The sequence below is a fragment of the Terrabacter sp. P2_E3 genome (assembly GCF_056403915.1).
The window spans coordinates 1-113179 of sequence record NZ_JBFUEN010000002.1; the positions used below are offsets into that span (position 1 = coordinate 1).

Annotated in this window: 106 protein-coding genes, 2 tRNA genes, 1 pseudogene and 1 riboswitch (1 of these 110 cut by a window edge); of the genes and pseudogenes, 66 read left to right on the top strand and 43 right to left on the bottom strand. The window is 71.2% G+C overall.

What is annotated here, in order from left to right; translation table 11 throughout:
- Window positions 1-200 (bottom strand): annotated as a pseudogene (locus AC1DW8_RS01765) (hypothetical protein); the annotation flags it as partial.
- 198 nt (window positions 201-398) lie between these two features.
- On the opposite strand from AC1DW8_RS01765, the gene AC1DW8_RS01770 reads away from it, so the two are divergent.
- On the top strand, window positions 399-1481 hold the full coding sequence (locus tag AC1DW8_RS01770) for an S-(hydroxymethyl)mycothiol dehydrogenase (RefSeq protein ID WP_478091447.1): 1083 nt from the start codon (window positions 399-401) through the stop codon (window positions 1479-1481).
- The gene (locus AC1DW8_RS01775; RefSeq protein ID WP_478091449.1) at window positions 1478-2152 is read left to right on the top strand and encodes an MBL fold metallo-hydrolase; all 675 of its coding nucleotides are present in this window, start codon (window positions 1478-1480) and stop codon (window positions 2150-2152) included. Before AC1DW8_RS01770 ends, AC1DW8_RS01775 begins: the two co-directional genes overlap by 4 nt.
- A gap of 73 nt (window positions 2153-2225) precedes the next feature.
- Here AC1DW8_RS01775 and AC1DW8_RS01780 read toward each other — a convergent pair whose 3' ends face one another.
- Entirely contained in the window at window positions 2226-2975 is a 750-nt protein-coding gene (locus AC1DW8_RS01780; RefSeq protein ID WP_156415407.1) for a hypothetical protein, read from the bottom strand.
- Between the two features lie 125 nt (window positions 2976-3100).
- Between AC1DW8_RS01780 and cysS the strand changes: the two genes are divergently transcribed.
- The 4 genes from cysS (at window position 3101) to AC1DW8_RS01800 (ending at window position 7227) form a co-directional block, all read left to right on the top strand.
- Entirely contained in the window at window positions 3101-4606 is a 1506-nt protein-coding gene (gene cysS, locus AC1DW8_RS01785; RefSeq protein ID WP_478091451.1) for a cysteine--tRNA ligase, read from the top strand.
- A gap of 1 nt (window position 4607) precedes the next feature.
- On the top strand, window positions 4608-5579 hold the full coding sequence (gene rlmB, locus AC1DW8_RS01790) for a 23S rRNA (guanosine(2251)-2'-O)-methyltransferase RlmB (protein WP_056771598.1): 972 nt from the start codon (window positions 4608-4610) through the stop codon (window positions 5577-5579).
- Between the two features lie 249 nt (window positions 5580-5828).
- On the top strand, window positions 5829-6680 hold the full coding sequence (locus AC1DW8_RS01795; RefSeq protein WP_056771595.1) for a DUF929 family protein: 852 nt from the start codon (window positions 5829-5831) through the stop codon (window positions 6678-6680).
- A gap of 7 nt (window positions 6681-6687) precedes the next feature.
- A complete protein-coding gene (locus AC1DW8_RS01800; RefSeq protein ID WP_478091454.1) occupies window positions 6688-7227 on the top strand; it encodes a vitamin K epoxide reductase family protein in 540 nt (179 codons plus the stop codon).
- Window positions 7228-7287: 60 nt separating this feature from the next.
- Here AC1DW8_RS01800 and AC1DW8_RS01805 read toward each other — a convergent pair whose 3' ends face one another.
- The 3 genes from AC1DW8_RS01805 to AC1DW8_RS01815 all read right to left on the bottom strand — a co-directional run bounded on the left by AC1DW8_RS01805 (window position 7288) and on the right by AC1DW8_RS01815 (window position 10419).
- The gene (locus AC1DW8_RS01805; protein WP_478091456.1) at window positions 7288-8532 is read right to left on the bottom strand and encodes a DUF4032 domain-containing protein; all 1245 of its coding nucleotides are present in this window, start codon (window positions 8530-8532) and stop codon (window positions 7288-7290) included.
- Window positions 8529-9188, bottom strand: coding sequence for a Pr6Pr family membrane protein (locus AC1DW8_RS01810; protein ID WP_478091459.1), 660 nt, complete (start codon window positions 9186-9188; stop codon window positions 8529-8531). Before AC1DW8_RS01810 ends, AC1DW8_RS01805 begins: the two co-directional genes overlap by 4 nt.
- Before the next feature lie 127 nt (window positions 9189-9315).
- Window positions 9316-10419, bottom strand: a complete 1104-nt coding sequence (locus tag AC1DW8_RS01815; protein ID WP_028785824.1) for an ABC transporter ATP-binding protein — start codon at window positions 10417-10419, stop codon at window positions 9316-9318.
- 269 nt (window positions 10420-10688) lie between these two features.
- Here AC1DW8_RS01815 and AC1DW8_RS01820 point away from each other — a divergent pair, with 269 nt between their 5' ends.
- From AC1DW8_RS01820 to AC1DW8_RS01840, 5 genes are all read left to right on the top strand, one after another.
- A complete protein-coding gene (locus AC1DW8_RS01820) occupies window positions 10689-12011 on the top strand; it encodes a sugar ABC transporter substrate-binding protein (RefSeq protein ID WP_056771585.1) in 1323 nt (440 codons plus the stop codon).
- Window positions 12012-12161: 150 nt separating this feature from the next.
- Window positions 12162-13706 (top strand): ABC transporter permease subunit, encoded by a 1545-nt coding sequence (locus tag AC1DW8_RS01825; RefSeq protein WP_056771581.1) that lies wholly within the window; start codon window positions 12162-12164, stop codon window positions 13704-13706.
- Window positions 13706-14650 carry a sugar ABC transporter permease gene (locus AC1DW8_RS01830; RefSeq protein ID WP_056771578.1) on the top strand — a complete coding sequence of 315 codons (945 nt, stop codon included), beginning with the start codon at window positions 13706-13708 and terminating at the stop codon, window positions 14648-14650. Before AC1DW8_RS01825 ends, AC1DW8_RS01830 begins: the two co-directional genes overlap by 1 nt.
- Entirely contained in the window at window positions 14647-16533 is a 1887-nt protein-coding gene (locus AC1DW8_RS01835) for a glycoside hydrolase family 13 protein (protein WP_478091462.1), read from the top strand. Before AC1DW8_RS01830 ends, AC1DW8_RS01835 begins: the two co-directional genes overlap by 4 nt.
- A 1-nt stretch (window position 16534) precedes the next feature.
- Window positions 16535-17548 carry a LacI family DNA-binding transcriptional regulator gene (locus tag AC1DW8_RS01840; RefSeq protein ID WP_020145689.1) on the top strand — a complete coding sequence of 338 codons (1014 nt, stop codon included), beginning with the start codon at window positions 16535-16537 and terminating at the stop codon, window positions 17546-17548.
- 168 nt (window positions 17549-17716) lie between these two features.
- Here the strand turns inward: AC1DW8_RS01840 and otsB are convergent, their stop codons facing one another.
- Window positions 17717-18520 (bottom strand): trehalose-phosphatase, encoded by an 804-nt coding sequence (gene otsB, locus AC1DW8_RS01845; RefSeq protein ID WP_478091465.1) that lies wholly within the window; start codon window positions 18518-18520, stop codon window positions 17717-17719.
- Window positions 18517-20079: an alpha,alpha-trehalose-phosphate synthase (UDP-forming) gene (locus tag AC1DW8_RS01850; RefSeq protein ID WP_056771572.1), complete on the bottom strand. Its 1563-nt coding sequence runs from the start codon at window positions 20077-20079 to the stop codon at window positions 18517-18519. The genes otsB and AC1DW8_RS01850 overlap by 4 nt, the downstream gene beginning before the upstream one ends.
- A 204-nt stretch (window positions 20080-20283) precedes the next feature.
- Between AC1DW8_RS01850 and AC1DW8_RS01855 the strand changes: the two genes are divergently transcribed.
- The 5 genes from AC1DW8_RS01855 (at window position 20284) to AC1DW8_RS01875 (ending at window position 24705) form a co-directional block, all read left to right on the top strand.
- Complete coding sequence (locus AC1DW8_RS01855; RefSeq protein WP_056822342.1) at window positions 20284-20715, top strand: CBS domain-containing protein; 432 nt, start codon at window positions 20284-20286, stop codon at window positions 20713-20715.
- 99 nt (window positions 20716-20814) lie between these two features.
- Window positions 20815-22698 (top strand): serine/threonine-protein kinase, encoded by a 1884-nt coding sequence (locus tag AC1DW8_RS01860; protein WP_478091468.1) that lies wholly within the window; start codon window positions 20815-20817, stop codon window positions 22696-22698.
- 320 nt (window positions 22699-23018) lie between these two features.
- A riboswitch (cyclic di-AMP (ydaO/yuaA leader) is annotated at window positions 23019-23206 on the top strand.
- Between the two features lie 3 nt (window positions 23207-23209).
- Window positions 23210-23860, top strand: coding sequence for a LysM peptidoglycan-binding domain-containing protein (locus tag AC1DW8_RS01865; protein ID WP_056822338.1), 651 nt, complete (start codon window positions 23210-23212; stop codon window positions 23858-23860).
- A 161-nt stretch (window positions 23861-24021) separates the two neighbouring features.
- Window positions 24022-24097: transfer RNA gene (locus AC1DW8_RS01870), tRNA-Thr, on the top strand.
- Between the two features lie 161 nt (window positions 24098-24258).
- On the top strand, window positions 24259-24705 hold the full coding sequence (locus tag AC1DW8_RS01875; RefSeq protein WP_056771560.1) for a DUF6325 family protein: 447 nt from the start codon (window positions 24259-24261) through the stop codon (window positions 24703-24705).
- A 187-nt stretch (window positions 24706-24892) separates the two neighbouring features.
- Here AC1DW8_RS01875 and AC1DW8_RS01880 read toward each other — a convergent pair whose 3' ends face one another.
- The 3 genes from AC1DW8_RS01880 to AC1DW8_RS01890 form a co-directional block, all read right to left on the bottom strand.
- A complete protein-coding gene (locus AC1DW8_RS01880; RefSeq protein WP_478091471.1) occupies window positions 24893-25600 on the bottom strand; it encodes a hypothetical protein in 708 nt (235 codons plus the stop codon).
- Between the two features lie 72 nt (window positions 25601-25672).
- The gene (locus AC1DW8_RS01885; RefSeq protein WP_478091473.1) at window positions 25673-28030 is read right to left on the bottom strand and encodes an arylsulfatase; all 2358 of its coding nucleotides are present in this window, start codon (window positions 28028-28030) and stop codon (window positions 25673-25675) included.
- A gap of 162 nt (window positions 28031-28192) precedes the next feature.
- On the bottom strand, window positions 28193-29509 hold the full coding sequence (locus AC1DW8_RS01890; protein ID WP_056771553.1) for an anaerobic sulfatase maturase: 1317 nt from the start codon (window positions 29507-29509) through the stop codon (window positions 28193-28195).
- A gap of 356 nt (window positions 29510-29865) precedes the next feature.
- Here AC1DW8_RS01890 and AC1DW8_RS01895 point away from each other — a divergent pair, with 356 nt between their 5' ends.
- Window positions 29866-30912, top strand: a complete 1047-nt coding sequence (locus AC1DW8_RS01895) for a type I asparaginase (protein ID WP_156415405.1) — start codon at window positions 29866-29868, stop codon at window positions 30910-30912.
- A gap of 18 nt (window positions 30913-30930) precedes the next feature.
- Here AC1DW8_RS01895 and AC1DW8_RS01900 read toward each other — a convergent pair whose 3' ends face one another.
- Window positions 30931-33714 carry a cation-translocating P-type ATPase gene (locus AC1DW8_RS01900; protein WP_056771544.1) on the bottom strand — a complete coding sequence of 928 codons (2784 nt, stop codon included), beginning with the start codon at window positions 33712-33714 and terminating at the stop codon, window positions 30931-30933.
- Window positions 33715-33878: 164 nt separating this feature from the next.
- Between AC1DW8_RS01900 and AC1DW8_RS01905 the strand changes: the two genes are divergently transcribed.
- Complete coding sequence (locus tag AC1DW8_RS01905) at window positions 33879-34367, top strand: hypothetical protein (protein ID WP_056771541.1); 489 nt, start codon at window positions 33879-33881, stop codon at window positions 34365-34367.
- Here AC1DW8_RS01905 and AC1DW8_RS01910 read toward each other — a convergent pair.
- On the bottom strand, window positions 34333-36585 hold the full coding sequence (locus AC1DW8_RS01910; RefSeq protein ID WP_478091478.1) for an MMPL family transporter: 2253 nt from the start codon (window positions 36583-36585) through the stop codon (window positions 34333-34335). The two genes, AC1DW8_RS01905 and AC1DW8_RS01910, sit on opposite strands and share 35 nt — an antisense overlap.
- Window positions 36586-36640: 55 nt before the next feature.
- Window positions 36641-37390, bottom strand: a complete 750-nt coding sequence (locus tag AC1DW8_RS01915; RefSeq protein WP_056771536.1) for an MIP/aquaporin family protein — start codon at window positions 37388-37390, stop codon at window positions 36641-36643.
- A 220-nt stretch (window positions 37391-37610) separates the two neighbouring features.
- Between AC1DW8_RS01915 and AC1DW8_RS01920 the strand changes: the two genes are divergently transcribed.
- The 4 genes from AC1DW8_RS01920 to AC1DW8_RS01935 are packed head-to-tail and all read left to right on the top strand — an operon-like array spanning window position 37611 to window position 43487.
- Window positions 37611-40280, top strand: a complete 2670-nt coding sequence (locus AC1DW8_RS01920) for a response regulator (RefSeq protein ID WP_478091481.1) — start codon at window positions 37611-37613, stop codon at window positions 40278-40280.
- A complete protein-coding gene (locus tag AC1DW8_RS01925) occupies window positions 40277-40669 on the top strand; it encodes a response regulator (RefSeq protein ID WP_056771530.1) in 393 nt (130 codons plus the stop codon). The genes AC1DW8_RS01920 and AC1DW8_RS01925 overlap by 4 nt, the downstream gene beginning before the upstream one ends.
- Window positions 40666-41826 (top strand): response regulator, encoded by a 1161-nt coding sequence (locus AC1DW8_RS01930; RefSeq protein WP_478091483.1) that lies wholly within the window; start codon window positions 40666-40668, stop codon window positions 41824-41826. Before AC1DW8_RS01925 ends, AC1DW8_RS01930 begins: the two co-directional genes overlap by 4 nt.
- On the top strand, window positions 41823-43487 hold the full coding sequence (locus tag AC1DW8_RS01935) for a peptide ligase PGM1-related protein (protein WP_056771524.1): 1665 nt from the start codon (window positions 41823-41825) through the stop codon (window positions 43485-43487). The genes AC1DW8_RS01930 and AC1DW8_RS01935 overlap by 4 nt, the downstream gene beginning before the upstream one ends.
- 4 nt (window positions 43488-43491) lie before the next feature.
- Here AC1DW8_RS01935 and AC1DW8_RS01940 read toward each other — a convergent pair whose 3' ends face one another.
- Window positions 43492-43689 (bottom strand): PDDEXK family nuclease, encoded by a 198-nt coding sequence (locus AC1DW8_RS01940; protein WP_020143422.1) that lies wholly within the window; start codon window positions 43687-43689, stop codon window positions 43492-43494.
- A gap of 174 nt (window positions 43690-43863) precedes the next feature.
- Here AC1DW8_RS01940 and AC1DW8_RS01945 point away from each other — a divergent pair, with 174 nt between their 5' ends.
- The gene (locus tag AC1DW8_RS01945) at window positions 43864-44556 is read left to right on the top strand and encodes a Crp/Fnr family transcriptional regulator (protein ID WP_056771520.1); all 693 of its coding nucleotides are present in this window, start codon (window positions 43864-43866) and stop codon (window positions 44554-44556) included.
- A gap of 47 nt (window positions 44557-44603) precedes the next feature.
- Here the strand turns inward: AC1DW8_RS01945 and AC1DW8_RS01950 are convergent, their stop codons facing one another.
- Complete coding sequence (locus AC1DW8_RS01950; protein ID WP_056771517.1) at window positions 44604-45479, bottom strand: alpha/beta fold hydrolase; 876 nt, start codon at window positions 45477-45479, stop codon at window positions 44604-44606.
- 147 nt (window positions 45480-45626) lie between these two features.
- Here AC1DW8_RS01950 and AC1DW8_RS01955 point away from each other — a divergent pair, with 147 nt between their 5' ends.
- A complete protein-coding gene (locus tag AC1DW8_RS01955; protein ID WP_056771514.1) occupies window positions 45627-45953 on the top strand; it encodes a DUF952 domain-containing protein in 327 nt (108 codons plus the stop codon).
- Between the two features lie 61 nt (window positions 45954-46014).
- Here AC1DW8_RS01955 and arfB read toward each other — a convergent pair whose 3' ends face one another.
- The 3 genes from arfB to AC1DW8_RS01970 all read right to left on the bottom strand — a co-directional run bounded on the left by arfB (window position 46015) and on the right by AC1DW8_RS01970 (window position 48545).
- The gene (arfB, locus tag AC1DW8_RS01960; protein WP_200958944.1) at window positions 46015-46470 is read right to left on the bottom strand and encodes an alternative ribosome rescue aminoacyl-tRNA hydrolase ArfB; all 456 of its coding nucleotides are present in this window, start codon (window positions 46468-46470) and stop codon (window positions 46015-46017) included.
- Between the two features lie 101 nt (window positions 46471-46571).
- Window positions 46572-47348 (bottom strand): SDR family NAD(P)-dependent oxidoreductase, encoded by a 777-nt coding sequence (locus AC1DW8_RS01965; protein WP_056771510.1) that lies wholly within the window; start codon window positions 47346-47348, stop codon window positions 46572-46574.
- A gap of 51 nt (window positions 47349-47399) precedes the next feature.
- The gene (locus tag AC1DW8_RS01970) at window positions 47400-48545 is read right to left on the bottom strand and encodes an acyl-CoA dehydrogenase family protein (RefSeq protein ID WP_056771507.1); all 1146 of its coding nucleotides are present in this window, start codon (window positions 48543-48545) and stop codon (window positions 47400-47402) included.
- Window positions 48546-48682: 137 nt separating this feature from the next.
- On the opposite strand from AC1DW8_RS01970, the gene AC1DW8_RS01975 reads away from it, so the two are divergent.
- A complete protein-coding gene (locus AC1DW8_RS01975) occupies window positions 48683-49579 on the top strand; it encodes a peptidoglycan DD-metalloendopeptidase family protein (RefSeq protein WP_082619374.1) in 897 nt (298 codons plus the stop codon).
- 175 nt (window positions 49580-49754) lie between these two features.
- Window positions 49755-51071, top strand: a complete 1317-nt coding sequence (locus tag AC1DW8_RS01980) for an MFS transporter (protein WP_478091489.1) — start codon at window positions 49755-49757, stop codon at window positions 51069-51071.
- A gap of 40 nt (window positions 51072-51111) precedes the next feature.
- Here the strand turns inward: AC1DW8_RS01980 and AC1DW8_RS01985 are convergent, their stop codons facing one another.
- From AC1DW8_RS01985 to AC1DW8_RS02000, 4 genes are read right to left on the bottom strand one after another with little or no spacing between them, the layout of a single operon-like run.
- Entirely contained in the window at window positions 51112-52185 is a 1074-nt protein-coding gene (locus AC1DW8_RS01985; protein ID WP_478091493.1) for an ABC transporter ATP-binding protein, read from the bottom strand.
- The gene (locus tag AC1DW8_RS01990) at window positions 52182-52967 is read right to left on the bottom strand and encodes an ABC transporter permease (RefSeq protein ID WP_056771491.1); all 786 of its coding nucleotides are present in this window, start codon (window positions 52965-52967) and stop codon (window positions 52182-52184) included. Before AC1DW8_RS01990 ends, AC1DW8_RS01985 begins: the two co-directional genes overlap by 4 nt.
- Window positions 52968-53004: 37 nt before the next feature.
- The gene (modA, locus tag AC1DW8_RS01995; RefSeq protein ID WP_056771488.1) at window positions 53005-53880 is read right to left on the bottom strand and encodes a molybdate ABC transporter substrate-binding protein; all 876 of its coding nucleotides are present in this window, start codon (window positions 53878-53880) and stop codon (window positions 53005-53007) included.
- Entirely contained in the window at window positions 53877-54272 is a 396-nt protein-coding gene (locus tag AC1DW8_RS02000; RefSeq protein WP_020143406.1) for a TOBE domain-containing protein, read from the bottom strand. The genes modA and AC1DW8_RS02000 overlap by 4 nt, the downstream gene beginning before the upstream one ends.
- Before the next feature lie 173 nt (window positions 54273-54445).
- Here AC1DW8_RS02000 and AC1DW8_RS02005 point away from each other — a divergent pair, with 173 nt between their 5' ends.
- The 5 genes from AC1DW8_RS02005 (at window position 54446) to gabT (ending at window position 57943) form a co-directional block, all read left to right on the top strand.
- Window positions 54446-54835 carry an ArsR/SmtB family transcription factor gene (locus AC1DW8_RS02005; protein ID WP_056771483.1) on the top strand — a complete coding sequence of 130 codons (390 nt, stop codon included), beginning with the start codon at window positions 54446-54448 and terminating at the stop codon, window positions 54833-54835.
- The gene (locus tag AC1DW8_RS02010) at window positions 54832-55344 is read left to right on the top strand and encodes an SRPBCC family protein (RefSeq protein WP_056771482.1); all 513 of its coding nucleotides are present in this window, start codon (window positions 54832-54834) and stop codon (window positions 55342-55344) included. Before AC1DW8_RS02005 ends, AC1DW8_RS02010 begins: the two co-directional genes overlap by 4 nt.
- 5 nt (window positions 55345-55349) lie before the next feature.
- The gene (locus AC1DW8_RS02015; RefSeq protein WP_056771479.1) at window positions 55350-55790 is read left to right on the top strand and encodes a VOC family protein; all 441 of its coding nucleotides are present in this window, start codon (window positions 55350-55352) and stop codon (window positions 55788-55790) included.
- A 90-nt stretch (window positions 55791-55880) separates the two neighbouring features.
- Complete coding sequence (locus AC1DW8_RS02020) at window positions 55881-56462, top strand: dihydrofolate reductase family protein (RefSeq protein ID WP_478091498.1); 582 nt, start codon at window positions 55881-55883, stop codon at window positions 56460-56462.
- A 143-nt stretch (window positions 56463-56605) separates the two neighbouring features.
- A complete protein-coding gene (gabT, locus tag AC1DW8_RS02025) occupies window positions 56606-57943 on the top strand; it encodes a 4-aminobutyrate--2-oxoglutarate transaminase (protein ID WP_478091500.1) in 1338 nt (445 codons plus the stop codon).
- Window positions 57944-58074: 131 nt separating this feature from the next.
- Here gabT and AC1DW8_RS02030 read toward each other — a convergent pair whose 3' ends face one another.
- The 3 genes from AC1DW8_RS02030 to AC1DW8_RS02040 form a co-directional block, all read right to left on the bottom strand.
- On the bottom strand, window positions 58075-60450 hold the full coding sequence (locus AC1DW8_RS02030) for an immune inhibitor A domain-containing protein (RefSeq protein ID WP_478091502.1): 2376 nt from the start codon (window positions 60448-60450) through the stop codon (window positions 58075-58077).
- Window positions 60451-60749: 299 nt separating this feature from the next.
- Entirely contained in the window at window positions 60750-61568 is an 819-nt protein-coding gene (locus tag AC1DW8_RS02035) for an SGNH/GDSL hydrolase family protein (protein ID WP_478091504.1), read from the bottom strand.
- On the bottom strand, window positions 61565-62242 hold the full coding sequence (locus AC1DW8_RS02040) for a uracil-DNA glycosylase (protein ID WP_478091506.1): 678 nt from the start codon (window positions 62240-62242) through the stop codon (window positions 61565-61567). Before AC1DW8_RS02040 ends, AC1DW8_RS02035 begins: the two co-directional genes overlap by 4 nt.
- A gap of 44 nt (window positions 62243-62286) precedes the next feature.
- On the opposite strand from AC1DW8_RS02040, the gene AC1DW8_RS02045 reads away from it, so the two are divergent.
- From AC1DW8_RS02045 to AC1DW8_RS02075, 7 genes are all read left to right on the top strand, one after another.
- Entirely contained in the window at window positions 62287-63465 is a 1179-nt protein-coding gene (locus AC1DW8_RS02045) for an N-acetylglucosamine-6-phosphate deacetylase (protein ID WP_056822290.1), read from the top strand.
- A gap of 9 nt (window positions 63466-63474) precedes the next feature.
- Window positions 63475-64122, top strand: a complete 648-nt coding sequence (locus AC1DW8_RS02050; RefSeq protein ID WP_056771459.1) for an HAD family hydrolase — start codon at window positions 63475-63477, stop codon at window positions 64120-64122.
- Window positions 64123-64193: 71 nt separating this feature from the next.
- Window positions 64194-65555: a pyridoxal phosphate-dependent decarboxylase family protein gene (locus AC1DW8_RS02055; protein WP_478091509.1), complete on the top strand. Its 1362-nt coding sequence runs from the start codon at window positions 64194-64196 to the stop codon at window positions 65553-65555.
- Between the two features lie 253 nt (window positions 65556-65808).
- Window positions 65809-66108: a DUF3263 domain-containing protein gene (locus AC1DW8_RS02060; protein ID WP_478091511.1), complete on the top strand. Its 300-nt coding sequence runs from the start codon at window positions 65809-65811 to the stop codon at window positions 66106-66108.
- A gap of 95 nt (window positions 66109-66203) precedes the next feature.
- A complete protein-coding gene (locus AC1DW8_RS02065) occupies window positions 66204-66668 on the top strand; it encodes a GNAT family N-acetyltransferase (RefSeq protein WP_020143393.1) in 465 nt (154 codons plus the stop codon).
- Window positions 66665-67735: a P1 family peptidase gene (locus AC1DW8_RS02070; RefSeq protein WP_478091513.1), complete on the top strand. Its 1071-nt coding sequence runs from the start codon at window positions 66665-66667 to the stop codon at window positions 67733-67735. The genes AC1DW8_RS02065 and AC1DW8_RS02070 overlap by 4 nt, the downstream gene beginning before the upstream one ends.
- Window positions 67736-67920: 185 nt before the next feature.
- The gene (locus AC1DW8_RS02075) at window positions 67921-68940 is read left to right on the top strand and encodes a type IV toxin-antitoxin system AbiEi family antitoxin domain-containing protein (RefSeq protein WP_056822284.1); all 1020 of its coding nucleotides are present in this window, start codon (window positions 67921-67923) and stop codon (window positions 68938-68940) included.
- A 114-nt stretch (window positions 68941-69054) separates the two neighbouring features.
- Here the strand turns inward: AC1DW8_RS02075 and AC1DW8_RS02080 are convergent, their stop codons facing one another.
- Window positions 69055-69948 (bottom strand): MBL fold metallo-hydrolase, encoded by an 894-nt coding sequence (locus AC1DW8_RS02080; RefSeq protein ID WP_478091516.1) that lies wholly within the window; start codon window positions 69946-69948, stop codon window positions 69055-69057.
- A gap of 104 nt (window positions 69949-70052) precedes the next feature.
- Here AC1DW8_RS02080 and AC1DW8_RS02085 point away from each other — a divergent pair, with 104 nt between their 5' ends.
- The 3 genes from AC1DW8_RS02085 (at window position 70053) to groL (ending at window position 72925) form a co-directional block, all read left to right on the top strand.
- Complete coding sequence (locus AC1DW8_RS02085) at window positions 70053-70601, top strand: hypothetical protein (RefSeq protein WP_478091518.1); 549 nt, start codon at window positions 70053-70055, stop codon at window positions 70599-70601.
- Window positions 70602-70646: 45 nt separating this feature from the next.
- Entirely contained in the window at window positions 70647-71072 is a 426-nt protein-coding gene (locus tag AC1DW8_RS02090) for an HIT family protein (protein ID WP_056771440.1), read from the top strand.
- Between the two features lie 221 nt (window positions 71073-71293).
- On the top strand, window positions 71294-72925 hold the full coding sequence (gene groL, locus AC1DW8_RS02095; RefSeq protein WP_056771437.1) for a chaperonin GroEL: 1632 nt from the start codon (window positions 71294-71296) through the stop codon (window positions 72923-72925).
- A gap of 130 nt (window positions 72926-73055) precedes the next feature.
- Here the strand turns inward: groL and AC1DW8_RS02100 are convergent, their stop codons facing one another.
- The gene (locus tag AC1DW8_RS02100) at window positions 73056-73346 is read right to left on the bottom strand and encodes a WXG100 family type VII secretion target (protein WP_056771435.1); all 291 of its coding nucleotides are present in this window, start codon (window positions 73344-73346) and stop codon (window positions 73056-73058) included.
- 138 nt (window positions 73347-73484) lie between these two features.
- Here AC1DW8_RS02100 and AC1DW8_RS02105 point away from each other — a divergent pair, with 138 nt between their 5' ends.
- Complete coding sequence (locus AC1DW8_RS02105) at window positions 73485-74273, top strand: DUF4031 domain-containing protein (protein ID WP_056771433.1); 789 nt, start codon at window positions 73485-73487, stop codon at window positions 74271-74273.
- Between the two features lie 85 nt (window positions 74274-74358).
- Here AC1DW8_RS02105 and AC1DW8_RS02110 read toward each other — a convergent pair whose 3' ends face one another.
- On the bottom strand, window positions 74359-74853 hold the full coding sequence (locus AC1DW8_RS02110) for a YajQ family cyclic di-GMP-binding protein (protein WP_056771430.1): 495 nt from the start codon (window positions 74851-74853) through the stop codon (window positions 74359-74361).
- Window positions 74854-74989: 136 nt separating this feature from the next.
- Between AC1DW8_RS02110 and AC1DW8_RS02115 the strand changes: the two genes are divergently transcribed.
- Window positions 74990-75070 (top strand) — tRNA-Tyr (locus tag AC1DW8_RS02115).
- Window positions 75071-75329: 259 nt separating this feature from the next.
- On the opposite strand, the gene AC1DW8_RS02120 is transcribed toward AC1DW8_RS02115, so the two are convergent.
- Together AC1DW8_RS02120 and AC1DW8_RS02125 are read right to left on the bottom strand one after the other, a co-directional pair.
- A complete protein-coding gene (locus AC1DW8_RS02120; protein WP_478091522.1) occupies window positions 75330-75926 on the bottom strand; it encodes a phosphatase PAP2 family protein in 597 nt (198 codons plus the stop codon).
- Window positions 75927-76130: 204 nt separating this feature from the next.
- On the bottom strand, window positions 76131-76640 hold the full coding sequence (locus AC1DW8_RS02125) for a DinB family protein (RefSeq protein WP_056771421.1): 510 nt from the start codon (window positions 76638-76640) through the stop codon (window positions 76131-76133).
- A gap of 252 nt (window positions 76641-76892) precedes the next feature.
- On the opposite strand from AC1DW8_RS02125, the gene AC1DW8_RS02130 reads away from it, so the two are divergent.
- The 3 genes from AC1DW8_RS02130 to AC1DW8_RS02140 all read left to right on the top strand — a co-directional run bounded on the left by AC1DW8_RS02130 (window position 76893) and on the right by AC1DW8_RS02140 (window position 81514).
- Complete coding sequence (locus AC1DW8_RS02130; protein WP_478091523.1) at window positions 76893-80108, top strand: S8 family serine peptidase; 3216 nt, start codon at window positions 76893-76895, stop codon at window positions 80106-80108.
- Window positions 80109-80452: 344 nt separating this feature from the next.
- Window positions 80453-80638 (top strand): hypothetical protein, encoded by a 186-nt coding sequence (locus AC1DW8_RS02135; RefSeq protein ID WP_478091524.1) that lies wholly within the window; start codon window positions 80453-80455, stop codon window positions 80636-80638.
- A gap of 144 nt (window positions 80639-80782) precedes the next feature.
- Window positions 80783-81514 (top strand): ANTAR domain-containing protein, encoded by a 732-nt coding sequence (locus tag AC1DW8_RS02140; RefSeq protein WP_478091526.1) that lies wholly within the window; start codon window positions 80783-80785, stop codon window positions 81512-81514.
- An 81-nt stretch (window positions 81515-81595) separates the two neighbouring features.
- On the opposite strand, the gene AC1DW8_RS02145 is transcribed toward AC1DW8_RS02140, so the two are convergent.
- Window positions 81596-81880, bottom strand: coding sequence for a hypothetical protein (locus AC1DW8_RS02145; RefSeq protein ID WP_056771413.1), 285 nt, complete (start codon window positions 81878-81880; stop codon window positions 81596-81598).
- Window positions 81881-82146: 266 nt separating this feature from the next.
- On the opposite strand from AC1DW8_RS02145, the gene AC1DW8_RS02150 reads away from it, so the two are divergent.
- Both AC1DW8_RS02150 and AC1DW8_RS02155 read left to right on the top strand, forming a co-directional pair.
- Entirely contained in the window at window positions 82147-82590 is a 444-nt protein-coding gene (locus AC1DW8_RS02150) for an Hsp20/alpha crystallin family protein (RefSeq protein ID WP_056772665.1), read from the top strand.
- Between the two features lie 15 nt (window positions 82591-82605).
- Window positions 82606-82875, top strand: a complete 270-nt coding sequence (locus tag AC1DW8_RS02155) for a hypothetical protein (protein WP_156415399.1) — start codon at window positions 82606-82608, stop codon at window positions 82873-82875.
- Between the two features lie 65 nt (window positions 82876-82940).
- Here the strand turns inward: AC1DW8_RS02155 and AC1DW8_RS02160 are convergent, their stop codons facing one another.
- The 4 genes from AC1DW8_RS02160 to AC1DW8_RS02175 all read right to left on the bottom strand — a co-directional run bounded on the left by AC1DW8_RS02160 (window position 82941) and on the right by AC1DW8_RS02175 (window position 87081).
- Window positions 82941-83822, bottom strand: a complete 882-nt coding sequence (locus tag AC1DW8_RS02160; protein ID WP_478091529.1) for a sugar phosphate isomerase/epimerase family protein — start codon at window positions 83820-83822, stop codon at window positions 82941-82943.
- Window positions 83819-84868 carry a Gfo/Idh/MocA family protein gene (locus AC1DW8_RS02165; RefSeq protein WP_478091531.1) on the bottom strand — a complete coding sequence of 350 codons (1050 nt, stop codon included), beginning with the start codon at window positions 84866-84868 and terminating at the stop codon, window positions 83819-83821. The genes AC1DW8_RS02160 and AC1DW8_RS02165 overlap by 4 nt, the downstream gene beginning before the upstream one ends.
- Window positions 84865-85869, bottom strand: a complete 1005-nt coding sequence (locus AC1DW8_RS02170; RefSeq protein WP_056771402.1) for a Gfo/Idh/MocA family protein — start codon at window positions 85867-85869, stop codon at window positions 84865-84867. Before AC1DW8_RS02170 ends, AC1DW8_RS02165 begins: the two co-directional genes overlap by 4 nt.
- Before the next feature lie 159 nt (window positions 85870-86028).
- Window positions 86029-87081 (bottom strand): LacI family DNA-binding transcriptional regulator, encoded by a 1053-nt coding sequence (locus tag AC1DW8_RS02175; RefSeq protein ID WP_056771399.1) that lies wholly within the window; start codon window positions 87079-87081, stop codon window positions 86029-86031.
- A 162-nt stretch (window positions 87082-87243) separates the two neighbouring features.
- On the opposite strand from AC1DW8_RS02175, the gene AC1DW8_RS02180 reads away from it, so the two are divergent.
- Window positions 87244-88425: a phytanoyl-CoA dioxygenase family protein gene (locus tag AC1DW8_RS02180; protein ID WP_478091534.1), complete on the top strand. Its 1182-nt coding sequence runs from the start codon at window positions 87244-87246 to the stop codon at window positions 88423-88425.
- Between the two features lie 70 nt (window positions 88426-88495).
- Window positions 88496-88711, top strand: a complete 216-nt coding sequence (locus AC1DW8_RS02185; RefSeq protein ID WP_056771396.1) for a hypothetical protein — start codon at window positions 88496-88498, stop codon at window positions 88709-88711.
- 56 nt (window positions 88712-88767) lie between these two features.
- Here the strand turns inward: AC1DW8_RS02185 and AC1DW8_RS02190 are convergent, their stop codons facing one another.
- A complete protein-coding gene (locus AC1DW8_RS02190; RefSeq protein ID WP_056771393.1) occupies window positions 88768-89112 on the bottom strand; it encodes a histone-like nucleoid-structuring protein Lsr2 in 345 nt (114 codons plus the stop codon).
- A 131-nt stretch (window positions 89113-89243) separates the two neighbouring features.
- Between AC1DW8_RS02190 and AC1DW8_RS02195 the strand changes: the two genes are divergently transcribed.
- Genes AC1DW8_RS02195 through AC1DW8_RS02205 form a run of 3 tightly spaced genes read left to right on the top strand, consistent with a single transcriptional unit; the run spans window position 89244 to window position 93068 of the window.
- A complete protein-coding gene (locus AC1DW8_RS02195) occupies window positions 89244-90281 on the top strand; it encodes an iron ABC transporter substrate-binding protein (protein WP_056771391.1) in 1038 nt (345 codons plus the stop codon).
- Window positions 90282-90288: 7 nt separating this feature from the next.
- The gene (locus AC1DW8_RS02200) at window positions 90289-91905 is read left to right on the top strand and encodes an ABC transporter permease (protein ID WP_478091537.1); all 1617 of its coding nucleotides are present in this window, start codon (window positions 90289-90291) and stop codon (window positions 91903-91905) included.
- Window positions 91902-93068 carry an ABC transporter ATP-binding protein gene (locus tag AC1DW8_RS02205; RefSeq protein ID WP_478091539.1) on the top strand — a complete coding sequence of 389 codons (1167 nt, stop codon included), beginning with the start codon at window positions 91902-91904 and terminating at the stop codon, window positions 93066-93068. The genes AC1DW8_RS02200 and AC1DW8_RS02205 overlap by 4 nt, the downstream gene beginning before the upstream one ends.
- 36 nt (window positions 93069-93104) lie before the next feature.
- On the opposite strand, the gene AC1DW8_RS02210 is transcribed toward AC1DW8_RS02205, so the two are convergent.
- Window positions 93105-94538 carry an ATP-binding protein gene (locus tag AC1DW8_RS02210; protein WP_478091541.1) on the bottom strand — a complete coding sequence of 478 codons (1434 nt, stop codon included), beginning with the start codon at window positions 94536-94538 and terminating at the stop codon, window positions 93105-93107.
- Between the two features lie 178 nt (window positions 94539-94716).
- Here AC1DW8_RS02210 and AC1DW8_RS02215 point away from each other — a divergent pair, with 178 nt between their 5' ends.
- Entirely contained in the window at window positions 94717-96684 is a 1968-nt protein-coding gene (locus tag AC1DW8_RS02215) for an alpha/beta-hydrolase family protein (protein ID WP_056822262.1), read from the top strand.
- Window positions 96685-96752: 68 nt separating this feature from the next.
- Window positions 96753-97172: a DUF7144 family membrane protein gene (locus tag AC1DW8_RS02220; protein WP_056822259.1), complete on the top strand. Its 420-nt coding sequence runs from the start codon at window positions 96753-96755 to the stop codon at window positions 97170-97172.
- A gap of 10 nt (window positions 97173-97182) precedes the next feature.
- Here the strand turns inward: AC1DW8_RS02220 and AC1DW8_RS02225 are convergent, their stop codons facing one another.
- Complete coding sequence (locus AC1DW8_RS02225) at window positions 97183-97743, bottom strand: TetR/AcrR family transcriptional regulator (protein ID WP_056771379.1); 561 nt, start codon at window positions 97741-97743, stop codon at window positions 97183-97185.
- Window positions 97744-97956: 213 nt separating this feature from the next.
- Here AC1DW8_RS02225 and AC1DW8_RS02230 point away from each other — a divergent pair, with 213 nt between their 5' ends.
- Window positions 97957-100164 (top strand): MMPL family transporter, encoded by a 2208-nt coding sequence (locus tag AC1DW8_RS02230; protein ID WP_478091544.1) that lies wholly within the window; start codon window positions 97957-97959, stop codon window positions 100162-100164.
- 53 nt (window positions 100165-100217) lie between these two features.
- Here AC1DW8_RS02230 and AC1DW8_RS02235 read toward each other — a convergent pair whose 3' ends face one another.
- The 3 genes from AC1DW8_RS02235 to AC1DW8_RS02245 form a co-directional block, all read right to left on the bottom strand.
- Window positions 100218-100559 (bottom strand): DUF202 domain-containing protein, encoded by a 342-nt coding sequence (locus tag AC1DW8_RS02235; RefSeq protein ID WP_056822252.1) that lies wholly within the window; start codon window positions 100557-100559, stop codon window positions 100218-100220.
- Window positions 100556-100921, bottom strand: coding sequence for a YidH family protein (locus AC1DW8_RS02240; RefSeq protein ID WP_056771370.1), 366 nt, complete (start codon window positions 100919-100921; stop codon window positions 100556-100558). Before AC1DW8_RS02240 ends, AC1DW8_RS02235 begins: the two co-directional genes overlap by 4 nt.
- 147 nt (window positions 100922-101068) lie before the next feature.
- On the bottom strand, window positions 101069-101563 hold the full coding sequence (locus AC1DW8_RS02245) for an SRPBCC family protein (protein ID WP_056822250.1): 495 nt from the start codon (window positions 101561-101563) through the stop codon (window positions 101069-101071).
- A 114-nt stretch (window positions 101564-101677) separates the two neighbouring features.
- Here AC1DW8_RS02245 and AC1DW8_RS02250 point away from each other — a divergent pair, with 114 nt between their 5' ends.
- From AC1DW8_RS02250 to AC1DW8_RS02260, 3 genes are all read left to right on the top strand, one after another.
- Window positions 101678-102166, top strand: a complete 489-nt coding sequence (locus AC1DW8_RS02250; protein ID WP_056771366.1) for a winged helix-turn-helix transcriptional regulator — start codon at window positions 101678-101680, stop codon at window positions 102164-102166.
- A 240-nt stretch (window positions 102167-102406) separates the two neighbouring features.
- The gene (locus AC1DW8_RS02255; protein ID WP_478091548.1) at window positions 102407-103216 is read left to right on the top strand and encodes an SDR family NAD(P)-dependent oxidoreductase; all 810 of its coding nucleotides are present in this window, start codon (window positions 102407-102409) and stop codon (window positions 103214-103216) included.
- A 70-nt stretch (window positions 103217-103286) separates the two neighbouring features.
- The gene (locus AC1DW8_RS02260) at window positions 103287-104126 is read left to right on the top strand and encodes an aldo/keto reductase (protein WP_478091550.1); all 840 of its coding nucleotides are present in this window, start codon (window positions 103287-103289) and stop codon (window positions 104124-104126) included.
- A gap of 16 nt (window positions 104127-104142) precedes the next feature.
- Here AC1DW8_RS02260 and AC1DW8_RS02265 read toward each other — a convergent pair whose 3' ends face one another.
- The gene (locus AC1DW8_RS02265) at window positions 104143-104487 is read right to left on the bottom strand and encodes an ArsR/SmtB family transcription factor (protein ID WP_478091552.1); all 345 of its coding nucleotides are present in this window, start codon (window positions 104485-104487) and stop codon (window positions 104143-104145) included.
- 130 nt (window positions 104488-104617) lie between these two features.
- Here AC1DW8_RS02265 and arsB point away from each other — a divergent pair, with 130 nt between their 5' ends.
- The 4 genes from arsB (at window position 104618) to AC1DW8_RS02285 (ending at window position 108702) form a co-directional block, all read left to right on the top strand.
- The gene (gene arsB, locus AC1DW8_RS02270; protein WP_056771356.1) at window positions 104618-105760 is read left to right on the top strand and encodes an ACR3 family arsenite efflux transporter; all 1143 of its coding nucleotides are present in this window, start codon (window positions 104618-104620) and stop codon (window positions 105758-105760) included.
- A gap of 30 nt (window positions 105761-105790) precedes the next feature.
- Window positions 105791-107593 carry an arsenical pump-driving ATPase gene (gene arsA, locus AC1DW8_RS02275; RefSeq protein ID WP_478091791.1) on the top strand — a complete coding sequence of 601 codons (1803 nt, stop codon included), beginning with the start codon at window positions 105791-105793 and terminating at the stop codon, window positions 107591-107593.
- A 75-nt stretch (window positions 107594-107668) separates the two neighbouring features.
- Window positions 107669-108085, top strand: coding sequence for an arsenate reductase ArsC (locus tag AC1DW8_RS02280; RefSeq protein ID WP_478091554.1), 417 nt, complete (start codon window positions 107669-107671; stop codon window positions 108083-108085).
- Between the two features lie 83 nt (window positions 108086-108168).
- Window positions 108169-108702, top strand: a complete 534-nt coding sequence (locus tag AC1DW8_RS02285) for a DinB family protein (protein ID WP_442296139.1) — start codon at window positions 108169-108171, stop codon at window positions 108700-108702.
- Between the two features lie 46 nt (window positions 108703-108748).
- Here AC1DW8_RS02285 and AC1DW8_RS02290 read toward each other — a convergent pair whose 3' ends face one another.
- Window positions 108749-109102: an ArsR/SmtB family transcription factor gene (locus AC1DW8_RS02290; protein WP_056771345.1), complete on the bottom strand. Its 354-nt coding sequence runs from the start codon at window positions 109100-109102 to the stop codon at window positions 108749-108751.
- Between the two features lie 123 nt (window positions 109103-109225).
- On the opposite strand from AC1DW8_RS02290, the gene AC1DW8_RS02295 reads away from it, so the two are divergent.
- The 3 genes from AC1DW8_RS02295 to AC1DW8_RS02305 all read left to right on the top strand — a co-directional run.
- Window positions 109226-110665, top strand: coding sequence for an FAD-dependent oxidoreductase (locus AC1DW8_RS02295; protein WP_478091557.1), 1440 nt, complete (start codon window positions 109226-109228; stop codon window positions 110663-110665).
- The gene (locus tag AC1DW8_RS02300; RefSeq protein WP_478091559.1) at window positions 110659-111945 is read left to right on the top strand and encodes an MFS transporter; all 1287 of its coding nucleotides are present in this window, start codon (window positions 110659-110661) and stop codon (window positions 111943-111945) included. Before AC1DW8_RS02295 ends, AC1DW8_RS02300 begins: the two co-directional genes overlap by 7 nt.
- Before the next feature lie 512 nt (window positions 111946-112457).
- A protein-coding gene (locus AC1DW8_RS02305; RefSeq protein ID WP_478091561.1) for a winged helix-turn-helix domain-containing protein crosses the window boundary here: on the top strand, window positions 112458-113179 show its 5' portion. It continues 2308 nt past the right edge of the window; 722 of the gene's 3030 nt are visible here — the first part of the coding sequence; it begins with the start codon at window positions 112458-112460; its stop codon lies off the right edge, out of view.

The following is a 113179-nucleotide window of genomic DNA, read 5'->3' on the forward strand; positions in this document are numbered from 1 at the left end:
GGACCACCGACCGGACCACCGACCAGCCCGCCAACGGGTCCCATCCGCATCCTCATGCCGGCCACCTTGGCCCAGCGAGCGACCGCGAACCGGTCCACCCCGACCTGCCGAGCCACCTGCAGCCCCGACATGCCCGCCTCGAGCAACCCCAACGCCTGCTCCCGCTGCCCCACCGAATACCGCCTCAGCCCTGCAGCCATCGTCCCGCCTCACACGACATCCGTGTTGCGCAGACGATCTGAGACCGCCCACGCGCGGACGCACCGGACGTGACCGGGCGCTCACTCGTGTGTGGCTGGGCGCTCACTCGAGGGTGACGGGGAGGCCGCCCGCATCGAGCGGGGGGAGGGTCTGTCAGGATCGAGGGGACCGCAGGGACGCACGCCGAGGGAGCCAACATGCCGCAGACCGTCAAGGGTGTCATCAGCCGCAGCAAGGGGGCCGACGTCGAGGTCGTCGACGTCGTCGTGCCGGACCCGGGCCCGGGTGAGGCGGTCGTCAAGATCGAGACCTGCGGGGTGTGCCACACCGACCTGCACTACCGCGAGGGCGGCATCAACGACGACTACCCCTTCCTGCTCGGCCACGAGGCCGCCGGCTACGTCGAGGCCGTGGGCGAGGGCGTCACCGACGTCGCCCCGGGCGACTTCGTCATCCTCAACTGGCGCGCCGTGTGCGGCCAGTGCCGGGCCTGCGCCAAGGGCAAGCCCTGGTACTGCTTCAACACGCACAACGCCACGCAGAAGTTGACGCTGACCGACGGGACCGAGCTGACCCCCGCCCTGGGCATCGGAGCCTTCATCGAGAAGACGCTCGTCGCTGCCGGCCAGTGCACCAAGGTGCCCGAGGCCGACGCCGCTGCCGTCGGTCTGCTCGGCTGCGGCGTCATGGCCGGCTTCGGTGCGGCCGTCAACACGGGCGGCGTGGGACGCGGCGACTCGATCGCCGTCATCGGCTGCGGAGGCGTCGGCAACGCGGCGATCGCCGGTGCCAAGGTGGCCGGCGCGACGACGATCATCGCCGTCGACGTCAGCGACGCGAAGCTCGAGCAGGCCAAGCACTTCGGCGCGACGCACACCGTCAACAGCACGGATACCGACGCCGTCGAGGCGATCCGCAGCCTCACCGACGGCAACGGCGCCGACGTCGTCGTCGAGGCGGTCGGACGCCCCGAGACCTACGAGCAGGCCTTCTACGCGCGAGACCTCGCCGGCACCGTCGTCCTCGTCGGCGTGCCCACGCCGGACCAGCAGGTCACCCTGCCGATGATCGAGATCTTCGGCCGTGGGGGCAGCCTCAAGTCGAGCTGGTACGGCGACTGCCTCCCGAGCCGGGACTTCCCGATGCTCGTCGACCTCTACAAGCAGGGCCGTTTCGACCTCGACGCCTTCGTCTCCGAGCGGATCGGCCTCGCGGACATCGAGGCGGCGTTCGACAAGATGCACGCCGGTGAGGTCCTGCGATCGGTGGTCGAGCTGTGAGCGCCGACGCGGCGGGCGACCGGGTCACGCCCTCGCAGGGCGGCGTCCGCATCGACCACACGACGACCGCGGGCACCTTCAGCCTCGACGGCGGCACGTGGGAGGTCGAGAACAACGTCTGGGTGATCGGCGACGACACGGAGTGCGTCGTCATCGACGCCCCGCACGACGCCGGCCCGATCCTCGAGCTCGTCGGTGACCGCCGCCTGACCCACGTCCTGCTGACGCACGCGCACGACGACCACGTCACGGTCGTGCCCGAGCTGGTCGCCGCCCATCCCGGGGCCAAGGTCGCGCTCCACCCCGACGACCGCGTCCTGTGGGACCAGAGCCACCCCGACCTCGCCCCGTCGCTGGACCTCGCCGGCGGCGACGTCGTGCAGGTCGGCGACGTCGAGCTCTTCGTGCTGCACACCCCCGGCCACGCGCCGGGAGCCTGCTGCTTCCACGCCCGCGACCTCGGGGTCGTCTTCACCGGTGACACGCTCTTCCAGGGCGGCCCCGGCGCGACCGGTCGGTCCTACTCCGACTTCCCGACCATCGTCGAGTCGATCAAGGACCAGCTGCTCTCCCTCCCACCCGAGACGGTCGTCCTCACCGGGCACGGCCGCGCGACGACCATCGGCGACGAGAAGCCGGACGTCGAGGAGTGGATCCGCCGGGGTCACTGACCCGCCTGCCGAGCCACCCGGCATACGCAAGCGGGCGTATGCCGGGTGGCTCGGGTCGGCGGTCCCCGCTCGCTCAGGCGCGGGGCGCGTCGCGCAGCAGGCTGATCTTCTGCCAGATCTTGCGGCCCATACCGGTCGTGAGGTTCTCGATCTCGCTCACGGTGTCGAGGACGAGGGCGTCGGTCGACTCCTCGGCGCACAGGGCGGCGGCCTTGGACGTCAGCGACAGCAGCTCGGAGCAGTACTCGAGGTAGAGGGCGTAGTCGCGCACCGACATCGTGCGCGGGCTGACGACCTCGTCGCCCGCCACCGTGCCGAGCCGGGTGTCGGGCAGCAGCGCCGCCGGGTCCTTGCTCATCTGGTGCATGTCGATGATGTGGGCGAGCGAGCGGAGGCGGTGCAGCCGGCGGATGAGGTCGTTGCGCACGACCCGGTCGGCGAGCGACAGGAGGAACCAGATCGCGATGCCGGCGAAGACGAGGTCGTTGATGAGGCTCTCGACGACGGGCAGCCACTCGAACGCGGCGACGGACCCGGCCCGGGCGACGGCGTCACGCACCGCGATGCCGACCGCGACGAGCGACACGGCGAGTACGACGACGATGAGGGCCCGCGAGGTCCACAGGAGGCCGGCCCGCTGGGCGGGGGCGCGGCGGCGGCGGTCGAGGAGGGCGTCGACGACCTTGCCGAGCTCCTCGGTCGCGGCACGCAGGCCCGGGTGGCGCGGCAGGTAGGTGTCGATGCGTTCGCCGAGGTAGCTGATGACGGCGCGCACCTCGGAACCGTCGAGCCGCTCGTAGCTCGTGAGCCGCGGTTGCGCCATGGCCCGAGCGTAGCCGCGGGGCGCCGGCGAGGTCGCGATCGTGGGCCGGCCGGGCCGGCCGGGCGGCATACGTGCTCGTACGTGCGTGGTCGGGTGCGCGGCGACGCGCCGATAGACTTCGGCGGGTGAGCCTACGACTGTTCGACACCGCGACCCGGGAGCTGCGCGACTTCACGCCGCGCGAGGCGGGCAAGGTCGGCATGTACATCTGTGGCCTCACGACGCAGGGTGCGCCGCACATCGGGCACATCCGGTTCGCCGTCGCGTTCGACGTGCTGCGCCGCTGGCTCGAGGTCGGTCACGGCTACGACGTCACGCTCGTGCGCAACGTCACCGACATCGACGACAAGGTCCTGCGCAAGGCCGCCGACGCCGGTGAGGACTGGTTCGCCCTGACCTACCGCAACGAGCGCCTCACCTCGCAGGCGCTCGACGCGCTCGGCGTCGAGCCGGCCACCTACGAGCCGCGGGCGACCGGTCACGTCCCCGACATGGTGACCCTCATGGAGACGCTCATCGAGAAGGGCCACGCGTATGCCGCCCCCGACGGCAGCGGCGACGTGTACTTCGACGTGCGCTCGTGGCCCGAGTACGGCTCGCTGACGGGCCAGTCGCTCGACGACATGGTGGGCGCCGACGACGCCGACCCCCGCGGCAAGCGCGACCCGCGGGACTTCGCGCTCTGGAAGGGCCACAAGTCCGACGAGCCCGAGAGCGCGTCGTGGCCGACGCCCTTCGGCGCCGGTCGTCCGGGCTGGCACCTCGAGTGCTCGGCCATGGCCCGACGCTGGCTCGGCGACGAGTTCGACATCCACGGCGGTGGCATCGACCTGCGCTTCCCGCACCACGAGAACGAGCAGGCGCAGTCGCGCGCGGCCGGGCTCGGCTTCGCCCGCTACTGGCTCCACAACGCGTGGGTCACGGTCAAGGGCCAGAAGATGGGCAAGTCTCTCGGCAACGCCCTCGAGGTGCGTCACCTGCTCGAGCAGACGCGGCCGATCGTGCTGCGCTACTACCTCACGGCCGCGCACTACCGCTCGATGATCGAGTACCACCCCGGCTCCCTCGAGGAGGCCGCGGCCGCCGTCGAGCGCATCGAGGGCTTCCTCGAACGCGGGGCACGACGCGGCACGATCGTGCCCCTGGCGGCCGCCGCGCTCCCGGCCGCCTTCGTCGCCTCGATGGACGACGACCTCGGCGTCAGCGGGGCGCTCGCCGTCGTGCACGACACGGTGCGCGCCGGCAACAGCGCCCTCGACGAGGACGACGACGAGGCTGCCCTCGAGGCGGCGGCCGCCGTCGTCGCCATGACCGAGGTGCTCGGCATCAACCCGCTCGCTGCTCACTGGGGCTCCGGCGGCAGCCGCGAGGACGCCGCCTCGGAGCTGGCCCTCGACGCCCTCGTGCGGGCCCAGCTCGACGCCCGCCAGGTCGCCCGCCAGGAGCGCGACTTCGAGCGGGCCGACGAGATCCGCGACACGCTCACGGCGGTCGGCATCGAGATCACCGACACCCCGTCCGGCGCCCAGTGGTCGCTCGCCCGCCCGGCGCGCGGCGACGCCGAGACCGCCACCGACACCACCACCGACCACCCCACCGCGGCCCCCCGGGCCGAGAAGGCACAGGGCTGACATGCCAGGCAACTCCCAGCGGCGCGGCGCCATCCGCAAGAACAGCAAGGGCGCGACCGTGGGCTCCGGCGGCCAGCGCCGCCGCGGACTCGAGGGCAAGGGCCCCACGCCCAAGGCCTCCGAGCGCGAGTACCACCCCGCCCACAAGCGCGCCAAGGCGGCGGCGAAGCGGTCCGGCTCCGGTGCCCCCGGACCGGGCGGACGCGGCCAGGCCCGCTCGAAGAGCCGCAGCAAGGCCTCGAGCGAGATGGTCTACGGCCGCAACTCCGTCGTCGAGGCGCTGCGAGCCGACGTGCCGGTGGCGACGATGTACATCGCCACCCGCATCGACACCGACGACCGCGTGCGCGAGGCGCTCAAGATCGCGACCGAGCGTGGCCTCGCGATCCTCGAGACGCCGCGCGGCGAGCTCGACCGCCTCACCGACGGCGGCGTGCACCAGGGCATGGCGCTGCAGGTGCCGCCCTACGAGTACGCCCACCCGAACGACCTCATCGACCCCGAGATGCCCGGCATCCCGCTCGTCGTGGCGCTCGACGGCATCACCGACCCGCGCAACCTCGGCGCCATCGTGCGCTCCGTGGCGGCCTTCGGCGGCCACGGCGTCGTCGTGCCCGAGCGTCGCTCGGTCGGGATGACCGCGTCGGCGTGGAAGACCTCGGCCGGTGCTGCGGCCCGCATCCCCGTGGCGCGCGCGAGCAACCTGACCCGCGCCCTCGAGGAGTTCAAGAAGGCCGGCTTCTTCATCCTCGGCCTCGACATGGACGGCGATGTCGAGCTGCCCGACCTCTCCCTCGCGACGGAGCCGCTCGTCATCGTGACCGGGTCGGAGGGCAAGGGCCTCTCGCGCCTCGTCCGCGAGACGTGCGACCAGATCGTGTCGATCCCGATGAGCTCTGCCGTCGAGTCGCTCAACGCCGGCCTCGCCACGGGCGTCACGCTCTACGAGATCGCCCGCCAGCGCCGCCGCTGACTCTCGCCGCTGACCCCGGCCGGCCGGCCGGTGGCCGGCGGGGTCAGCGGCCGAGGTCACGATCCGGCCACTGGCGACCGTCCGGCATACGCTCAGGGAACTCCGACGGCCCGCCCGACGCTGGTCAGGTGGTGCTCGATAGAGTGCTGTCGACCTCCACTACGCCCTGTAGTACGCCGTGACGTGGCGGTGAGGGCGCGCAACCGAGCGCTGCGGCACCGCAGCGGGACCGACCGAAGGACAAGATTCGTGGCGAAGAGCAACCGTGCCGAGACGGCCGCCAGGGCAGCGCAGCTGCGCGCCGAGGCCGCCCGCAAGGACCGTCAGCGCACGCAGGTCATCGCCGCGTCGGTCGCGGTGGTCGTCATCGTGATCGCCGTCGTCCTGGGGATCGTCATCTCCAACCGGCCCAAGGATGCCCCCGCGGCCAGCGGCGGGGCGGCCGCGCTCGCCACCCTCGAGAAGCTGCCCGCCTCCCTCTTCGACCAGGCTCCGGCGCCGACGCCGGAGCAGGCCCCCGCCAAGCTCCAGGGCGGCACCGCGCTGACCCAGGACGGCAAGCCGAAGGTGCTCTACATCGGCGCCGAGTACTGCCCGTTCTGCGCGATGGAGCGCTGGGCGCTCATCGGGGCGCTGTCCCGTTTCGGCACGTTCACCGGTGTCACCGAGACGACGAGCTCGAGCGACGACGTCCACCCGAACACCCCGACATTCTCCTTCAAGGACGCGAAGTACACCAGTGACGTCGTCGCGTTCGAGGCCGTCGAGACCCAGGATCGCAACAAGCAGCCGCTGCAGACCCTGGACGGCGAGAACCTCGCGCTCTTCCAGAAGTTCAACCCCGGTGGCGGCATCCCGTGGATCACCTACGGCGGCACCCACGCCACCGACGGCGCGACGGTCGACGCCAACGCCTTCGAGGGCAAGACCTACGACCAGATCATCGCCGGCATCCAGGACCCGACGTCCGACATCGGCAAGACCGTGACGCCGGCCATCAACATGATCACCGCCCAGATCTGCGACCAGACCAAGGGCAAGCCCGCCGACGTCTGCACGAGCCAGGGCGTGGCGGCCGCGTCCGTGCTGCTCAAGCGGTGACGTCGGCGTGAGCCCGCAGCGTGACGACGTGACGACGGCCGACGGCGTCCCGGTCGGTGCCGGGCGAGTCCGACCCGGGTGGCTCGCCCCGGTGTCCGTCGGCCTCGTCGTCGTCGGGCTGATCGTCTCGGTCTACCTGACGTTCGAGCACTTCACCGCCAACGCGACCCTCGCCTGCAGCATCGGCGGCGTCGTCGACTGCGCGAAGGTGACGACGAGCGCGTGGAGCACCTTCATGGGCGTGCCAGTCGCGCTGCTCGGCCTCGTCTTCTTCGTCGTCGCCCTGGGCCTCTGCCTCCCGTCGGTCTGGCGGCGGCCGGAGCCCTGGCTCGACGCCGTCCGCCTCGCCTGGCTCACGATCGGCCTCGGCATGGCGCTCTACCTCGTGTGGGCCGAGCTCTACCGGATCCACGCGATCTGCCTGTGGTGCACGGCCGTCCACGTCGTGACGTTCCTGCTCTGGATCGTCGTCCTCTTCGGCCAGATCCTCTCGGGACCGGCTGACGACCTCGCGATGGGCACCGACGAGGACGCCGTGGCGGGTTGAGGTGTGCCGTCGCGCCGGGCGGCGACGAACCACGTCGACCCAGCCGGACGGCATACGTCCTCAGTCGAAGCGGCTGATGACGGGCATCTCCTCGGTGTCGACGCCGAGCACCGCCTTCTCCTCCGGCTTGGCCGGCAGGACCGTCGCGACGTAGTCGCGCAGCGCGTCCTCGATGGGGGTGTCGTGCCCGGCGCGCTCGCTCATGTACCAGCGGTGCTCGAGCACCTCGTGGAAGATCTCGGCCGGCTCGAGGCGGCCGGTCAGCTCTCGAGGCACGGCACGCGTCACCGGCTCGTAGATCTTGGCGAGCCAGTCGTGCGCGACGATCTCCTCGTCGTCACCCTGGCGGTCGGTCGCGGCGGCGTACGCGTCGAGGTCGTTGAGCAGGCGGCGGGCCTGGTTCTCGCCGACGTCGAGGCCGGTCAGGCGCAACAGGCGGCGAGAGTGGTGGCCCGCGTCGACGACCTTCGGGGTGATGACGATCTCGGTGCCGCCGATGTCGGTCGTCATCGACAGCTCGTCGACGTCGAAGCCGAGCTCGTTGAGGCGCCGGATGCGCTCGTCGACCCGCCAGCGGTCACCGACCTCGAAGCGCTCCGTGCCGGTGAGGGCGTCCCACAGCGTGTGGTAGCGCTCGATGACCGATGCAGACACCTCGAAGGGGTCGGCGTGCTCCTCGAGGAAGCCCCCGGCCGCGAGGTCCATGAGCTCGCCGGCGATGTTGACCCGGGCGATGTCGAGGTCGTGCTCGCGCTGGCCGTCGGACAGCCGTGCGTGCAGCTCACCGGTCTCGGCGTCGACGAGGTAGGCGGCGAAGGCGCCCGCGTCACGACGGAAGAGCGTGTTGGAGAGCGAGACGTCGCCCCACCAGAAGCCTTCGAGGTGCAGGCGCACGAGCAGGACCGCCAGCGCGTCCATGAGACGCACTGCCGTGTCGGGCCGGAGGTTCTGGCTGTAGAGCGCGCGGTAGGGCAGGGAGAACTGCAGGTGGCGCGTGATGAGGCAGGCGTCGAGAGGCTCCCCGTCGGCCGTCGTGCGACCGTGGACGACACCGAACGGCTCGACCGACGGCACGTCGAGGCGACGCAGGTTGCGCAGCATGGCGTACTCGCGGTCGGCGATGTCGTCCTTGATCTCCTTGACGGCGAGGACGCGCGGCCCGAGCTTGACGAAGCGCACGACGTGTCGCGAGATGCCACGGGGCAGCGCGGCGAGGTGGCTCTCGGGCCACTCCTCCAGCGGTGTCGACCACGGCAGGTCGAGCAGGGCGGACTCGGGCCTGGCGGTGGTGATCTCGAGCGTCACGCGTTCATCGTGGCACGGTCGCGCGACAGGCGTCGATCAGCCCAGAGCGCAAGGGCGGCCAGCGCCAGGAAGAGGGCGGCGATGAGGGCGCAGTTGAGCAGGGTTCGGCCCAGGCCGATGGAGCCGACGTCGAGGAAGGGGTAGGGGTACCAGTCGACCAGCGGTCCGAGGGCGAGGGTGGCCACGAGCCAGAGGACCGGCCAGATGAGCGAGGGCAGCAGGTCCTCGCGCGTGACCTTGCCGCGCGGGCCGAAGACGGCCCACCCGACGAAGGTGAGGACCGGCACGACGATGTGGAGGAGCCGGTCGCAGACGAGAGAGCCCGTCGTGTAGTTCGGCGACGGGGGGAGTGCGATGGCCGCGACGATCCCGGTCACCGTGATCCCGACCAGCGACGCGAGGCGGACGACCCGGAAGACCTGCGACTCGATGCGTCCGCGCACGATGAGGAACGTCGAGACCGCGACGAGGAAGTTCGCCTGGATCGTGAAGTAGGAGAAGAAGCGCCGCACCTGCTCGGGCCGGGTGGTCGTCACCGCGCTCGAGTCGAGGATGTTGTCGCCCGTCGCCACGAGGTAGAGCTGGAAGGCGAGCGCGAAGACCGCGACGACGAGCGTCGCGACGTGCCAGTACCGCCCGATCGTCGACTTGGTCACACGCGGAGCCTAGGGCTTGCCGAGGTGCCGGTGCCGGATGTTGTCCAGCGTTGCGCCACAACGGCGCCGGGCCGGCACCCAGGAAGGGTGCCGGCCCAGCGGCGTGATGTGGTGGTACGCGAGTGGCTCAGTCGCCGACGCGCAGCCCCGACTCGGCGTTGAAGACGTGCACGTGGCCGGACTTGGGCTTGAGGTAGATCTTGTCGCCCTTCTCCGGGGGGCGGCGACCGTCGACGCGGGCGATGAACGGCACGGCGCCGGCGTTCTCGCCGGTGGCCTCGAGCAGCTTCTGCTCGGTGGAGCCGTAGATGTAGGCGTCGGCGCCGAGCTCCTCGACGACGTCGACCGTGACGGGGATGCCCGACTGGTCGGACGACAGCTCGAGGTCCTCGGGACGGACACCGAGCGTGACGTTCTTGCCGACGTTGGCGAGGTCCTCACGCGCCACCGGGACCGTGTGGCCGTGCAGGTCGACGCCGCCGTCGGTGACCGGTACCTCCATGAGGTTCATGGCGGGCGAGCCGATGAAGCCGGCGACGAAGACGTTGGCCGGGTGGTCGTACATGCGGCGCGGGCTGTCGCACTGCTGGAGGATGCCGTCCTTGAGCACCGCGACGCGGTCACCCATCGTCATGGCCTCGACCTGGTCGTGCGTGACGTAGACCGTCGTGACGCCGAGGCGGCGCTGGAGCGAGGCGATCTGCGTGCGGGTCTGGACGCGGAGCTTGGCGTCGAGGTTGGACAGCGGCTCGTCCATGAGGAACACCTGGGGGGAGCGCACGATCGCACGACCCATCGCGACGCGCTGGCGCTGGCCACCGGAGAGGGCCTTCGGCTTGCGGTCGAGGTACGGCGTCAGGTCGAGGATCTTGGCGGCCTCCTCGACGCGCTTGCGGATCTCCGCCTTGTCGACGCCGGCGATCTTGAGCGCGAAGCCCATGTTGTCGGCGACCGTCATGTGCGGGTAGAGCGCGTAGTTCTGGAAGACCATCGCGACGTCGCGGTCCTTGGGGGACAGGTTCGTCACGTCGCGGTCACCGATGAGGATGCGTCCGCCGTTGACCTCCTCGAGGCCGGCGAGCATGCGCAGGGAGGTGGACTTGCCACACCCGGAGGGGCCGACCAGGACGAGGAACTCCCCGTCCGCGATCTCGATGTTGAGCTTGTCGACGGAGGGAATCGGGTTCCCGGGGTACTGCCTCGTCGCGTTGTCGAACGTCACTGTTGCCATGGCTTCTTTGCCTTCCTTCACCGGCAGGAACGTGCCGGACGATCCGTTGTAAAGGTGTGCCTGCCCGGGTGAGCAGGCCTCGTCATCATGACCCATGCCCGCCCCGAAGGCCACCCCTGGTCCATCTGCACCCCTCTGACCTGCGGATTCGTGTCGTGTCCAGAACGTTGCAAAAAATTGCAGCAAGCGGGTTCCCGCTGTCTGCAACTTCTTGCTAGATTCCGGGGCACCGGTGGCGGCGTGTGCCACCTGGCTTCAAAGGAGAATCCATGCACAAGCGTGCGCTCGGCGCTGCTGCCGTCACGGGTGTTGCCGCCCTGGCCCTCAGCGCCTGCGGTGGGTCCAGCCCCACCACCCCGTCCGACACCGGCGCCGCCGGCACGAGCAAGGCGGCGACGACCACCGGTGTCCCGGAGACGCCGAGCGGCACCGCTGCTCCCGTCCGTGACGCCAACGTCGACCTCGTCATCTGGACCGACGCCGACCGCTCGAAGGCCGTGCAGAAGTATGCCGACCAGTTCGCCGCCGAGAACGGTGTGACCGTCAAGGTCCAGATCTCGACCGACACCCGCGCCCAGTTCAAGGACGCGACCAAGGTCGGCAAGGGCCCCGACGTCATCGTCGGCGCCCACGACTGGCTCGGCGAGCTCGTCCAGAACTCGACGGTCGCGCCGGTCAACCTCAGCTCCGACGTCGCGGCGAAGTTCCTGCCGAAGGCGATCGAGGCGACGAAGTTCAACGGTCAGTCCTACGGCGTGCCCTACGCCGTCGAGAACATCGGCCTCATGTACAACAAGGACCTCGTCCCGAACCCGCCCAAGACCATGGACGAGCTCGTCGCCACCGGCGAGAAGCTCGTCAAGGAGGGCAAGGCCAAGCAGGTCCTCAGCCAGTTCGTCTCCAAGGTCGGCAACGCGTACTTCGCCTACCCGTACCTCTCGGCCTTCCCCGAGGGCGGCATCTTCGCGATCAAGCCCAACGGCGACTACGACCCGAACAAGGTCATCGTCAACACCCCTGACTCGATCAAGGGTGGCGACGCCCTCGCCGCGCTCGGCAAGAAGAAGGTCCTCTCGACCAACGTCGACGACACGAACCAGGACGCGCTCTTCGACACGAAGGCCGCGCCGTTCATGATCTCCGGTCCGTGGAGCGTCGCCAAGGCGAAGGAAGCCGGCATCAACTACGGCATCGCCCCGCTGCCGAGCCTCACCGGTGGCGGCGCCATGCGTCCGTTCCTCGGTGTCCAGATGTTCTACGTCTCGAGCAAGGCCAAGAACGCCGCTCTCGCGCAGGAGTTCGTCACGAACTACATCCCGCGCAAGGACGTCCAGCTGGCCCTCTTCGAGGTCGGCAAGCGTCCGCCGGCCCTCAAGGAGGCCTACGCCGAGGTCGCCGCGAGCGACCCCGACGTCAAGGCGTGGTACGAGGCCGGCATCGACGGCTCGCCGATGCCGAACATCCCCGCGATGAACTCGGTCTGGGGCCCCTTCGGCCAGGCGACCGCCGACATCATCGCCGGCAAGGCCGGCGCCAAGGAGCGTCTCGACGCTGCTGCCAAGGAGATCACGGCGAACATCGCCAAGGGCTGAGCTCCTTAGTCTGACAAGGGTTTCCGGGGTCCGTCCTGAGGGCGGACCCCGGGATCCCGGCCCGGGCACGGGCCATCGGGGAGCTCCGCGAGGGCTCCCCTTCGTGCACCTACGGCAACGGCGCCGGGTCGGCGCAAAAGGACGTGTCACATGACCAAGCCCATCGCTCTCGCGATCAAGTGGGTTCTCATCGTCGCGACGTTGGCCGGCATCCTGTGGATCGCCACCAAGCTCGCGCAGGCAGGCAACACGACGGCCGTCGTCATCGCGGGACTCGTGGGGATGGGCATCCTCGTGGTCTATGCGACGAGACGTTCGGTCCCGCTCAAGTACCTCGTCCCGGGTCTGATCTTCATGACCCTCTTCCAGCTCTGGCCGGTCATCTACACCGCGAGCCTGTCGACGACGAACTACGGCGACGGACACCTCTACAGCAAGCAGGAGTCGGTCACCGACATCATCGCCCAGTCGGTGCGTGAGGTCCCTGACACGCCCCGCTACAAGATGTCGGTCGCGACCGCCGAGGGCGGAGACCCCACCACCGCAGACCTCGTCCTGCTCCTCACCAAGCCCGACGGCAGCACGTACGTCGGCGACAAGACCGGTCTCAAGCCGCTACCCGCGACCGGTGTCGAGAAGACCCCCATCGGCAAGATCACCAAGGCGCCCGGCTACACCGTCCTCACCGCCAAGCAGGCGAACGCCAGGAGCAAGGACCTGTCGGCCATCGCGGTGCCGACGAGCGACGGGGGTGGCATCAAACCGGTGGGTCTCTCCGAGGCCTTCGAGGGCAAGGCCACGGTCACCTACGACCCGGCCGCCGACAAACTGACCGACACGTCCACGACTCCGGCCACGGTGTACGAGCCCAAGGATGCCCGCTGGGTCAACGTCGCCGACCCCAGCCAGTCCTTCCCGCAGGGTTGGAAGGAGGGCGTCGGCCTCGCGAACTACTCGCGCATCTTCACCGACAGCACGATCCGCAGCGGCTTCCTCGGCATCTTCATCTGGAACATCGCCTTCGCAGTCCTGTCGGTGCTCACGACCTTCCTGCTGGGCATGCTCATCGCACTGCTCTTCAACGACCCGCGCCTGCGCGGCAAGTCCATCTACCGGTCGCTGCTGATCCTTCCCTACGCCCTGCCGTTCTTCGTGACGGCGCTGGTCTGGAAGGGCATGTTCAACCAGGACTACGGCATCATCAACCAGACGCTGGGACTGGACGTCGACTGGCTCGGAACGACGGGCGGAGCCCGTGCCGCAATCCTCATCACGAACCTCTGGCTGGGCTTCCCGTACATGTTCATCGTGTGCACGGGCGCGCTCCAGTCGATCCCGCAGGACGTGCGTGAGGCGGCGACCATCGACGGCGCCAACGCCTTCCGGACACTCCGCTCGATCATCATGCCGTTGCTGCTCGTGGCCGTCGGCCCGCTGCTGCTCGCGTCGTTCGCGTTCAACTTCAACAACTTCGGGCTCATCTACCTGCTCACCAAGGGTGGCCCGTTCAACGGCGCCGACACGAGCATCGGCTCGAGCGACCTGCTCATCACGTACGCGTACCGCCTGGCCTTCTCGGGCAGCGCGCCCAACTACGGCTTCGCGGCCGCGGTGTCCGTGATCATCTTCCTGCTCGTGGCGCTGATGAGCATCCCGGGCTTCCGTCGCACCAAGGCCCTCGAGGAGGTCAACTGATGGCGACCGTCAACGCTCCCGTCCCTGCCGACCCGCGCATGGACACCCGCATCGCGGAGGAGACCGGTGCCAGCACGCCGGCCTCGCCCAAGCGTGGCGGTCTCGGCGGCTCGGTGTGGTGGCGCCACGCCCTGGGCATCCTCGCCCTGATGTGGGCGCTCTTCCCGATCCTCTTCATCTACTCGGCCGCGACGAACCCCAGCGGCACGCTCAACACGGCGAGCCTGTGGCCCTCGGGCTTCTCGACGAAGAACTTCGCCGACCTCTTCACCGACAGCTCGCGCCCGTTCTGGACCTGGTACAAGAACTCGATGATCATCTCGCTCTCGGGGGCGCTGGGCGCGGTCTTCATCGGCGCGTGCGCGGCCTTCGCCTTCTCGCGCCTGCGGTTCAAGGGCCGCCGGGGCGGCATGATGTTCCTGCTGCTGACGACGTTCTTCCCGGCGCTGCTCGCCATCGTCGCGCTGTACATCATCTTCGCGGGCATCGGTGACGTGCTGCCGGCCCTCGGCCTCAACACGGTGGCCGGCCTCACCCTTGCCTACCTCGGTGGGGCGCTCGGGGCCAACGTGTGGCTCCTCAAGGGCTACTTCGACACCGTGCCGCGCGAGCTCGACGAGGCGGCGATCGTCGACGGCGCAAGCCACGTTCGCATCTTCTTCACGATGACGCTGCGCCTGGTCATGCCGATCCTCGTGACGGTCTTCATGCTCGTCTTCGTCGGCCTCTACGGCGAGTTCATGCTGGCGAGCGTGTTCCTCACCGACGTCGACAACCAGACGCTCGGTGTCGGCCTCTACGGCATGACGCTCGGCAACGACGCGAACACCCTCTTCGGGCGGTTCACGGCCGGTGCCCTGCTCGGCTCGATCCCCGTCATGCTGCTCTACCTCGCCTTCCAGCGCCAGCTGGTCGGTGGCCTGACCACGGGATCCGTGAAGTGACGCCTGCCCCGACCCGCCAGCTGACGTGGCTGAGCCAGCCGCACCACGACGGGTCGGGGCGGTACGTCTCCAACCAGGCGCCCCGCCTCGGCGACCGCGTCGACGTGCTCGTGCGCGTCCCGCTCGAGGCCGGGGTCGAGGCCGTCCACGTGCGCACCTCGCCCGACGGCGAGGCGACCTTCACGGTGGCGCGCAAGGTCCGCACCACGGGCGCCGACGACTGGTGGCGTGCCACCCTGACCTGCCACAACCCGGTCACGAACTACCGCTTCCTGCTCACGGCCGGCCCGACGAAGTACGCGTGGCTCAACGGGACCGGCGTCCACGAGCGGGACGTCCCCGACGCGAGCGACTTCCGGCTCGTGGCGCACGCCACCCCGCCGCCCGAGTGGGCACTGGGGTCGGTCGTCTACCAGATCTTCCCCGACCGCTTCGCGCGCTCGAAGGGTGCCGACAAGCACGAGACGCCCGACTGGGCCGTCGCCGCGGCCTGGTCCGACCCGGTCGACCTCAGCCCGAAGGGCGTCGGCCACCAGCTCTACGGCGGCGACCTCGACGGCATCACCGAGCACCTCGACCACCTCGAGTCGCTCGGCGTCGACGTCGTCTACATGACGCCCTTCTTCCCGGCGCGCTCCAACCACCGCTACGACGCGTCGTCGTTCGAGCAGATCGACCCGCTCCTCGGTGGGGCCCCGGCCCTGCGCCGGCTCACCAAGGCAGCCCATGATCGCGGCATGAAGGTGATGGGCGACTTCACGACGAACCACACGGGCAACGCCCACGAGTGGTTCCTCAAGGCGGCCGGTCCGGGCGGGAAGAACACGCCTGAGCGGGACTACTACATCTGGGAGGACGGGATCTACGTCGCCTGGCTCGGCGTCCCGTCCCTGCCGAAGCTCAACCACCTGAACGCCGCCCTGCGCCACCGCATCTTCGAGGACCCCCAGGGGGTCGTACGCAAGTGGCTGGGCCGCTCGGGCGGGCTCGACGGATGGCGCGTCGACGTCGCGAACATGACCGGTCGCTGGCGTGCCACCGACGTCAACCACGACGTCGCCCGACAGATGCGTGACGTCATGGGCCGGGTCGCGCCGGACGCCCTGCTCGTGGGGGAGCACTTCCACGACTACACGCCCGACATGCCCGGCGACGGCTGGCACGGCGTCATGAACTACGCCGGCTTCTGCAAGCCGACGTGGACGTGGCTGCGAGAGGAGCCGAAGGACCCGCGCTTCCTCGGTGCCCCCGTGCCGCTGCCGCTCCTCGAAGCCGGTGCGGTCGTCGAGACGATGCGTGACTTCACGTCACGGATCGCCTGGCAGTCGCTCGTCCACTCCTTCAACCTCGTCGGGTCCCACGACGTGCCGCGGATCCGCACCCTCGTCGGCCCCGACTCCGTCGAGACGGCGGTCGGCCTGCTCATGACCTTCCCGTCGATGCCGATGATGACCTACGGCGACGAGATCGGCATGGAGGGAACCTTCGGCGAGGACGGTCGCCGTCCGATGCCGTGGGACGAGAACGCCTGGGACGCAGACGTGCTCGCGGTCTACCGCGGCCTCATCCAGGCGCGCCAGCGCTCGGTCGCGTTGCGACGCGGAGGCCTGCGCTGGGTGCACGCCGAGGGCGATGCCATGGTCTACCTCCGCGAGACGCTCGACGAGGTGGCCCTCGTGCACGTGGCGCGAGCGGCGCACGAGCCCGTCGTCCTCGACCCGCGACACCTCGCGGGCATCGAGTCCGGCACACCGGCATACGGACCCGCTCCGAAGATCGGCAAACGTGCTGTCACACTGAGCGCCTCGGGGCCGAGCGTCAGCATCTGGACGTGGCGCCCGACCGACGACGGTCCACGACACGTGCGACGAAGGGGGAGGTGAGATGAAGGCAAGACTGCGTGACATCGCCGATCAGGCGAGCGTGTCGGAGGCCACCGTGTCACGGGTGCTCAACGGCAAGCCCGGGGTGGCCGAGTCGACCCGCCAGGCCGTGCTGACGGCGCTCGACGTCCTCGGCTACGACCGACCGAGTCGCCTGCGGCGCAAGAGCGCCGGGCTGGTGGGGCTCATCGTCCCCGAGCTGACCAACCCGATCTTCCCCGCGTTCGCGCAGATCATCGAGAACTCCCTCGCGCAGAACGGCTACACCCCGGTGCTGTGCACCCAGGTCGCCGGGGGAGTCCACGAGGACGACTACGTCCAGATGCTCCTCGAGCGCGGCGTCGCCGGCATCATCTTCATCTCCGGCCTGCACGCCGACACGACGACCGACTCGGCCCGCTACGTCGCGCTGCGTGACCGCAACCTGCCGCTCGTGCTCGTCAACGGCTACATCGAGGGTGTCGACGCGCCCTTCATCAGCAACGACGACGTCGCCTCGATGGGTCTCGCGCTCGAGCACCTCGTGAGCCTCGGGCACCGCGAGATCGGCCTCGCGGTCGGACCCGACCGCTACGTGCCGGTCATCCGCAAGATCGCCGGGTTCCGCCACTCGATGCAGGAGCTGACGGGTCGCTCCGACGTCGACGACCTCATCGAGCGCTCGCTGTTCAGCGTCGAGGGCGGCGCGACCGCGGCCGGCCGCCTCCTCGACCGCGGCGCCACGGCCGTCGTGTGCGGCTCGGACCTCATGGCGCTCGGTGCGATCCGCGAGGCTCGCAAGCGCGGTCTCAACGTGCCGCGCGACTTCTCGGTCGTCGGCTACGACGACTCGACGCTCATCGCCTTCACCGACCCGCCCCTGACGACGGTTCGCCAGAGCGTCAACGCGATGAGTGCTGCGACCGTGCGCGCCCTGCTCGACGAGATCGCCGGGCAGCCTTCTCCCCGAGCGGAGTACGTCTTCCGCCCCGAGCTCGTGGTCCGCGGCTCGACCGGCGCCGTCCGACGCCACTGAGGGGCGTCACCCGACGCCAGCGGACGGCATACCTGCCCTGACCGCCGGCCACCCGACGAACCCCGCCCCGGCGGAGTTGTGACGGTAGATCAGCGGCGAGGGCCGCCACACGTCCGCCCGGGTGGGGTTGCGGTGGCGGGCGTATGCCGGGTGGCCCGGTCGCGTCGGTCAGGTCGGGGTGTGGGCGGCGGAGCTGAGCTGCTCGAGACGCGTCAGCAGTGCGGCCACCGCCTGCTCGTCGTCGACGCGATAGCGGGCGGCCGTGGAGCCGGTGCCGACCTTGACCGTGATGTCCTCGGGTCGACGCATCCGCATGAACGCGTCCTCATCAGTGACGTCGTCGCCGAGGTAGACGCGTGCGACGGCGCCGACGTGGCGGCCGAGGGCAGTGACCGCGGACCCCTTGTCCGCGTGGGAGACCGACAGCTCGAGCACCGACTTGCCCTTGAGCACCTTGACACCGGGGTGGTCGAGGGCGACCCGCCGGGCGTCGGCGATCGCGGCGTCGCCGGTCTCGCGCGGGATGCCCCGGACGTGGACGACGACGGCGGCCGACTTGTACTCGATGCCGGCCTCGGGGTGGTGCTCCTTGACGAGGGCCTCGATGTCGGTGCGCAGCTCCGCGAGCGTCACCTCGTCGTCGGGGGTGACGGCGGCCGCCTCCATGGCCTCGCGCACGGCCGGGCTCGACGACTCGGCGCCGTGGCTGCCGATGAGGACGATCGGCTCGTCCTCGGTGATGCCGGTGAGCTCACGCAGCGTGCCGAGGTCGCGGCCCGAGACGACGGCGACGTGCACGCCGGGCAGGCTCGCGAGCGACCGGAGCGTCTCGACGGTGCCCTCGACGGGAGTGGCCTGCATCGGGTCGGCGTCGAACGGCGCGAGCACCCCGTCGAAGTCGGTCGCGACGAGCAGGACGTCCGCGGAGGTCGCGGCCTCGAGGGCCTCGGTGGGCGGTGCGCCGGTGCTCACGACCGCGTCCCGTCCGTCGCGCTGTGGGATTCGTCGCGGGAGTCGCTGCCCGAACTGTCGGACGACGTGCCGGACGACTCGCTGGGCGCCGGCATGAGCGGTGTCTCCTCAGCGTGCGGTGTGGGCCGCGGGCGCGACTCGGCCCCCGGCATCTCGGGCGCCGCGGCGAGCGCGGCGAGGTAGCGAGCCGCCCAGCGCTGGACGTCGTGGTCGGACACGCGGCGGCGCAGCGCCTTCATGATCCGCTGCTTGTCCTTGGCCGGGGTGTTGATGGCGCGCAGGATCGTCTGCTTGAGCCCCTCGATGTCGTGCGGGTTGCACGCGAAGGCCTGGTGCAGCTCGTGCCACGCGCCGGTGAACTCCGACAGCACGAGGGCGCCACCGAGGTCATGGCGGCACGTGACGTACTCCTTGGCGACGAGGTTCATGCCGTCTCGGAGCGGGGTGACGAGCATGACGTCGGCGGCCTGGAAGAGGGCCGCCATCTCCTCGCGCGGGTAGGAGTGGTGCAGGTAGTGGACGGCCGGGGCGCCGATCTTGCCGAGCTCGCCGTTGATGCGGCCGACGGTCTGCTCGATCTCGTTCTTGAGGTTGCGGTAGGCGTCGACGCGCTCGCGGCTCGGGGTCGCGACCTGCACGAGCGTGACGTCGGGCGGCCCGATGCGACGCTCGCTCAGCAGCTCCTCGTAGGCCTTGAGCCGGTGCCGGATGCCCTTGGTGTAGTCGAGCCGGTCGACGCCGAGCATGAGGACCTTGGGGTTGCCGAGGCTCTCGCGGATCTCGCGGGCGCGCTCCATGACGTCGGGGCGCTTCGCCAGCTCCTCGAGTCCCTGGAAGTCGACGGAGATCGGGATGGCCGCCGCCCGGACCTGGCGGTGGGCGCCCTCGACGGTGACGCGGTCGCGCTTGGTCTGGGCGCCGAGCAGCTGGCGGCAGGCGCGCACGAAGTTGCGGGCGTCGGCCTGGCGCTGGAAGCCGAGGAAGTCGGCCCCGAGCAGGCCCTCGAGCAGCTGGGCCCGCCACGGCAGCTGGGCGAAGAGCTCGACGGGCGGGAAGGGGATGTGGTTGAACCACCCGATGCGCACGTCGGGTCGCAGCTGGCGCACGAGGGCCGGGACGAGCTGGAGCTGGTAGTCCTGCACCCACACGGTGGCGCCCTCGGCCGCGACCTCGGCGACGGCCTCGGCGAAGCGACGGTTGACCGTCTGGTAGCTCGACCACCACTCGCGGTGGAAGGTCGCCGGCACGATGACGTCGTGGTAGATCGGCCACAGGGTGTCGTTGGAGAAGCCCTCGTAGTAGTCCCGGACCTCGTCGGTCGACAGCGGCACGGGGTGCAGGTGGATGCCGTCCTCGTCGAACGGCTCGGGTGCCTCACCGGCGTCTCCGGCCCAGCCGACCCAGGCGCCGGGCTGCGTGCGCATCACCGACTCCATCGCGGTGACGAGGCCGCCGGGGCTGCGTCGCCACTCGACCTCGCCGTCGTCGGTGATGACCTTGTCGACGGGCAGGCGGTTCGCGGCGATGACGAGGTCGTAGGTCGGCCGAGGGGTCGACACGCAATCAGCTCCTGCTGCTCGAGGGGAGGGCACGGCCCTCGACGTACCCAGACCCGGGGGGAGGGGCGCCGCGGGGCGCGATCGGTCTCACTCTAACGAGCGAACGGTGGCGCCCGGTGCGGTCCCGCTCTAGGGTCGAGACAGGGCATCTCTGGTGGAGCGGGTGGCCGCCTGAGGGCATCGCGCCGAGGTGAAGGAGTCGCCGTGAAGATTTCTGACGTGCTGCGCAAGAAGGGCAGCGAGGTCATCACCATCAAGCCCGACGAGACGGTCGCAGGCCTGCTCGGCCTGCTGGCCGAGCACCGCATCGGCGCGGTCGTGGTGAGCACGGACGGCTCGAGCGTCGACGGGATCGTCAGCGAGCGCGACATCGTCCGGCACCTCCACAGCACCGGCACGAGCGTGCTCGAGGCGCCGGTGTCGCAGATCATGACGAGCGAGGTCACCACCGGTTCGGCCGACGACAACATCGCCGACCTCGCGGGGACGATGACGGAGATGCGGGTGCGCCACGTGCCGATCGTCGACGCCGACGGCAAGCTCGCCGCCATCGTCAGCATCGGCGACATCGTCAAGCACCGGCTCTCCGAGCTCCAGTCCGAGCGCGATCAGCTGCGCGACTACATCAGCAGCTGACGCTCTGGAGAAACCGGACAGAACCGACGAACGAGGACACTCCGAGGCTCGCTGCCGCAGGGTTCCTGCCGTGGCGCCCCCGTCGCATACCGTAGGGGTATGACTGCGTACGACCGGACCGAGCGGGTGCCCAACCCGCGGCCCGGCGCGCGTACCGGTGGCGTGCCCGTGGCAGCGCGCCCCGGCGGGCCGGGGTCCCCGCAGCGGATCGGCCCGTACCGCCTCATCGAGGAGATCGGCGAGGGCGGCATGGGCGTGGTCCACCTCGCCCTCGACCCGCGCGGCCGTGCCGTCGCGATCAAGGTCCTGCGCGCCCACGTCGCGCACGACGCCGACGCCCGGCAGCGCCTGTCCCGTGAGGTCGACACCCTCTCGCGCATCCGCGACGCGCGGGTCGCGAGCGTCATCGACGCCGACGTCATGGCGCCCCGCCCCTACATCGTGACCCGCTACGTGCCGGGCCCGGCCCTCGACGAGGTCGTCGAGGACCACGGCCCGCTGGCCCCGGCGGACCTGCTCCGCCTGGCCCGCGGGATCGCCGAGGCGATCCGCGCCATCCACGCGTGCGGGGTCGTCCACCGCGACATCAAGCCGGGCAACGTCCTCATCGAGGACGGCGACCCGGTCCTCATCGACTTCGGCATCGCGCACCTGCAGGACGACGTGCGCCACACCGTCGGCGGGCTCGTCATGGGCACGCCAGGCTACCTCTCGCCCGAGCTCGTCGAGGGTGCCGCCATCACCGACGCCACCGACTGGTGGGGCTGGGCCGCCACGATCACGTATGCCGCGTCGGGCCGTCCGCCGTTCGGCCGCGCCCGCATGGACGCCGTGCTCACCCGCGTCCGTGCCGGTGACGTCGACCTCGAGGGCGTCGACCCGCGCCTCGTGCCGCTGCTGCGCGCGTCCCTCTCTCCCGACCCGCGGCTTCGCCCCCACGCCGACGAGGTCATCGCGGCGCTCGAGCTCTACGCCGCCGGCCGCGCGGCGACCGTGCCGACGCCGAGCGGCAACCCGTGGGACGACGGCCGCGTCAGCGCGACCCCCGGAGACACCCAGGTCGTGCAGCACGGCAGCACCGCCGTCATGCCGCCCGTCGGCACAGCAGGCACAGCAGGCACGGCAGGCGCCGTGGGCGCTGGTGCGGCCGCGGGGAACCCGGTGCGGTGGGCCCCGCCCCCGACCGGTCCACGGTCGCCCGATCCCGGCCCGGCGGCATACGACCACGGCTGGGACGACGAGCCCACGTCGCCGGACGACTGGGGTGGCGCCCAGGCCTACGATGCCCGACACGGGCGCGGCGGCCAGGACGTCGAACCGGCTCCGCAGGACGGCTACTGGCCCGACGACGAGTGGGACGAGGACGACGAGCCCGCCCAGCGCGAGGGCGACCCGCGCATCGGACTGCCGATGCGCACCGGCCTGCTCGCCGCCGTCGCGATCGCCTGGGTCGGTGCCCTCATGGCGTGGCCGGGCATCGCCCTCGTCGTGCTCGTCGTCCTGTCGGCGCTCGCCCGGGCCACCGATCGCTCGGTGACGGCGCTCGTGCTGCGCCGCTACGACTTCGGCCGCCGGCGCAGCGACGTGCCCTTCGCCGTCGTGTCGAGCCCGTGGCACCTCGTCGTCGGCATCATCGCAACCGGGGTCGGGCTGCTCCTGCCCGTGGCGGTGGCGCTCGCCGGCGTCTTCGCGGCCGCCCTGCTCCTCGCCGGCACGCAGGGGACCGACCTCGGCCCGGGCACACCGATCACGCTCGCGATCGGCGGTGTCCTCGGCCTGCTCATGCTGTGGTGGGGCCCCGGCGGCGCCTCACTGCGACGCGGTTCGCGCTCGATGGCGCGGCGCCTCGTGCCGGCCGGCCTGGCCGCGCAGATCGTGTCCGGGCTGCTCGCCGTCTTCGGCGTCGCGGCTGCGCTCGTGGCCCTGCAGCACGGGTCGAGCCTCACGTGGGACCCGTTCACGACGAACCCTTTCGGGAAGTGACGGCTCGGCGCACGAGACGGTGAGCGTGCGGGGCGGGGCCTGTGGGGCGTCCGGGCGGCCTCTGTGCGGGGCCTGTGTGCATAGCGCATCGACCTGCATCTGGGGCTGAAAAAAAGATCACGGAAGTGTCTCGACGTGCCTTGTGCGCTGCGGAAACCTCCCGTACCGTCAGTGCTCGGCGGCCTCGACTTTCGGGTCGAACGGGAGCAGCACCACTCGGCTCCCGGGTCGCTTCGTCGCGTCCGGCTCCACACGAACGCTCCCACAACTTCACATGGACACCCATTTATCCGTTCCCTGAGCGCGCCGAGCCTCGCCAGCCAGGGATGTAGCCCACACCCGTGGGCCGGGCGAGGACGGGGGACCCAGTGTGGCCAGTGAGTGCATGTGTGTCGAAGCGCATGTCAAGAGGACGAGATCTGGTCTCGGGGTGAAGTCGCATCCGCGACGGGGCACCTGACGCCCCAACCCGACAGCTAACCCCGCAGGCGCGCGTCAGGAAGGATCACCCATGCAGTACATGTCCAAGCATGCTGCGGCCAAGAAGATCTCGGCCAAGCAGCGCATCGCGGGAGTCGGAATCGCTGGAGCCGCCACCATCGTCGGTGGCATCGCCACGGGCGGGTCGGCCAAGGCCGCCTCGGTCTGGGATCGCGTCGCCCAGTGCGAGTCGAGCGGCAACTGGCACATCAACACCGGCAACGGCTACTACGGCGGCCTCCAGTTCGTGCAGAGCACGTGGCGCGGCTACGGCGGCACGGCCTTCGCGTCGCGCGCCGACCTCGCCACGCGGGCCGAGCAGATCGCCATCGCGCAGCGCGTGCTCGCCTCCCAGGGCCCCGGCGCCTGGCCGGTGTGCTCGCAGCGGGCCGGCCTGACGCGGGCCAACGGTGGCGCAACGACGACCCCGGTCTCGCGGTCGACCGTCCGGAAGCCCGTGACGACGAAGAAGGTCGTCAAGAAGAAGACGTACGCGACGAAGCCCACGGTCAAGAACACCGCCAAGGGCGCCAAGGTCACCGTGCACAGCGGCGACACCCTCGGCAAGATCGCCGCGCGCTACCACGTGGCCGGCGGCTGGAAGGCCCTCTGGAAGGCCAACGGCGCCCGGGTCACCAACCCGAACCTCATCTTCGTGGGTCAGACTCTGCGACTCCCGTGAGTTCCTGATACAACTGAGCCGGACGGCCTCGCGCGACCAACCCCTGGGTTTGCGCGGGGCCGTCCTTCTCATGTCCGGCGTCGGCTCGCGCCCGGTGTTTGGGCGTATGCCGTCCCGCTCGGTTACGCTTTCGCCCGTCCGCGGCGCTCGCGCCGAGACGTGCTGGCGTGGCGCAATTGGTAGCGCACCTGTCTTGTAAACAGGCGGTTAGGGGTTCGAGTCCCCTCGCCAGCTCCACCGTGACGTGCGAGTCCGGCTGACGGGCCCGCATCTGCGTGCCCACGGCGAGAGGCTCATCCCCGGCGGATGACGCGGGACGGACGAGCGGCTCCTAGCGTTGGGATCGGTCCCCCATCGGACGCACCGATCCATCGGACGCACCTCAAGGAGAAGATGACATGACTCTCAACGTCGACGAGCTCGGTCCGGTGGACTGGATCGTCGTGGAGTTCGAGGGCAGCACCCTCAACGGCAAGATCGCCCCGATCCTCAAGGACTACGTGGATCGCGAGCTCATCCGGGTCCTGGACCTGCTGTTCTTCAAGAAGGCGGAGGACGGCAGCTTCGAGGCCTTCGAGGCGACCGACCTGGAGGACTCGGAGATCGGCGAGCTCCGTGCGTACGAGACCGAGCTGGCCATGCTGCTCAGCGAGCAGGACGTCGCCGACCTGGCCGACACCATCGAGCCCGGCAGCTCGGCGGCCGTCCTGGTCTGGGAGAACCTGTGGGCGGCTCCCTTCGGCGCGGCGGTGCGTCACGCCGGCGGCCAGCTCGTGGCCAGCGGGCGCATCCCGATCCAGGCCGTCATCGCCGCCATCGAGTCCGACGAAGAGGAAGGAGCCTGACATGCCACTCGCAGCCAGGCGCAGGAGAAGGACAGTGGCCGCCGTCGGCGGCGCCGTCGTCGTCGCGCACGGGATTCACCGGCGCGGTGAACGCCGTGAGGACCGGCGCGACGATCGCCGCGATCGCCGCTGACGCGTGACTCGGGCCGTGGGGCCCGCTCAGGGCTCCACGGCTCCTTGCGCTGCCCTACGCCGTCGCCGGCTCCGGTCGGAACGACGTGACCAGCAGGTGCAGGCTGAGGAGCAAGACCCACAACGGGAAGAGCAGGACGGCCCAGACCGTCCGCGGTGGTGCGAGGAGCAGGACCAGCGCGACGACGAACCCCACGGCGACGAGCCAGCGTGGCACGATCCCGGTGCGACGGCCGAGGTTCGTGACGACCATCGTGAAGACCGCTGCCATGCGGATGCCGAACGTCGTCAGGAGGGCCGTGCTGACCGCCCCCACCTGCCGGACGTACTCCGGCGAGACGCTGTCGGGCCCGTCGTAGAGGGCGAGCAGCGCTCCGACGTCTGCAGATGCGGCGAAGAGCATGGCGACGAAGAGCAGGCCCGACCCGAGGAAGGCTGTCGCGAAGAGCTTGTCCTCGCGGTGCCCGAGACGGGAACGGATCACCCCGATGAACCACAGGAAGGCGATGCCCGCGTACGGGGTGAGCTGCGTCGCCAGCGTGACCCTGCCGCGGCGCTCCGCATCGGTGATCCACGTCGAGCGGCCGCCGGTGCCCGGGAGCGCCAGGTACATGAGGATGACGACCGCCCCCAGGAGCACGGCGAAGGCGATCCCGGCGATGGCCGCCGCCCGCGGTGTGCGGATCTCGTCGAGCACCCGCCCCCGTGGTGCGAGGTCGGCCGGTGACTCGGCCCGACCACGCTCGTCCTCATGCATGCTCATGCTCCAGCCGTGGGCCCGTGCGGCCTTCGTGGGGACCGATCGTGTGACGACCCTGCGGGGGTCGGTGGCGGTTCACTCACGCATCAACATGCCCTGCGCTTCACGTTCCAGGTCGACGTAGGGCTCGCCGCTCACGTCGACGGCGACGCGCCTGATGGTGCCTCCCGTGAACCGGTACGGGCGCTCGCCGGGGTAGTCCTGCGTGACCGGGTCGCCCATGTCGCGGCCCACCGCCAGTCCCTCCCCGGCGATCATGTAGCTGCCGGGCTGGAGCTTGATCTGGCCTTCTCCGACCAGGGTGTCGCCGTGGTAGAGCGACAGGGTGCCGGTGGCGACGGGGGTCTGCTCCGTGCCGTCCTTGACGAACGACGCCGACAGGATGAGGTTCTCGCCGGTGGGCAGGTCCTCGGTCGCGACGACCCTCTGCTCGAACAGGCCCACGAAGCTGTTGACGTAGTGCAGCCGGTTGTCCTTGACGTAGAGGCTGTGTCCGCCGAACCGCGACCCCTGGGCGAAGAGCACGCCCTGGGCGCCGGGCTCGGGGATGTCGACCAGTGCGCCGATGACGAAGGACCGGCCGCGCACCACGACGGCCTGGGCCTCGGGCACCTCGGCGTGGTTGGGGTAGTAGACGTACCGGTCGCGCGGGGCCGACAGCTGGGGCCGGGGGGACACGAGGATCTCCAGCGCCGAACGGTCATCGAGCGGGAACCCCTCGTTGGCGCCGGCCTGGGCGTACCAGAGGTTGACCATCTCACGGAGCTTGTCGGGCTGCTCCGCCGCCAGGTTGTGCAGCTCGGAGCGGTCGACCTCGACGTGGTAGAGCTCCCACTCGTCGTCGTTGAAGTGCGACCAACCGCTGATCGTCGGGTGCGTGGTGATGGCCTTCCAGCCGTCGTGCCAGATGCCCCGCGAGCCCAGCATCGAGTAGAACTGCGTCTGCCGCCGACCGGGGGCCTCGGGGTCGTCGAAGCTGTAGCGCATGCTGACGCCGTCGAAGTGGCTCTGCGTGTGGCCCTTGATGGTCTCCGGGGCCTCGATGCCGAGGGCGTCGAGGACGGTGGGCACCAGGTCGATGGCGTGGTGGTACTGCTCCCGGATCTCACCCTTGGAGGTCATGCCGGCCGGCCACGAGATGACGCACGGGTCGGAGGTGCCTCCGTTGAACTCGTAGCGCTTCCACATCTTGAAGGGCGTGTTGAACGCCATCGCCCACCCGTTCGGGTAGTGGTTGTACGTCTTGGGCCCGCCCAGCTCGTCGAGCATGGCGAGGTTGACGTCGATGTCGTCGGGGATGCCGTTCATGAACAACATCTCGTTGACCGACCCGTCCGGGCCGCCCTCACCACTCGCACCGTTGTCCGAGACGAGGATGACCATGGTGTTCTCCCGCTGGCCCGTCTCCTCGAGGTAGTCGAGCAACCGACCGATCTGGGCGTCGGCATGGGACAGGAAACCGGCGTACACCTCCGCCATCCGGGCGAAGAGGCGCCGCTCCTGCTCGGACAGCGAGTCCCACGGCCGCGTGGTGTCGACGGCCGAGAACGGCTGGCCGTCCGGGCCGGTGCGCGTCTCCGGCGTGCCGATCGGGTTCATCGGTGGGAGCTCGGTGTTCGCCGGGACGATGCCCATCTCGACCTGACGGGCCAGGGTGGCCTCACGCATCGCCTCGTAGCCCGCGTCGAAGCGCCCGGCGTACTTCTCGATCCACGCCTTGGGCGCGTGGTGCGGCGCGTGCGCGGCACCCGGTGCGTAGTAGAGGAAGAAGGGCTTGTCCGGCGCGACGGCCTTGGCGTCCATGATGAACTCGATGGCCTTGTCGGTGATGTCCTCACCGAAGTGGTATCCCTCCTCGGGCGATCTCGGCTGGTCGACCGGGTGGTTGTCGTAGGTGATCTCCGGGTACCACTGGCTGGTCTCGGCCCCGAGGAACCCGTACCAGCGCTCGAAGCCGCGCCCGGTCGGCCAGTTGCGACGCGTCGAGGCGAGGTTCATCTCGACCGTGGGGCACAGGTGCCACTTGCCGACCATGTAGGTGTTCCAGCCCCGCTCGCCGAGGATCTCCGGAAGCATCCCGTTCTCGGGCGGGATGGTGCCGCTGGCGTTGGCGAAGCCACTGGCCCCTTCCGTGATGCACGCCATGGAGTTCCGGGTGTGGTTGCGTCCGGTGAGCAGGCACGACCGGGTGGGCGAGCACAGGGCCGTCGTGTGCCACTGGGTGTAGCGCACCCCGTCACCGGCGATCTTGTCGATGTTCGGGGTCTCGATGGGGCCGCCGTAGCAGCTCATGGCGGAGAACCCGACATCGTCGAGCACGATGTACACGACGTTGGGCGACCCTTCGGGTGCCTTCGGCGGGGCGAACGGGGCCCAGTCCTCCACCGAGTCCCTGATGTCGACGTTGACCACACCACGAAACGGTTGCGCCATGTCATGACTCCTTGCTCGCGACTGCTCACGATCGTCGGCGCTCGCGGATCCGACGAAGGTACGGGTGCTCCTCAGGCGGGGCTCCGCCCAGCATGTGACGGGGACGGTGCCCTGTGCCTCACCCTCGGCGGATGAGAAGGTCGGCGCTCACGCGAGCCGTGGTCAGGGGCGCGCGTCATCGCTCGTGCCGGCCCCATGGCAGTCCGCCCACACGGCGCCACCGAGGCATGAGCATGGGTCACCCGGGCGGCGCTCGGCGTCGCGGACGGCATACCACTCCCTCAGCCCCGTGGCGTCCCGGCCCCGACGCAACAAGGACGCCATGACGCGCATGGGTGCGTCGACGTGTCGGAAGAAGAGCTGGTAGCCCTCACAGAGGTAGTGCAGGCCGGCCTCGCCGTCGGGGGCGGTGAGGAAGCGGTCCTTGGGGCAGCCGCCGTTGCAGGCGAACCGGACGTCGCACGAGCGGCAGTAGGCCGGCAGCGTGTCGAGCTTGGCCTGTCCGAAGGCGCGCTGCTGGGGCGAGTCGACGAGCTGGAGCAGCGTTCGTCCCTGCCTGATGTTGCCGAGGAGGTAGCCCGGCTCCACGTAGTGGTCGCAGGAGTAGAGGTCGCCGTTGTGCTCGAGCGCGACGGCGTCCCCACACGTGCGGGCATGGACGCACAGGCCGGCCTGGTCCATGCCCATCCAGTGGGCGAGGGCGGTGTCGAACATCGAGACGAAGACGTCGCCGACGTCGTGGCGGGCCCACTCCTCGAAGACGTCGACGAGGAAGCGGCCGTACTGGTGTGCACTGACCGTGCGGTGGGTGACGAGGCTGCCGTCCTGCACGTAGAGCGGCCGGTCACCGGACCGGGCGCCCCACCCCGACTCGGCAAGCGGGAGCAGCTCGGCCGTCACCCGCTCCACGATGGGGATGAGCTGCACGAACGTGGCCCCGAGCTCGTCGCGCAGGAAGCCGTAGACCTCCCGGCCGTGGTCGCCGTTGGCCGCGTTCACCGTGGTGAGGGCGTTCCACTCGACCCCGTTGCGCTTGAGCGCCTCGAGACCGCGGATGACCCGGTCGAAGGTGGGCTTGCCGCCCTTGTCGACGCGGTAGGCGTCATGCATCTCGCGTGGTCCGTCGATCGAGACGCCGACGAGGAAGTGGTGGTCGCGCAGGAAGGCGCACCACTCGTCGTCGAGGAGCGTGGCGTTGGTCTGCAGGGTGTTGAGGATGCGCTGACCCGGCGCGGCGAGACGTTCCTCCAGCTCGAGCGTTCGTCGGAAGAAGTCGAGACCCATGAGGGTCGGCTCGCCGCCCTGGAACGCCACCACCACCTCGTCGGCGCCGCGCTGGGCCGCGAGGAGCTGGCCGATGTACGCCTCGTGGACCTGCGGGTCCATCCGGAAGGTGCTGCCCGGGTAGAGCTCGTCCTTGGACAGGAAGAAGCAGTACTCGCAGTCGAGGTTGCAGACGGCGCCGGTGGGCTTGGACATGACGTGGAAGGACCGCGAGGCCGTCAGGGGCGCCGCGGCAGCTGTCCGCCCGTCAGGAGCCGGGGCCACCGTCACCCACCGTCGACGGCCGAGGGGCAGCCATCCCCGGACCTCCGCCTCATGATCGACACCCCCCGAGCGTGACACCGGGCAGGCTGCTGCGGATCATCCGGACGGGGTGAGTGCACCGCGTACGGTGGCCCGCTCACGGGAGTGGTGGCCGTCCGCCGAGCGCGTCCTGGCGAGGCTCTGGACACGGCGGAGCGTCCGGTGCCACGGTGAGCGGCACAGGCCGCCGGGACCGGCGGCCTGGGGCGTCGACTCGCGAGAGTCCGGGATCCGACCAAGGGAGACACGTGAGCGACAGCGTGTTCGTGCTTCACACCGGTGGGACCATCGGGATGGTCGACACCCCGGACGGCTACGCGCCCGTGGCGGGTGCGCTCGCCCCCTATGTCGACTGGATCGTGGAGAACTCGAGAGGGGAGCTGCCCCCGATCGTCTTCGAGGAGCTCGACCCACCCATCGACTCCGCCAACGCGACGCCCGACGACTGGTGCGCCATCGCGCGAGTCCTCCACGAGCGCCGCAGCCGTCACCGGGGGTTCGTCGTCCTGCACGGGACGGACACGATGGCCTACACGGCGTCCGCGCTCTCGTTCCTGCTTCCGTCGTTCGGCAAGCCGGTCATCGTCACCGGCTCGCAGATCCCCGTCGCCCGCACCCGAAGCGACGGGCGGCAGAACCTCATCGGGGCGCTCCAGGTCGCGGCGCGGTCCGACGTCCCGGAGAGCACGCTGCTCTTCGGCGAGGTGCTGCTGCGAGGCAACCGGGCGACGAAGGTCGACGCCTCGGGCCTCGACGCCTTCGACTCGCCACGCTTCCCACCGCTCGCCGCGATCGGCATCGACATCGACGTCCGGCACACCCTGGTGCGCCCCGCCGAGGGCGAACCCGAGCTCCGGGCCGGACGGCTGGGGGAGGTGGCAGCGGTGCGGCTCTTTCCCGGGTTCTCGGCCTCGATCCTCGCGAACCTGTGCCGACCCCCGCTGCAGGGACTCGTCATCGAGGCCTACGGGGCGGGCAACGGACCCTCGAACGACCGGGAGTTCATGGCCGTCGTCGAGGCCGCCACGGCCGAGGACATCGTCGTGGTCGTCGTCACCCAGTGCGTCCGCGGATCGGTGCAGCCGGGGGCGTACGCGACCGGGTCGGCACTGATGCGGGCCGGCGCCGTGCCGGGCTACGACATGACGTGCGAGGCCGCGCTCACCAAGCTCGCGGTCCTGCTCGGCCAGGGCCTCGACACCGGCGTCGTCGCCGACATGATGCAACGCGACATCGCCGGTGAGCTGACGAGGAAGGACGACGTCGAGGTTTCGCCGGTGGGCGGGGCGACCTGAAAGCTCTCGGGTCGGCGCTCAGGCGCGCGGCGTCGTCAGGGCGCGGGCAGGCGCGACCGCCGACTGCGGGTCGAGGGCGTCCGCCGGCGCGTGCCGGCGCCGCCTGACCAGCTTGCCGAGCTCGACGACGGCGGGGAGCGCGGCTGCCAGGGCTGCGCAGACGAGCCACTGGCCCGGCGTGAGCTCGGAGGTCAGCAGTGCCTGCTGCAACGTCGGCAGCTGGGTCGCCAGGAGGAGCATGCCGACCGGAATCAGGGCGATCGCCAGCGCCCTGAGGATCGGGGGCGTGAGTCCGCTGGTGGGGTCGCGCCGGTTGACCACCGCGTTGAACGCGGTGCCCAGGCCCATCACCACGAACGTCATCGTCATCGACACGGATGCTCGCGTGGGGCTCGGCTCGTCCGGCCCGAGCACCAACGGCAAGAAGGCGGCCACGAACAGGACCGCCGCGTAGGCCAGCCACATGACGACGGCCGACCGGTTCGTGATGGTGAGGCCGGGGTCGCGGGGAGGCCGGCTCATGACGTCGGGGTCACCCGGGTCGACGGCGATGACGATGACACCGACGGCCGTCGCGAAGAACAGCAGGAAGAGCACCATGGTCGGGGTCATCGCGACACCGCGGTTGACGTCGAACACGGTTGCCGCAAGGAAGAGGAACACCAGCGAGAGCAGCTGGGTCATCTGGTAGCGCACGTACGAGACGACCTTGTCGTACGCGCGCCTCCCGATCTCGACGGCATGGACGAGCGTCCCGAAGTTGTCGTCCGTGAGCACCATGCGTGCGGCCTGCTTGGTCACCTCGCTGCCGCTCCCCATCGCGACGCCGATGTCTGCCTGCTTGAGGGCGGCGGCGTCGTTGACGGCGTCACCGGTCATCGCGACGATCATCCCCTCCTCCTGCATCGCCCGAGCCAGCCGGAGCTTGTCCTCGGGCGTGACGCGGCCGAACACGTGCAGCATCGGCAGCTGCTGCTTCAGCTCCTCGTCGCTCAGCGCCTGCAGATCGGCGCCGCTGATGGCCCCCGGACCCAGCCCCAGCTCCTGGCCGATCGCCTGAGCCGTGACGGCGTGGTCACCGGTGATCATCCGCACGTCGATCCCGGCCGTCAGGGCCGTCGCGACAGCGCTCCTCGCCTCGGTGCGCAGGGGGTCGATGATCCCGGCGAGCCCGACGAAGGACAGGTCCTGCGTCAGAGCCATGGGGTCGGCGTCCATGGTCGCCACCTCGTCGTCGGCGACGAGGCGAGCCGCGAACGCGAGCACGCGCAGTCCCTTGCCGCCCATCCGCTCGTTGGCCTCCAGGAGGCCGTCGAGCGCCTGCCCGATGGGGACCTGCGAGCCACTCAGCGGACCACCCGCCAGGGTGCAGCGGGCGATGACGACGTCGGGGGCGCCCTTGACGAGCTCGATGAGGTGCTCGGCCCCCTCGAGGGTCACCCGGTGGAACGTGGCCATGAACTTGTACTCGGAGTCGAAGGGCACCTCGGCCAGGCGCGGGTAGGTTCGGCGGGTCTCCTCGGCGTCGATCCCGAGCTTCGCGGCGAGCACCACCAGCGCCGCCTCGGTGGGGTCTCCGATCACCGAGCCGTCGTCGCCGACCACTGCGTCGCTGTCGAGGCACAACCCGAGGCCCAGACGCGTGAAGTCCGGGACCGGCGTGCCGGCCACGGCCCGGATCGCCCCGCTCTTGCGGTAGCCCTCGCCGTCGACGGTGAACCACGACCCGCTCGCGTACAGCGTGGACACCATCATCTCGTTGAGGGTCAGCGTGCCCGTCTTGTCGGTGTTGATCGCGCTCGTCGACCCGAGTGTCTCGACGTCGGTGAGGTTCTTGACCACGGCCTTGGACGCAGCCAGCTGCTTGGCGCCCATCGACAGGAGTCCGGAGACGAAGGCCGGCATTCCCGTGGGGATCGCGGAGACGGCCATCGCCGTGCCCAGCAGCAGCAGGTCCTTGGCCGGCGTCCCGCGGACGAGACCGACGACGACGATGACGGCGACCGCTCCCCAGGCGATGACGCCCAGCACCTTGGTGAGGGTGTCGAGCTCCTTCTGCAGCGGTGAACGCTTTCGCGTGACCGAGCTGAGCATGGTCGCGATCTGGCCCATCTGCGTCCGCTGCCCGGTCGCCGTGACCACGATGGTGCCGGTGCCGCGTGTGACGGACGTGTTCTGGAAGAGCATGTTGGTCCGGTCGCCGAGAGCGACGTCCACGGATCCCAGCGCGGAGTGGTCCTTGGCTATCGGCACGCTCTCCCCGGTCAGCGCGGCTTCCTGGGCCTCGAGGGTGGCGGAACGGACGATGCGTCCGTCCGCCGGGACGATGTCGCCTGCCTCGACCTGCACCACGTCCCCGGGCACGATCTCGGTGGCGGGGACGAGGGAGAGGGCGCCGTCACGGACGACCCGCGCCTGCGGTGTCTGCATCTTGGCGAGGGCGTCGACGCTGGCGCGGGCCGTCAGCTCCTGCCGGGTGCCGAGGGCGAGGTTGAGGACGATGAGCAGACCGACGATCACTCCGGTCGACACCTGGCCGATGGCAAGGCTCACGACCACGACGGCCACGAGCATGATGTTCATCGGATCGCGCAGCTGGCTCGCGGCGACGGCCCAGACGGACGGCGGTCTCTCGGCGGCGATCGCGTTGGGGCCGAAGGCTGCCCGGCGACTCGCGACCTGCGCCCCGGTCAAACCGGAGTCCGTGTCTGAGCCGGCCGCGGCCACGACCTCGTCGGCGTCCAGCGCGAAGGGTGGGGTCTCGGTGTCCGCGCTCGACGCCGACGTACCGCTCTCGCTCATGGGTCCGTCCCCCGCTCGGGCTGCCTCAACCTCAGCGCTTGTCAGGCTAGTACCAACGAGCCCCTCCGTGGCAGGTCTGCGGCGCAACGTCGTCCGATGATCCGCTGAGCGGCCGCCATTTCCGTGCGAGCCTTGTCCGCGTGACGAGTCAAGATCCGCATTCGGTGCGCGTCGCCGGGGTCGACCTGGACCTGGAGCGGCTGACCTACGCGACCATCGTCGTGATGGCCGTGCTGTCCGCCTACTCCGGCTGGTCCGACCTGTCGTTCCCATCCGCTGCCGTCGTCGTCGTGTCACCGATCGTGGCCGTGTGCCTGGCGCACGCGTTCTCGGAGGTCCTCCATGAGCATGCTGCGGTGAAGCGGAGGCTCACAAGCGCGGAATGGCTGGCGGTGGCGCGCCGGCAGGTGCACCTCCTGCTGGCCGCCGTGCCCCCGCTCGCCGTCCTGGTCATCGGTCGGGTGACAGCGCTGGGGAACGCCGACACCCTTCCCGCCGTGGAGCTCACCGGGCTGCTGACCCTGGCCTTCCTGTCGGCGGTCGCGAGCAGCCGGGCCGGCCTGCGGGGACCGTGGCTGGTCGCCGGCGCGCTCGCCGGGGGACTGGTCGGGCTCACGGTCATCGCTCTGCAGATCGTCCTGAAGCCGCACTAGTCCGCGGTGCTCCGGATCCCTCGCTGTCGATCGCGCCGGCTCCCGCCGCCGGCCGGGGCGTCCGGCGGAGACCGATGGGCCACCAGATGCGGTCGCCGAGGTCGTAGGACACCGCCGGGACGAGCAGGCTGCGCACGATGAGCGTGTCGAGCAGGACGCCGAAGGCGACGATGAAGGCGATCTGGACGAGGAAGAGGATCGGCAGCACCGCGAGGGCCGAGAAGGTCGCGGCGAGGACGATGCCCGCACTCGTGATGACACCGCCCGTCACCGCGAGGCCCACGAGGATGCCGGGCCGCGTGCCACGGGTGCGCGACTCCTCACGGACGCGCGTCATGAGGAAGATCGAGTAGTCGATGCCGAGTGCGACGAGGAAGACGAAGCCGTAGAGCGGCGTCGACGGGTCGGAGCCCGGGAACCCGAAGACGTGGTTGAAGGCGATCGCGGAGACGCCCATCGTCGCGGCGAACGACAGGACGTTCGCGGCGACGAGGACGAGCGGCGCCACGATCGAGCGCAGCAGCAGCATGAGCACGACGAAGATGACGGCGAGGATCGTCGGGATGATGACCTTGAGGTCGCGCTCGCTGGCGAGGCGCACGTCGAGGTTCGTCGCGGTGGTCCCTCCCACGAGCACGTCGGAGCCGACCCGGTCGAGGGAGGCGCGCAGCGTCTCGATGGTGTCCTCGGCCGCGACGCTGTCGGCGGCGGCGTCGAGCGTGGCCTGCACGATGACCTGGCCGTCGACGACCTTCGGCGGTTGGCCGGGGACGAGCCCCACCTGTGGGCTGCTGACCCCGTCGGTCGACTCGAGCACCGCGACCACGGCATCGGCCTTGGCCTCGGGGGCGGCGACCTGGACGGGGGAGCCGGAGCCGGCGGGGAAGTGGCGCGCGAGCACCTCCTGCCCGGTGACGGAGTCCACCTGGGTGAGGAAGAGGTCGGACTGGGCGATGCCCCGCGCGTTGAGCGTCGGCAGGAACGCCGCGCAGGTCGCGAGGGCGAGGAGGGTGACCACCCACGTGCGCCGGGGGTGGCGCCCGACCATGCCGGCGACCCGGCCCCAGATGCCGCGGGTGCCCACCGCGTCCGCGCTGTGCACGTGGTCGACGTGGGGCACCTGCGGCCAGAAGACGCGTCGGCCGATGAGGAGCAGGAGCGCGGGCAGGAAGGTCAGGGACGCGACGAAGGCGCCGACGATGCCCAGCGCGCCGACGGGGCCGAGACCCTTGGTGCTGCCGAGATCCGACAGGCGCAGGCAGAGCAGGCCGAGGACGACGGTGGCAGCGCTCGCGGCGATCGGCTCGAGCGAGGCCCGCCACGCGATCTTCATCGCCGCCCACGTCGACTCCTCGTCGTGCAGCTCCTCCTTGAAGCGCGCGACGAGGAGCAGGGCGTAGTCGGTCGCGGCGCCGACGACGAGGATCGACAGGATGCCCTGGCTCTGGCCGCTCAGGCTGATCGTGCCGTTCTTGGCGAGGGGGAAGACGACGAGCGCCGCGAGGGACAGGCCGAACACGGCCGAGATGAGCACGGCGAAGGGCAGGATCGGGCTGCGGTAGACGATGAGCAGGATGAGGAAGACGACGCCGAGGGCGACGAGCAGAAGGATGCCGTCGATGCCGCCGAAGGCGATGATGAAGTCGGCGAAGAAGCCGCCGGCACCCGTGACGTGGACGGTCAGGCCGGACGCACCCAACGTCGACGCAGCGGACTCGCGCAGGGCCTGCGCGACGGCATACAACGCGGTGTTCCCGGCGATGGTGTCCTCGGCCTTGTCGGCGAGGAAGGCGACGGGGACGAGCGCAGCCTGCTTGTCCTGGCTGGGGATCGCGAGGGTCGGGGGCGACTGCAGGAACTCGCCGACCGTGCGTCCGGGGTCGGCGAGCTTCAGGCCGGGGATGCCGTCGACGTATCGCTGGACGGCCGTGAGGTCCGCCGGGGTCAGCCCGCTCTGCCGCTCGACCACGACGAGGTAGGGGAGTGTCTGGGTGTCGGTCGTGCGGCCCACGAGCTTGCTCACCGACGTCGACTCCGCCGACGGGGGAAGGAAGTTCGCGTTGTCGTTGGTGGCGACCTCGGACAGCCGCCCCACCAGGGGACCACCGACGCCCCCGATGGCGAGCCAGGCCAGCACCGCCAGGGCGGCCACCCACCGGACGGCGGCACGGCCCTTCGGCCTGCTCGACCCGTGCCTGCCCCCGGATGCGTCGCTCATGGACTCATCATGGGGCAGGCGCGCGCCACAAGGTTGGACAGTCGGCGAAGCACGGTCAGGCCGGCACGTCGGCGCCCGTCGGGTCGGTGTCGGTCTTCGAGACGGCCGTCTCGAAGTACGGGGAGGCGAGGGCCGCGATGGCACCGCCGATGAGCGGCGCGACGATGAACATCCACACGTGAGCCAGCGGCTCGCCGCCGTTGAGCAGGGCAGGCCCGATGGACCGGGCCGGGTTGACGGAGGTGCCGTCGAGCGGGATGCCGACGATGTGGATCACGGTGAGCACGAGTCCGATCGCGAGTCCGGCGAAGCCCGGTGCCGCGGCCCGGCTCGTCACGAGCAGGACGACGAGGACGAGGAGGAAGGTGAGGACGACCTCGAGCACGAAGGTGCCACCCGCGGTGATCGTCGCGCCCCAGTTGTTGGTCCCGAGGGCGCCGGTCTCGTCCTTGACGCCACCGAAGCTCGAGACCATGAGCTTGAGCAGGGCCGCGCCGAGGATCGCACCGACGAGCTGGGCGATCCAGTAGTAGATCGCCTCGGTCGTCGTGATGCCCTTGCGCATGAGCACGCCGAGGGTGACGGCGGGGTTGACGTGGCAGCCCGAGACGGGGCCGATGGCGTACGCCAGTGCGAGCAGCACGAAGCCGAAGGCCACGGCGACGGCGAGCCTGCTCATCGTCTCGAGGCCGACGACGGCGGCGCCCACGGCGAAGAAGACGAGGATGAACGTTCCGACGGCTTCGGCCACGGCCTTGCGCGTGAGGTCAGGAGTCGGGCCGGCAACGGTGCTGGAGTCAGGCATGAAAGTCCTTCCGTAGCAGGGCGAGCGGGCCCGTTCCCCCGGGGCGCTCGTCTTCAGAGTAGGGGTGAGGTGGTGCCGGGTGCAGTCATCTGCGCGCTGCCTCGCGGGGCGCCGGCTGGACCCCGGCGTCGAGCTCTTCGGATTCCCATGGTGCGCCGACCGTTCGGGGAGGACACTCGGTGGGGGACCACAGGGACTCACAGGTCGATGGGGGACTCGCATGAGCGGGTTCGAAGAGACGGGCGACGAGGCGGTCGGGGGTGCCCACCAGCTCGCCGACCGGCTGGCGACGACGCAGGAGCAGCTGCGGGCCACGAGCGACATCCTCAAGGTCCTCACGGCCTCGACGACGGGCGGCGCCGCCAGCCGTGACGAGGTCTTCGACGCGGTCGTCGACAGCGCCCGGCGGCTCCTCGGCGCGCAGGTCGCGCAGATCTACCTCGTGCAGGATGACTCGTTCGTGCTCGCGCGGTCGAGCGGACTGACGCCGGAGTTCGTCGACTTCGTCTCGCAGCACCCGATCGTCCGCGACCGCGCGACGTTGGTCGGACGGGTCACCATCGACCGGAGGGTGCACCAGATCGAGGACGTCCTCGCCGATCCGGACTACCGTCGCACCGACTTCCAGCGGGTCGGTGGCTACCGGACGATGATGGGCGCACCGATGGTGGTCGGCGACCAGGTCGTCGGCGCCCTCAACGTGTGGCGCACGCAGGTCGCGCCCTTCGACGAGGCCGCCGAGGAGCTCCTGTCGACGTTCGCCGAGCAGGCGGCGCTCGCCCTTCGGCACGTCGAGCTCTTCTCGGCGCTCGAGAGCAGGTCGGCCGAGCTCGCCCGCAAGGTCGACCAGCTCGAGGCGCTCGCCGAGGTGGGGGAGGCGATCAGCTCGACGCTCGTCGCGGACGAGGTGCTGACGACGATCGTCAGCCACGCGGTCGAGCTGTCGGACACCGACGGCGGCTCGCTGATGGAGTTCGACGAGGCGACGGGACTCTTCCGGGTGCGCACGGCCTACGGCACGAGCGAGTACGTCATCGATGCGCTGCGGGCCGCGGAGATCCACATCGACCGCACCTGGGTGGGCCGGGCCGCGCGCGGTCGGCGGGTGCTCCAGATCCCCGACCTCGACGCCGCGCCCGGGCCGCTCGACCCGCACCTCGCCGTGCTCCACGGGTCGGGCTGGCGCTCGCTCGTCGCCATCCCGCTCGTGCGTCCCGACCGGGTCGTGGGGGCGCTCGTCGTGCGGCGCAAGTCGACGGGCTCGTTCAGCGACGAGACGTGCGAGCTGCTCGCGGCTTTCGCGAGCCAGTCGGCCGTCGCGCTGACCAATGCCCGCCTCTACCAGCAGCTCGAGCAGCAGAGCGTCGCGCTCGCTGAGGCCAGCCAGCACAAGTCGGAGTTCCTCGCGAGCATGTCGCACGAGCTGCGGACACCGCTCAACGCCGTCATCGGCTTCTCCGAGGTGCTCCTCGAGCGGATGTTCGGCGACCTCAACGAGCGGCAGGAGGACTACCTCCAGGACATCCACTCGGCCGGGCGCCACCTGCTCGCCCTCCTCGGCGACATCCTCGACCTGTCCAAGATCGAAGCCGGACGCATGGAGCTCGACCTCACGACCTTCCCCATCGACGACATCATCGTCCAGGCGCTCTCGCTCGTGCGCGAGCGTGCGGCGCTGCACGGCATACGCCTGACGCTGGAGGCATCGGACGGGCTCGGCCTCGTCACGGCGGACGAGCTGCGTCTCAAGCAGGTCCTGCTCAACCTGCTGAGCAACGCCGTGAAGTTCACGCCGGACGGCGGCAGCATCGTCGTCCGGGCCTGGCGCGACGGTGAGGAGGTCGGCGTCACGGTCACCGACACGGGCATCGGCATCGCGCCGGCGGACCAGGAGCGCATCTTCGACTCGTTCCAGCAGGGCGAGCGGACGGCGTCGTCGAGCGAGGGCACCGGCCTCGGTCTCACCCTGAGCCGCCGCATCGTCGAGCTGCACGGCGGGCGACTCTGGCTCACGAGCACACCGGGCGAGGGGAGCACCTTCGGGATCTCGGTCCCGCAGCCCGACGCCGACCGGGAGGCCGGCGGTGACGTGTGGACGATCGACGTCGAGGACGTCGACGGTCCGACCGTGGTCGTCATCGAGGACGACCCGCGCTCGGCCGAGCTCGTCGAGCTGCACCTGCGTGCAGCCGGTCTCCGCCCCGTCGCCGCGTCGACGGGCGAGCAGGGACTCGACCTCGTCCGGGCCCAGGACCCGGTGGCGGTCGTCCTCGACATCCACCTGCCCGGGATGGACGGGTGGGAGGTCCTCACCGAGCTCAAGAACGACCCGGCCACGGCCGACGTGCCCGTGGTCGTGGTCAGCGTCGAGCCCGAGCGCGGCCGTGGCTTCGCCCTGGGGGCCACGGAGTACCTCGTGAAGCCCGTGAGCGGTGAGCACCTCCTCGCCGCCGTGACGCGGCTGCTGCCACCGCCACGCGCGGACGAGCAGAGTCCTCGGCTGCGCGTCGTCGTCGTCGACGACGACCCCCTCGCCCTCAAGCTCGTGCGCAGCACGCTCGAGCCGCTGGGTTGGGAGGTGCACACGTGCGCGGGCGGCCAGCAGGCGGCGGACCTCGTGCGTGCGGTCGCCCCGTCCGTCGTCGTCATCGACCTGCTCATGCCCCACGTCGACGGCTTCGCCGTCATCGACGAGCTGCGGCCGCACCGCGACTCCGATGGGCCGCCGATCGTCGTGCTCACCGCGAAGTCCCTGACACCACAAGACCGCTCGCGTCTCGAGGGGCGCATCGCGTTCGTCGCCGAGAAGGCCGGCATCGACCTGCCGGGGCTCGCGCGCCGGCTCGCGACGGTCGCCGCCGAGCACGTGCGGGAGGGGGAGGGGCCGTGAGCGAGCTGCCTGTCGTGCTCATCGTCGAGGACAACCCGCGCAACCTCAAGCTCGCGCGGGACGTGCTGGAGTATGCCGGCTTCTGCGTCCTCGTGGCCACCACCGGTGAGGAGGCGGTCGAGCAGGCGAGGACCAGCCTGCCGGACGTCATCCTCATGGATCTCCAGCTGCCCGGCATCGACGGTTTCGCCGCCCTCGAGCTGATCCGGGACCACGAGCCGACCGCGCACATCCCGATCGTCGCGCTCACGGCGTTCGCGATGCACCGCGACCGCGAGCGGGCCCTCGTCTCGGGCTTCGCGGGCTACCTCGAGAAGCCGATCAGCGTCCGTGAGTTCCCGGCGCAGGTGCGCCGTCACCTGCCCCGACGGGAGGCCCCGGAGCCGTGACGCCCCTCGACGGCGATGCCATGGTCCGGCCGCTCACGGGCGTGCGGGTCCTCGTCGTCGACGACCTCGAGCAGAACCGCAAGCTCATGCACGCCGTCCTCGAGCCGCGGGGCTTCGTCGTGCGCTCGGAGGCGTCGGGGCAGGCTGCCCTCGAGGCGCTCGCCGAGTGCGAGGTCGACGTCGTCCTGCTCGACGTGCTCATGCCGGTCATGGACGGCTACGAGACGTGCGAGCGCATCAAGGCCGACCCCCGCACGGCGATGCTGCCGGTCGTCATGGTGACGGCGAGCGGGACCCAGCAGCGACTGCGCGCCCTCGAGGTGGGCGCCGACGACTTCGTCACCAAGCCGTTCGACCAGGCCGAGCTCGTGGCGCGGGTCCGGTCGCTGGCGCGCGTCAAACGACTGCACGACACGGTGCTCGAGCAGACCGTCGCGCTCGAGCGCTGGAACGCCGAGCTCGAGACCCGGGTGGCCGAGCAGGTGGACGACCTCGACCGGCTGGGCCGCCTGCGCCGGTTCCTGTCTCCGCAGATCGCGGGCCTCATCGTCGAGTCCGGCGACGAGTCGTTCCTCGAGAGCCACCGACGCGACATCACCACCGTCTTCACCGACCTCCGGGGTTTCACCGCGTTCGCGGAGACCGCCGAGCCGGAGGAGACGATGTCCGTGCTGCGCGAGTACCACGGCGCCCTCGGGGAGCTCGTCTTCGCCTACGAGGGCACGTTGGAGCACTTCGCCGGCGACGGGCTCATGGTGTTCTTCAACGACCCCCCGCCGTGTCCGGACGCACCCGAGCGGGCCGTGCGCATGGCGCTCAACATGCGCGACCGCGTCGACGACCTCGCGTCCGGGTGGTCCCGGCAGGGGCACCAGCTCGGCTTCGGGGTGGGCATCGCGCAGGGCTACGCGACGCTCGGTCGGGTCGGCTTCGAAGGACGCTGGGACTACGCGGCGATCGGGACCGTCACCAACGTCGCGGCCCGCCTCTGCGCGGCCGCTGCCGCCCGCCAGATCCTCATCAGCCCCCGCGTGCGTGCCGGGATCGACGAGCGCTTCGAGACGCGCTCGCTCGGGCCGGTGGAGCTGCGCGGCATCTCGCGGCCCCTCGAGGTCCACGAGGTCATCGGCACCACCGACCGGGAGGACGACCCATGAAAGCGACGACCCAGGCCCCGATCGTCCCGACGGTGGACGGCGGTGGCCTCGACGCGCTCGACGAGGTGGCGCGCGGCCGACTGTTCGACGACCTGCAGCAGGCCCTGCCCGATGTCTGGCGCCGCTTCGGTCAAGCCGACCCACGGGAGTCGGTGGTCGTCGTGCCGTCGATGAGCGTCGACAACCTCACGCAGTCGGCGGGCGCCATGAACCAGGCCATGGAGGAGCGTTTCCTCTTCATGCTGCTGCTCCTGCGTCAGCCGCGCCTCCGGATGGTCTACGTGACGTCGATGCCGATCAACGAGCACATCATCGAGTACTACCTGTCGCTGCTCCCCGGCGTCATCCCGAGCCATGCCCGGGCCCGACTCGACCTGGTCTCGGTGGGTGACTCCTCCCCGCGGCCTCTGACCGACAAGCTGCTGGCCCGCCCCCGGGTCCTGTCCCGCATCACCTCCCTCGTGACGGACCCGGCACGGTCGCACATCGTCCCGTACACGAGCACGACGCGCGAGCGTGACCTGGCGCTGATGCTCGGCATCCCCATGTATGCCGCGGACCCGCGCCTCTATCCGCTGGGCACCAAGACCGGCTGCCGACGGATCTTCGCCGAGGCCGGCGTCGACCATCCCTTCGGCGCCGAGGACGTCCACACCGTCGACGAGGTCGTCGACGCCGTGCTCGAGCTGCACGCGTCGCGGCCCGGCGCGCAGTGGGCGATGGTCAAGCTCGACGAGGGTGTCTCGGGCTCCGGCAACGCCCTCGTCGACCTGACCGCCGTGGACGCGGCGGCCGAGGCGGCCGCGGCGGCCGCGGCGGCCGTGGATCCGGGCGGCGAGACAGGCGCGCTGCGTGCGGTCGTCACCGAACGGGTGCTGGGCATGCAGCTCGAGGACGCACGCATCGAGACCGGTGCCTACCTCGGGCGGCTGGACGAGCGCGGTGGCATCGTCGAGGAGCGCATCGTCGGTGACGAGGTGCGCAGTCCGAGCGTGCAGCTGCGCGTGACGCCCCTGGGGGAGCTGGAGATCCTCTCGACCCACGACCAGGTCCTCGGTGGCCCGACGGGCCAGATGTACCTCGGTGCGCGGTTCCCGGCCGATCCGGCCTACGCGACGACGATCACGAGGGAGGCGGAGAAGGTGGGTCGCATCCTCGCGGACAAAGGGGTGCTCGGGCGGTTCGCCCTCGACTTCGTCGTCGTCCGCCAGGGCAAGCAATGGCAGACCCACGCCATCGAGATCAACCTGCGCAGGGGCGGTACGACGCACCCGTTCCTCACGCTGCAGTTCCTGACCGACGGCACCTATGTCCACGAGGAGGGGCGCTTCGTCACCCCGTCCGGCGCCGAACGCCACCTCGTGGCGACCGACCACCTCGAGGACGAGACGCTCCGGGGCATGGGTGTCGACGACCTCTTCGACCTCGTGGCGCGCGCCGGCCTCCACTTCGACCAGTCGCGCCAGACGGGCGTCGTCTTCCACATGATCAGCTCGATCACCGAGTGCGGCCGCGTCGGCATGACCGCCATCGGGGACACGCCAGACTCCGCCCAGGATGTGTTCGACCGGGCGGAGTCGGCGTTGCTCGCCGAGGCGCGTGCGTCGCTGGCGCCGCTCCCCGTGCCCCTGCGGGGGCGCCTCGGCGAGGGTCTGCGGTGACCGTTCAGGGAGCGATCGAGGCCGAGTGGATGAGGGCACCCACGAACGCCTGGTGCCACGTCAGGCGGGCCACGACGGAGCGGGCCGAGGCGCCGCCGCAGTCGCACTCCCACGTCCACCCGCCTCGGGGCAGGCGCGTCACCCGGGGGTGGTGGTGCGCGAGGTCCGGGTGGACCCGTCGTCGTGCCGTTGTCGTCGTCATGGAAGTGCCTTCCCTCGGTGAGGGGTTCGCTGCCCCTCGTGCTGCAGATGTCCCGGTGCGGTCACGTTCTGGTGTCGTCTCCCACGACGGTCCCGCCGCCGCCGGCCGCTGTCTGTGCGCGCGGCGACACCCCGGCAGTGCTCGCCGGCACCGGGACCGGACGGCAGGGCGGCCGTGACCCTCGACCTCGGGCTGCTGTCCGACCTCGCGCCGGCCGAGCGTCGGGAGGTCGTGGCGTCGATGCACCGCCACACGTACGACGCGGGCGACGTGGTCTTCCACGAGGGGGACGCCGCCGACACCGTGCACTTCGTCGTCGAGGGCCGGGTCGTCGCCCGCCGGTCGTCGGAGCAGGGGGACCGGCTGGCCTACGCCGTCATGGGCCCGGGCCAGGCCTTCGGCGAGCTCGCGATGATCGTGCGCGCCGGCCGGCGGACGGCGACGATCGAGGCGGTCGAGCGGACCGTGACCCTGTCGCTGTCCTTCGCGGACTTCGAGCGGCTGTGCGACCGCCACCCTGAGGTCAACCGTCTCCTCGTGCGCCTCCTCGCAGCCCGGGTCAGCCGACTGACCGACGCGCTCATGGAGGCCTTGCACACGCCCGCCGAGCTCCGTGTGGTGCGCAGCCTCGTGTCCTTGTGTGGGGTGTATGCCGTTGCCGCACCGTCACGCTCCCCGGTGACGGTGCACCTCAACCAGTCCGAGCTGGCCGAGCTGGCGGGGGTCACCCGGCCGACGGCCAACCGCGTCCTGCGTCGCCTCGAGTCGGCCGGGGCCGTGGTCCTCGACCGTGGCCGCGTCACCGTCGTCGACCCGCAGGCCCTGCGCCGGTCGGGGACCCACGCCCTCGGGCCCGGGCCGGCCTGACCTCCGCACGAGACACGATGGTGTCTCGGGTCGCGGCCAAACCGACGTCAGCCGTGGATGAACCGCTCGAGGACGCTCGCGAAGCGGTCCGGCTGCTCGAGGTGCGGGAAGTGGCCGGCGCCCTCGAACAGCACGACCTCGGCGCCGGGGAACACCTCGTGGGCGCGCTCCGCGTGGCCGACGGGGATCATCCGGTCCCGGGTGCCCCAGATGACGAGGGTGCGGATGTGGTCTGCGGTCGTCAGCTGCCCGTGCGCGTTGACCGTCTGGCCGCCGGGGTCGATGACGCCGCGGGTCGTGGCCAGGAAGGCCCGACGGCTCTCGGCGTCCGAGAGGGACGTGAAGCCCTTCCACGCGGCCGAGACGTCGGCGCTCGGTCGCCAGCCGAGGCCGCGAACGGCGCGCCCGACGGTCTCGACGCGGCCGCGCACCCAGGCCGAGGCGATGACCGGCAGCACGAGCTCGGCACCGGGGAGGGTCGCCGAGCGCAGCAGTGGGCTGACAGATCTCCCGAGGCCTCCGCTGGAGACGAGGACGAGGGCTTCGACGCGCTCGGGGAAGAGGTAGCAGAACTGCATGGCGATGCCCCCACCGAGGGAGTGGCCCACGAGCGTGACCTTCGCGATGCCGAGCCGGTCGATGAGGTCGCGCAGGATCGCGGCGTGCGACCCGAGCGAGTAGTCGCCGACGGGCTTGGCCGAGGCGCCGTGCCCGAAGAGGTCGGGGATGACGACCCGGTGCTCGGTGTCGAGGCGGTCGACGAGGTGGGTCCAGTTCTCGTGCGAGCCGAGCAGGCCGTGGATGAAGAGGATCGCGGAGCCGTGGCCGGTGTCGACGTAGGAGAGGTCGTGGCCGCCGAGGTTCGCCACGCTCGGCGGGTATCTCAGCTCGGCCTCGTCCCGAGGGTCCTGCGTCCTGGTCATGGTGCGCCGTCCTCCCAGCAGGTGCGTGCGGCCGGGGACTGCGGTCGACCGCGATCCACACCCCCAGCCTCTCTCTCCTCAGGGGGCGTGGGCGCTGCCTGAGATACACGTCACCGCTCGCGGGCCTGCTTGGTAGCGTCGCGGCGCATGATCTACCACCTGGCCGAGCAGGCCCACTGGCAGCAGGCTCTCCGGGACGGCACCTATGCGCGTTCGACGCGCGGCCGCTCGCTCGCCGAGGAAGGCTTCGTCCATGCCTCGTCGGCGGAGCAGTGGCCCGTCGTGCGGTCGCGCTTCTACGCCGACGTCACGGAACCCCTCGTGCTGCTGCACATCGACGAGTCGCGGCTGTTGTCGCGCGTGGTCCGCGAGGTCGGGGACCCGGCGACGGGTGAGACGTTCCCGCACGTCTACGGCCCCGTCGACGTCGACGCGGTCGTCGACACGACGCTGCTCGAGCCTCCGCACGCCTGACGTGTCGAGAAGGCCACGCCCGGTCGGTTCCGTACGTCGAGTGCTCCCGTCATGCGCTCCGTCAGTCGGGTCGGATGCGGCCACGACCCGACTTGACCTCGGAGCGGCGCTTCTTGCCCTCGATCCGCCGCCGCTGCGAGCCGCGCGTCGGTTTCGTGGCCCGTCGGGCCGGCGGCGGGGGAGCCAGGCCGTCGCGCAGCAGGTCGACGAGACGCTCGCGGGCCGCGGCCCGGTTGCGCAGCTGTGAGCGCTGCTCGGAGGCCACGATCGTGAGCCGTCCGGCGACGAGCCGACCGTCGAGGGCGGTGACGAGGCGCTCGCGCTGGGCCGGCGTCAGGGCGGTCGAGGTCTCCGGGTCGAAGACGAGCTCGACCCGGCTGTCCGTCGTGTTGACGCCCTGACCGCCGGGGCCGGAGGACCGGCTGAAGCGCTCGACGAGCTCGCCGGCGGGGATGACGAGACCGCGCCGCAGGCCGGGACCGGCTGCGATCACGAGGTCACCGCCGGGCTCGTTCACACCCCCAGTGTCCCAGCGCTGGCCGGCTCGGCGTCCACACGTGTGAGGTCGTGCCCGTTCGAGCGCTCACTCGACTGGGAGGGTGGAGCGGCGTGGGCGACTCAGCGCGGCGGCATACGCAGGGCGCCGTCGAGGCGGATGACCTCACCGTTGAGCATCGGGTTGTCGACGATGTGGCGCACGAGGTTGGCGTACTCCTCGGGGCGGCCGAGGCGCGACGGGTGCGGCACCTGCTTCTCGAGGACCTCCTTGACCTCGCCCGGCAGGCCGGCGAGCATCGGCGTCTCGAAGGTGCCGGGAGCGACGGTCATGACGCGGATCGCCTTGTCCGCGAGGTCTCGAGCCGCCGACAGGGTGAGGCCGACGATGCCGCCCTTGCTCGCGGCGTACGCAGCCTGGCCGATCTGGCCGTCGAAGGCGGCGATGCTCGCCGTGTTGACGATGACGCCTCGGTCGCCGTCGACGGCCTCGTTGCCGAGCATCGCCGCTGCCGCGAGACGGAGCACGTTGAACGAGCCGACAAGGTTGATGTCGATGACCGTCTTGAACGTGTCGAGCGAGAGCGGCCCACCCCGCCCGATGACGCGGCCCGGTGTCGCCACCCCCGCACAGTTGACGGCGATGCGCAGCTCGCCGAGCGCGGTGGCCCGGTCGATCGCGGCCTGCACCTGGGCCTCGTCGCGCACGTCGGCCGCGACGAAGACGGCGCTGCCTTCGCGCTGCGCGTTGAGCTCGTCGACGAGCGCCGGGGCCGTGGAGCCCTCGAGGTCGATGATGACGACGGTGGCGCCGTCGGCGACGAGGCGGCGAGCGGTGGCACCGCCGAGGCCGGAGCCACCACCGGTGACGACGGCGACGGTGGACGAGTTCAGCTGCATGACAGGCCTTTCGGGCGTCGGGAGGTCAGCGGGAGCAGATGCCGGTCGGCGTCAACGGGCGAGGAGCTGGCGCGAGATGACGAGGCGCTGGATCTGGTTGGTGCCCTCGAAGATCTGGGTCACCTTCGCCTCGCGCATGTAGCGCTCGAGCGGGAAGTCCTCGGTGTAGCCGGCGCCGCCGAGCACCTGGACGGCGTCGGTGGTCACCTTCATGGCCGCGTCGGTGGCGATGAGCTTGGCGACGGCGGCCTCCTTGCCGAAGCCGCGGCCGGCGTCCTTGAGGCGGGCCGCGTGGAGGTAGGTGGCACGGGCCGAGGTGACCGCGGCCTCCATGTCGGCGATGAGGAAGGCGAGTCCCTGGAAGTCGGCGATGCGTCGGCCGAACTGCTGGCGCTCGGTCGCGTAGTCGGCGGCGGCGTCGAGGGCGGCCTGGGCCAGGCCCGTGGCGGCAGCGGCGATGCCGAGGCGTCCCGCGTCGAGGGCCGACAGGGCCATCTTCATGCCGTCGCCCTCGCGGCCGACCAGCCGCGCGCCGTCGACGGGGACGCCGTCGAACATGACCTGGGCGACGGGGTCGCAGTGCAGGCCCATCTTGCGCTCGGGCTCGGCGAAGGTCAGGCCTGCGGCGTCACCGGGGACGATGAAGGTCGACAGGCCCTTGCCGCCGTCGTCGGACGTGCGGGCGAAGGTCGTGTAGTAGTCGGCGTGCCCGGCGTGCGAGATCCACGCCTTGGTGCCCTTGAGCGACCAGCCGTCGTCGGTGCGGGTCGCCCGCGTCGTCATCGAGGCGATGTCGGAGCCGGCCAGGGGCTCGGAGAGGCAGTAGGCACCGAGCTGCTCGCCCGAGAGCATCCCGGGCAGCAGGGCCTCCTGCTGCTCGCGGGTGCCGAAGGTCGCGACGGGGTAGGCCGTGAGGCTGTGCACGCTGACGCCGACGGCCACGCTCATCCAGACGGACGCGATCTCCTCGACGACCTGGAGATAGACCTCGTAGGGCTGGTCGGCCCCACCGAACTCCTCGGGGTAGGGCAGCGACAGCAGGCCCGCCCGGCCCAGGGTGCGGAAGGTCTCCTCGGGAAAGGTGCGGGCGCGTTCGGCGTCGTCGACCTTCGGCGCGAGGTCCTTGCGGCAGATCTCTCGCGTCAGCTCGATCAGGTCGGTGGCTTCGTCGGTCGGCATCAGCCTCGTCGCTGGCATGGATCGATACTAGGACGTCCGAGCATTTCGTCCAAAGTGTGAGACGGACCCGGTGGTCGAGGGGTTAGCCGCTTGTTAGGCCGCGTCGGTTCAGTGGCTCGTACAGGGCACCACCTCATCGCTCGGAAGGACACGAGATGTTCAGGAGATTCGCAGTCGGACTGGTCGCCGTGCTCGGCGTCGCAGCCGCCCTCGTCGGCACCGCGCCGAACGCCAACGCCACGGCCCGCAACGGGGTGTGCGAGTCCGGCGAGTTCTGTCTCTACTACAACAGCGGCAACGCCGGGTCGCGCGTCGACCTCGTCAACTCGCAGCGCGACTACGGCACCGGCTCGGGGTGCATCGAGTTCGTCAGCAGCGGCTCGGGCCAGGGCCAGTGCGTCAAGAACAACACGGCGTCGGTCTGGAACCGCACCGGGACGTCGGTCTTCGTCTTCTACAACAGCGACTTCGGCGGCGTCTACGACGAGGTGCCCAACGGCGCCCAGGTCGACCTCAACTCCAACGTCAAGAACAACAACGCCTCGCAGATCATCGGCGACGCGTCGCTGCGCTTCCCGCTCTCGGTCAACCAGGCCGACATCAAGAACCGCACGCCGCACTGGTGCTGGGACAGCAAGGTCAACTGCCACCACGACTACAACGCTGCCGACATCTTCGCCGCGACCGGCACCTCGGTCCTCTCGCCGGTCAACGGGACGGTCATGACGAAGAACATCCGCGCGGGCAGCACCGGCTGCGACAGTGTCGGCAGCACCGTCACGGTCAAGGACGGCTTCGGCCGACTCTGGTACTTCGCCCACATGGACGACAGCCCCGCGCCGGTGGTCTCGGTCGGGCAGTCGGTGACCAAGGGCCAGCGCATCGGCTACGTCGGCACGAAGTACCACGCCCTCTGCACCGACTCCCACCTGCACATCGACATGCGGGTCGGCGTCGACTCGCGCGTCTCGTGCAGCGCGGCCGCGTGCGCGAGCTACGGCTTCGTCAACAACCAGCCCCTGCTGCGCAACGCCTTCCTCGCGCTCCCCTGAGCGCCCGACCGGTGGCCGGGACCGCTGAGGTCCCGGCCACCGCCGTGCCCGGTTGGCCCGGGTCGTCTGCGGAGCCACCACCGACGGAGCCCACGTATGCCGCCCGGCCGGCCCCGCGGCACACGCCCCGGAAACCCCGGCGACGCGGGCACCGCGTGGGCCCTACCGTCGAAGGGTGCTCGCGCTCCTGCGGCGTCCGCTGCGCGAGGCGGACGCGACGTCCACCTTCTACGTGCTGACGGCCGTGGCGGCCTTCGCCTTCGCGGCGTGCTTCACCCTCAACCTCGTGTTCCAGTACCGCGTCGTCGGCCTCGACCCGTTCCAGATGGTCCTCGTCGGCACGGTCCTCGAGGCGACGTGCTTCGTCTTCGAGGTGCCGACGGGGATCGTCGCCGACCTGCACAGCCGCCGCGTCTCGGTGATCATCGGCTTCTTACTCGTCGGAGTCGGCTTCGCCGTCGAGGGCGTCCTCGCGACCTTCGCCGCCGCGGTCGTCGGCAACGTCATCTGGGGCATCGGCTACACCTTCACGTCCGGTGCGCTGCAGGCGTGGATCACCGACGAGGTGGGTGAGGAGCACGTCGCTCCTGTCTTCACGCGCGAGACCCAGCTCGACCTCGCCTTCGGCTTCCTCGGCACGCTGGCCGCGGGCGGTCTCGGTCTCATCGCCCTCCGGGTGCCGATCGTCGTGGCCGGCGTGACGCTCGTGCTCCTCGCCGTGGGCCTCGCGGTGGCGATGCCCGAGCGCCACTTCCACCCGACGCCCCGCGGTGACCGTGAGACCTTCGGACACCTCAAGGACCAGTTCGTCGCGGGTCTCGCCGTCGCTCGCGGGCGGCGGGTCGTGCGCGTCTTCCTCCTCGTCAGCGTGCTCGTCGGCCTGTCGAGCGAGGTCTTCGACCGGCTCTGGCAGGTGCGTGTGCTCGACACCTTCGCGATGCCGTCGTTCCTCGGCAGCGATCCCGCCGTGGCGTTCACCGTGTTCGCGCTCATCGGGTCGGTCATCTCGCTGCTCGCGTCGGGTGCGAGCAGCCGCTGGCTCCCCGCCCGGGTGGTCGAGGAGAACCCGGGACTGCCGGTCGCCCTCGCTGCCGCGGCGCAGGTCGTCGCCGTCGTCGGGGTCGCGCTGCTCGGCAACCTGTGGCTCGTCCTCGCGGCGCTGTGGCTGCACAACGCGAGCAGCGCCTTCAGCGCGCCGATCCAAGCGACATGGCTCAACCGCAACCTCGAGTCGTCGTCGCGGGCGACGGTGCTGTCGATGAACAGCCAGGCCAACGCGATCGGCCAGGTCACGGGCGGGCCGCCGCTCGGGGCGCTCGCGACGCGGACGTCGATCCCCGTCGCGCTCCTCGTGGCGGCGGTCGTGCAGCTGCCGTCCGTGCTGGCCTTCCTCCGCGTCCGCCGCACCACAACGCCGTCGAGTGGGCGGTCCGTCACACTCGAGTGGCCTCCCGGCCCCACGCGTACCACCCCCGACATGGGGCCAGAGTGACGCAGCGGCCACTCGAGTGGAAGAGGGTGGAGGGTCAGGCTCAGCGCGGGTAGGTGCGCACCTCGGTGGCCTTGACGGCCGCCCAGACGTCGTGGCCGACCTGCAGCCCCAGCGCCGTGACCGACTCGAGCGTCACCTCGGCGGTGAGCGGCACCTCGCCCACGAGACCGATGCGGGCCGACTGGCCCTGCATGGTCACGGACGCGATGCGCAGGCGCCAGGCGTTGCGCGGCGACCCTTCCGGGTGGTGACGGTGCAGCGACACGGCGCTCGGTGGGACCGTCGCCCACACGGCCCCTTCGGTCGGGCTCGTGGTGACGATCAGCCCACCGTCCGCGGTGTGCACGTGACCGTGCGAATCGCCTTGTGCGGCATACAGATTGAGCCCGACGACGGTGCCGACGTAGGCGCTCCGGGGCTCGCTCAGCACCTCGGCGGGCGTGCCGAACTGCGTCACCCGACCGTCCTCGACGAAGACGAGGTGGTCGGCGAGCGTCAGCGCGTCGAGCGGGTCGTGGGTGACGAGCACCGTGACGCCGTCGTATGCCGTGAGGCGGGCTGCGAGGTCGCTCCGTGTCCGTGCGCGCGTGTCGGGGTCGAGGGCCGCGAGCGGCTCGTCGAGGAGCAGGAGCGCCGGGTCGGTGGCCAGGGCGCGGGCGAGGGCCACGCGCGCCTGCTGTCCCGACGAGAGCTCGCGGGGGCGCGAGGCGGCTCGGTCGGAGAGGCCGACGCGCTCGAGCTCGGTGCGGGCGCGGTCTCGCGCCTCGTGCCGCCCGACGCCGCGGCTGCGCGGGCCGTAGGCGACGTTGTCGAGGGCGCGCAGGTGGGGGAAGAGCAGGCTGTCGGCGAGCATGAGCCCGACGGCGCGCTGCTCCGGGGCGAGGCGGTGCCGTCCGTCGTCCCACACCTGGCCGCCGACCCGGACGTGGCCCTCGGCGAGGTGCAGCACGCCGGCGAGTGCGAGGACCGTGGTGGTCTTGCCGCTGCCGTTGGGGCCGAGGACGCCGATGACCTGGCCGGGCTCGGCGGTCAGGGCCACGTCCACCTCGATCTCGCCGCGGGACAGGCGGATCCGCGCATCGAGTCCGGCGCCGACGCGGCTCGCGGCGCTCATCGGAGCCACCGCCCGCGCAGCACGCCGAGCACGAGCACGCTGACCGCGAGCAGCATGATGCTGATCGAGACGGCCACCTGCGGGTCGCGCTCGAGCTCGACGTAGACGAGCAGCGGCAGGGTCTGGGTGCGACCCTGGAAGTTGCCGGCGAAGGTGATCGTGGCGCCGAACTCGCCGAGCGCCCGCGCCCACGCGAGGGCGAGTCCGCTCGCGATGCCGGGCAGCACGAGCGGGATCCCCACGGTGCGCAGGTAGCGCACGTCGCTCGCCCCGAGCGTGCGGGCCACGGACTCGAGCCGGGGGTCGAGTCCGCGCATCGCACCCTCGACGGCAAGGACGTAGTAGGGCATCGCCACGAAGGTCTCGGCGAGCACGACGGCCACCGTCGTGAACGGGATCTGGATGCCGAAGGGCGTCAGGTACTGGCCGATGAGGCCGTTACGCCCCCACGTCATGAGCAGGGCGACGCCACCGACGACGGGCGGCAGGACCAGGGGCACGGTGAGCAGCGCGCGGACCCAGCTCGTGGCCCGGTGCTCGGAGCGGGCGAGGAACCAGGCCAGGGGAGTGCCGAGCAGCAGGCACAGGACGGCCGTGACCGACGTCGTCGTCAGCGAGAGCCGCAGCGCCGGCAGGACGGTCGGGGTCGCGAGGTCGGACGGGATGCGGGCCCAGTCCGCGCGGAGCAGCAGCGCCACGAGCGGCACGACGAGCAGGAGCAGTGCGAGCGCCGCCGGCACGCCGAGCGCGACGCGCGAACGCCACCGGGCGGCATACCTCATGTCAGGTCATCCTGCCGGTGGCCGGACGGGGCGCCGCTCAGGGCGCGCCGAAGCCGAACGACTGCACGGTGGCCAGGCCCTCGGCGCTCAGCAGGTAGGCGACGAAGGCCTGGGTCGCCGTGTCGTCGGAGAGCGTGATGACGGGGTAGGAGAGGCTCGTGTTGAACTGCGCGGGGATCTCGACGCCCGTGACGGCGTCCTTCGCCGCGACGACGTCGGAGTGGTAGACCACGGCAGCGTCGGCCTCGGCGAGCTTGACCTTGGAGAGGGTCGCCTTGACGTCGACCTCCTTGCTCACGACGTTGGGCACGATCCGGGCCTTGGCGAAGGTGGCCTGCGCGGCCTTGCCGCACGGCACGGTGTCGGCGCAGAGGACGACCTTGACGCTCGGCTTCGCGAGGTCGTTGATCGAGGCGACGGCGCCGGGGTTGCTCGGGGGGACGGCGATCTCGAGGACGTTGGTCGCAAAGGTCTTCGTGTCCTTGACCATGCCCTGGTCGAGCGGCTTGGCCGCGGCCGTGCCGGCGAGGGCGATGACCGACGCGGGCGCACCGTTGTCGACCTGCTGCACGAGGGTCGCGCTGGAGCCGTAGGAGGTCTCGACGGTGACCCCCGGGTGGGCCGCCTCGAAGTCCTTCTTCAGCTGGTCGAACGACTCGGTCAGCGACGCAGCGGCGAGGACCGTCACGGTGCCCTGGAGGGAGGCCGCCGAGGCACCGGACTTCCCCGGTTGCCCGGTGCCGTCGGCGGACGGGGTGGAGCTGCCGCAGCCGGCGAGGAGCAGGGCGGTGGCAGCGGCGAGGGCGGCGACGGTGGGCGCGAGGGTGTGGCGGGGGCTTCGGGTGGCTCGCGGGGTTCGGGGGGTTCGGGGGGTTCGGGGGGTTCGGGGGGTTCGGGGGAGCGGCGTGCTCATGCGGGGACCTCCACGACGACGTGGGTCGACTTGACGCTGGCGACGGCGACGGAACCGACCTCGAGCGCGAGGTCGTCGACGGACTCGCTCGAGAGCAGCGAGACGATGCGGAACGGCCCGCACTGGAGCTCGACCTTGGCCATGACGGTGTCCTTCGTGATGGCGGTGACGATGCCGCGCATCCGGTTGCGGGCGGACGCACCCCCGATGGTGCCGACCGCAGCCGGATGCGCGAGCTCCTGGGCCACGGCTGCGAGCTGGGCGCCGTCCACGGTCCGGCGGCCGGCGTCGTCGGTGGACCCGTCGAGGCGGCCGGAGTCGACCATGCGACGCACTGTGTCGTCGGAGACGCCGAGGAGGGAGGCGGCCTCGGTGATACGCAGATGCGGCATGACCGTGACCCTACACCCGCACCTGCGGACATGGAGTGCTTGCGTATGCCGCGTGCGCGACTCGACGGCGACCGCTCGGTGGGTGGGTCGCGAGGCTCGTCGGAAAGGGGGTTGACGGGGGGACGTTCGTGAGTTTTAATCAATGCATTAGTTGATCAAGGAGTTAGTTGACCATGATTCTCTCGCCCGTCTCGGATGCGGACCTCGACCGCGCCTTCGCGGCCCTGGCCGATCCCGTCCGGCGCGCCATCATCGCCCGCCTCAGCCGGGGCGCGGCGACCGTCAACGAGCTCGCCGAACCGTTCGAGATCAGCAAGCAGGCCGTCAGCAAGCACATCCAGGTGCTCGAGCTGGCCGGCCTGGTGAGCCGGACCCGCGACGCCCAGCGCCGCCCGGTCCACCTCGAGGCCGCTCGCCTCGAGGCGATGACGGCCTGGATCGACCGCTACCGGCTCGCCGCCGAGCAGCGGTTCCGGTCGCTCGACGCCGTGCTCGAGCGCAGCACCCCACCCGCAGCACCTGCGGCAACCACGCAGAACACCGACAAGGAGCAGCAGTCATGACCAACTCACTCACCCTCGACATCCCCGCCGGCGTGCCGTGGATCGACTTCACCCGCGAGTTCGACGCCCCCGTCGAGGCCGTGTTCAACGCCCACCGCGACCCCGAGCTCGTCCGCCAGTGGCTCGGCCCGCGGGGCTACGAGATGCAGATCGAGCGCTGGGACTTCACGTCCGGCGGCGGCTACCGCTACACCCACCGCGACGGCGACAACGTCTACGGCTTCCATGGCACGTTCCACACGGTCCGCGACAACGACTTCGCCGTCCAGACCTTCGAGTTCGAGGGCGCGCCCGACGAGGTCGCCATCGAGTTCATGCACTTCGTCGACCTGGGCGACGGTCGCTGCCGGCTCGAGGGCCGCAGCATCGGCCGCACGGTCGAGGGTCGCGACATGATGGTCGAGAGCGGCATGGAGCAGGGCATGGCCCAGGGCTACGAGCGGCTCGAGGAGCTCGTCGCCGCGTCGGCCTCTGCATCCGCATCCGCGTCCGCCTCGGCCCAGGGCTGAGCGCCGTGGACTGGACGCTCGAGGTCGTCATCGTGCCGGTCAGCGACCTCGGGGCCGCGATCGCCTTCTACCGCGACCAGGTCGGGTTCGCCCTCGACCACGACACGAGGAACGAGCACATGCACGTCGCGCAGCTCACGCCGCGCGGGTCGGGGTGTTCGATCGTCATCGGCGACCTGCCCTCGCAGAAGGCCATGGCGCCGGGGTCGCTGCACGGCATCCAGCTCGTCGTGTCCGACGCCGCCGCGGCGCACGCGGAGCTCGTCGGCCGGGGCGTCGAGTGTTCCGAGGTCCAGGTCATCGACCCGCGCGACGGGGGTACGTTCTTCGGCTTCTCCGACCCGGACGGCAACTCGTGGGCCGTCCAGGAGCTCAAGGTCCGGGCCGAGAAGCCGCTCATCCCGCACGAGGCCCGCGGCCGTTTCGGCGAGGGCGTCGAGCTCTGACCGCCGGCCGGCGGCACGACGACAGGGTGTGCCGCCGGTCAGCGCAGGACACGTCACGACACGACACAGACCCGTCACCGAGGAGGAGCCATGAGCAGGACCGTCTTCGACCTCAGCCTGTCCCTCGACGGGTTCGTCACCGCCGCACCGCAGACCGCCGAGGAGCCGCTCGGACCGGGCGGCGAGCAGCTGCACGGCTGGCTCGTCGACCGGGACTACCTCGAGCGTGCCGTCACCGACCTCGGCGCCGTGGTCGATGGCCGCACCACCTACGACCACGCGATCCCGGGCTGGGGCGCCGACGGCCCGTCGGGCGACGCCCGACGCCCGGTCTTCGTCGTCACCCACGAGGCCCCGGCGCCCGGCTCGGTGCCCGAGGGCGGCGTCTACACGTTCGTCACGGGCGGGATCGAGTCCGCTCTGGACCAGGCCCGCGCCGCGGCCGGTGGTCGCACCGTGACCGTCATGGGCGGGGCGGACCTCGGCCGCCAGTGTCTCGCGGCCGGGCTCGTCGACGAGGTCTCGTTGCACGTCGCCCCGGTGCTCTTCGGCCGTGGCACGCCGATGTTCGCCGGTCTCGACGTCGGCCACGTCGACCTCGAGCTGCTCGAGGCGGTGGGCACCCCGGAGACCGTCCACCTGCGGTACCGGGTCGTCCGTCCCGTCCACTGACGCCGAACGACGCGTTCGGTCGTGAACTCAGCGTTCTGCCGCTGAGTTCGTGACCGAACGCGGCGTTCGAGTACGGAATGAGCAGGTGCGCGCACGCCGACCCGGGTTCCACTCGGAGGCGTCCGGGCGGCATACTGACGGGCATGAGCAACGTCCCCCAGCAGCGGCTCCTGCAGACCGCGATCCCCGGCCCCAAGTCGGCCGCGCTCCAGGCCCGCAAGACGGCGGCCGTGTCCGCCGGAGTCTCCACCGGTCTGCCGGTCTACGTCGAGCGCGCCGGCGGCGGCATCCTCGTCGACGTCGACGGCAACCAGCTCATCGACTTCGGCTCCGGCATCGCCGTGACGACCGTCGGCAACGCCGCGCCGCGCGTCGTCGACCGCGTCACCGCGCAGGTGCAGGACTTCACCCACACGTGCTTCATGGTGACCCCCTACGAGGAGTACCTCGAGGTCGCCGAGGCCCTCAACGACCTGACGCCCGGCGATCACGACAAGCGCACCGCGCTCTTCAACTCGGGCGCCGAGGCCGTCGAGAACGCCGTCAAGGTCGCCCGCCACTTCACCGGCCGCAACGCCGTCGTCGCGTTCGACCACGCCTACCACGGGCGCACCAACCTCACAATGGCACTGACGGCCAAGAACATGCCCTACAAGCACAGGTTCGGACCCTTTGCGGGCGAGGTCTACCGCGCGCCGATGAGCTACCCCTACCGCTGGCCCGGTGGCGCGGCCGACTGCGCCAAGGAGAGCTTCGACGCGTTCGTCACGCAGGTGCACGCGCAGGTGGGGGAGGACAACCTCGCCGCCGTCATCCTCGAGCCGATCCAGGGCGAGGGCGGATTCATCGTCCCCGCACCGGGATTCGTCAAGCAGGTCGCCGACTGGTGTGCCGACAACGGCATCCTCTTCATCGCCGACGAGGTGCAGACCGGCTTCTGCCGCACCGGTGACTGGTTCGCGAGCGAGTACGAGGGCGTCGTGCCCGACCTCATCACGACGGCCAAGGGCATGGCCGGCGGGCTCCCGCTCGCCGGCGTCACCGGCCGTGCCGACGTCATGGACTCCATCCACGGCGGTGGCCTCGGCGGCACCTACGGCGGCAACCCCGTCGCCTGCGCCTCTGCCCTCGGCGCCATCGAGACGATGAAGGAGGAGGACCTCTGCGGCCGCGCCAAGCAGGTCGAGGCCCTCTTCGTCCCGCGCCTGCAGGCCCTCGCCGAGAAGTACCCCCAGATCGGCGACATCCGCGGCCGCGGGGCCATGCTCGCCGTCGAGCTCGTCAACGGCGCCGGCGACCTCACGCCCAACGCCGCTCTGACCGGAGCCGTCAACCAGGCCTGCCACGCCGAGGGCCTCGTGACCCTGACGTGCGGCACCTACGGCAACGTCTTCCGCTTCCTCCCGCCGCTCGCCGCGGGCGACGAGCTGCTCTCCGAGGGTCTCGACATCTTCGAGAAGGCGTTCGCAGCCTCCGTCTGATCCTGCGCCGAGGGCGTATGCCGTCCGGTTGCCGTCCAGCGCAACCGAGCCGAGCGGGATACGCCTCCTGAAGCAGTGAGGCCCGCCTCCCCAAAGGGGGCGGGCCTCACTGTCTCACAGGGGGATCCGCGTCAGCGGAGCCACACCTTGACCGTCATCGAGGTGCCGCTCTGGCCCGTGATGCCGATGTTGACGCCGTTGTTCTGGACCTTCACACCCGTGGTCGGGGTGCTCGAGTACCAGTACGGCTTGCTGTCGTCGAAGGCCGGCTGGGCAGGCTTGCCCGTGATCCGGTAGCCGACGCTGTTCTTGTGGTACGTGAACGAGTCGGACGTCTCCAGCGAGAACGGAGCGTCGTAGCCGGCGATGCGCGGACGCAGCACCGTGCCGTCACTCAGCGGCACCGGAGCCGGGTTCGCATCGATCGGCAGGATCTCGCCCTCACCCGGGTGCACGCCCGTGTTGTTGTCGGCCTGCGAGAGGTCCCAGTAGCTGATGAGCAGCCCGTCCTGGTACGGGAAGTGCTCGACGAAGTCGGGCTTCGTGTTGAGCCAGCCGAAGTTGTACGGTCCGCTCTGCAGGTACTGGTCGAACGAGACGTAGTCACGGTGCGACGCGATGTAGTAGTTGCTGAACTGGCTCGTCGTCTCGGCGCCCACGGCAGAGAAGCCGTTCAGCGTCCAGCCCTCGTCGCCGGTCTCGGCGCCCGAGTCGACGATCGTGGCGCCACCCGAGACCACCTTGACGGCGTCGACGAAGAAGCCGCGCTCCGTGTACGCCGGGTCAGTGGCGTAGCGGAAGCGGAGGCTCACCGTCTTGCCCGCCCAGGCGCTCAGGTCGAACGTCGCCGGCACCCACTTGTCATCGGTCGTGCCGGTGATGCCGTTGTTCTCGTCACCGGTGATGTTGCCCTTGACCGTCGTCCAGCCGGAGCCGTCGTTGACCTCGACGTAGGCGAAGTCGCAGGTGCAGTCCTCGATGAAGTAGTTCGTCTGGAACGTCAGCGTCGAGGTGCCCGCGGCCAGCGTGACGTCCCGCGACATGGTCGCGTTCGTCGCGTCGACCCGGCCGCCGTACCACGTCTTGCTGCCCTCGTAGGGGGCGGCGAGCTTCGTGACGACGTTCTTCTTCGGAAGGCCCACGATGACGGCCTGCTTCTTGGCCGAGTTGTACTCGTGCGGGCCGAGGTCGACCGTGGTGCCGGTCGACGTGACGCTCGGGATGTACTTGTAGTCGAGCCACCCGAGCTGCAACTTCTCCCACGCGCCGAAGTCGCTGCCGCGCGAACCGATCGACTTGTCCTTGGCGCCGGCCTGACGGCTCTGCGCCATCATCGACCACCAGTTGACGCCGTTGTCGGCGCCGGTGGCTGAGTCGTAGAGGTCGGGGAGCCCGAGGTCGTGGCCGTACTCGTGCGTGAAGACGGACATGCCGCCGTTCTCGGGCTGGATCGTGTAGTCGCCGACCCAGAGGCCGGTGTTGCCGATCTGCGTGCCACCGTTGAGGTTGCCATCGGGGCCCTGGCTGCCGGCCGTGTTGTAGTACGCGAACCAGCGGTGCGACCAGATGGCGTCCTCGCCCTGGATCGGGTCACCGTCGGCCTGGTCGCCGCCCGCGTGCACGATCTGGAAGTGGTCGATGTAGCCGTCGGGCTCGTTGAAGTTGCCGTCACCGTCTGCGTCGTAGCGGTCCCACTGGTCGTAGGTCGCCAGGGTCGACTTGATCTGGGCGTCGGACTGGCCCTTGGCCTTCTGGTCGGCGACCCACTGGTTGACGGCGTCGCGAACGAGGGCCCACGTGTTGGTGCACACGTGCGAACCGCAGGAGTCGCGACCGTAGCGAGCCTCGTTGTAGGGCACCTTGACCCAGTCGGAGACCTGTCCGTCGATGCTGTAACGGCCCGAGCTCTGGCGCTCGTACCACTGCTTGACGGTCTCCTGGGCACCGCCGGCGCCGATGGTGCCGCCGTTTCCGAAGTAGAGGTTCTGGAAGTAGTCGCGGCTGGAGTTCGCGTTCCAGTTCGTCGAGTTGTCGAGCGTGCGGTCGGGCTGCGGGATCGCGTTGTGCAGCGGGCCGTCCCACGTCGTCGGACCAGGCGTCGCCGGGTCGGAGTCGACGTCCGGGTAGGCGGGACTGCGCTGGTTTCCGAACTCGGCGAGGACGACGAAGATCTTGTCGGTGCCCTCACGGCCGACCTCGACGTACTCGTCGGTCGTGCCGCCCCCGGGCTTCTTCGCGCCGGAGATCTTGGCGATCGTGCTCGCGCCCTTCTTGACGGTCGTGGCCTTGCCGTCGAGCACCTCGGTGACGGCCCGCTTCTTGAGGGCTCGCGCCTTCTCCTGCTGGGGGCTCGAGAGCTCGTCGGACTGCGCGGGTGCGGCGGTGTCGCCCGCCTGCACGGTGTTCGGGCTGGTGGTGGGAACGGCGCCGACCATCGGCACTCCGACGGTCACCCCCATACCCGCTGCCAGGGCGAGGCTGAGCAGCCCCACTGACGTCCTACGCACGGATCCTCCTCGTTCGACGGCTCGTTGGCCGTCGGTGCGCATGACGTGCGGCCCCGGTCGGGAGCCGCACGTTGTGTGATGGATGGAGAGCCGGCACCCCCGCACGCGACCCGAGGGAGACCTAATCACTTCCGACCTACCTCGCACTAGAGGTCAAAGCGGAAAAGTTCAGGAGATTCTCAGGGCGTTCTGGACATGTTCCGAAGAACCCGCGGTAAAGCGTCGCCTCCGGTGCAGGACGTGGCTGCAGCCGTCTGGGAGATGGCTGGGAGCCTGCTGGACGTGGCAGGGGTTGGACGTCAGCCGAACGGGGTCACGTCGGGGCGCTTGGCCTGGCGGTGGTCGCCCGAGCTGCGGCCGGTGAGGCGGCGGTGCACCCACGGGCCGACGTACTCCTTGGCCCACTGCGCGTTGGCCTGGAGCGCCTCGCGGCGGCCGATCGGGGGAGCGGGCTCGAGCGGTGTGGCCCAGTCGGTCTCGGCCGGGGTGTGCCCGAGGGCCTCGAGGGCCGCGAGGGCGACGCGGCGGTGGCCCTCGGTCGTCATGTGGATGCGGTCCTCGCTCCACATCCGCCAGTCGCGCAGCGCGTGCAGGCCCCACTGGTCGATGACGTGGGCGCCGTTGCGCCGGGCGATGCTCCAGATGTTGGCGGTGTGGATCGCGGCCCGGCCGCGGGTGGCCTTGACGAGTGGGGCGTCCGCGGGGTCGACGGGGGTCGCCATGAGCACGTCGGCGCCGGTCGCCCGGATCCGGGCCACGGCGGCCTCGAGCCGGGCGGCGAGGCCGTCGAGGTCGGCCTTGGGCCGGAGGATGTCGTTGCCGCCACCGACGATGCTGACGAGGTCGGGCTGCAGAGACAGGGCGTCCTCGAGCTGGGGCCCGACGACGTCGGCGAGCTTGCGGCCGCGCACGGCGAGGTTGGCGTAGCCGAAGTCGAGCCCGTCGGCACGGGCGATCTCCGAGAGGTGCGACGCGAGCCGGTCGGCCCAGCCGGCGAACTCGCCGTCGTGGCCGAACGTCGGGTCGTCGTCGCACATGCCTTCGGTGAAGGAGTCGCCGATGGCGACGAAACGGGTCCAGACCGTCGGCCCGGAGACCTCGGGGGTGGGCTGGGTCATGTCAGCCTCCAGTCGATGGGAGCCGCGCCCTGCTGGGCGAGGAGGTCGTTGGTGCGGCTGAAGGGCCGCGAGCCGAAGAAGCCGGAGCGGGCGGAGAGCGGCGACGGGTGGGCCGACTCGATGCGCGGCACGTCGCCGAGCATCGGCGCGAGGGACTGCGCCTGCCGTCCCCAGAGGATGGCGACGAGCGGCCCGCCGCGCGACGCGAGAGCCGAGATCGCCTGTGCCGTCACGGTTTCCCAGCCCTTGCCCTGGTGGCTGGCGCTCGCCCCGGGGCGGACCGACAGGACCCGGTTGAGCAGCATGACGCCGCGCTCGAACCACGGCGTCAGGTCGCCGTTGCCCGGCGTCGGCAGGCCGAGGTCGGTGCCGAGCTCCTGGTAGATGTTCTGCAGCGACCGGGGGACCGGTCGCACGTCCGGCGCGACGCTGAAGCTGAGACCCACCGGGTGGCCGGGGGTCGGGTAGGGGTCCTGGCCGACGACGAGCACGCGCACGTCGGGCAGCGGCAGCGAGAAGGCACTCAGCACGCGGTCGCCGGCAGGCAGGTAGCCGCGGCCGGCCGCGACCTCGGCGCGCAGGAACTCGCCCATCGCGGTGATGGTGTCGGCCACCGGCTCGAGCGCCGGGACCCACGTCGGGTGGACGAGGTCGCTGAGGGGCTGGGCTGGCACGGCCTCACGCTACCCCCGCCGGGTGTGCGACAGAATCGACCCCGATGAACCTCACACTGCGCGGACCCGCCCTCGTCGACGACACCGTGCTGCCCGACGTCCTCGTCCACGTCGAGGGCGAGCGCATCACGGCGGTCACCCCCGTCACCGCAGGCGACGGACCCCCACCGGGCGACGGCGCGACCGAGCGGGTGAGCGGGACGATGGTGCCGGCATACGTCGACATCCATTGCCACGGCGGCGGCGGGACGGCGTTCACCGACCTGCGCGACGACGCCGCGGCCGCGGCGGCCGAGCACCACCACGCGCACGGCTCGACGAGCCTGCTCGCGAGCCTCGTCACGATGAGCCCGCGCGACCTCGAGCGGGGCGTCGCGATGCTCGCCGAGCTCGCCGACGACGGGGTCGTCGACGGCATCCACCTCGAGGGTCCGTGGCTGGCCGAAGCCCGCTGCGGCGCGCACGACCCGGCGCTGCTCCGCGACCCGTCGCTCGCCGAGGTGGAGCGGCTCATCGAGCTCGGCCGCGGTCACCTCCGCCAGGTGACGCTCGCCCCGGAACGCGCCCACGGCCTCGACCTCGTCCGCTGGCTCACGACGGCCGGCATCCACGCTGCGATCGGCCACACGACGGCCACGTACGCGCAGGTCGAGCAGGCCGTCGCGGCCGGCGCCGACCTCGCCACACACCTCTTCAACGGCATGGACCCGTGGCACCACCGCAAGCCGGGCGCCGTTGCCGCACTGATGCGTTCGGCCGCGCGGGGCCACGTCACCGTCGAGCTCATCGGCGATGGCGCGCACCTCTCGGACGACACCGTGCGCACCGTCCTCGACCTGGTCGGCGCCGACCACGTCGCCTTCGTCTCCGACGCCATGGCCGCGGCGGGGGTGGGGGACGGCGCGTACGTCCTCGGTGGCCTCTCGGTCGTCGTCGACCGCGGCATCGCCCGCCTGGCGCGCGACCCCGACGGCACGAGCCCCGGCTCCATCGCGGGTGGCACGAGCCACGTCGCCGACATCGTCGCCCGCGCCGTCGCCTCCGGCGTCCCGATGGCGTATGCCGTCCGGCCCGCCACGCGCACACCCGCCCGCGCGCTCGGGCTGGCCGACCGGGGCTCGATCGCGGTCGGGTCCCGGGCCGACGTGGTCGTCGTCGACGACGCCGCCCGCCCGACCCGGGTCATGAGACGAGGGCGGTGGCTGGAGCCGTCGCTGCCCTAGGCTCGGCCGGTGACTTCTCCCCGCTGGTCCACCGCCGTCTTCGACCTGGACGGCACGCTGGCCGACACGATCAACCTCATCGTCGAGTCCTACCAGCACGCGTTCCGCACGGTCCTCGGGCACGAGGAGGACCCGGACGTGATCCGCTCGTGGATCGGGCGCCCGCTCATCGGAGCCTTCCGCGACCACTCGCCCGAGCACGCCGACGAGCTCTACGCGACGTACCTCCAGTGGAACGCCGACAACACCGAGCGGCTCATCCGGGGCTACGACGGCGTCGTCGACGTCCTCGGTGACCTGCGCGCCGCCGGTATCCACGTCGGGGTCGCCACGTCGAAGCGACGCGAGTCGGCGCAGCAGGCCATGGACATCCTCGGCATCAGCGAGCACGTCGACGTCCTCGTCGCGATGGAGGACACCGAGCGGCACAAGCCCGACCCGACTCCGCTGCTGCTCGCGCTCGACCGGATGGGCCGGGGGTCCAATGACGCCGTCTACGTCGGAGACGCCGTCGTCGACGTCCTCGCCGGCAAGGCCGCGGGCATGGACACCGTGGCGGTGACGTGGGGTGCGGGCCTGCCCGACGCACTCCACGGCGTGCGGCCCACCGCCGTCGTCGCGTCCGCCGACGAGCTGCGCACCGCCCTCCTCGGCTGACCTCCCGCCCCACCCGTCACGCGGCCCCCGGGCGGTCGGTCGCACCCGGCCGCAGGGCCTAGCATCTGTGCGTGCACAGCTTCGACAAGGATGCCGACCACGTCGCCGTCGACAAGGTCCTCAGCTACGCCCGCGAGCGCCTGCTCATGGACCCGATCCCGCTCGACGGGGCGCAGCCGGAGGCCTACCTCCGGGCGGCCGCCGGCCAGACCATCACCGCCGGTGGCCTCGGCTCGACGCGGGCGATGGAGCTCTTCGAGCACACCCTCGCGCCGGCCTGCCTCTCGACCGACCACCCGCGCTACCTCTCCTTCATCCCGTGCGCCCCGACGCGGGAGGCCGCGGCCTTCGACGTCGTCGTCGGCGCCTCGTCGATCTACGGCGGGTCGTGGATGGAGGGCGCGGGCGCGGTCTACGCCGAGAACCAGGCGCTGCGCTGGATCAGCGACCTCGCGGGCCTGCCGGCCGAGGCGGGCGGCGTCTTCGTCCCGGGCGGCACGGTGGGCAACCTGTCGGCGCTCGTCGTGGCTCGGCACACCGCCCGGGCGAAGGCCAAGGAAGCGGGCACGGGCGCGCGTCCCTACCGGATCGCCGCCACGGACAACGCCCACTCGTCCGTCGTCTCGATGGCGGCCGTCATGGACGCCGAGGTCTGCGGCGTGCACGTCGACGACAAGCTGCGCCTGACCGGATCCGAGCTGCGAAAGACCTTGGAGGAGAACGGTCCCGAGACGTTCTTCGCAGTCGTCGCGACGAGCGGCACCACGAACTTCGGCGTCGTCGACGACCTCGAGTCGGTCGCCGAGGTGTGCCGCGAGTACGGCCTGTGGCTGCACGTCGACGGGGCCTACGGTGGCGCCGGCCTCGCTGCACCGTCGGTGCGACACCTCTTCAACGGCATCGAGCACGCGGACTCCTTCATCGTCGACCCGCACAAGTGGCTCTTCGCGCCGTTCGACTGCTGCGCCCTCATCTACCGCGAGCCGGAGCTGGCGCGGGTCGCGCACACGCAGGAGGCGGGCTACCTCGACGTCATCACGAAGTCGGCCGAGTGGAACCCGACCGACTACTCCATCGGCCTGACGCGACGTGCGCGCGGCCTGCCGCTCTGGTACTCCCTCGCCGTGCACGGCACCGACGCCTACGTCGACGCCATCGAGAGCACCCTCGAGGTGACCCGCTTCGCCGCCGACGAGATCGGGCGCCGCGACTACCTCGAGGCGGTGCGCCAGCCCGACCTGTCGGTCGTCGTCTTCCGCCGCCTCGGCTGGGGCCCCGAGGACTACCAGGCGTGGACCGACCGGCTGCTCGCCCAGGAGTTCGCCTTCGTCGTGCCGACGACCTTCCGCGGGGAGACGCTGACGCGCTTCGCCATCGTCAACCCGCACACCACCAAGGAGGACGTCAACGCCATCCTCGATACGATGTCCTGACCCAGGTGGGTCGTCGGATCGTCGAGTACGGCCACCCGGCACCGACGCCAGGACGACACCGGACGACGCGATGGGGCGTCACGGGTGGGGCGCACGAGACTCGTGGGACGCATGTTCCGGGCGGTGCGACGGCCCCGCCGGCGACATGCCGCGCCACGCCTGAGCTGAATGACACCCTTGTTATTTCGGTCTAGGGTGTGACCGGAGCCAACGCACGACGCGACACGCAGCACGACTGCAGCGAGACGGGGACATGAGCACAGAACACGCCACGGCGCAGCCGCAGCGCCACGAGTCCGAGGACGGCCTCAGCGCGCGCGACCTCGAGATCCTGGCGTTCGAGCGCCAGTGGTGGAAGTACGCCGGCTCCAAGGAGCAGGCCATCAAGGAGCTCTTCGACATGAGCTCCACGCGCTACTACCAGGTGCTCAACGCGCTCCTCGACCGCCCGGAGGCCCTCGAGGCCGACCCGATGCTCATCAAGCGCCTGCGCCGGATGCGCGCGAGCCGCCAACGGGCGCGCACGAGCCGCCGCCTCGGCATCAACGTCTGACCGCTCTCGCCTGACGCGTCCCACCGGCTGGGCATCGCACCCCGGCCGAGCCGTGGTTGCGAGCCCTCGCGGCACGCGCGTGGTTCACTTCCCTCATGGCCGAGGTGACGATCCGCCGCGCGTCGGCCGACGACGCCCTCATCGTCGCCGCGCTGCACCTCCAGTTCGCCCGCGAGCTGGGTATGCCGTCCGAGACCGGCTACCTCGACCGTTTCGTCGACGCGTGGCTGGCCGAGCGGCCCGACCGGCCGACGTGGATCGCCGAGAGCCGGGGCGACCATGCCGGCATCCTCGAGACCCGGCGCATCCGCGCGCTGCCGTGGCCCGGGCGCAAGGACGTCTCGTGGCTGCACGTCGGCGGCCTCTTCGTCGCGCCGGGCTGTCGTGACCGCGGCGTCGGGCGGGCGCTGACCGAGGCGATGATCGAGTGGTCGCGCACGACCGACGTCAAGTGGATCCGGCTCAACGCTCCCGACGACCGGGCCCAGGAGTTCTACGAGCGGCTCGGCTTCAGCTCGCCGGGGCGCCTCATGGAGTTCGACCTCAGGGACCCGCAGTGAGCGATGCCCCCTTCGTCGTGGCCCCGGGCCCGACGAACTCCCTCGTCGACGTCGCGGGCCTCCGGGTCGGCCACTGCACCCGTGACGAGCCGGGCTGGCTCACCGGCGTGACCGTGGTGCTCGCCCCCGGCGGCGGCGCCGTCGCCGGCGTCGACGTGCGCGGCGGCGGGCCGGGCACGCGAGAGACCGACCTGCTGGCCCCGCGCAACCTCGTCGACCGCGTCGATGCGATCGTCCTCGGCGGCGGGTCCGCGCTCGGCCTCGCCGCCGCCGACGGAGTCGTGGACGCCCTGCTGGACGACGGGATCGGCTGGCCCATGGGCGAGCCGGGACACGTCGTGCCGATCGTGCCGTCCGCGATCCTCTTCGACCTGGGACGCGCCGGCACGTGGGGCCACCGTCCGCGCGCGGAGGACGGGAGGGCGGCATACGCCAGTGCGACGTCCTCGGCCGTCGCCCAGGGCAGCGTCGGTGCGGGCACCGGCGCCAAGGTCGGGGGCTTCAAGGGCGGGATCGGCTCCGCGAGCGTCGTGCTCGAGTCGGGCACGATCGTTGCCGCGCTCGTCGCCGTCAACGCCGTCGGCTCGGCGGTCGACCCGGCCACCGGGGTGCCGTATGCCGTGGGGCTGGGTCTCGGCGACGAGCTGGCCCACGTGGGTCGGCCGAGTGCCGCCGAGCTCGAGGCTGCGCAGGCCCGGGCCGAGGCGCTGCCCGCGAACGCCGGCCGGCCGGGACTGGCCACGACCATCGGGGTCATCGCGACGGACGCCACCCTGTCCAAGGCCCAGTGCCAGAAGATGTCCGGCATCGGGCATGACGGCTATGCACGGGCGCTCAAGCCGGTGCACACGCTCTTCGACGGCGACACCCTCTTCACGCTCGCGACGGGCGAGCGTCCGGCGCCGGACCCGGCCGAGCAGACCGTGCTCATGGAGGCCGGTGCGGACTGCGTCGCCCGGGCGATCGTGCACGCGCTGCTCGCGGCGACGTCGGTCGACCGGACGGCCGACGGCGGCATCGCGCTGCGCTCCTGGTCCGACGCCTTTCCCTCCGCGCTCTCGCGCTGAGGTCCGCGACCGGGCGCTCCTGCTGCCTGCAGCTGCGCAGGTCGTGGAGTTCTTCCGGCACCTGGTGCCGGAAGAACTCCACGACGTGTCCGTCGGTGTCCACATCCCCCGCGAAACGCCGGGGGTTGCCCACAGCTGCGGCCCTCTACCTCGTGGGTGGCCGGAGCCGCAGCGACCCTCGAGGAATGGACCTGGCGAGTGCACGCGACGTGCTTCACGCGCAGGACGGCGTGATCTCGAGGACGCAGGCCCTCGAGTGCGGCCTCGACGACAGCGACCTGGAACGGCTGTTACGCCGACGGGAGCTGGCGCGGATCCATCCCGGTGTCTACGTCGACCACACCGGGCAGCCGACCTGGACGCAGCGAGCCTGGGCCGGCGTGCTCTTCCACTGGCCGGCTGCGCTCGCCGGGGACTCCGCGCTTCGAGCGCACGGCCTCAGGTCGGCTGCGGTCGAGGTCGCGGCTGCGTCCTGGCTCGACCGCGAGATGACTCGCGGGCGGGTCGCCCTGGAACCCGTCCAGGTGGTGGTCGACGCAAGCCGGCGGGTCGCTCCACCTGCCGGGGTGGTCGTGACCCGTCGACATGACTTCGAGCGCCGGGTGCAGCTCCATCTCTCGCCGCCGCGCCTGCGGCTGGACGAGGCTCTGCTCGACGTCGCCTCCGCCTGTGCTGACGAGGCCACGGCCGTCGCCGTCCTGGCCGACGCCTGCCAGCAGCGGGTGACGACAGCGGCCCGACTGCACGACGAGCTGTCGGCGCGAGGTCGATTGCCTCGTCGGCGCCTGCTCCTTCCGATCCTCGACGACGTGGCCGCGGGCACGATGTCGGTGTTCGAACGGCGTTACCTGCATGACGTCGAGCGGTCGCACGGCCTGCCGACCGCGAGGCGGCAGGTCAAGGTCGTCACGAGGCGGGGCGTGACGTACCGCGACGTGGAGTACTCCGACTTCGCCGTCGTCGTCGAGCTCGACGGGCGGTTCGTCCACACGGGACCGCGGCGCGAGTGGGCCGACCTCGAGCGTGATGTCGATGCCGTCGCCCGCGGCGAGTCCACGCTGCGACTCAGGTGGCCCCACGTCCTCGAGCCCTGCCGGGCGAGCGTGCTCGTCGGACGGCTACTCCGGTCCCGCGGCTGGGACGGAGAGCCCAGCTCATGCGGCCGCGACTGCCTTGCGGGCCCAGGTCAGCGGCGCCCGGCGTGAACTGCGTGTCGTGGGAGCGGTTCGTGGAGTTCTTCCGGCACCACATGCCGGAAGAACTCCACGAACCGGCCACGGAAGGCTTCCGGCGCGGCGGGCGTCGGGGTGGGTGTCGCGTCAGGGGGTGGGTGGGGAGAGGTGGTCCCAGCCGCGGCGGATGGCGGAGTCCAGGTGGTCGAGGGGGTAGGGCAGGCGCGGGTCCGGCGCGTTCAACGCCTTCGTGAGCGACGCCGCGCCGAGCCGGCGCTCGCGGATCACGGCGGCGACGACAGCGATCTCGTCGCGCTGGCGGGCCACGAAGGCGCCGTCCACGGGGTGTCCGTGTCCCGGCACGACGACCGTGCGGTCCTCGGCCAGGACGAGGTGCGAGGTGAGGGTGTCGGCCCACTCGAGCGGCCAGCAGTCGTCGCCGAAGGACGGGTGGGCGCTCTCCTCGACGAGGTCGCCGAGGAACATCGCGTCGGTGTCGGGCACGAGCACGGCCACGTCTCCGTCGGTGTGGCCGCGGCCGGCATACGTCATCGTGACGACGCGGTCACCGAGGTCGATCGTCGCGTTCGAGCCGAAGGTGCGGTCGGGCCCGCGGACCACGGTCGCCATGACCTCGGCGGCGTCGCGCGCGGTGTAGCCGTACTCCGGGCCGTCTCCGGGGTCGGCCCGGAAGGCGGCCTTGATCCGCTCGGCATCGGCGTCGATGGTGCGCCCGACGTTGTCGTGGGCGTGGACGATGGCGGTCTCGAAGGCGGTGTTGCCGAAGGTGTGGTCGAAGTGGACGTGCGTGTTGACGACGTGGCGGACCTCGATGTCACGGCCGAGGCGTCGGATGTCGTCGAGGACCTGGCTGCCCTGGATGCCGCTCGCCCGCGTGTCGATGACGACGGCACCGTGACGACCGAGCACCAGGCCGACGTTGACGTCCCACTGCCGGTAGCGCGCGACGAAGACCCGGTCGGCGACCTCGACGAAGCCGGTCGTCGCCGCGGGACGGTCCCCGGCCGGCGGCGCGCTCACCCCGCGTACCTCGGTGTGATCCACGTCTCCCCGAGCATGGGACCACCGTAGCGGCCACCCTCTGAGGAGGCGTCTCCCGCCCGATTCCTCTACGTTTGTGGACCATGTCGACCGAGAACCACACCTCCACTCCCGGCTCGAAGTCCCGACGCAAGGTCCTCATCGCCGCCGTCCTCGCGGCCGTCGCACTGCTCTCGACCGGCGCCGTCGCCTACTGGTCGGGCGACAGCTGGAGCGACGAGGCGATGTCGTCCAGCGGCTTCCCCGGCCTGCCCGGCGGTGACTGGACGAGCACGACCTCTGACGACGGCTGGGGCTCGGCCGACACCTCCGCTGCCGCGACCGGCACGCCCACCGCCGCGACCGGGACCACCCGCCCCGGGACCACGCGCGCCCCGGCGACCGCCGTCGTCGAGCCGGCCTCCGACCCGACCTCGTCGGTGCCGACCACCTCGGCTCCCGCCCCGTCGTCGAGCCGGGCCACGACGCCGCCCGCGCCGTCCTCGACCGTGGCCCCGAGCCCGTCGTCGACGCCCACGAGGGGCAACCCGAACCCGAAGCCGAAGCCGACCTCGACGAAGAAGCCCACCCCGACGCCGACCCCCTCGCCGACGTCGAGCGACGGCGGCTGCTTCCTGCTCATCATCTGCTGACCTGCCCGACCGGGCCGACGCGACCAGGCGTGGGAGCCTGTCGCCATGGACTGCGTCTTCTGCTCGATCGTGGCGGGGGAGGTGCCGGCCGACGTCGTGCTCGACGAGCCGGACCTCGTCGCCTTCCTCGACCGCCGCCCGGTCTTCAAGGGTCACGTCCTGCTCGTGCCGCGACGACACGTCGACACCCTCCTCGACCTCCCGGCCGAGCTGCACGCCACGGTGCTCGGGGCCACCCAGCGCCTCGCCGCGGCCGTCGTCGGGGCGCTCGGCGCACAGGGCACGTTCGTGGCGATGAACAACGTCGTGAGCCAGTCCGTGCCGCACCTGCACGTGCACGTCGTCCCGCGCACCAAGGGCGACGGGCTGCGCGGCTTCTTCTGGCCGCGGACGACCTATGCCTCGGAGCAGGAGTCCGCCGAGCATGCCGCCCGGATCGCCGCCGCGCTGGCACCGGCCGTGGACGCCTGACCCGAGCGGACGGCATACGCCCCAGCCCGTGGGGCCAGACGTTTGCACTCTCACCCCGAGAGTGCCAATAATGGCGTTAGCACTCTCCCTAGGGGAGTGACAGAAATGGGCCGTATGCCGAGGGGCTGGGTTCGCAGCTACATGAAGCTGGGGAGACCGGTCCCGTCCGTCGCGGGCGTCATGCGGGCCACCACCAACGATTCGCGTGGAGGACCACCCGAATGGCCAAGACCATTGCGTTTGACGAAGAGGCGCGTCGCGGGCTCGAGCGGGGAATGAACATCCTCGCCGACGCCGTCCGCGTGACCCTCGGCCCCAAGGGCCGCAACGTCGTCCTGGAGAAGAAGTGGGGCGCCCCCACGATCACCAACGACGGCGTCTCGATCGCCAAGGAGATCGAGCTCGACGACCCGTACGAGAAGATCGGCGCGGAGCTCGTCAAGGAAGTTGCCAAGAAGACCGACGACGTCGCCGGTGACGGCACGACGACGGCGACCGTGCTCGCCCAGGCGATGGTGAAGGAAGGCCTGCGCAACGTGGCCGCCGGCGCCAACCCGATGGCGCTCAAGCGCGGCATCGAGAAGGCCGTCGAGGCCGTCACCGCCCGCCTGCTCGAGCAGGCCAAGGAGATCGAGACCAAGGAGCAGATCGCCTCGACCGCCAGCATCTCGGCGGCCGACGAGGAGATCGGTGCTCTCATCGCCGAGGCGATGGACAAGGTCGGCAAGGAAGGTGTCATCACCGTCGAGGACTCCAACACCATGGGCCTCGAGCTGGAGATGACGGAGGGTATGCGCTTCGACAAGGGCTACATCTCCGCCTACTTCGTCACCGACACCGAGCGCATGGAGGCCGTCCTCGACGACGCCTACGTGCTCGTCGCGAACTCCAAGATCGGCAACATCAAGGACCTCATCCCGCTCCTCGAGAAGGTCATGCAGTCGGGCAAGCCGCTGCTGATCATCGCCGAGGACATCGAGGGTGAGGCCCTCGCGACGCTCGTCGTGAACAAGATCAAGGGCACGTTCAAGTCGGTCGCCGTCAAGGCTCCCGGCTTCGGCGACCGCCGCAAGGCCATGCTCACCGACATCGCCATCCTCACCGGTGGCCAGGTCATCTCCGAGGAGGTCGGTCTCAAGCTCGAGAACGCCACCCTCGACCTGCTCGGCCGCGCTCGCAAGGTCGTCGTCACCAAGGACGAGACGACCATCGTCGAGGACGCCGAGGACCGCTCGCAGATCGAGGGCCGCATCGCCCAGATCAAGGCCGAGATCGAGAAGTCGGACTCCGACTACGACCGCGAGAAGCTCCAGGAGCGCCTCGCCAAGCTCGCCGGCGGCGTCGCCGTCATCAAGGCGGGCGCGGCCACCGAGGTCGAGCTCAAGGAGCGCAAGCACCGCATCGAGGACGCCGTCCGCAACGCGAAGGCTGCCGTCGAGGAGGGCATCGTCGCCGGTGGTGGCGTCGCTCTCATCCAGGCCGCCAAGGCGCTCGACGAGCTCGTGCTCGAGGGTGACGAGGCGACCGGCGCCAACATCGTGCGCGTCGCGACCGAGGCCCCGCTCAAGCAGATCGCGATCAACGCCGGCCTCGAGGGTGGCGTCGTCGCGGAGAAGGTGCGCGGTCTCGAGGCCGGTCACGGTCTCAACGCCGCGTCGGGTGAGTACGTCGACCTGCTCGCCGCCGGCATCATCGACCCGGTCAAGGTGACGCGCTCGGCGCTGCAGAACGCAGCCTCGATCGCGGCGCTCTTCCTCACGACCGAGGCCGTCATCGCCGACAAGCCCGAGAAGCACGCGCCGGCCATGCCCGGTGGCGACGACATGGGCGGCATGGGCGGCATGGGCTTCTGAGCCCATCCGTCTGAGCAGCACCGCAGCACGTCGCAAGGGCGGCTCCTCCTCACGGGGGAGCCGCCCTTCGTCGTCCGCGGCCCGACGCCCGGCGGCGCCGGGAGAGCGTATGCCGGGTGCCGGGGAGGGGTCAGCGGGCGAAGAGGGCGCGGGTCGCGTTCTCGTGCTCGGCGTAGGCCGTCGACGCCTTGAGGGTGAGGCGGCCGACGTCGGCCAGGGCCTCGGTCATCTGGGCCTGGATGCGCTGGTAGTCGTGCATGACGCGCTCGAACTCGACCTTGGCCGGGCCCTGCCAGTCCGCGCCCATGCCGGCGAGGCGCCCGCGCAGCTCGGCGGTGCTCGACGTGATGGTGTCGGCGAGCCGGTTGATGTCGCCGGCCGCGGCGGCGATGCGTTCGGTGTCAACGACGGAACGGGACATGGGTGCTCTCCTCGATCGTGGGCCGACCGGACGGTGGCCGCGTTCGTCCGAGGCTAGGTCGGACGGGGGAGAGGCGGCCGGCGTCGTCCACAGGGCACCGGACGGCACGCGTCGGCGGCCTGGCCTAGGCTTCGAGGCATGACCGTGTGGATCGACCAGCCGATCTGGCCCGCCCACGGTCGGCTCTTCGCCCACCTCGTCAGCGACACCTCCTACGACGAGCTGCACGCCGTCGCACATGCCGCCCAGCTGCACCCGCGGTCGTTCGACGGCGACCACTACGACGTGCCACAGGGGCGCTGGCAGGACGCCGTCGACGCCGGCGCGACGCCGACGACCGGGGTCGACCTCGCGCGCCGGCTCAACGCGTCCGGGCTGCGGCTGCGCAAGCGCAAACGTGACCGGGGGGTGCGTCGCATCCTCGACGTGTCCTTCCCGAACGGCGCGAGCGATGTCGACCTCGTCGCCTCCGACGACCCGCTCGACCCGGCCCGGGTGCTCGCGGCGATGGTCTTCGTCCGCGACCGCCGGGGCGACTTCGTCGTGGTGCACAGCGTCCGTCGCGGCGAGTGGGGCTCCCCCGGGGGGTGGCGCGAGGACGACGAGACACCGGTCGAGAACGCCGTGCGCGAGACGTTCGAGGAGACCGGCTTGCGGCTGCGCCATCCGGACGTGCTCCCTTGCGGCTACGAGCGGTTCACGCCGAAGACCGAGGACAACCTCTTCAGTCGCGAGAAGCCGTTCCTGCAGGTCTTCCGCACCCGGCTCGACGACGTGCGACCCGAGCTGACCGACGGCGACGACGGCATCCACGAGACGCGCTGGGTCACGCCGCAGGAGTACGCCGAGCTGTGCGGCCACCTCTTCTGGTGGGCCCTCGCGGTCGAGGTCTTCCCCGACCTGCGCGGACTCGCCCGCCCGCTCTGAGACGCACGTATGCCGCCCACCGAGGTGGACGGCATACGTGGTCTGTCGTGGTGGGTTCGCCTGTCACGCAGGCGGACCCGCGCGCTCAGCGCTGGTTGGTGAAGTTCAGTGCGACGTCGAGGTCGGCGTCGCGGAGCATCCGCTGGACGGCCTGGAGGTCGTCGCGGGACTTGCTCGAGACGCGCAGCTCGTCGCCCTGGATCTGGCTCTTGACGCCCTTGGGCCCCTCGTCGCGGATCAGCTTGTTGATCTTCTTCGCGTTCTCCTGGGAGATGCCCTCCTTGAGCGGCGCGTCGAGGTGGTACTCCTTGCCCGAGAGGCGCGGGCCTGCCTCGGGGACGTCGAGGTGCTTGAGGCTGACCTTGCGTTTGACGAGGTGCGTCTGCACGACGTCGAGCACTGCGAGGCAGCGCTCCTCGGTGTTCGCCTTCATCTTGATGACCTCGCCGGCGAGGTCGACGGAGGCGCCGACGTTCTTGAAGTCGTAGCGCGTCGCGATCTCCTTGCTGGCGCTGTTGACCGCGTTCGCGATCTCCTGCTTGTCGAACTTGCTGACGATGTCGAACGAGGAGTCGGCCATCGGTGGGGTCCTTCCGGATGCTGTTGTCTGGTCTGTCGGGCGGGTGCGCTGAGGCGGTCCGGACACGACGAAAGCGTCGCCAGAGGCCCGATTTCGGACCGCGCCCGATCTCTTGCTATCCTTCCAGACGCACCAAGGCAGGTTGTCCGAGCGGCCAATGGAAACGGACTGTAAATCCGTCGCGAGAGCTACGAAGGTTCGAATCCTTCACCTGCCACCCAGTGCTCGGAAGGGCCCCTGACCAGCGGAAACGCCGGTCAGGGGCCCTTCTGCCGTCTCGAGGTGACCCTCAGGAGGTGACCGGACTCCAGCGTCGGTTGATGACGAGGTCCTCGAGGCTGGCCAGTCGGCGCGACAGCAGCCGTTCCGAAAACTCGTCCGGTTCGGTGGTGAGCGCCAGCAGGATGTCCGAGACGACGAAGCAGCCTATGCGGCGCGTCTCCTCGCACGGCCCGGTGCATCCCGTGGGGCAGTCCTCACGTGACGGGCGAGAGCACGCGCTCGATGACAGGGAGGGTACGCAGAGCGCCGACCAGCCTCGTGAGGGGCAGTCGCACGAGGAGCCAGCCCAGGCCGGCCACCGCTGCGCCGAGGAGCAGGCCTGCGACGACGTCGTGGGGGTAGTGCGCGCCGACGTACACCCGGGTGGCCGCCATGAGCACTGCCGCTGCCAGCGCAAGAGCGCCCAGGCGCCTCGACACGAGCAGCAGCCCCACCGCGGCGGCACCGGCCATGACGGAGTGGTCAGACGGGAAGGACCAGTCCGTCGTCCGGTCCACGAGGGTCAGTGCGGCGGGGTGCACGGCGTACGGCCGGGCCTCGGCCACGAGAGCGGCCACCGGCTGGTTGACCGCGACGGCGAGCAGGGTTCCTGCTCCCGCCCACACGGCAGCCGCGAGGTCCCGGTCGCTCGCGCCCCGACGTCGCCAGACCCCGAGCAGGATCAGTGCGGCGAACATGACCAGGCCGTACCGCGCGTAGGCGACGGCGGGTGCGTGCAGACCCGTGGACGCGCGGGCCAGGTCGTTGATCCGCAGGAACAGGGCGTCACTGAGGTGGAGCAGGTGGGTCACGGACGTCCTTCGGAGTGGATGGAGCGGCGGCGGCCGCACGAACCCACAGCCTGACGACGAGATCTCGGAGGCATCTCAGAGACGCGCGGCAGCCTCGACGACTGGACCAGGTGTCCGCCCCAGTCCGCGCCAGCAGGGGAGCAGGAGTCGTCATCGCGCTCGGTTCCGGCGCGGCGGTGCCTGTGGGCCCCACCGGCGAACGACTCATTCCCCGGTGGGGCCCCCCGCGAGTTCGGCCACGATGTCGAGATGGCCCGCGTGCCTCGCGTATTCCTGAAGCAGGTGGAGCAGCACCCTGTCCAGACGTGCGGGTGGCTGACCGTCCCATCTGGGGCCGGGGCGACCCACATCGGTCAGGTCGTGGGACCTGGTGACGGCGTTGCTACGTGCGGCCTGGCTGCGGAAGGCGGCCAGCAGATCCGCGAGCGACTCGTCGTCGTCCACGAACCATCGCCCATCACGGCTGTCAGCCCATGGGTCAGCAACGTGTGCGCCTTCAAATCCCCAGTCGAGCCATCGATGCTCCACGTACGTCAGATGCTTCACGAGCTGGACCGGCGTCCAACCTGACGGGAGCCGGCTCGTTCGCTGCTCGTGCTCGGACAGGCCCTCGACCCGTTCAGCGACCTGGTCGCGAAAGTAGTCGAGGTAGCGAAGCAGGACCTCGGCCGATGACGACGCGGGCTGTGTCGGTTCGGGAAAAGGCGTACTCATTCGGGATCCATCTCCTGCGTCTCGTCGTGCTGATGGTCGTGGCGGCCGGGAGTGCGGTGCACTGCACTCCCGGTGCACTCTGTGTCTGCCCACATCTCGCCCGCAGAAACCATTCTCGATCGCGAACGGCCTGGGCTCGACCAGCCCCGAGATCCAGATGTCGCCGAAGCCCCACCAGCCGGCCGCTCGCGTCGATAGCCTCAAGCGTCCGGGACGGGGGCCGTACCTCAACAACCAACAGAGGTGGAGTTCATGGGCAGGTTCCTGGGATCGAGAGCGCGTCGCGCTGCGGTGATCATGTCGGCCGTCGGGGCAATGGGGGCAGTGGGTCTGAACGCCCCGCAGGCGGTCGGCGCGCCGAACGCCGGCGCATCAGCGAAGCAGTCACAGCTGGGCAAGCATGATCGCGAGCTGCTCGCCACCGCGCGAGCCAATGGCTCGCGGACGGTGACGCTGCTCATCGCGGCCGTGCCGGGGCAGAACAACACGGTCACGACCGGCCTGCGATCGCTCGGTGCGGTGATCAGCAAGGCCGACAGCGACGTCAGCTACATCCGCGCCATCGTGCCGATCGACAAGGCTGAGGCAGCAGCCAATGTGACCGGCATCGTGGCCGCGGACCTGGACGAGGTCATTCCACTGGACGACCCGAGCCCGCAGGGAGCGCAGTCGCCTTCCCCGCAGACCCCTCCTGGCGCGGGCACCCCTCGGAACAACGCGTACATGCCGATCGGTGACACGGGCGCCGCACAGTTCACCGCAGCCCACCCCACGTGGGACGGCCGCGGCACCACGATCGGCATCGTCGACTCCGGCATCGACCTCGACCACCCCGCGCTGGCGACGACGACGACCGGTGAGCGCAAGATCACCGACTGGGTCACTGCGACGGACCCCTTCACCGATGACGACCCGACCTGGCTGGACATGTCCACCCAGATGACCGGCCCCAGCTTCACCTACGGCGGCGTGGCCTACGTCGCCCCACCGGGAAGCTACCGGGTCTCGGTCTTCAACGAGGGTGACCCGCGGCTCGGCGGAGAGGTCGGCAGCGACGTCAACCGCGACGGTGACAGCACTGACACGTTCGCGGTCCTGTGGGACGCGGCAGCCGGCACCGTCCGTGTCGACACCAACCAGGACCACAACCTGGGCAACGACCAGGTCCTGACCGACTACGCCAAGAAGTTCGACGTCGGCCACTTCGGCACGGACAACCCGGCGACGCCGGAGCACGAGTCCATGCCGTTCGTCGTCCAGACCGACGGCAAGAACAAGGTGGTCAACATCGGCATCGTGTCCGGTGAGCACGGCACCCACGTCGCCGGCATCACCGCGGCCAACCAGATGTTCGGCGGCGCGATGTCCGGCGCGGCCCCGGGCGCCACGCTGAAGTCCGTCCGGGTCTGCATGTTCATCACCGGGTGCACCTCGCACGCCCTCATCGAGGGAATGACGTTCATCGCCAAGCAGGGCAACGTCGACGTCATCAACATGTCGATCGGTGGGCTGCCGGCGCTCAACGACGGCAACAACACCCGTGCGATCCTCTACAACCGGCTCATCGAGCAGTACAACGTCCAGATGTTCATCTCGGCCGGCAACAACGGCTCGGGCCTGAACACGATCGGCGACCCTGCCGCTGCGTCCAAGGTGCTCGCGGTCGGGTCCTACATCAGCAAGGAGACGTGGCGGAAGAACTACGGCTCCGACTCCGCCTACGTCGACAACCTGCACGGCTTCTCCTCACGCGGACCCCGCGAGGACGGCGGCTTCAAGCCTGAGATCGTCGCGCCGGGCGCTGCCATCTCGACGACCCCGATGTGGGAGACCTCGTCCCCGGTGGCGGGCACCTACGACCTCCCGGCCGGCTACTCGATGCTGCAGGGCACCTCCATGGCGTCCCCGCAGGCCGCGGGAGCAGGCGCGCTCCTCGTGAGTGCCGCGAAGCAGTCAGGAGTGCAGGTCAAGCCGGCACAGCTGCGCGAGGCCCTGACCTCCTCTGCCCGCTATCTGGACCCCACGCGATTCGGCGCCTACGAGCAGGGCAACGGCCTGATCTCCGTCGGTGCGGCCTGGGACCTGCTCAAGACCAACCTCAAGCCGGTCGACATCAGCTCGTCGGTCGCGGTTCACTCGCTCCTGTCGGGCTTCCTCGCGACGCCCGGCCGCGGCGAGGGGATCTTCGACCGTGAGGGAGTCGCCCCTGGCGCCTCCTACACGCGCACCTACACCTTCACCCGGACCTCGGGCGGCGGCGGCAGCCGCACCTACAACCTGAGCTGGGTGGGCAACGACGGCACCTTCGCGTCGCCTGCCTCGGTGGCGCTGCCCCTGAACACCCCGACCCAGGTCGCCGTCTCCGTCAACCCCCTCCATGCGGGTACGCACTCGGCGATCCTCAAGCTCGACGATCCGTCGACGGCGGGCATCGAGAAGGCGACCCTCAACACCGTCGTGGCCGCTGAGTCGTTCACCGCAGCGAACAACTTCTCGGTGGCTCGCTCGGGCAGCATCGGCCGGAACCAGGTGACCAGCTACTTCTACGCGGTGCCGGCCAACACTCCGGCGCTCAAGGTCGATCTTGTCGGCGGAGGCAGCACCCCCGGCGCGGGACAGATCCGGTTCCTCCGGTTCCACCCCTACGGAGTGGCGATCGACGACAACTCGTCGCTCAGCTGCTACACCCCGACATCCGGGACCTGCGCCACGGGTGCGGCCACCAGCCGCACGACGAGCAACCCGCAGGCCGGGGTCTGGGAGGTCACCGTCGAGGCGCGGCGCACCTCCGACGCCGAGAACGCCCCCTACACCCTCACGGCGTCCATCCTCGGAGCGACGGTGTCGCCCAACCCCGACACCATCGCCTCAGCGGCCCTCGGAGTCCCGCTGGCTCGCAGCTACACCCTGACCAACGGCTTCGGCGCCTTCACCGGCCGGGCCATCGGCACCACGCTGGGCAGCGCGAAGATGCTGAGGCCGACGATCGCGGCAGGTGCCCAGCAGCAGGTTCGGGTCTCCGTCACGCCCGGGTCGACGTCCCTGCGGGCCACCATCGGGTCGGCCGGCGACACGGGCGCCGACCTCGACCTGTACGTCTACAACTGCACGACCGGCACCTGCGTGCTCGCCGGTCAGTCCGCCGACGGTGACAGTGAGGAGTCGGTGACCATCGCCAACCCGGCGGCTGGTCTCTGGGTGACCCTTGTCGACGGCTTCGCCGTCCCCCAGGGGTCGACGACGTTCGACTACGTCGACGTGTTCGGCAACCCGGCCTTCGGTTCGGTCGCCGTCACGGACGCGAACGCCCTCCGACCCGCGGGGTCGTCGTGGACCGTCCCCGGCACCGTGACCGCCAACACGGCGCCCGCCGCCGGTCGGGTCCTGCTCGGCACGGTGCAGGTCCGCACCGACACCGGCATCCTGGTCGGTAGCGGCAACGTCATCGTGAATGCCGTGAACCCGTAGCCTCCGCGCTCGGACGCGACATAACCACGGAGGGCCTCCCCGGGACGATCCCTGGAGGGGCCCTCCGTGGTCCGTGCCCCCCGACGGCGGTCGAGCGCATCCGCGGGGCAACCCTCAAGAGCGATGGGTGGGGTTGTCGGGTCACTGCGGAGGGTCCCAATGCGACCGGGTGGTCGTAGGGTTGAGGCATCGCGGGACTGCTGGCAGCAGGGGACTGCCGCCACCCCCGCTGTGTGGTCGCGTGGGCCGCTTCGCACGAAGAAGTCGGCCCGTTTGCTCCTCCCGGGATTCGCCGGGTCGGGCCTGGTGTCGAGCACGGCTCGGCGACGAAGAGGAGCGACCCGATGGATGCCCAGTCAGTCGATGTTGAGCGTCGCTGGGCCGCTGAGAAGCGCGACTTCGTCGGTGACCGCCGTGACGAGGTCGCTGATGAGCGAGACGTGGCCGGCGACGTGCGAGACCTGAAGGCCGACGCGCGAGAACGAGCGCTGGACCAGCGGGAACGGGAGCTGGCCGCCAAAGAGGCCTAGCTGGGTGTGCCACGCGACTCCGCTGGGGCAGTGACGAATCGGGACGATGCGGACGCCCGCGAACGGGCCCGCCAGGACCGAGACGGGTCAAGGGCCGAGAGACATGCCGCGGCTGGAGCGCGGGAGGATGCCACGGATCGACGGTTGGAGGCCACCCCCACGACGCGCCTGGCCTCAGCTTTCGCCGACATCGCCGAGAACCTCTATGCAGCCGACTCATACGACGCGATCCTCCTGCGCATCGCAGAGACGGCAGTCAGCACGGTCGCAGGGTGCCAGATGGCCAGCGTCACGGTCGGTGAGGGCGGGACCTATCGCACGGCCTCGACGACGGACGCGAGTGCGTCGGCCGTCGACCAGGCGCAGTACGACGCGCGAGAGGGCCCGTGCCTGGATGCCATGGCCGCGCCGATCGTCTACGCGAAGTCATTCCCTGACAACCGCTGGCCCACGCTCTCGTCGCGTCCGGCTGATCTGGGCGCGCACTCGGCCGCGTCGTATCGCTTGGCAACGGTGAGTCAGGCAGCACGGAGCAGCGGAGCCTCGCTGAACACCTATGGCGCCGAGCCGGATGCGTTCAGCGAGGAAGCGCAGCAGATCGGGCTGATCCTGGCGGCGCACGCCTCGATGGCGTCAAGGGTGGTCCGCGAGCGAGACGGCCTTGCGGATGTGGCCGAGAACCTGCACAAGGCACTGCTGAACCGGGATGTCATCGGCCAGGCCAAGGGAATCCTCATGGAGCGGCTCAAGCTCACTCCCGAGGACGCCTTCGACGCATTGCGTCAGGCGTCGAACCAGCTGAACGAAAAGCTTCACAGGGTCGCGCTCACACTTGCGGAGACCGGCGAGCTCCACAGCCCGGCCAGCCCCGAGTGACGCCCACCAGTCTGCACGCCGCCAAGGCTCCGACGAGGTGGTCGCGACGGTCGACGCACCGCGGGTGATGCCGGCGAGGTCCTACCGGGGGTCGTTCTCGCTGACGCCGAGCCGGACCTTGCCCTTGCTCGGGCACTCGTCGGAGTGCGCGAGCGCGTCCTTGCGGGCCTTGTCCCGGGCCCGACGGGCCGGGCCCGTCCAGTCGCAGCTCTTGCAGTAGCCCAGCACGAACGAGCCGTCCTCCTGCGTCGAGTCGGCGTCGACGCGTTCGAGCGTCGCCTGGTGCTTGTTGCCCTCGCCGTCCTTGACCGTGAGCTCGTCACCGCGGCGCTTGAAGAACCGCGGACCACCCCCAGACTTCGCCATGGCGACATCGTCGCCTGCTTCGGCGCCGAGGCCAAGTCGCTGCCCAGCGCGCGGATGCCGCCCGGGCGGACCAGGCTGCCGCCGGGGCAGGACGACCTGCGAGGGCCGTGTCGCGGCGATCAGGGAACGAATCAGAGAATTCTGCGAATCACGCTCTTGCACAAACGAACTCGTCGGTGCTACAACATTCCTACAGCGCATGCCACGACGTGTGAGATGCGGTCGTGGCCACCATGGAGCATCTGGACATGATGGAGGTGACGACGATGCTGATGCGCACTGACCCCTTCCGTGAGACCTTCCGGGACCTCGACCGGGTGGCCCAGCTCGCCCTCGGGACCAGCGGCACGCTGGCCAGGCCCTCGGCCATGCCGATGGACGCCTGGCGAGACGGAGACACCTTCCACGTCGAGCTGGACCTGCCGGGCGTCGACCCGCAGTCCATCGACCTCGACGTCGAGCGCAACGTCGTGACGGTCAAGGCCGAGCGTCCCACCCGCGCGAGCGATGCCGACCTCGTCGCCGCCGAGCGGCCGCGTGGCGTGTTCAGCCGCCAGCTCGTGCTGGGCGACAGCCTCGACACCGAGCACATCCGCGCGAGCTACGACGCCGGCGTGCTGCGGCTCGCGATCCCGGTGGCTGAGCGCGCCAAGCCGCGCAGGATCGCGATCTCGCACGACGCCGACGACCGGAAGACCATCACCGCCTGAGGGGACGTGGCGGTCATGGACACACGCACCGAGGCGGTCGCCGACGTCGACGAGGTCTTCATGGCACTCGTCTGCGACGACGACGAGCTGCTGCGTGCCGAGTTCGACGCGATCGTCAGCGCCGGGTGGCCGCCCGTCGGCACGTCCTCCCGACCCGACCACCCCGGAGCTGCTCCTCGCGAGCGCACGCGCCTCGAGGAGGGCCGCCGCGTGGCGACGCAACGCGCCGTGCGGCGGGACGGCGGTCCCGTCGACCGTGGCCGGGAGCGCGCTCCGCCACCGTGAGTGGGCGCCGAGGGCTCGTTCCGCTGCCGGCTCACCGGGTGGCCCGTGCCACCCGGTGAGCCGGTTCACGACGTCAGCGCCGGTGCCGTCTCGAGCGCGTGGCGGGCGCTCGTGGCCGCCCGTCGAAGCGCCTCACCCACCGGTTGGGTCCGGTGCTCGTCGGAGAGGATCTCGACACCCCACGGTCCGGTCCAGCCGGCGCTCCGCAGGGCGGTGATCATCGCCGTGAGGTCGAAGTCGCCCTCCCCGCAGTAGCGCCGGCGGTGCACGGTGTCCTCGAAGAGCGTGCCCACCACGCACTCGTCCGCGTCGTTCAGCTCGACGCCGATGATGCGCTCGAGCGGCACCGCTGCGAGGTCCGCGGGAGGGGTGCCGGCCCGTGCGACGTGCCAGGTGTCGATGATGACGCCGCCCGCCGGATGGCCGGCCGCCGTGACGAGCTGCAGGCCCTCGGCCAGCGACGCGACGTTCGACCACGGGAAGAACTCGATCCCGAGCCGCGCGCCCACGTCGTGGGCCTGGGCTGCGAGCTCGGCGAACCGGGCGGCCCAGAGTCCGCGGTCCCACGGCCCGTCGTCCCCGTCGGGGGTGACCTTGAGGTGCCGGGCGCCCAGCACCTCCGCCGCCTCGAGCAGGGCGTGCCGGACGCGACAGGACTCCTGCTCGTGGGCTCCGACGTCCCACCACCAGGGGATGCCCTCGAGCTCGAGGTGAGTGATCCCGTTGTCGGCGAGCAGGTCGCGGATCCCGGTGAGGCCGTATGCCGTCACGGCCGCCGGGAGGTCGTCGGACAGCAGGCCGAAGCCTCGGAAGCCGGCCGCTGACGCGGCCTCGACCCGCTCGCGCAGGGAGAGCGGACTCCGCAGGTCGGCGCGGTCGGAGGCGGCGTCGCCGGCGCTGCTCCAGCAGGTGGCGAGCAGCTCGTCGGGTGCCGGAGCAGTCGTCATCGGAGGTCCTTCGCGACGTCGGCGTGCGCGGGCCGGGGGCCGAGACCGACGGCGTCGTAGCACTGGTCGATGAGTCGCATCGTCAGCACGGCGTCGTCGGCGTCGGTGCGGGCCGGGGTTCCCGTGCGGATCGCAGTCGTCAGCGCCTCGAGCTGGTAGGTGTACGACGACCGTCGACCCAGGCGCTCGGTGCGGGTGCCGGCGGCGGTGGTGACGACGAGGCGGTCGTCGTCGTGCGGGTTGACGAAGTCGGTGATGACGGCCTCGCCCGCGGTCCCCACGAGCCGGTGGCTCATCTCGTGGTGGTCGCTGGCCATGGTGCAGCCGGCCGTCCCGGTGACGCCGCTGGGAAATGCCAGCTCCGTGGTCAGCCACTCGTCGACGCCGGGGTGGCCGGCGCGCTCGCCGCCCGTGGCGCCGACCAGGGTGGGCTCGCCGCCCGCATACGGGGCGAGCAGGCGCATCGTGTGCAGGCTGTAGCAGCCGAGGTCCATGAGCGCTCCGCCGCTCAGCTCGAGGGACCATCGGGGGTCGGAGGCGGCGGGCGCCGGCATGTCCATGACGGTCTCGACGTGACGCAGCTCGCCGAGCTCGCCGCTCGCCAGGATCTCGTGGAGCCGCGAGACGAGCGGGTGCCAGAGGTAGCGGAACCCCTCGAAGAACTGCTGCCCGCTCAGCCGGGCGGCCGTGGCGACCGTCTCGGCCTCGGTGACGTTGCTCGCGGAGGGCTTCTCGGTGAAGACGTGCTTCCCCGCGGCCAGCGCGGCGATGTTCCACGGGCCGTGCAGGCTGTTGGCGAGCGGGTTGTAGACCACCTCGACCTCGGGGTCCTCGATGACGTCGAGGTAGGAGTCGTGGACGCGTTCGACGCCGTGGGCGCCGGCGAACGCTTCGGCCCTGGAGCGATCGCGAGCGGCGACGGCGACGAGTCGGGCACCGGTGATCCTCGAGGGTTTGACGAGGGCGAACTCGGTGATGCGTGCCGCCCCGAGGACGCCGACGCGGAGCGGCTCCGTCGCGAGTCCCTCGTCGTCCGAGCCGATCATGGGAGCCGGACCTCGTCGATCCGCACCGGGCGGTGCTCATGCAGCGACAGGGTGGCGGCCTCGGCGATGTAGGCCACGGCGAGGGCGTCGTCGACGGTGCACGGCGAGGTGCGTCGCCCGGCGACGACGTCGGTGAACGCCTGCAGCTCGGCGCGGAAGGCGGCGGTGAGCCGGTCCATGAAGAAGGTGGCCGGCGGTCCGGAGGGCCAGGTGGCTCCCGGCTCGAGGTTGCGCAGGGGAGTCGTGTCGCTCCATCCGGCGGCGACGCTGTCCGCGGTCCCGTGCAGCTCGAGGCGCACGTCGTAGCCGCGGGGGTTGTAGCGGGTGTTCGACACGACCGCCGTCGCTCCGTCGTCGAAGGTCAGCAGGGTCGCCGCGGTGGCGACGTCGCCGAGCTCGGCGAAGACGTCCGCGCCCCGGGCGCTCCCGGTGGCGTAGACCTCGACGACCTCCCGGCCGGTGACCCATCGGACGGTGTCGAAGTCGTGCACGCTGCAGTCGCGGAAGATGCCGCCGGAGGTCTCGATGTAGGCGCGGGGAGCGGGGGCCGGGTCCAAGGTCGTCGACCGCACCGTGTGGACCCACCCGAGCTCCCCGGCCTCCACGGCCTGGCGGGCAGCGCTGAAGGCCGGGTCGAAGCGGCGCGGGTAGCCGACCTGGACCCCGGCACCGTGCTCCGTGACGTAGCGGGCGATCGCCGCCGCCTCGGCGAGGTCGGCCGACAGCGGCTTCTCGCAGAAGACGGGCACGCCGGCATCGACTCCGGCCCGGATCAGCTCCGTGTGCGCGTCGGTGGCGGCGGCGATGACGATGGCGTCGACGCCATCGCCAAGCAGGCTCGCGGGTGACTCCGCGACGTCGGCGCCGACTCGATCCGCCACGGCCCTCGTCACCTCCGCCACGACGTCGGTGACGACGAGGGAGTCGACATCGGGAAGCTGGGACAGGGTGTCGGCGTGGAACGAGCCGATCCTGCCGAGACCGATGAGGCCGAGACGCATGGGATCTCCTGGGGGCGGGGTGTGGGTGCGACGGCACCCGGTCCGCCGAGGCGACCGAGGACGTCGTGGTCCCGGTTGATGACCTCAGCGTGCGGGACAGGGCGGCCGCACGGCACCGTTCGGACCCGTCAAAAAGACCTCAGCCGAACGGGTCGGGCGTCAGTGCGCGTGGATGCGCGGGGGGATGTTGTATGCCGTCACGACCTCGACGTTGGCCGCGACCGACGTGGGTGCCCCGGGCACGAGGCGGTGGGCACGCATGACCTGACGGACGCCGGCCCGCATGTCGGCGTGGAGGTCGTGGTGGAGCACGGCGGTGAGCACCCCGGAGCGCAGCAGGTCGAGGTTGTCCTCGTCGAGGTCGTGGCCGATGAAGACACCGGGCGGCCGGCCCGCCGCGACGAAGGCCGCCGAGATGGCCCGGTTGCCGCCGCCGACCGAGTAGGCGGCGCGCACCTCCGGCTCCGACCGGAGCACGTCGGAGACGAGCGCGGACATCGTCGCGTCGAGCCCGTCGCTGTCCGTGATCGTGTGGACGCGCCGGTCGGGTGCCAGACGACCGAGGGCGACCGTGAACGCCTCGGCCCGCTCCCGCTCGCCGAAGAAGAACGACCGGCTGAGGCTCAGCAGCACGTCACCGGGCCGGTCGCCGAGCACCTGGGACACGAGATAGGCGGCGGTGGCGCCGGCCGCGGCGTTGTCGAGCCCCACGTACGCCACCCGAGCGCTGTCGCGGACGTCGGTGACGAGCGTGACGACGGGGATGCCGCGGTCGGCGAGGCGGCCCACGGCCGCGGCCACGGCCGGGTCGTCCGGCGCCTTGAGCACGACGCCGTGGCAGACGCGCCCGCGCCGGCCGAGGCTGTCGAGCACCTCGACGGCGGCCGCGACGTCGGCGTTCTCACGCAGGTGGAAGCGCGCTCGGACCGCGGCCGGGCGCAGCGCGGGCAGCTCGTCCTCGAGCGCCGACCGGACCGCCGTGCTGAATCGGGTCGGCGCCTGGACGACGACGTCGAGCAGGAGCGTGCGGGCCGCGAGGCGCAGCTGGGTCTGCTGGCGATCGAGGTCGAGCACGGCCTGCTCGACGGCGCGCACGGCGCGCGCGCTCGCCCCAGCCCGGCCGTGGAGCACCCGGTCGATCGTCGCCTCCGACAGTCCCGACTGCTCGGCGATGTCGCGGACGCGGTGCGACCGCGCGCGGTGCTGGGCCATCCCCGGAGCGTAGTCCCCAGGGGACGCGTCTGAGGTGTTTCTGAGGTCATCCGGTAGGTCGCCGCCCCCTCCGTGGGCCGCATCCTTGAGGCACGGCCAGCGCCGCTCCGGGCGGCGCACGGTCGGACCCCGATCACCGTCGATCCGCCCGAGGAGGGCACCATGACCATCACGCCGACCAGCTCGCGCACCGGCTGGATCCGTCCCGAGGACGCCCAGCTGTCCGACCTGCTCGAGGTGCTCGCCGAGCGGACCGACCTCGCCGACTACCCGCACGCAGCCCGCGTCGAGCAGGAGGTCCTCGTCTACGACTGGGCCACGCTGCGGCATACGGCCGCGGACGACGTGACACGGCGTGACGTCCAGGCCGAGCTGACGCGGGCCTTCTCCGACGGCCCCGGAATCGTCGTCCTGGCAGGCGCTTTCGAGGCCGAGACCCTCGACCGGGCGACCGCCGCCTTCGAGCGGATGATCGCCGAGCAGCGCGCGAGCGGCACGGCGGCGGGTGACCACTTCGCCAAGCCGGGCGCCAACGACCGCATCTGGAACGCCCTCGAGAAGCTCGCCGTGGCCGACCCCGGGGCGTTCGTCGACTACTACGCCAACGACGCCATCGCGCTCGCCGCGCAGGCCTGGCTCGGGCCGGGCTACCAGGTCACCTCACAGCTCAACGTCGTCAACCCCGGGGGCGCCGGGCAGACGGTGCATCGCGACTACCACCTCGGCTTCCAGTCCGCCGAGACGTGCGCCCGCTACCCGTCGCACGTGCACGTCCTCTCGCAGGCGCTGACCCTGCAGGGCGCGGTCGCGCACGTCGACATGCCCGCCGAGTCCGGTCCGACGCTCTACCTGCCGCACAGCCAGAAGTACACGCACGGCTACGTCGCCTACCAGCAGCCGGAGTTCCAGGCGTACTTCGTGGCCCACCACGTGCAGCTGCCGCTGTCGGCCGGCGACGCCGTCTTCTTCAACCCCGCTCTGCTCCACGCCGCCGGCACGAACCACACGACGGACGTGCGCCGGATGGCCAACCTGCTGCAGGTCAGCTCGGCCTTCGGCCGGGCGATGGAGACCGTCGACCGGGCGCGGGTCGTCGAGGCGATCCACCCGGCGTTGGTTGCTGCGCGCTCTGCCGGGATGCAGCCGCGGGAGATCGGCAACGTCGTCGCCGCGAGCGCGGAGGGGTACGCGTTCCCGACGAACCTCGACCGTGACCAGCCGGTCGACGGTCTGTCGCCGCGGACGCAGGCAGAGCTCGTCACCGAGGCGCTCGCCGCCGACCAACCGCTCGACGAGCTGCGGGGCGCTCTGACGCGCCAGCTGTCCGGCCGCGACAGTCACTGACGAGGGGGCGCAGTAACCTGAACCCCACGCCCTGACCGTTCGACCCCACAGATCCGGAGACCCCAGCACCGTGACGTCGCAGCCCGACTGGAGAAGCGGAACCCGACACCCCACCGGCGGCTACGACAAGGTGATCGTCGCGCGCGGGGACACGCTCTACTTCATCGCGGCGCGGCTGCACCGGCTCGACGGCCCGGCCGTCGAGGCCGAGGACGGCTCCGTGCAGTACTGGCTCTACGGCAAGCGGGTGACCGAGCAGGAGTTCCACGACCGTCCACAGGCCTAGCGGTCGACGGTCCGCCCGCTGGCGAAGCGCAGGGGTCCGGCCGCCCGGACGAGCGGTTAGCGGTGGGCGTCGTCGTACGCGGTGACCACGGCCTGGGGGATCCGGCCACGCGCGGGGGCCTGGTGTCCCGTCTCGGCCGCCCAGGCCCGGATCAGCGCGTTGCGGGACTCGCCCACCGCGGGCAGCACCGTCGTCGACCGCGCGGGCGCCGTGTGCGTCCGGCGCTCGTCCCCGGCCCGCCGAGCCCGGGCCACCCAGTCGTCGAGCGTCGAGCGGAGGGCGTCGGCGTTCGCCTCCGAGAGGTCGATCTCGAAGGAGTCCCCGTCGATGCCGAAGGTGACGGTCTCGGCGGCCTCGGTGCCGTCGAGGTCGTCGACGAGGGAGACGATGGTCCGGCGCATGGGATGAGCCTAGTGGGCGCCCCAGGGGTGGACGGAGGCACTCCCAACCGTGTGTAAGGTAAGGCTTACCTACTCAGGCGCGCCGTCCGACGGGACCGGCGCGCCCCTCCGGATCCACGAAGGCAGCTCACATGACCTCCCGCCCCCGCACCACCATCGGCGTCGCGCTCGCGGCCGTCGGCGCCCTCGCCCTGACGGCCTGCGGCTCCGGCTCGTCCGGCAGCGGCTCGACCGACGGAACGGGCAGCATCACCGTCTACAACGCGCAGCACGAGAGCCTGACGAAGGAATGGGTCGACGCGTTCACGAAGCAGACCGGCATCAAGGTCACCGTCCGCAACGGCGACGACTCGGAGATGTCCAACCAGATCGTCCAGGAGGGCGCGGCGTCGCCGGCCGACGTCTTCCTCACCGAGAACAGCCCCGCCATGACCCAGGTCGAGAACGCCGGCCTCTTCGCCGATGTCGACAAGGCCACCCTCGACCAGGTCCCGGCCGGGTTCCGCCCGTCCACCGGCAAGTGGACCGGGATCGCGGCCCGCTCGACGGTCCTCGTCTACGACAAGCGCACGCTGCAGGAGAACCAGCTCCCCGCCTCGATGCTCGACCTCGCCAAGCCCGAGTGGAAGGGCCGCTGGGCGGCCTCGCCGTCGGGCGCCGACTTCCAGGCCATCGTCTCGGCGCTGCTCGAGCTCAAGGGCGAGACCGTGACGAACGACTGGCTCACCGCGATGAAGACCAACGCCAAGGCCTACAAGGGCAACAGCACCGCGATGAAGGCGGTCAACTCCGGCGAGGTCGAGACCGCGCTGATCTACCACTACTACTACTACGGGGACCAGGCGAAGACCGGCGAGAACTCGGCCAACGTCGGCACCCACTACTTCAAGAACGAGGACCCGGGCGCCTTCGTCTCCGTCTCCGGTGGTGGCGTGCTCAAGGCGTCGAAGAACGCCGCGGCCGCCCAGTCCTTCCTGAAGTTCGTCACCGGCAAGGCCGGGCAGGAGGTGCTGCAGAAGGGCACCTCCTTCGAGTACGCCATCGGCTCCGACGTGCCCTCCAACCCGGCGCTCGTGCCCCTGAAGGACCTCCAGGCCCCGACGGTCGACCCCGCCAAGCTCAACTCCGCCACGGTCACCGATCTGATGACCAAGGCGGGTCTGCTGTAGTTCTCGGGTGACCACCGACCTCACCGCACCCGGCGCGCACCGCGCGACCGGCACCGGCACGGCTCCCACGCCGGGCCCGGGCACCCGCCCGGGCCCGGCGTCCGGGCGTCGGCGACCACCCGCCCTCGCGGTCATCGCCGTGCTCATCGCGCTCTTCTCGCTCGTGCCCCTCGGCTACGTGATCGCGATGACGGTCGCCACCGGGTGGGACACCGCGGTCAGTCTCATCTTCCGGGCGCGCGTCGGTGAGCTGCTGCTCAACACCATCCTGCTCATGGCCGTCTCGGTGCCGCTGTGCCTCGTCCTCGGCGTCGGTGGCGCCTGGCTCGTCGAGCGGACCGCCTTGCGCGGCAACAGGTTCTGGGCACTCGCGCTGGCCGCGCCGCTCGCCATCCCCGCGTTCGTCAACAGCTACGGCTGGGTGTCCGCCGTGCCGTCGCTCGCCGGCCTGTGGTCGGGCGTGCTCATCTCGGTGCTGTCGTACTTCCCGCTCGTCTACATCCCGGCCGCGGCGACCCTGAGCCGCCTCGACCCGTCGCTCGAGGAGTCCGCGGCCTCCCTCGGGCTCGGCCCGTGGCAGGTCTTCCGCCGGGTCGTGCTGCCCCAGCTGCGGCTCGCGATGACGGGCGGCGCGCTGCTCGTCGGACTGCACCTGCTCGCCGAGTACGGCGCCTTCGCGATGATCCGCTTCGACACCTTCACGACGGCGATCATGGTGCAGTACCAGTCGACCTTCAACGGCGCCGCCGGCAACATGCTCGCCAGCGTCCTCGTCGTCCTGTGTCTCCTGCTGCTCGTCGCCGAGGTCCGCAGCCGCGGCACCGCGCGCTACGCCCGCGTCGGCTCCGGCGGGCAGGCGGCCCCGGGGCGTATGCCGCTCCGCCGGCTCCACGTGCCGGCGCAGCTCGCGCTCCTGCTCCTCGTCGTGCTCGCCGTCGGGGTCCCGATGTGGTTCGTCCTCCGGTGGGTCGTGCTCGGCGGATCAGAGATCTGGGCGTCCGACGAGCTCGTCCCGGCCCTGCTCCAGACGCTGCTCTACGGCGTGGCCGGTGCGGCGGCGACGACGCTCGTCGCCTTCCCGATGGCCTTCCTCGCCGTGCGGCGACCGAGCTGGTTCACCCGCTCCCTCGAGCTGTCCAACTACATCACGAGCTCGATGCCCGGCATCGTCGTCGGCCTCGCCTTCGTCACCGTGAGCATCCGCTTCCTGCCGGCGTTCTACCAGACGGCCGTCGTCCTGGTCGCTGCCTACGTGCTGCTCTTCCTGCCGCGTGCCCTCGTCAGCCTCCGCTCGGGGCTCGCGCAGGCGCCGCGGGAGCTCGAGGAGGCCGCGCAGGCGCTCGGGGTGCGTCCCCTCGGTGCCTTCGTCCGGGTCACGCTGCGGCTCACGGCGCCGGCCGCGGCCGGGGGAGCGGCCCTCGTCTTCCTCGCCATCGTCAACGAGCTGACGGCGACCCTCCTGCTCGCCCCGAACGGCACGCGTACCCTCGCGACGGAGTTCTGGGGCAAGAGCAGCGAGATCGACTATGCCGGCGCCGCACCGTACGCCCTGCTCATGGTCGTGCTCTCGGCGCCGATGACCTACCTGCTCTTCCAGCAGTCGAAGAAAGCGGCCGGACAATGACCACGACACCCCCGTCGACCTCCCCGCACGCGGCGGTCGACTACCACGACCCGTCGGCCCGGGGCCGTCTCGAGGTCACGGGACTGACGAAGAGCTTCGGCCCGCAGCAGGTGCTGCGCGGCGTCACGCTGTCGGTCGACCCGGGCAGCACGACGGCCATCGTCGGTCCGTCGGGCTCGGGCAAGACGACCCTGTTGCGGCTCATCGCCGGCTTCGAGCGCGCCGACGCGGGCTCGGTCACCCTGAGCGGGCGCGCGCTCGCCGGTGAGGATGCCTGGGTGCCCGCGCACCACCGCGACGTCGGCTACGTCGCCCAGGACGGCGCCCTCTTCCCGCACCTCACCGTCGGGCAGAACATCGCCTTCGGCATCGACGCCTCCGACCTCACCGGGGGGCGCAAGGCCGTGCAGGCGCGGGTCGTGGAGCTGCTCGAGATGGTCTCGCTCGACAGCGCACTGGCGGCGCGGCGACCCCACGAGATCTCGGGCGGGCAGCAGCAGCGGGTGGCGCTCGCGCGGGCCCTCGCCCGCGAACCCGAGCTCATGCTCCTCGACGAGTCCTTCTCGGCCCTCGATGCGGGTCTGCGGGTCGCGACCCGGCGCACCGTGGCCAAGGTGCTGCACGACGCCGGCATCACGACCGTCCTCGTGACCCACGACCAGGCCGAGGCCCTGAGCTTCGCCGACCAGGTCGCCGTGATGCGCGACGGTCTGCTCGCGCAGGTCGACAGCCCCCTCGAGGTCTACACGCGACCCGTCGACCGGGCCACGGCCGAGTTCCTCGGCGACGCCGTGATGCTCGAGGCGTGGGTCGACGGCGACACGGCGACGTGCTCGCTCGGGGCCGTCCCGCTCGCGGCGACGACCCTCCGCGGCCGGGTGCAGCTCATGCTCCGACCGGAGCAGATCCGCGTCGACGAGCACGGTCCGATCCGCGGCGTCGTCGTCGACACCGACTACTTCGGTCCCGAGAGCACGGTCCGCCTGGAGCTGACCTCGAGCCGCGAACCCGGGTGTGAGACGTCGGCGCTCGCGCGAGAGGGCGAGATCATCAGCATCCGCCACTCCAACGCGTTCATCGCCGCCAAGGGCACCGAGCTCCGGCTGCGCATCGAGGGCGAGGCCATCGCCTTCCCGGCACTGGCACCTCCGCCGCCGGCCTGACGCGTCGGTGCCGGACCGGCGCCCGAAGTCCAGCCCTCAGGGCATCGGCACCGGGACGTCGGTGCCGCCCTGCGGGGTGATGCGTCCACGGACCTGCACCACGCTCGGCATCGGGACGAAGCCACCTGCGAGCAGGGCCTCGCCCTGACGGAAGCGGGCGGCCTGGGCGAGCAGCCCGCGAGGCACGAACCCGAAGACCGACGCCAGCTGGTCGAGGTCGTCCCGCGAGTTCATCCGCATCAGAGTCAGGTTGTCGCACTGGGACACGACGCCCGGGTGCACCTTCGAGGGACGCTGGGTCGACAGGAGCAGCCAGAGGCCGTACTTGCGGCCCTCCGCGGCGATCTGGATGAGCCGGTCGCGCACCGCGACTCCGAGGGGGGTCTCGGGCTCCGGTGGGCAGAGGTTGTGCGCCTCGTCGACGACGATGAGGAGGGGGCGGCGTTCGGTGCGCCGGGCCCACAGGTCGTCGAGGACGGCGAGCGCCACGGTGAGCTGCTCCTCGGGACGGTCGTAGCCACCCAGGTCGACGACCGTCGCGGCCGGTCGGCGCTCGATGACGTCCGTGACCGCCGTGGCGCCGAACGCCCAGGTCCTCGTCCACTCGGTGAGACCGAGGTTCTCGAGGCGCTGCGCCAGGGCTTCGGCGTCCGGATCGCCGAGCGAGCGCAGGTACGGGACGATCTGGCCCGCGTCCACGGTCTGGAAGTCTCCTCCGAAGAGGCGCAGCAGGGCGTTGTACTCGGCCCGGTCGACGACCGGGTCGAGACGCAGGACCGCGGCCTTGGCCCGGGACGTGAGCTCGGTGAAGCGCACCCGCAGCGGGTTCTGCTCGTCGTCGGGCCGCAGGATGACGACCTCACGGTCATGGAGTGCGTCGGCGTGCTCGTCCTCCGCGCCGGCCTGGACGGCCTGCTCGTGGAGGCGCACGAAGTCGCTGTTGGGGTCGAAGACGACCATGGGGAGGCGGGTCGTCAGGAGGATCCGCTCGAGCAGCACGCCGAGGGCGTACGTCTTGCCGGAGCCGCTCTGCCCGCACCAGAACGTGTGTCGGTTGAGGCGGTTGGGCACGAGCGCGACGCCCACCGACTCCTGGCCCGCGAGGTGGCCGAGGTGCAGCCGGGGGTCGCCGCCCGACAGCAGCCGCTGCACGGTGTCGGGCCGGGTCGGCCGGACCGGCACCTCGTGCCGCGGGGAGTCCGCGGGTCGCCCCGAACCGGAGCCACTCCCGACCTGCACCAGCGTGCCGGTGGCGGCGAAGCCGGCGCCCGACGCCTCGTCCGTGACCTCCTCGACGAACGCGAGGATGCCGTCCTCGCCGTCGAGCTCGAGGTAGTCACCCGGCAGCGGGCGCTCGCTCCCGGGCCCGCGGGCGACGAAGGACCGGCCGTCCGTGGACTCCAGATGGGTCAGCGCCGCAGGCACGGAGCTCGGAGCGGTGGGCGGGTCGACCTCGACGTTCGCAGTCATGGATCCATGATGCTCACGCCTGACGCCCCTTGGGCACCCCTTGGCGCAGAAGGCCGCCCGACGTGCCCGAAGATCACCCTGGAGGGGTGAGCGCAACCAGTCCCCACGTGACCATGCTCGAAGGTGGGCGGGTGCGACGTCAGGTCCACCTGCAGCCGGTCAGTGCCGGGGAGGGCTCATGGAGCAGTCGGACTTCGTCCACACCGGGCAGAAGGTCGGCCTCGTCATGGCCTCCTTCGTCACCCCGTCGACGCTCGCGCCGTCGCTGTCGAAGCGCTCCTGGCAGGACCAGGGGATCATCACCGGCTTGTCGACGGGCGCCCACTACCTCGTCGCGCTCTCCTCCCAGGACGTCATCGACGTCGTGGCGAGCGCCGCAGCCACGTGGGCCGTCTTCCCGGACAGCTGGTCCGTCGAACGCCGCCGGTCGGCGGCAGCCCTCGGGTGCGAGCTGGTCATGGCGCCGCTGGGACTCGGTCTCGCGGCGTATCTCGACCGGCGCGGCGTCGCGACGGCGAGGGACGGCCTCCTGCGGCAGGGCGCCTGGCGGATGGGCGCCACGGGCCTGTGCGGATCGGTGCTCATCGGGGCGACGGCCGGGGTGCGTCGGCTCGACCGCGCCGTCGGTGCCGACGGGCGCCTCGCGGCCCTCCCGCTGTCGATCCCCGTGGGTCTGGCCACGTCGGCCCTCATCGAGCGCGTCCAGCGCGAGTCCGGCTCGGAGGCCGGACTCGACACCGCGGACGACGTGCCCACCCTCCGGGGGCTCGCAGCCGGCGGCGGCGTCCTCGCGGTGCTCTACGGCGCAGGCTGGGTCGAGCGGTGGACCGCCGAGCAGGTGCGCCGGCTCGCCCCGGGGCAGACACCGGGCGCCGGGCTCGCCTGGCAGCTCGTCTCGCACGCCGCCTTCATGGCCGGCGCCGGCATCGCCGTCAGCGCCCTCTGGACGCGCGTCATGCAGCGGATCGAGGCCGTGACGACGACGGTGGACCCGTGGATGCAGGCGGCACCCGGCGTCTGGACCGACCCGATGACGAGCGGTGACCCGGCGAGCCTCGTGTCGTGGGAGTCCTTGGGGCGGGAGGGCCGCCGGCACGCCGTCACCTATGTGCGCCCCGCACCCGTCGCGCACCCGCTGGCGCTCCCGGACGGCAGGACCCCGCCGGACCTGTCGATCGCGACGGTGATGGGCGAGCCCGCCCGCGCGCACCCCGTGCAGGTCTTCGTCGGCCTCGACAGTGCGGCGACCCCGACCGAGCGCGTCGAGCTCGCGATCGCCGAGATGGACCGCACCGACGCCTGGTCGCGCTCGCTGCTCATGCTCGTGTCACCTACCGGGACGGGCTACGTCAACTACGTCGCGATCGCCGCCGCCCAGTACCTCACCCGCGGCGACGTCGCGAGCGTCACGATGCAGTACTCCAAGCGCCCGTCGCCGCTGTCGCTCGGCAAGGTCCGCGACGCGCGCGAGCAGAACCGGTTGCTGTGGTTGCACATCCTCCAGCGAGTGCGGGCCATGGCCCCGGACGAGCGGCCCGAGGTCGTGCTCTTCGGCGAGTCGCTCGGTGCGCACACGAGCCAGGACGTGCTGCTCGGCTGGGGGACCCTGGGGCCCCAGGCGCTCGGCATCGACCGGGCCCTGTGGATCGGCACCCCGGGGGGCAGCAAGTGGATGCACGAGGTCACCGGGGCGCCGCGCCCCGACGTCGACGCGAGCCTCGTCACCGTCGTCAACGACCACGAGCAGCTCGTCGCCCTCGGACAGGAGACCCGGGACCGGCTGCGCTACGTGCTGCTCAGCCACGACAACGACGGCGTGACGAAGTTCGGCCCCGACCTGCTCAACCGCAGACCCGCCTGGCTGGGACCCGACCGACCGCGCCGCGAGGACGTGCCGCTGCGGTCGCCACGCGGCATACCCGCGGGGATGCGGTGGCGTCCCGTGACGACCTTCTTCCAGACGCTCATCGACATGAAGAACGCGCAGGTGCCGGGCTCCTTCAGGGCCTGGGCCCACGACTACCGGGCCGACCTGCCTGAGTTCATCCGCGACGTCTACGACCTCGAGTGCACGGACGAGCAGATGCAGGCCATCCAGGACGCGGTGCGTGTGCGCGAGGAGCTGCGCGAGGGGGTCTTCGCCTGAGCGGCCCTCAGCACCAGCAGCATCCGCCCGATCCTGACCGCGAGAAAGCAATCTGAACGGAGGACGCCATGGCAGGCGCCAGTCCCACCGCCCCCACCCGCCGTGCCCGCACGCTCTGGGCCGCCGGCGCGAGCACCTTCGCCGCGACGATCATGCTCGTCGTGGGCCTGTTCCAGTTCGTCGAGGGGCTCGTCGCCGTCGTCAACGGCCCCGAGTTCTACGTCAGCACGCCGAGCTACGTCTTCACCTTCAACGCGACCGCGTGGGGCTGGTTCCACATGGTCATCGGCCTGGCGGCGGCCGTCGCGGGCGGCTTCATCTTCACCGGCAACCTGCTGGCCCGGTCGGTCGGCGTCGCGCTCGCGGTGCTGTCGGCACTCGCGAACTTCCTGTGGTTGCCGCACTACCCGCTCTGGGGGATCATCATCATCGCCCTCGACGTGCTCGTCATCTGGGGCCTGACCGCGGTCGACCTCAGCGACCTCTGAGCCGCCGGCCTCAGTCGTGGGGGAGCATCGCCGGGCCGAGCCGGAGCAGCTCGGCGCGCAGCGTCTCGTCGTCGACGTCGGCGAGCATCGGGTCGATCCCGGCCTGGGCGACGCCGGCCCCGACGACGGAGACGGCGATCCGCCGGCGCAGGTCGGGCGAGGGCCCGAGCAGCAGGGAGGTCAGCCGTCCGATGAGCGAGTTGAGGTCGTCGTGGCCGGCCATGATGCGCTCGACCTCGGGGTCGCGCATCAGTGCGGCGACGACCTGGCGGTGGCCGATCATGAGGTCGACGAGTCCCCGCAGCGCTGCGGTCGCGGCCGCGTCGGGGGTCGCCTCCGCCTCCGCGGCCGAGACGAAGGCCGTCATGTCGACGAGCGCCTCCTCGAGGACGGCCAGGACGATGTCCTCCTTGGCGTGGAACTGGTAGTAGACGGCCGCCTTGGTGACCCCGAGGTGGTCGGCGATCATCTGCAACGACGTCCCGGTGACGCCGTGCTCGGCGAAGAGCTCGACGGCAGCCTCGATGACGCGCCGGCGGCCGTGGCCCCGCGGGGCCTGGGGTCGCGCCATGGTCGCCTCCTCGTCGGTCGTCCACGCGGGTGTCGTAGGCCGTTGGCTGCGGGTCGCGGTCGGCGTCGCGTCGACGGGTGTGGCGTGGTGGGCGTCACCCTAGCGGAGCTAGCCGATCGGCTTGTCATTGAGTTAGCCGAACGGTTAACTTGAGCCACGCTGGTCAGTGACGCCCGGCACCGAAGCACCTCGAGACCCTTTGGAGTCACCCCGATGGCCACCCTGCTCTACCGGATCGGACGTTTCGCGTTCGGTCGTCGCGGCGTCGTCACGTCCGCCTGGTTCGTCCTGCTCGCCGTGCTCGCCGGTGTGCTGCTGACCCTCGGCAGCGCCCCGACCTCGAGCGTCACGATCCCCGGCACGGAGTCCCAGCGGGCGCTCGAGGCGCTGGCCAAGGAGTTCCCACAGGCGAGCGGGGCCTCGGGCACCGTCGTCGTCCGGGCACCCGATGGCCAGACCGTCGTCGCCCCGGCCGGCAAGGCGGTCGTCGACGACGTCGTCGCGCGGGCCGGAAAGGTCCCGGGAGTCGTCGGTGCCCTGAGCCCCTTCGACACCAAGGCGCTCAGCCCGGACGGCCGCTACGGCCTCGTCACGGTCCAGTTCGACCGGACGGCCGACGAGCTGACCGCCGAGCAGCGCTCTGCCTACGAGGCGCTCGGCGACGGCGCCCCGAGCGGCTGGGCCGTGGCCGCCGGCGGGGAGCCCTTGCTCGCGACGCCCGAGATCGGCTCGACCGAGGGCATCGGCGTCCTCGTCGCGCTCGTCGTGCTCGTCATCACCTTCGGCTCGCTCGTCGCGGCGGGCATGACGATGGTCAACGCGCTCATCGGGGTGGGCGTCGGCATGATCGGGCTGCTCATCGTCGGACATGCCGTCGAGCTCTCGAGCGTGACCCCGGTGCTCGCCCTCATGCTCGGTCTCGCGGTCGGCATCGACTACTCGCTCTTCATCACCTCGCGCTACCGGCACAACCTCGCCCTCGGCCTCGAGCGGCAGGAGGCGGCCGCGCGTGCCGTCGGCACCGCCGGCACCGCCGTCGTCTTCGCCGGTCTGACCGTCATCATCGCCCTCGCGGGCCTGTCGGTCGTCGGCATCCCGTTCCTCACCGCGATGGGCCTCGCCGCGGCCGGGACCGTGCTCGTCGCCGTCCTCGTGGCCGTGACGCTGCTGCCCGCGCTGCTCGGCTTCGCGGGCGACCGGGTGCTCTCGCGCCGGCAGCGCCGGGCCGACGCCGCCGGCACTGACCTCGACGAGAGGGCCGGCAACCGCGGCTTCGCCTGGGGACGCTTCACGGTCCGCCACCGTGTGCCGGTGCTCGTCGCGGGCGTCGTGCTCCTCGGCGCGATCGCCCTCCCGGCCGCCAGCATGCGCCTCGCCCTGCCCGACGACGGCACCGCGCCCGTCACGAGCAGCAAGCGCGTGGCGTACGACCTCATCTCCGAGGGCTTCGGCGAGGGCTTCAACGGCCGGCTCGTCATGGTCGTCCACGGCGACACCCCGCAGCAGGCCCAGCAGGCCACGGCCGGTGCGGCCAAGGCGGCGACCGGCCTGTCCGACGTGCTCGCCGTGGCGCCCGGGCAGACGAGTGCCGACGGGCGCACGACGATCCTCGCCGTCATCCCGAAGTCCGGCCCCACGGCTGAGGCGACCTTCGACCTCGTCCGCGACCTGCGCTCGGCTCTCGCCGTGACGGCCGGCACGACCGGAGCCGAGATCTCGGTCACCGGTGTCACGGCGGTCGGCGTCGACGTGTCCGACAAGCTCTCCGCGGCCCTACCCGTCTACCTGCTCGTCGTCGTCGGGCTCGGCTTCGTCCTGCTCATGCTGATGTTCCGGTCGCTGCTCGTGCCGCTCAAGGCGACCCTCGGCTTCCTCCTGACGATCGGCGCCGCGTTCGGGGCGACCGTCGCGATCTTCCAGTGGGGCTGGCTGTCCTCACTCGTGGGGCTCGACACCGCGGGCCCGCTCGTCAGCTTCCTGCCGATCCTGCTCATCGGCATCCTCTTCGGCCTCGCCATGGACTACGAGGTCTTCCTCGTCTCGCGCATGCGCGAGGACTTCGTGCACGGCGAGACCGCGCGCGAGGCGGTCGTCGCTGGCGTGGGCCACGGTGCACGGGTCGTCGTCGCTGCGGCGCTCATCATGATGTCGGTCTTCGCCGGCTTCGTCCTCGTCGAGGACCCGATCATCAAGTCGATGGGCTTCGCCCTGGCCTTCGGTGTCGCGGTCGACGCCTTCGTCGTGCGCCTGTCGCTCGTGCCGGCGGTCATGTCGTTCCTCGGTGACAAGGCGTGGTGGCTGCCGCGGTGGCTCGACCGGGCGATGCCAGACGTCGACATCGAGGGCGAGAAGCTCCGTCCCGCAGGCGGATCCGGCGGCCATGAGGGTGCCGCGCGACCGGCGGTCCAGACCGCTCCCTGACGTCGCCCGACCCCGTATGCCGCGTGTCGGAGGGGACACGGCATGCGGGGTCGTCAGCGGCTCGCGATGACGACGACGAGGACGAGGGCCGCGACCGCGAGGACCCCGGCGACCACGGCGGTCCTCGCCAGGGTCGCCGCGGCGACCGCGCGTCCGTCCGGGTCGTCCCGGGTGCGCACGAGTCGGCTGCCGTCGCGGTAGCGGCGTCGTGCCGTCAGCGCCAGGTCGACGCTCCACGCCAGGCCGAGGAGCGCGACGGCATACCCGAGCGGGCCGAGCTGCGGTGGGAGCACGCGCAGCGCGACGAGCGAGCCGACGGCCACCGAGAGCGCCGTGCGACGCCACGCGAGCGAGGTGCGCTCGGCCTGGAGCCCGGGGTCGGCCGGGGAGGTCACAGCAGCAGGCCGACGACGACGGCGAGCGCGACGAGCCCGAGCAGCAGTGCGATGGGCAGCTTGAGGCCCGACGACGGCAGCGGGGCGAGGCGGCGCATGGCGCGTTCGGTGCGCACCCACGAGAGCCACGCCTGCGCCGTGGCGGCGATCCCGGCGAGGACGAGCAGGAGCGAGATGGTCACCCGGAGCCACTCGGTGAGCGGCACCTGCAGGGCCTCGACGGCGAGCCCGGCCGCGACGAAGGCCAGTCCGGTCCGGATCCAGGCGAGGAAGGTGCGCTCGTTGGCGAGGCTGAAGCGGGGGTCGGGGTCCTCGCCGTGCTCGAAGACGGATCGTGGGAAGCGTCCGCGGTCCTGCGGCATGGGTGGGTCGCCCTCCTCGTCGTCGACAACCCCGCTCGTTAGCCGGGGGTCGATCCCGATCATCCTCCAGGGGCGACCGGCTCGCCTCCGCCGGCACGCGCGAGCCCGCTCTCGGTGGGGAGCGGGCCGGCGTGTCGTGGGTAGGGCTCAGCGAGGCAGGGGGACCGTGCCGGCAAGCGCGGCCTCGAGCTCGGCCTGCCCCTCGAACGAGTTCGGCCGTCCGGCCCCGGACTCGATGAGCGAGCGCAGGCTGCCGAGGACGTACTGGCCCCAGGCCGTGTGGCACACCTCGTAGCACTCCTGCTCGGGCGAGAGGCCGACGTGCGTGAAGCGGACGAGGGTCCGGCCCTGGACCTCGGAGAGGTCGAAGGTGACCGTCGTGCCGGCCCACTCCTCGGGGTCCTCGGTGAACGAGAGCCACGCGTCGAGCACGAGCCAGCTGACCCTGCGGGCCGGCTCGAGCTCGGTGATCCGGAAGGTCGACCGGTGGATGTCGGGCACGGAGTAGGAGAACTCCGCCCCGAGCCGGTCAGTGGGCCCCTCGATCGTGCCCGACCACCAGGCGCGGACGTCGGTGATCGCAGCGAAGGCCTCCTCGGGACTCTGGTCGACGGTGAACGACAAGGTGAGGTCGGTGCTCATGGTCCTGCTCCCATCCATCGGCGTCGTCATCGGGCGATGACGATCACTTGCATCATGCAAGTGACGATAGAACCAGACGCTTTCATGATGCAAGCACTTCTGTAGGATGGGTGCGTGCTCGGACGGACGTATGACCAGCAGGTGTGCTCCATCGCCCGCGCCCTCGAGGTGGTGGGTGAGCGCTGGAGCCTGCTCATCGTCCGCGACGCGCTCTTCGCCGGCGTGACCCGCTTCGGGGACTTCCAGCACAACCTCGGCATCGCCACCAACGTCCTGGGGGCGCGCCTCGAGGCCTTCGTCGAGGCGGGCATCATGGAGCGCCGTCGCTACTCCGAACGCCCCGAACAGTTCGAGTACGTCCTCACCGACAAGGGGCGGGACCTGGCGCCAGCCCTCGTCGCGCTGACGCGCTGGGGCGACCGCTGGGCCGCGCCGGGCGGCCCGCCGATCCTCTACCGCCACCGCACGTGCGGCGACGCGGTGGCCGAGGTTGTCGTGTGCGCGACGTGCGGTCCCGTCGACGCCGCCGAGATCACGGTGGCGCCGGGCCCCGGTATGCCGCCCGAGTACCTCGCCCAGCGCCGCCCGCGCCCGACCAGCTGAGCGCGGCGGTCGGCATGCTCCTCGTCGGCGCCGTGCTCGCGGCACTCGAGTTCGGGTGTCGGCGCCCGGCTCAGGGGGCCTCCCGCCCCGTCCCGCCCGCGGCCAGGAGGGGGCAGGTGCGTCACAGTTGCCCGCCGAGAGGCGGGGCGCGGAGGAGGATCGAAGGGGACCGGACCGAGGCGCCGCCGGCGGTCGGCCGGGTGAGTGGGCCACCGGCGCGTGGCCGGAGGGGTGAGGGTCATGCAGATCGAGGGAAGGGTCTTCGTCGTGACCGGGGGTGGCAGCGGCATCGGTCGCGAGGTCGTGCTGGGTCTGCTCGCGCGCGGTGCGCGCGTCGCGGCCGTCGACCTGCGCGCCGACGGGCTCGCCGAGACCGTGGAAGCGGCCCGGGCCGGTGACCGGCTGAGCACCCACGTCGTCGACGTGACCGACCGTGCCGCCGTCGAGGCGCTCGCGGACGCTGTCGTCGACGAGTACGACCGAGTCGACGGGCTGCTCAACGTCGCCGGCATCATCCAGCCTTTCGTGCCCTTCTCCGAGCTCGACCTCGCCGCGATGGAGAAGGTCATGGCGGTCAACTTCTGGGGCGTCGTCCACACCGTCAAGGCGTTCCTCCCGCACCTCGTGACCCGTCCGCAGGCGTGCGTCGTCAACGTCTCGAGCATGGGCGCCTTCGCACCGGTGCCGGGCCAGGCGGTCTACGGCGCGAGCAAGGCCGCCGTCATGCTCCTCACCGAAGGGCTCTGGGCCGAGCAGCGCGGCACGTCGGTGGCCGTGACGTGCGTCTTCCCGGGTGGGGTCGCCACCGACATCAGCGGGCACAGCGGCGTGCCGATGCCGGACGTCGCCTCCGCGGACGAGGACGCCCCGACGTCGATGACGTCACCGGTCGAGGCGGCCCGCCGGATCATCGTCGGCGGGGTCGAGGAGGGGCGCTTCCGCGTCGTCATCGGCAGGGACGCGCGGACGCTCGACCGGCTGACCCGACTCGCCCCCCGGCGCGCCACGGAGCTCGTCGCCAGGAGGATGGCGTCCCTGCTCGACCGCTGACTCCCGACGGACCTCTCCCACCGGACGGCCGACCCTCGCCCCGGGGCCGCCGAGTGCCTAGGTTGGACCCATGACCCAGGTTCCGACACGCACCCTCGGCGACGGCACGACCCTCCCCGCCACCGGCTTCGGCACGTACCCGCTCACGGGCGAGGACGGCATACGCGCCATCGTGTCGGCGCTCGAGGCCGGCTACCGACTGCTCGACACGGCGGTCAACTACGGCAACGAGGCGGAGGTCGGCGAGGCCATCCGCCGGTCGGGGGTGCCCCGCGACGAGATCGTCGTCCAGACGAAGGTGCCGGGGCGCGACCACGCGTACGACCGTGCCATCGCCTCCGTCGAGGGGTCGCTCGAGCGCCTCGGCCTCGAGCAGGTGGACGTCGCCGTCATCCACTGGCCCAACCCGAGCGTCGGGCTCTACGGCGACGCGTACCGCGCTCTCGTCGAGTGCCGCGAGCGCGGCCTCGTGCGGTCCGTCGGTGTCAGCAACTTCACCGAGCAGCACCTCGCCGACGTCATCGAGGCGACGGGTGTCACGCCGGTGCTCAACCAGGTCGAGCTGCACCCGCTCTTCCCGCAGGAGCGTCTGCGGGCGGTCCACGAGCGGCTCGGGATCGTCACCGAGGCGTGGAGCCCGCTCGGCAAGCGAAACGCCCCCTTCGGCGCCGACCCGGTGGCTGCCGCCGCGGAGGCGCACGGCGTCACCCCGGCCCAGGCGATCCTGCGCTGGCACGTGCAGCTCGGCGTCGTGCCGCTGCCGAAGTCGTCGGACGCCGAGCGGCAGCGCGCCAACCTCGACGTCTTCGGCTTCGAGCTGTCCCAGGCCGAGGTCACCGCGATCTCGGCACTCGCGCGCGCGGACGGGCGCCTCTTCGGGGGCGACCCGGACACGCACGAGGAGATGTGACGCTCGACCCGTCGCGCTAGGCCAGGAAGCCGCGCACGGCAGCGAGCTGCTCGACGTCGAGCCGGAACCATGCCCAGCTGCCCCGGCGCTCGCGGGTGAGGATGCCTGCGTCGACGAGGGTCTTGAGGTGGTGGCTGACCGTCGGCTGGGAGACCTGCACGGCCTCGGTCATGTCGCACACGCAGGCCTCGCGGCCGGGGGCGGCGCTGATGATGCTGAGCAGCTGGAGGCGCACGGGGTCGGCGAGGGCCTTGAGCAGCGCGGCCCGGCGGTCGGCCTCCGCGCGGTCGAGGACGTCGAGGGGGGAGGTGCCACAGGCGGAGACCTCCTGGGGGGTCGTGCTCAACGTGGTCACGCTCACGGGTTCACCTTCCGTTCACCGACATCGACGATGGTCCATATTGACACATGCCGATGCGGCTGCCAACGTTGAGGGATCGACCGTGGTCGATGCAGGCCAGCGACCACAACCCAGCGTTCGAAGGACACCGGTGACCGACCCGACCAGCCCCTCTGCACGCCTGGCATCCTCCGCGCACGATCCGGTCGCCGCACGGCTCTCGACCCTCGACCGGTTCCTGCCGGTGTGGATCGGGCTGGCCATGGTGGCCGGCCTGCTGCTCGGGCGTCTCGTGCCCGGGCTCGGCGACGGCCTGGCGCGCGTGGAGGTCGACGGCGTCTCGCTGCCCATCGCCCTCGGTCTGCTCGTGATGATGTATCCCGTGCTCGCCAAGGTCCGCTACGACCGGCTCGACTCGGTGACCGGCGACACGCGCCTCCTGCTCAGCTCGCTGTTGCTCAACTGGGTCCTCGGGCCGGCCCTGATGTTCGCCCTTGCGTGGATCTTCCTGCCCGACCTGCCTGCCTACCGCACCGGCCTGATCATCGTCGGCCTCGCTCGTTGCATCGCCATGGTCATCATCTGGAACGACCTCGCGTGCGGGGACCGGGAGGCGGCCGCGGTGCTCGTGGCGATCAACTCCGTCTTCCAGGTCGTCGCCTTCGCCGGGCTCGGGTGGTTCTACCTCTCCGTCCTGCCCGGGTGGCTCGGCCTCGAGCAGACCGGCATCGACGCGTCGACGTGGGACATCGCCCGGTCCGTGCTCATCTTCCTCGGCATCCCGCTGCTCGCCGGTTTCCTGTCCCGCCGCATCGGGGAGAAGCGTCGCGGGCGGGACTGGTACGAGACGAAGTTCATCCCGAGGGTCGCTCCCTGGGCGCTGTACGGCCTGCTCTTCACGATCGTCATCCTCTTCGCGCTGCAGGGTGAGGCCATCACCTCACAGCCGCTCGACGTCGTGCGCATCGCGCTCCCGCTGCTCGTCTACTTCGCCGTCATGTGGGGCGGCGGGTTCGGGCTCGGAGCGGGTCTCGGACTCGGCTACGAGCGCACGGCGACCCTCGCTTTCACGGCGGCGGGCAACAACTTCGAGCTCGCGATCGCGGTGGCCATCGCCACCTTCGGCGCGGCCTCCGGACAGGCTCTCGCCGGCGTCGTCGGTCCCCTCATCGAGGTGCCGGCCCTCGTCGCGCTCGTCTACGTGAGCCTGGCGCTGCGCAAGCGCTTCACCGCTCGACCCGGTGGTCCCTCCGTGCCGCTCGAGGCGCAGGCTGCCGGGTCCCGCCGTGCCTGACCTGCGGGGCCAGGAGCCGGCACCGTGCTGATGCCTCGCGTGCCGTTCCTCGACGACCTGCCGCGGTTCCTCTTCTTCACCGGCAAGGGCGGCGTCGGCAAGACCTCGCTGGCCTGCGCGACCGCGGTACGCCTCGCGGAGCAGGGCCGCCGGGTCCTGCTGACGAGCACCGACCCTGCCTCGAACGTCGGGCAGGTCTTCGGGGTCAGCGTCGGCAACACCATCACGCCCGTGCCGACCGCCCCCGGCCTCGATGCCCTCGAGATCGACCCGCAGCAGGCAGCTGACGCCTACCGTGCCACGATCATCGACCCGGTCCGCGACCTCCTGCCGGCGGCGGAGGTCTCTGCGATGACGGAGCAGCTGTCCGGGGCGTGCACGACGGAGATCGCCTCCTTCAACGAGTTCACGTCGCTGCTGGCCGACGAGACCACGACGGCGGCCTACGACCACGTCCTGTTCGACACCGCGCCGACGGGCCACACCGTCCGCCTGCTCCAGCTGCCGGGGGAGTGGACCACCTACCTCTCCGACGGCAAGGGCGACGTGTCGTGCCTCGGGCCGGTGGCGGGCCTTGACCGGCTGCGTCACGACTACGCGGGCGCCCTGGCCGCGCTGACGGACCCGACGCGTACCCGCCTCGTCCTCGTCACCCGACCGCAAGGGTCCTCGCTCCGTGAGGCCGCGAGGACGTACGGCGAGCTGCGCGAGCTGGGCATGACGAACGCCCACCTCGTCGTCAACGGCGTCCTGCCGGCGTATGCCGTCACGAGCACGCCCGGGGACGAGCTGGCCCACGCGGTCGGCGCGCGTGAGGACGCCGCCCTCGACGCCGTCCCCGGGGTCCTGGCCGCCCTGCCCCGGACCACCCTGCCCCTGCTGGCCGTCAACACCGTCGGCGTGCCCGCCCTCCGGGCGCTGCTCGGGCCGGAGGTGCCGTCGCTCCCGGAACCTGCCACCGAGATCGCCATGCTCCCCAGCGGATTCACGGATCTGCGTGGTCTCGTCGACGAGCTGGAGGCCGGCGGGCACGGGCTCGTCATGTGCATGGGCAAGGGCGGGGTCGGCAAGACCACGGTCGCTGCGGCCATCGCCCTCGAGCTCGCCTCCCGAGGCCACGAGACGCTGCTCACGACCACCGACCCGGCGGCACACCTGAACGAGACCCTGCAGGCCGAGGCCCCGCACCTCACCGTCGAGCGCATCGACCCCCAGGTGGCGATCGAGGGGTACCGCGAGCGGGTCATGGCTGGCAAGGGCAAGGCTCTGGACGACGCCGGCCGGGCCGTCCTCGCCGAGGACCTCAAGTCGCCGTGCACCGACGAGGTCGCCGTCTTCCAGCAGTTCTCCCACGTCGTCTTCCGGGCCCGGAAGCAGTTCGTCGTCCTTGACACGGCGCCGACCGGGCACACCCTGCTCCTGCTCGACGCGACCGGCTCCTACCATCGCGAGATCACCCGGCAGATGAGCGAGGGTGCACACTTCGTGACCCCGCTCATGCGGCTGCAGGACCCAGCGCGGACCAAGGTCGTCATCGTCACCCTTCCGGAGACGACCCCCGTCCTCGAGGCCGAGCAGCTGCAGGGCGACCTCGCCCGGGCCGGCATCACGCCGTGGGCGTGGGTCGTCAACGGCAGCCTGACCGCAGCAGCGCCGAGCTCGCCGTTCCTGCGGGCCCGCGCCCACGCCGAGGCGGAGCCGCTGACCCGCGTGAGGGGGCTCTGCCGTCGCGTGGCCGTCCTGCCGCTGCTCGCCCGCGAACCCGTCGGCGCCGCAGCGCTGTCCGAGCTCACCCGTCCCCTCACGGAAGGCATTTCGGTCGATGCGTTCTGACACTCGGGCCGCGTCGCCCGGCTGCTGCGCGACCTCGGAAGCCGACCCTCCCCAACCATCGACCCAGGAGCACCCGTGACCGACAAGCCCTCCGTCCTCTTCGTCTGCATCCACAACGCCGGCCGCTCCCAGATGGCCGCCGCCTACCTCGCCCACCTCTCCGGCGGTGCCGTCGAGGTGCGCTCCGCCGGATCTGCGCCCGCCGACGAGGTCAACCCCTCCGCCGTCGCGGCCATGGCGGAGGAGGGCATCGACATCACCGCCGAGACCCCCAAGATCCTCACGACGGAGGCGGTCAAGGAGTCCGACGTCGTCATCACCATGGGGTGCGGCGACACGTGCCCGATCTTCCCCGGCAAGCGCTACGAGGACTGGGAGCTCGCCGACCCGGCGGGCCAGGGCGTCGAGGCGGTGCGCCCGATCCGCGACGAGATCAGGCAGCGCATCCTCGGCCTGCTCGAGTCGCTCGACGTCGCCGCCGTCAACGCCTGACGCCTCTCGCATCCCACTGATCGGGGTGCCGCGCATCGGGGGGATTCCGCCGCCCGGCGGCGATCGTCGCGGGACACTGGGGCATGGCCACCGTGGCGTCCGTCGATCGGCAACGCCTCCACGATGATCTGGAGAGAGTCCGCGCCGACCTACACCAGATCGTCGCCGCCGCGGGCGCCCGGGAGCTCCGACGGCGCAGCAACGGAACCCGTTGGACCAACGGGCAGCTGTTGTGGCACATGGTCTTCGGGTTCCTCATCGTGTCCAGGCTGCTCCCGCTGGTCAGGCTTTTCGGGCGGCTGCCGGACGGCTTGAGCCGGGCCTTCGCAGCGGTGCTCGACGCGGGGACCCGACCGTTCCACTCCGTCAACTACCTCGGGTCCGTCGGTGGCGCGCTCGTCTTCCGAGGCCCACGGCTGACCCGCCGGCTCGACCACACCATCGCGCGGCTGCACCGCCGGCTCGACGCCGAGTCAGCCGAAGCGCTCGGCAGGCGGATGCACTTCCCGCTCGGATGGGATCCCTTCTTCCGGGACACGATGACGCTGGCCGACGTGTACGCGTACGGCATGCAGCACTACGACTTCCACCGGAAGCAGCTCACGATCGACGGGTAGCGGTGCCCCAGCGCGACAGGAGGGTCATCGAGCGCCCCGGGTCGGATCAGGTGCTGACCGGTGAGAGCAGGTCCGACATGACCCTGAGCGCCGACGGGGCCAGACGGTAGTAGACCCAGCTGCCCCGTCGTTCTGACTCGAGCAGGCCCGCCTCGCGCAGCTTCTTGAGGTGGTGCGACACGGTCGGCTGGGAGACGCCGACATCCTGGATGTCGCAGACGCAGGCCTCGCCGCCCTCGGCCGAGGCGACGTTGGAGAAGAGCCTCAGACGCACCGGGTCGCCCAGGGCCTTGAACATGGCAGCCACGCGCTCCGCATCCGACTCTCCGATCGGGGAACGGGTCAGCGGCGCGCAGCAGGGTGTCGCGGTGACGTCGAGGACGGGCAGCGGATTTGACATGCGTCTATGTTGACATCTGTCTATGCCGGTTGCAAGATGGGCGATGTCGACATCGACAACCATCGAAACAGCGTGGGGTCCCGCTCAGCCCGGGACGTCACCGACCGAACCGGAGGCCGTCCCGTGACCAGCACCCCCCAGGCACCCACCGACACCGCCGGCGCGTCGTCCCCGGTCGGCGCGACGGTCGCCGTCATCGGCGCCGGCCCGATCGGTCTGGCCGCCGCGGCGCACCTTCTCGAGCGAGCGCTCGAGCCGGTCGTGTTCGAGCGCGGAGACCGCGCGGGCGCCTCGGTGGCGTCATGGGGTCACGTGCGGCTCTTCTCCCGCTGGTCCGAGCTCATCGACCCCGCCGCCCGGCGACTGCTGTCCGGCCGGGGCTGGGCCGAGCCCGACGCGAACCACTATCCGACCGGCGCCGAGTGGGCCGAGGAGTACCTCCGACCGCTGGCCGAGGCACTCGGCGACCGCGTCCACTACGAGACCACGGTGACCGGAGTCGCCCGGCAGGGTCGGGACCGGGTCGTCGACTCCGGTCGCGAGGACCAGCCGTTCACGGTCCACGTGCGTCACGAAGACGGGCGCACGGGTCGGGTCACGGCCGGCGCCGTCGTCGATGCCTCCGGTACGTGGACGAGCCCCAACCCGCTCGGCAGCGATGGCTACCCGGCAGACGGGGAGCACGAGCCCGCCGTCGCAGCTCGCGTCTCCTACCGTGTCCCCGACGTCAGCACCGCAGACGACGTGGCGCGTTTCGGGGGACGACGCACGGCTGTCGTCGGGTCGGGCCACTCCGCCCTGACGGCGCTGGTCGCCCTGGCCACGCTCGCCGAGAAGGCGCCCGGGACGACGGCCGTCTGGGTCCTGCGCCGAGGGGCCGTCGGCAGCGCCTACGGCGGCGGGGACGCGGACCAGCTGCCGGCTCGAGGCGCCCTCGGCCTGCGCGCGCGCGACGCTGTCGCGGCCGGGCACGTCGAGGTCGTCACCGGCTTCCGGACGCTGGCGGTCGAGCACGGCGCCGGCGGTGCCTTGGCGCTGGTCAGCGAGGACGGGCGCCGCGTCGACGGCCTCGACGAGGTCGTCGGACTCACCGGGTTCCGTCCGGACCACTCGATCATGTCCGAGCTGCGCCTGCGCCTGGACGACCGGCTCGAGGCGCCACTCGGACTCGCGCCGCTCATCGACCCCAACGTCCACTCGTGCGGCACCGTCTACCCGCACGGTGCCGGTGAGCTGGCCCATGACGAGCAGGGGGTCTACGTCGTCGGGATGAAGGCGTACGGCCGTGCGCCGACGTTCCTGGCGCTCACCGGTTACGAGCAGGTCCGATCCGTGGCGGCCGCGCTGGCCGGTGATCACGAGGCGGCCTCCCGGGTCGAGCTGGCGCTCCCGGAGACCGGGGTGTGTGGCGGGGCGGGGCTGTTCGACGAGCCGGCCGCCACCACGGCAGGCGCCGACGGCGAGGAAGCAGTCGGCGGCTGCTGCGCCCCGGCTGTACCGCAGCTTGTCCAGATCGGCGCCCCGTCGGGCAGCGGGGGAGCGTGCGGACCCGCCGGATGCTGAAGCCTCTCGCCGGCCACGGCGTCGAGGTGAGCGCGGTGAACGCGGTGAGCGCGGTGTCATCGGGGGCCCACCCCGACGTCACCGTCCACGTCGCCACGCCATCAGGCCTTCCGCACCGTCCCCGCTGGGCGCTCCCGGCTCTGTGCGTCACCCAGATCATCGGCTGGGGCGTGCTCTACTACGCCTTCCCCGTCATCCTGCCCGCCCTCACCCGCGAGACCGGATGGCCCCCCACGACCACGACGGCAGCCTTCTCCGCCGCGCTCGTGGTCTCGGCCCTCGTCGGCCTACCGGTCGGACGCCTCATCGACGCAGCCGGACCCCGCCGGCTCATGACGGCAGGCTCCGTGCTCGGCGCGGCCGGGTTCGCCGCCATCGCCGTCGCCCCGAACCTGCTCGTGTTCACGGTCGGATGGATGCTGACCGGTGTTGCGATGGCAGCGACCTTCTACCAGCCTGCCTTCGCCGCCCTCACACGCTGGTACGGCCGTGACCGGGTCCGGGCCCTGACCATCCTCACCCTCGCGGGCGGCCTCGCCAGCACCGTGTTCGCGCCGATCACGGCAACGCTCACGGACCACCTCGGGTGGCGCCACGCCACCCTCGTGCTTGCCTGTGTCGTCCTGGTCATCGCTGCACCGCTGCACGCCGTGGGTCTCCGGGGCCCGTGGCCGCCGCACCCTCCCGACCAGACGTCGGAGCAGATCGCCGACGCGGCACCCGGTGCTCGCGCCATCACGACGAGCAGGCGCTTCCTCCAGCTGGCCGTCGCGCTGACCCTGTCCGGCTTCGCGATGTATGCCGTCGTGTTCGGGCTCATCCCGCTGCTCACCGAACGCGGCGCCTCCACGTCCCAGGCCGCGTGGGCGCTCGGTCTCGGAGGCCTCGGCCAGACCATGGGCCGCCTGCTCTACACGACTCTTGCGGCACGGACCAGCGCCCGGACGCGCACCGCAGTCCTCGTCCTCGCCGGGGGCGTGACGACCGCGCTCCTCGCATCCCTCGCCGGGCCGATCTGGCTCGTCACCATCGTGGCGATGGGCGCCGGAATGGTCCGCGGCAACCTCACCCTCCTGCAGGCGACCGCCGTCACGGACCGCTGGGGCACCCACGCCTACGGACGTCTGACCGCGACCCTGGCCGCCCCCGTCACCATCGCCGGGGCGCTGGCTCCGTGGGTCGGAGCCGCCCTCGCCGGACCGCTCGGAGGGTATGCCGCCCTCTTCTGGCTGATGGCTGCGGTCTCAGCCGTCGCGGCGGGTGTCGCCGTGACGGCCTGACCGACGCCTCGACCGTGACGACGGCACGTCAGTCGCGCGGCTCGTCGTCGTCGTCCCAGTGACACGTGCACGAGCACGTGTGGTCCACCGTTCCGTTCGCCGGGCACCTCTTGTGCCAGCCGTTCTCGCACTCCGCACTCATGGACATCGGCTCACCCCTCTGCGAGGTCTCCACTCTCCACCGGCTGGGCCCCCGGGGGCAGTTTACGCCCGGTGGGTGCGTCCCGGCCGCACGGCCCGGCAGCCGGTGGTCAACCGGTGGACGCACCCCCGACCAAACGCCTGAATCCTGAACGACGGCTGTGGGCAGGGGTACGGTGAAACCGGGCCGAGCGGCCGGTCACCGCGGTAGCCGGCGGTCGAGCGGTCGGCCCGAACGTGTCGCAGGCGTGACCCCTCACGAAAGTGCACCGTGATGACCCTCCCAGCACGTCCTCCCTCCCACCGACAGGCCACCGACCCCCCGGAGACCTCCGGGCGACCTCCAGCGTCCTCCGGCCAGGGCTGACGCCGTGCACTCGGGGACTGCGCGCACGACCGACGGCCACATCGACGGGCGCGGCTCCGCCGCCCTCCGGCGCTCGCCCAAGCACCGACCGCCCGGCCTCACGGTTCGCACGGTGCGACGTGCCACGATCCCGGCGCCGCTCCCACTGGACTCGGCGACCGAGCGTGCCAGCGGCACGGTCGTGCTCGTCGCCGGCTCCGTCGGCACGGGCAAGACGACGTTGCTCGCCGACTGGTCGGGCGCGTTGGAGCAGCGCGGCGACCTCGTCGGCTGGGCCTCGCTCGACCGTGAGGACAACGACCCCCAGGTCATGGGCGAGACGCTGCTCGGCGCCCTCCGGGCGGCCGTCGGCGCCCACGTCCCTGCAGCCGACGCGGAGACGGTCCCGAGCCGGGTCGGGCACGCGTTCGTGGCCCGTCTCGTCCAGCTCGCGGGTGAGGCTCCGGCGGACACGTGGCTCGTCCTCGACGACCTGCACCTCGTCCGCGACCCGCGGTGCGTCGAACTCGTCGAGCTGATCGTCCGCTGGGCCCCGGCGCACCTGCACGTCGTCGTCGGCACGCGTGCCGACCCGGGACTGCACCTGGCCCGCCTGCGCCTCGAGGAGCGACTCCTCGAAGTGCGCGAGCACCGGCTGCGCTTCTCCGTCGACGACACCCGTGAGCTGCTGTCCCGGCACGACGTCGCCCTCGACGACGGCCAGGTGCGCCACCTGCAGGAGCTCAC

Coding starts and splice junctions, on each gene's coding strand:
- AC1DW8_RS01770 (WP_478091447.1), top strand. CDS start 399: ATGCCGCAGACCGTCAAGGGTGTCATCAGCCGCAGCAAGGGGGCCGAC.
- AC1DW8_RS01780 (WP_156415407.1), bottom strand. CDS start 2,975: ATGGCGCAACCGCGGCTCACGAGCTACGAGCGGCTCGACGGTTCCGAG.
- rlmB (WP_056771598.1), top strand. CDS start 4,608: ATGCCAGGCAACTCCCAGCGGCGCGGCGCCATCCGCAAGAACAGCAAG.
- AC1DW8_RS01815 (WP_028785824.1), bottom strand. CDS start 10,419: ATGGCAACAGTGACGTTCGACAACGCGACGAGGCAGTACCCCGGGAAC.
- AC1DW8_RS01820 (WP_056771585.1), top strand. CDS start 10,689: ATGCACAAGCGTGCGCTCGGCGCTGCTGCCGTCACGGGTGTTGCCGCC.
- AC1DW8_RS01825 (WP_056771581.1), top strand. CDS start 12,162: ATGACCAAGCCCATCGCTCTCGCGATCAAGTGGGTTCTCATCGTCGCG.
- AC1DW8_RS01830 (WP_056771578.1), top strand. CDS start 13,706: ATGGCGACCGTCAACGCTCCCGTCCCTGCCGACCCGCGCATGGACACC.
- AC1DW8_RS01840 (WP_020145689.1), top strand. CDS start 16,535: ATGAAGGCAAGACTGCGTGACATCGCCGATCAGGCGAGCGTGTCGGAG.
- AC1DW8_RS01860 (WP_478091468.1), top strand. CDS start 20,815: ATGACTGCGTACGACCGGACCGAGCGGGTGCCCAACCCGCGGCCCGGC.
- AC1DW8_RS01865 (WP_056822338.1), top strand. CDS start 23,210: ATGCAGTACATGTCCAAGCATGCTGCGGCCAAGAAGATCTCGGCCAAG.
- AC1DW8_RS01875 (WP_056771560.1), top strand. CDS start 24,259: ATGACTCTCAACGTCGACGAGCTCGGTCCGGTGGACTGGATCGTCGTG.
- AC1DW8_RS01880 (WP_478091471.1), bottom strand. CDS start 25,600: ATGAGCATGCATGAGGACGAGCGTGGTCGGGCCGAGTCACCGGCCGAC.
- AC1DW8_RS01885 (WP_478091473.1), bottom strand. CDS start 28,030: ATGGCGCAACCGTTTCGTGGTGTGGTCAACGTCGACATCAGGGACTCG.
- AC1DW8_RS01890 (WP_056771553.1), bottom strand. CDS start 29,509: ATGTCCAAGCCCACCGGCGCCGTCTGCAACCTCGACTGCGAGTACTGC.
- AC1DW8_RS01900 (WP_056771544.1), bottom strand. CDS start 33,714: ATGAGCGAGAGCGGTACGTCGGCGTCGAGCGCGGACACCGAGACCCCA.
- AC1DW8_RS01910 (WP_478091478.1), bottom strand. CDS start 36,585: ATGAGCGACGCATCCGGGGGCAGGCACGGGTCGAGCAGGCCGAAGGGC.
- AC1DW8_RS01915 (WP_056771536.1), bottom strand. CDS start 37,390: ATGCCTGACTCCAGCACCGTTGCCGGCCCGACTCCTGACCTCACGCGC.
- AC1DW8_RS01920 (WP_478091481.1), top strand. CDS start 37,611: ATGAGCGGGTTCGAAGAGACGGGCGACGAGGCGGTCGGGGGTGCCCAC.
- AC1DW8_RS01935 (WP_056771524.1), top strand. CDS start 41,823: ATGAAAGCGACGACCCAGGCCCCGATCGTCCCGACGGTGGACGGCGGT.
- AC1DW8_RS01940 (WP_020143422.1), bottom strand. CDS start 43,689: ATGACGACGACAACGGCACGACGACGGGTCCACCCGGACCTCGCGCAC.
- AC1DW8_RS01950 (WP_056771517.1), bottom strand. CDS start 45,479: ATGACCAGGACGCAGGACCCTCGGGACGAGGCCGAGCTGAGATACCCG.
- AC1DW8_RS01955 (WP_056771514.1), top strand. CDS start 45,627: ATGATCTACCACCTGGCCGAGCAGGCCCACTGGCAGCAGGCTCTCCGG.
- AC1DW8_RS01965 (WP_056771510.1), bottom strand. CDS start 47,348: ATGCAGCTGAACTCGTCCACCGTCGCCGTCGTCACCGGTGGTGGCTCC.
- AC1DW8_RS01970 (WP_056771507.1), bottom strand. CDS start 48,545: ATGCCAGCGACGAGGCTGATGCCGACCGACGAAGCCACCGACCTGATC.
- AC1DW8_RS01975 (WP_082619374.1), top strand. CDS start 48,683: ATGTTCAGGAGATTCGCAGTCGGACTGGTCGCCGTGCTCGGCGTCGCA.
- AC1DW8_RS01985 (WP_478091493.1), bottom strand. CDS start 52,185: ATGAGCGCCGCGAGCCGCGTCGGCGCCGGACTCGATGCGCGGATCCGC.
- AC1DW8_RS01990 (WP_056771491.1), bottom strand. CDS start 52,967: ATGAGGTATGCCGCCCGGTGGCGTTCGCGCGTCGCGCTCGGCGTGCCG.
- modA (WP_056771488.1), bottom strand. CDS start 53,880: ATGAGCACGCCGCTCCCCCGAACCCCCCGAACCCCCCGAACCCCCCGA.
- AC1DW8_RS02000 (WP_020143406.1), bottom strand. CDS start 54,272: ATGCCGCATCTGCGTATCACCGAGGCCGCCTCCCTCCTCGGCGTCTCC.
- AC1DW8_RS02005 (WP_056771483.1), top strand. CDS start 54,446: ATGATTCTCTCGCCCGTCTCGGATGCGGACCTCGACCGCGCCTTCGCG.
- AC1DW8_RS02010 (WP_056771482.1), top strand. CDS start 54,832: ATGACCAACTCACTCACCCTCGACATCCCCGCCGGCGTGCCGTGGATC.
- AC1DW8_RS02020 (WP_478091498.1), top strand. CDS start 55,881: ATGAGCAGGACCGTCTTCGACCTCAGCCTGTCCCTCGACGGGTTCGTC.
- gabT (WP_478091500.1), top strand. CDS start 56,606: ATGAGCAACGTCCCCCAGCAGCGGCTCCTGCAGACCGCGATCCCCGGC.
- AC1DW8_RS02035 (WP_478091504.1), bottom strand. CDS start 61,568: ATGACCCAGCCCACCCCCGAGGTCTCCGGGCCGACGGTCTGGACCCGT.
- AC1DW8_RS02045 (WP_056822290.1), top strand. CDS start 62,287: ATGAACCTCACACTGCGCGGACCCGCCCTCGTCGACGACACCGTGCTG.
- AC1DW8_RS02060 (WP_478091511.1), top strand. CDS start 65,809: ATGAGCACAGAACACGCCACGGCGCAGCCGCAGCGCCACGAGTCCGAG.
- AC1DW8_RS02065 (WP_020143393.1), top strand. CDS start 66,204: ATGGCCGAGGTGACGATCCGCCGCGCGTCGGCCGACGACGCCCTCATC.
- AC1DW8_RS02075 (WP_056822284.1), top strand. CDS start 67,921: ATGGACCTGGCGAGTGCACGCGACGTGCTTCACGCGCAGGACGGCGTG.
- AC1DW8_RS02085 (WP_478091518.1), top strand. CDS start 70,053: ATGTCGACCGAGAACCACACCTCCACTCCCGGCTCGAAGTCCCGACGC.
- AC1DW8_RS02090 (WP_056771440.1), top strand. CDS start 70,647: ATGGACTGCGTCTTCTGCTCGATCGTGGCGGGGGAGGTGCCGGCCGAC.
- groL (WP_056771437.1), top strand. CDS start 71,294: ATGGCCAAGACCATTGCGTTTGACGAAGAGGCGCGTCGCGGGCTCGAG.
- AC1DW8_RS02100 (WP_056771435.1), bottom strand. CDS start 73,346: ATGTCCCGTTCCGTCGTTGACACCGAACGCATCGCCGCCGCGGCCGGC.
- AC1DW8_RS02105 (WP_056771433.1), top strand. CDS start 73,485: ATGACCGTGTGGATCGACCAGCCGATCTGGCCCGCCCACGGTCGGCTC.
- AC1DW8_RS02110 (WP_056771430.1), bottom strand. CDS start 74,853: ATGGCCGACTCCTCGTTCGACATCGTCAGCAAGTTCGACAAGCAGGAG.
- AC1DW8_RS02125 (WP_056771421.1), bottom strand. CDS start 76,640: ATGAGTACGCCTTTTCCCGAACCGACACAGCCCGCGTCGTCATCGGCC.
- AC1DW8_RS02130 (WP_478091523.1), top strand. CDS start 76,893: ATGGGCAGGTTCCTGGGATCGAGAGCGCGTCGCGCTGCGGTGATCATG.
- AC1DW8_RS02135 (WP_478091524.1), top strand. CDS start 80,453: ATGGATGCCCAGTCAGTCGATGTTGAGCGTCGCTGGGCCGCTGAGAAG.
- AC1DW8_RS02145 (WP_056771413.1), bottom strand. CDS start 81,880: ATGGCGAAGTCTGGGGGTGGTCCGCGGTTCTTCAAGCGCCGCGGTGAC.
- AC1DW8_RS02150 (WP_056772665.1), top strand. CDS start 82,147: ATGCTGATGCGCACTGACCCCTTCCGTGAGACCTTCCGGGACCTCGAC.
- AC1DW8_RS02155 (WP_156415399.1), top strand. CDS start 82,606: ATGGACACACGCACCGAGGCGGTCGCCGACGTCGACGAGGTCTTCATG.
- AC1DW8_RS02160 (WP_478091529.1), bottom strand. CDS start 83,822: ATGACGACTGCTCCGGCACCCGACGAGCTGCTCGCCACCTGCTGGAGC.
- AC1DW8_RS02165 (WP_478091531.1), bottom strand. CDS start 84,868: ATGATCGGCTCGGACGACGAGGGACTCGCGACGGAGCCGCTCCGCGTC.
- AC1DW8_RS02170 (WP_056771402.1), bottom strand. CDS start 85,869: ATGCGTCTCGGCCTCATCGGTCTCGGCAGGATCGGCTCGTTCCACGCC.
- AC1DW8_RS02175 (WP_056771399.1), bottom strand. CDS start 87,081: ATGGCCCAGCACCGCGCGCGGTCGCACCGCGTCCGCGACATCGCCGAG.
- AC1DW8_RS02180 (WP_478091534.1), top strand. CDS start 87,244: ATGACCATCACGCCGACCAGCTCGCGCACCGGCTGGATCCGTCCCGAG.
- AC1DW8_RS02190 (WP_056771393.1), bottom strand. CDS start 89,112: ATGCGCCGGACCATCGTCTCCCTCGTCGACGACCTCGACGGCACCGAG.
- AC1DW8_RS02195 (WP_056771391.1), top strand. CDS start 89,244: ATGACCTCCCGCCCCCGCACCACCATCGGCGTCGCGCTCGCGGCCGTC.
- AC1DW8_RS02205 (WP_478091539.1), top strand. CDS start 91,902: ATGACCACGACACCCCCGTCGACCTCCCCGCACGCGGCGGTCGACTAC.
- AC1DW8_RS02210 (WP_478091541.1), bottom strand. CDS start 94,538: ATGACTGCGAACGTCGAGGTCGACCCGCCCACCGCTCCGAGCTCCGTG.
- AC1DW8_RS02215 (WP_056822262.1), top strand. CDS start 94,717: ATGGAGCAGTCGGACTTCGTCCACACCGGGCAGAAGGTCGGCCTCGTC.
- AC1DW8_RS02220 (WP_056822259.1), top strand. CDS start 96,753: ATGGCAGGCGCCAGTCCCACCGCCCCCACCCGCCGTGCCCGCACGCTC.
- AC1DW8_RS02225 (WP_056771379.1), bottom strand. CDS start 97,743: ATGGCGCGACCCCAGGCCCCGCGGGGCCACGGCCGCCGGCGCGTCATC.
- AC1DW8_RS02230 (WP_478091544.1), top strand. CDS start 97,957: ATGGCCACCCTGCTCTACCGGATCGGACGTTTCGCGTTCGGTCGTCGC.
- AC1DW8_RS02240 (WP_056771370.1), bottom strand. CDS start 100,921: ATGCCGCAGGACCGCGGACGCTTCCCACGATCCGTCTTCGAGCACGGC.
- AC1DW8_RS02245 (WP_056822250.1), bottom strand. CDS start 101,563: ATGAGCACCGACCTCACCTTGTCGTTCACCGTCGACCAGAGTCCCGAG.
- AC1DW8_RS02255 (WP_478091548.1), top strand. CDS start 102,407: ATGCAGATCGAGGGAAGGGTCTTCGTCGTGACCGGGGGTGGCAGCGGC.
- AC1DW8_RS02260 (WP_478091550.1), top strand. CDS start 103,287: ATGACCCAGGTTCCGACACGCACCCTCGGCGACGGCACGACCCTCCCC.
- arsA (WP_478091791.1), top strand. CDS start 105,791: ATGCCTCGCGTGCCGTTCCTCGACGACCTGCCGCGGTTCCTCTTCTTC.
- AC1DW8_RS02285 (WP_442296139.1), top strand. CDS start 108,169: ATGGCCACCGTGGCGTCCGTCGATCGGCAACGCCTCCACGATGATCTG.
- AC1DW8_RS02290 (WP_056771345.1), bottom strand. CDS start 109,102: ATGTCAAATCCGCTGCCCGTCCTCGACGTCACCGCGACACCCTGCTGC.
- AC1DW8_RS02300 (WP_478091559.1), top strand. CDS start 110,659: ATGCTGAAGCCTCTCGCCGGCCACGGCGTCGAGGTGAGCGCGGTGAAC.